Genomic DNA, 115,343 nt, shown 5'->3' with positions numbered 1-115,343 from the left:
TTTAAAAACTGTTACTTTGGTTGCCGGAGAGGGAGAAGGGGCTGATCGAAAGACTACAACTGTAGCTTGTTCGTCTGGAGCCGGAACAGGTTTGAATCGAAGGGAACTTTACACAGATGCCAGAGATGTTTCTTCGACCGTGGATAATGAAACATTAACGGATGCTGAGTATAAAGCACAGCTTTCTCAAAGAGGTTTGGAAAATCTGGCTGAGAACATCGCAACTAAATCGTTTGAGGGAAAGGTTGAAACAACAAGAATGTACCGATATGGAGAGGATTTCTTCTTAGGAGACATGGTCCAGATTGTGAACGAATACGGCATTGAGGGAAAAGCCCGTGTCACAGAATTTATTCGTTCCCAGAGCAAAGAAGGACTTGATTCGTATCCGACATTCGTTACCGTAGAATAGCAGGAAAGGGGTGAAGAAAAATGAGTGTCACTTATGGGTTCTATAACTCAAAGAACAAAGACCGGCGATATGACGCCATTCAAATGTCCAGTATTTTTGACGGAATCATTCGTGACGGCATTTTGCAGCATGTTGGGACTGCTATGATGGTAAAAGAGTCTACTGGCATGATGGTGAATGTCGGAATCGGACGGGCGTGGTTTAATCATACCTGGACATTGAACGATGCCTTGCTTCCATTAACTGTACCACAGTCAGAAGTAATTCTGAATCGAATTGATGCTGTGATTTTGGAAGTGGATTCTCGAGAATCTGTTCGAGCAAATACCATTAAAATCGTTAAGGGTACACCGGCTACAAATCCGGTAAAACCATCAATGATAAAAACAAATGATCGTTGGCAATATCCATTGGCGTACATTCGAGTAAATTCTGGGGTTACATCCATACGACAGGCGAATATTACTAATACGGTTGGAACATCGGAGTGTCCATTTGTAACAGCGCCTTTGGAGAAGATGTCTATTGATGCGTTGGTTGCTCAGTGGAAAGACCAATGGGATGCTTTTTATGAAAAAGAAACCTCGGACATGGAGGCAACAAATTCTTTCTGGAAAGACCAATGGTCAAAATGGTTTAATGCACAGACAGAAGAAATTCAACAATCCTATCTGGACTGGGAAAAACAGTGGAATGATTGGTATGCGACGCAAACGGCGGATATGCAGGAAACGAATGCCTATTGGAAACAGTTATGGGCGACCTGGTTCAACGAGTACACGAACAATAATACATCCGAAATGGCTGCATGGCGAGAGAACGCCCAAGCTTTATTTGATGAGTGGTTCCAACAGTTGAAAGATACGCTTTCGGAGAACGTAGAGGCGAATCTGGCAAACCAGATATTGGAGTTGCAGGAGCGAACGAAGATTTTAGAAGAAATTGTAGAAGGAATTCGGACAGAATTTACCGTTTACAATAAACTTTATGATAATGGTTACGAGAACCATGACAAGCTTCTTGATTCATCGGACGGAACTATTATTGATAGTGACATAGATCCGATTGTAGCGAGAGCATACTCCAGTTCTTTGATTCTGGATAGTAACGGACAGCCGATTGATGGTCGCGTTATTTTTTGCATTAGATAAAAAAAGGAGGATATGACAAAATGAAAATTACAGATTATGAGAAAGTTCGTCAGTTGGATGAGAGCAATATTGTCTTGATTGATGGTAACAACGGGACCAAAACGATCTTAGTAAGTGATTTCGCAAAGGCTCTGATTGGTCTCATGAATTCAAAAGATTTTATTTCGGGGGTTAATCTGTCCGAGCTTGATCAAATTAAGACTTTGTCTACAAATGACAAGTTTTTAGTTGGAACTTCGGGCGGAAATAAAGCAATTGGTGCCAATGATGCATTGTTTGCTATTCTGGATTCTTTTGTGCCGAAGGAACAGCGCCGAATGATTTACAGAGGGAAGAACCTTGGAAGTGTTGTTACAGAAGAACAGAAGACCAATATTAAAAATGGTACCTTTAAGGGCTTTTTCTTAGGGGATTATTGGATTATCGGAAGCTATACGTGGAGGATTGTGGATTTTGATTACTGGTATGATTGTGGAGATACCGCGTTTACAAAACCTCATTTGGTCATTATGCCGGACAAACCACTTTACAATGCACAGATGAACGCGACGAACATCACTACTGGTGGTTACGTGGGTTCTGAAATGTATAAGAAAAATCTTGATCAGGCGAAAACATTAGCAGCAAGTGCTTTTGGTAATCTGATTCTTTCTCATCGTGAACATCTGACAAATGCCGTTACGGAAGGATATCCCTCCGGAGGGGCGTGGTTTGATTCTACTTTAGAACTTCCTAATGAGATTATGATGTATGGAAGTCACGTTTTCGCACCGGCTGGAGATGGAAAAATTGTTCCGAATCGATATACAGTTGGAAAGACGCAGCTTGCTTTATTTACTGTGGTTCCGAAATTCATTTCAAACCGTGCGACTTTCTGGCTCAGAGACGTCGTTTCTTCGGCTTATTTCGCTGTTGTGCTCGGCGGTGGCGATACGGACTGCAGCTACGCTTCGCTCTCTAGTGGGGTTCGTCCGGTCTTCCCTATTGGTTAGTTTTAATCCAGGGGCCCTGTGCCCCGAAAAAACAGTACGCAGGTGACAGCTATCTGTGCTATAAAAAGAAAAAATGAATGAAAGGTGAATGTCAAAATGGATGATAAGATTTATAAGATTACTCTGGCTGATGGGACAGTGATTGATAATCTGAAACTGAACGGAAACAACTTTATTTCGCCTGTGGAAATTGATGAGACCATTTTTGATGGGAACTGCCTAAATGTCACAATCAATGACGGCGAAAAAGACGATGTCCATACGAATATGGAACTGGTACAGATCACAAAGATGGGAGAGGAGTATTGGTTTATACTTCGTGATGTTCCAGAAAATGAATTGGCTTTTATTAAATTACAGTCGGATATTGAATATATAGCCATGATGTCTGAAATTGAACTGTAAGGAGGAGAGCTGACATGAGACGTAGTAAAAATTTTGACAAAGTAAAACGCTATTATAACATGGGAATGTGGAACGAGATGCGTGTCCGAAATGCCGTGAAAATGAATTGGATCACGGAAGAAGAATTTAAAGAGATTACGGATAAGGATTACGCATGAGTGTCCTAGTGAGCGACCGGACAGAATCCAAATTTGAGGCGATTACATATTCCGTTGAATTGCATGATATGTTAATCGAGTTGATGCAGCGTAGCTTCGGAGTAAAAGATTTGGATCGGCTTGTTCGAATGAAATATGCTTATGGAAAGGATACTACAGAAGATTTTTCAAGATATAGATATTTGATGCTGAATTACAAAAATCGAATAGATCAGTTAGCCTCCATGCTAACAAGCAATATTCGAGCGGCAAATTCTATATATCCGACCACGCTGCATGAATATGAGCAAAGAAGAGATTATCAGAATACAGCCATAGTAAACTGCGAGCAACTCTTAAAAGAGCTACAACGAATCGTTGAGATATTCGAAGTGGATGTTAATCTCTATAGTCGCTATGTTAAAGCTATCGACCGAGAAATCGGATTGATAAAAAAGTGGCGTCAACGAGATAACCGGATCAGGTCACAGTTAAAAGGGTAATGTCTAATTATGCGTCGTTTCTTCGGCTAATTTCGCTAATGTGAACAACAATGGCAATACGAACTACAACAACGCTTCGTACTCTTTTGGGGTTCGTCCGGATTCTCTGCCTGACCAACAGAGAAGGAGACATTGTCCTTTCCGAAGGGATAAATAGCAAAGCCGGACGCAATTTACTACGGTAAGTATTGCTAACACGGTGAATGATTTATGAACTATGAGGAGATTGTCTGTGACGCCAACAATTTGTATAGGGCTTATAAGGCCTCTGTCAAAACCAGCAAATGGAAAGAAACAACACAGAAATTCATGATGAATTTTCTGAGGTATATCTTTTCTATTCAAGATGATTTGATAAATCGGACACTTCAAAATGGACCGACACAAGAATTCACGCTGTTTGAGAGAGGTCGAGTAAGACCTATAACAAGTATTCAAATTAGAGATCGTATTATTCGACATGTTTTATGCGATGAGATTTTACTTCCTGAAGTGAAAAAGCATATTATTTATGATAATTGTGCTTCGATAAAAGGAAGAGGAATCTCTCATCAGCGAGATAGATTCGAAGTTCATCTTCGTAAATATTATCGTTTGTATGGGAATGAAGGTTGGATATTGTTTGGAGACTTTTCTAAGTTTTATGACAATATCATTCATGAAATTGCCAAACGAGAATTGTTGAGGCTATTTGATGACGATGAATTTATTGATTGGTTATTAACGCAAATTTTTGACGGGTTTAAAATCGATGTTTCTTACATGACAGACGAAGAATATGCCACATGTATGACAGATACTTTCAATAAGTTGGAGTATAGAAATATTCCAGAGTCAAAGTTGACTGGTGAAAAATGGATGGAGAAATCGGTTAATATTGGCGACCAGCTATCTCAGGTTATTGGAATTTATTATCCATATCGGATCGATAATTATGTCAAGTATGTGCGAAGTCAGAAATTCTATGGAAGATACATGGATGATTGGTATATCATGAACCCGAGCAAAGAAGAATTGTTAGATTTGCTGGATCATATTCATCAGATTGCAGAAGAATATGGAATCCATATCAATAGGAAGAAAACTCGAATTGTGAAGATTTCCAGTACATACAAATTTCTGCAAATCAAATATAGTTTGACCGATTCCGGTAAAGTAATCAAACGAATCAATCCAAAGAGAGTTACTGCGATGCGTAGAAAACTCAAAAGGCTTGCTGTAAAAGTGAAGAATGAGGAAATTTCGTATGAAAATGTAGAAAATATGTTTCGAAGCTGGATGGGTGGTTTTTATAAACTTCTATCCAAAGAACAAAGAAAAAATTTAATAGGTCTTTACGAAGATTTATTTGAAAAATCGATTGAGATTGTCAATAAAAAGATGATTATAGTCGATAAAACAAGATAAATATGGGAGGGTACCTATATGGAGCCATGGTTTCAAATGGTAGCGACGATTGTATGTGCAGTTGTCGCTTCTTCTGGTTTTTGGGCATACATCCAGAAGAGAAGCGAGAAAAAAGATGTGAGAACACAGATGTTGATTGGGCTTGCTCATGACAGAATCGTATATCTTGGCATGTCCTATATCGATCGGGGTTGGATTACGCAGGATGAATATGAAAATCTGCATGATTATCTCTATAAGCCTTATGAAAAAATGGGAGGAAATGGTTCGGCGAAGAAAGTTATGTCGGAAGTCAACAAACTACCCATTCATAAATCAACATATACTCAAAAAAATCAGTAGGAGGAATCAATCATGGAACAGATTATGAATTATGTAAAACCGGAACTGATTGTTGTAGCGATTGTTCTGTATTTCTGCGGAATGGCATTGAAGCAGACACAGGTGGTTAAGGATAAATATATCCCTATGCTTCTGGGGGCAGGAGGAATCGTTCTTTGTGGAATTTGGGTTCTGGCAACATCGCCATTAGGTAACGGTCAGGAGATTGCTATGGCGGTCTTTACAGCAATTGTTCAGGGGATTTTAATGGCAGGTCTCAGTAATTATGTAAATCAGATTATCAAACAGGCAAATAAAAATGAGTAATTAGAGCGGGAAACCGTTCTTTTTTATTTTTAAAAGAGAGGATGATACGAATATGGCTATTAACAAAGTAATTTATGGTGGACGGACACTGATCGATTTAAGTGGCGATACTGTCACTGCTGATAAAATTCTCGATGGATTTACAGCTCATGATAAAAAAGGAGAGACTATCACCGGTACTTGTAAGTACGATGTAGATTCTAGTGATGCGACGGCTGCTGTTGCTGAAATTCTTCAGGGAAAGACCGCTTATGTAAGAGGTAAGAAACTGACTGGTACTATGAAAAACAATAGTGCTGTGGCTGGAACAATTTCTTCTAAGGATGAGCAATATACAGTTCCTCAGGGATATCATGATGGTTCTGGTAAAGTTGGAATTGTAGATACAGAAAAAGAAAAATTGGTTCCTGCTAATATTCGAGAGGGTATTACGTTGCTTGGCGTTGAGGGAACGATGTCCGGAACAGAAGACGCCAAACCACAGGCCAAGACAGTTACACCGAAAACCACAGAACAGACTGTATTACCAGATACTGAAGAAGGATATAACTACTTATCACAGGTTACAGTTGCAGCAATTCCGTATCAGGAAAGTGAAAATCCCGCTGGAGGTACCACGGTAACTATCGGGTAGAAGGGAGGCTTAAATGGCTACAAGTAAAGTCGTTTATAGCGGTAAGACCCTCATAGATCTGACCGAGGATACAATCACAGAGGAAACATTGTTGCGAGGTTATACAGCGCATAAAGCGGACGGTACAAAAATTGTAGGGACCGCATTTAAAGACTACCCTTCGAGATATTCGTTTCTCGATACCCTTCAGGATTCAAAGGGGGAGAATATCCTTGATAAAGCGAATAATGTAATACAGGGTGAAACGGTGTATAAAAAAGTGTAGAAATGTCGTTTATTTCTTGAGTATTCCTACATTTTGCTGGAAGAAATGGCTTAAAATCAAGGTTTCCTGTTTCGTCTGTGGAGTCTGTAGGTTCTTTGTCTGAATTTCCGCAACCTGAAATGCTGCTGATTGCCAGTGCTGTTGATAAAAAGACAGACATCCATTTTTTTAAGTATTTTCCTTTCATGATCTGTTTTCCCCCTTGTTTGATATAAAAAGTTTTAACGGTTGTTGTAAATAAGTATATCATCATTTATGAGATATTAAAAAGGAAAAAGGTGCGCTTGTAATATTGGATAAATGGCTTATGAAGTCTAAGAAACAATTAGAAGACGGCTTATTTCGGATGGAAGAGTTGATCGGGGGCGCTGCGGATGAATAAAGTTTTTGCGAAAAATGGATGGGATAATTAAGCATAAAAAAACGAGAAACCTTAGATTTAATAAGGTTTCTCGACTTTCGTCAGCAATGCGGAAGAAGAGACTTGAACTCTCACAGGATAAACTCCCACTAGAACCTGAATCTAGCGCGTCTGCCATTCCGCCACTTCCGCTCGACAAATGATATTTTATCATAAGAAAAGATGTTTGTAAAGTGTTAAATTTGTATTTGTATTCTGTTTTTTCTTGTCTGTTTTTGTATGATCAGCCGGGGGATTCTCAAAATTTTATGAAAACCGAATGATTTACGTTTGATTTAGGGAGTCTACGCAGCGTAGACCGATGGAAAATGAACGTGTATTGTAAAATTTTCATAGTTTGATATGATTAGGTCAGTAAAATATTTTACTTTCTGCGAGACGATGCGGAAGGAGGAACAAAATGCAAGAAAGAAAAAACAGTGAAGCAGGAAATGAAAAAGAAGTTGACTATGGGAGAAAAAGCGGACAGGATAATACATCGGAAAATGTAATAGAAAACAGACCGGAGAAAAGAGTAAAAAATAAAGGAGGAAATAAGACAGGAGAATTTATTGCGCGAAAGAGAAAGGAACGCGGAATGACTCAGAAGGAAATGGCAGAGCTGCTTGGGGTTACGAATAAGGCTGTGTCAAAATGGGAGACAAGTCAGGGAATGCCGGATATCGGAATCCTTCCTGAACTTGGAAAGGCGCTTGGAGTGACAGTTGATGAAATTTTAATGGGAGAACAGATTGAACAAGAGAAAAGAGCGGAAACTGCCGTATCGGATGAGGATAAGAAGCTTTTGGAAATTGTGTTGGAGCGAGCCGAAAGAAAGGCGGAAACGATTCGGATCACATGGAAAGATGTTTTTGGCTGTCTGCTAATCTTGTCTGCGGTGGGGTTGATCATAGTGCAGATTTGGACTCTGACTCAGGGAAGAGAACTTGGATTGATCTATATAAGGAATGTAACTCCATATGTGATAAACGCGGCGGCAGTTTTCCTTTTTGGGGCCGGCGGCATGTGCATTGAAAAACTCCGCCCGATATGGAAAAGAAAATCTGTTATTGCAGTAACGGCGATTTTATTAGCTGCAGGAATTGAGGTTTGTCCATTTTGTTTTCTAAAGCAGAGGGAAATCGTTGATCTTGCACCTGATTTTTCAAATACAATGTGTCTGAAAATTGATGAAAACGGAAGAGCGGTTTTTTATCGGCAGCGGGGGCTGCTGTTCGGAGCGCAGTCTGATGTATTTCCGTTTACTGTGAAAGATGATGTGAAAGTACAGTGGCTTGAAAACGATGTGTGTGCTCTTACATATGAGTCGCCGGAAGATGATCAGGTGCATCAGTTTGTGGCGACTTACGGAGACAGAAATGAAGCGGTATCTTATTATTATGTGGCAAATGTGGCTTATGGTACATGGATGCCGGAAGACCGGGGAGAAAATTATAAGTTGGAAGTAGGAACAGGAGAAAACGGCGGAATCGATATTGAAACACCGGAAGGTAAAGAGCATTATGAACCGGAAGAATGTCTTCAGTATGGAACGCTTGCAGTTGTATTTCCCAGTGATGATCCGAAATGGACGCTTGTGTTAAATAAAGACTGCGTAGTGGAAGCGGGAGGAAGCCGGATAGAAGAAGGCGGAACAGTTACTTTGTGCAAAGTAGCGATGGAAAAAACAGCTCCGATCATTATGCATTAGAGAAATCCATTTGGAATGAAAGGATGGAATGTCAAAAAGAGTAAATCAGATTCGGAGCGCTTAGAATAGAGAGGAGAAAATATGGGAATGAACAGAAAAACAGGACGAGGCGCAAAATTTCTTATTGTGTTTGTTGTCATAGTGATCATAATGGCAGCAGTTACATTTTTTGCAGGAAAGTATGCTTATCATTTGTTAAGGGAGTACATAGAATATGCGTCGAAACAAAGTACGGAAGTGGTTTTAGAAAAAGACGGACTGAAAGGAATGATCGAATGGATGTCTGAGAAAGAAAAAGAGAAACTTCCGAAAAAATTTCTTGTTTCCGATATCGAGGCAGAGTTGTGGAAAAACGGAGAAGTGTACGACTTTGCGTTTAATATTCAAGAATTTGACGAATCAGATGAATACATGAAAGATATTTATTACAGGTATGACAGCAGAGAAGGAAAGCTTAGTAAAACAGAAAATGTAAACGAGGCGTTTCCGACTGAGTATGACCCGAATGCAGAAGTGGATTATTTGGACAGCCAGATAAAAATGCTCCCGCTAATGGCGCAGATGAAGGAGTTGGATTTTGACAGATATGTCGTGGAATACAGTCAGGACAGACGGCTTCAAGATGCGGATGTAGTGATAGACGGAAGAGACGGAAACGGATTTTCCGTGCTGACACAGAAAGAATATCAGCAGGGAGCAGGAGGGGCAAGCGACGGAAGTTCGCAGGTTGTGATCTCTCTGACTGACGGTGGAGGAGTGATGGGAGAGAGGATCGAATATATCTGTGCTCCGGCAGATGAAAATGCGCTTGTCGGTCAGACGGAGACAGTGATGCAGACCGATTATTATTTCAGGGGAGAGGAACTTATGCTGACAGATGACAGTGGGGAAACATGGGTTGCAAGCGGTTTGACGACAAAGCAGTTGGAAGAAACGAAAGCGGTATACGGTCAAGGAAATATGATTCCGGAGAACAGTGTTTACGCAGACGGAAACGGAATGTTTGCAGTATTTTGGGGCGAGACCCCGACGCTTCATGTCTCAAAAGATGACGGTGAGACTTGGACTGATTTTGTATTTCAGGAGGAGTATCCGAGACTATGCACTTCGAGAATTGTTCGTTTTCTTGATCCTGAAAACGGATATGTAGGTCTTGGAACAGACTGGTCAATGGGAACCGGAGGAGCTACTTACATCGGCTGGACGCATGACGGCGGCGCAACTTGGGAGACAACACCTGTAGCTGTGGAAAACGGATGGATTTTGTCGGGACTTGCATTTGCCGATCAGTCAGCCGGGATGCTTACGATGGATGAACAATTTGGAGAAAATTCGTGGCCGCATGTACTTGTGACAGAAAACGGCGGGGCGTCATTTGCGGAAATAGAGCTTCCGTGGGATACTGTTTCGGAAGAAGTGATGTTTCTGAATAAAGTGGACAGTTTGAAATATGAGAATGGAGTTTATTACTTAACCCTCGGTCAGGGGGAGTATGGAAATAAAAAAGCTGATTTTACAAGTACAGATTTGAAGAGCGGATGGAAATTTGAAAAAAGCTATATAGGAACAGTTCATTTGAATGGATAGGGGGGCATAAAAATATCGCATCTTAAATGACAGGTTTAAGATGCGATATTGAGACTATGAAGAAAAGTCTGTAAATATGATCTTCTATGATAAGAATGGGCGATAGGCTTAAACAAAATCAGCTTTTCGCCCTTGCTTTATATATAACAGTTACAAAATTGCATGTCAACAGCAGGCGGGTAATCCGCCTGTTTTTCTGCTTTTTTTATTACTCTGGCAAGCGACCTTCATACATGATACTTAACTCTCCATAAACCTGAGCCCAGTTCCGGATTGTTGCAGTCCATTTTTTTGTAGCTTCAAAGGTAGCCAGATAAAGGGCTTTTAAAAGGGCTGTATCGCTTGGAAAGACGCTTCTCTGACGGTTCAGCTTCCGATAAGTGGAATTCAGAGATTCAATGGCATTTGTTGTATAAATGACCTTTCTAACCGCTGCTGAAAACTTGAAGATTGGGGAAATAGCATCCCAGTTATCCTTCCAGCGTTTCATGGAATTCGGATATTTTGCAGTCCATTTTTCCATTACCCGATCCAAAGCTGCCAAAGCTTTCTTTTCATCCGCTGCCTGATATATCGTTTTCAAATCTGTGGCAAATGCTTTTCTGTCTTTATCTGGAACATATTTCAAGGTATTTCGCACTTGATGAACGATACATCTTTGATATTCTGTCTTAGGAAATGCTGCCGCAATCGCTTCTTTGATACCTGTGAGTCCATCTGCACAAATGATCAGGATATCTTTTACACCACGATTTTTTAATTCGTTTAAGACGGAGAGCCAATACTTGGAACTTTCATTTTCTCCAATACTGATAGTAAGCACTTCTTTCTTACCTTCCGCATTAATCCCAAGAATGACATACGCAGCAAGCTTCCGGATCACTCCATTATCACGGACGGAATAGTGAATCGCATCAATATACAGGATTGGATAAACTTCATCTAATGGCCGATTCTGCCAGTCTTCAATTTGTGGGAGAATCTTGTCTGTAACATCTGATATAAAACCTTCGGATGTTTCAAAACCATAAATATCTTCGATTGTTTCTGAAATCTGCCGGGTTGTCATACCTTTTGCATACATAGAAATAATCTTCTGATCGATATCTGAAATGTCTTTCTGACGTTTCTTTACTACTTGAGGTTCAAAAGTTGATTTTCTGTCTTGTGGAACTTCAATCTCCATAGAACCATAACGACTATTCACTCTTTTTCGCTTATAACCATTGCGATAATCACCGCTATCAGAACGTTGTGATTTTTCATATCCCAAGTGGTCATCCATTTCCGCTTCCATCATCTCTTTGATGGTTCCACCAAGAAGATCTTTCAGCGCATCCTGGATATCTTCTGCTGATTGGATATCGTATTCTTTCAAGAGCTGGTGAATGATGTTACGTTTTCCTTCTGTCATTTGTACTTTGTGTACAGGTTTCTTTTCTCTTGCCATAATAAAAGGCCTCCTTATGATAAAATATTTTACCATAGAAGACCTTCTAAAACATTATTTACAGAAAAAGTTTCACATTCTCGCGATATTTTAAGTTGTTATTAAACATTTTTATTCCATTATTTCATAATCTTCTTTTTCTGCTAAATCAGATTGGAGGTTTTGAAGGTACTCATTGCAGCTGTTCAAGTGTTCTGTTTCGTGTTCTGATTCTGAGTAGATGGTTGCAGCGTTATTTAAGTAATCTTGTTTTACGGAGTTTAAATATTTCTCAATCGGTAGATTGATTTTATAAACTTCAAATTCGTGTTGCCAATATTCTTCTTCAGAATCGAACTGATTAATTAAAGCTTGTGCTTCGTCTTTATTTGTTGCTCCGTTTATGATCTCTTTTAATTCATCCAAATATGCCCAAACTTCCTCATCGGTTACAGAATAGCCTTCTGAAATTGCCTTTTGATATGTAGCATCACGTTCTAACATATATTTAATTGCTTTTTCGCGAGCAGTAGATTCGGTATATCCGGCTAAAATGTAAAATTCGGTAGCCTGTTCAATATCGTCTTTTGTAATAATTCCACCTGATTTCCCTTTTGCAAAAATAGAATTATCACTTTTTTCCTTATGAGATTTAAATAACTGTCCGACTTTTTCCATGATATCAATATTGGACTCAAATGATGTGGCATATACAGATATTGATCCTATGATTAAAATAACAAGTAATGATGTAGCTATTAGTATTCGTTTTTTCATAATTGACTCCATTTCTTTGCTTTTTAATAGCAATTTTAAATTTTTAAGGGTGATCACAAAATTATTTTGTTGCTAATGGTATGGTTGCTGAGTTTGAGTAGGCCATAGGAATTCCATCTGGACAGGTTAATAAATATGTGATTTGTCCTTTGTAGGTAGTGTTTTTAGGATAATATTTTACTGTAGTGTTAAAATAGTACCATCCCCATTCCCACTTGCTAGTATCTACCAACAAATCGCCTTGTTGGAACGGTGATATAATAACTTTGTTAGTTCCATCCGTATGTAATGCGTTAGATACATCTACAGAAATATTGTTAGCTCCAGCGCCAGATCTTTTTATCATATAAAATTTTTGACGAAATGGAAATGCATTCTGTGTATTAGTGGAAGAATAATAAGATTCGTAATAGTCTAATTCTATGTCCACTACATTCCATCCATTATCGGGTATTGCAAAAACATGTTGATCTTGAACTACGCTTCCTTTTTGCAATGACTGACGTTTGGTTTGAGTTTCTAAGTGCGTTGCATGGCTTGTGATGAGTGGAGAGTAAATTAACATAGCAAATAAAATTGGAATTAATGTAGTTTTTTTAAAAAAATTTTTCATATCTGTTCCCTTCCTCGTACATCAAATATTTAAAAGTAGTGAATTTAATGAAAACTAAAAGTAAAGTTTTCATTGGCATAACTCTTTATAGAATTCTTTTTTAATTCTAATAGGTTGCTTTGTTTATAGTTTTTTAATTTCTCTAAATATGCCCAAAACTTTTCGTCAGTTACATCATAAACTTTTGCGATTGCTTTTTGATAAGTATCATCACGTTCCGATATATATGTGATTGCTTTTTCACGGGCTGCAGATTCTGTATGACCCGCTAATGTGTAAAAATCAGTGATTTGTTCAATATTATCTTTCGCAATAAATTCTTCTGATTTTTCCTTTGCAAAAATAGGGGAATCAGTTTCTACTTTATGTGATTGAAAGAACCGACCGACTTTTTTATAATTGACTCCATTTTTTCGCCTTTTATTAAGAGGAATTTAAAACTTATAACCTTTTATGGCAAACTAAATAAAAATTCCAATGGTATCACTCCTTATGATATATTTCTTGAGGCAACATAACGATTAGTTAAAAATATTTTTGGTTAGGGTGATTGACTTTGTGTTGCTGTCAATTTATTTGAGAGTTTGAATAGATGATATTTTTTCTCCTTAATTATAACACTATTTTTACTCTTTTTTTTGAAATGTAACAAAATGCATAGGTTATGGTAATAACTTACATGTTTTAGATGTTTGTCATCGCTTTTCTTTTGGTCAAGGAGTCTTTATAGTATTATATAAAAAATCTCCATTCTTACTTGAAGGATGGAGATTTTTAAAAGTAATTAAATGGCAGTGTATACAATTTCTCCGCCGCATACAGTCATTTTCACTTTTCCGTACAATTCCCAGCCGATAAACGGTGAATTTGACGACATGGAAGCGAAGAATTCAGGAATCCATTTTGCTTCGGGATCGAAGATCACGAGGTCGGCAGGAGCGCCCTTTTCGATTTTTCCGCCGTCTAAATGATACAGTCTGGCGGGATTGATCGTCATTTTTTCGAGAAGCTGCATAAGTGACAGATGCCCTTTGCGTACAAGAGAAGTGATCCCGAGCGCCAGTGATGTTTCCAAACCGATGATTCCGCTTGGAGCGGCAGTGATGGAGCGTTCTTTTTCTTCTTTGCTGTGCGGGGCATGGTCTGTTGCGATAATATCGATCGTTCCGTCGGCGAGTCCGGCGATGATTGCCTGACGGTCAGCTTCGGAGCGAAGCGGCGGGTTCATCTTTGCAAGTGTTCCATATGTCAGAACAGCCTCGTCTGTCAGTGTGAAATGGTGCGGCGTTGCTTCCGTGTGAATATTTGCGCCGAGTGATTTAAAGTGGCGGATAATGTCTACGGAACGTCCCGAGCTGATATGCTGCATAACAACGTCGGCGCCTGAATGCAGCGCGATCATGCAGTCTCTTGCGACGAGGGATTCTTCGGCGATAGAGGGAGAACCGTAAATGCCGAGCTGTTCAGACACCGCGCCGTGGTTGACGCCGTTGTTTTTAATAAATGACGGATCTTCTTCATGAAGGCTGATCGGTACGTTTAGCTGTTTGGATTTTTCCATTGCCTCGTATAAAAACGCGGCGTTTTTCAACGGAATGCCATCGTCGGTAAATCCGCATGCTCCGGCAGTTTTCAACGCTTCCATGTCGGTCATTTCTTCGCCGCGCAGTTTATGAGAGACGGAAGCGGCCTGATAGACGTGTATTTTTTCGTCTTTCGCTCTTTCTAAAATATCTGTTAAAGTTTCTGTATTGTCTACGACCGGAGACGTATTTGCCATACAGATGACAGAAGTAAATCCTCCTGCGGCGGCGGCCTGTGAACCTGTGTGGATATTTTCTTTGTAAGTAAATCCGGGGTCACGGAAATGGATATGCGTATCGATAAGTCCCGGCGCGACAGTCAGACCGGCGGCATCTGTTACCTGCTCGTTTGGGGCAGGTGAAAGAGTGTTTCCGATTTCTGTAATGATCCCGTTTTTGATTCGGATATCGTAATTTCCAGATTTTTTAGTGGCAGGGTCTATAAGAAAACCGTTTTTAATAAGCATGAAAAAACCTCCTTGAATATAAGATTGCTGTAATAATTATTATGCGAAACAAAGACGCGTAACGGAAATAAATGGATTCATATGTAATCATATATAAGTGAAAAACGCATCTGTATATAGGTAAAGTATAAAGGAAGAATAAGAAAGAGACAAGAGAATAAAAAGGAGCAGTGTTATAAAACCGGATATAAAAAACTGCCGCATCCTGATCGTGAACATATCATAGATATCAGGAGCGGCAGTATGTGAATTAATTTTTGCGGTAGAGGTGACGCGGGATACCGTCAACCATTACCGGAGATACATCACCTTGAATGAGCGGGCGTACATATGAAACAAAATCGTCGGTTACATAAGATCCGTCTTCTGTAACCCATTCGCGCGGAACGACTTTTTCGTCGTTTGCAATCTTATGCACATCTTTTACTTCTGTTCCGCATTGATACGGATCGTCGGAAAGACGCTGGAGAACGACCATCTTGCCGGAATCTCCTTCATCCGCAGCTTTTACTGCCGCGCCGCCTACCTGATAAGCTTCGAGAATATCGACTCTGGAAGCGCAGTGGGAAGCGGAGCGCTGCAACGTGCTCAATTCGATCGCACGGGTTTTGCAGCCGAATTCGCCGGCGATATAGCTTGCAAGATAGTTTGCAGTTCCCGAAAGCTGTTTGTGACCGAACGCATCGACAAAATCAACGCTTTGTCCGAGTTCGCATACATATCTTCCGTCGGCGAGACGGATTCCCTCCGAAACAGCGACAACAACCGACGGTTTTTTCGCCAGAAGATCTTTTACTTTTTCGCTGAAAGCTTCGATATCAAAAGGAAGTTCAGGCAGATAGATAAGATCTGGGCCCAAACAGTCCTCGCCCTTTGCAAGAGCTGCCGCTCCGGTCAGCCATCCGGCGTTTCTTCCCATGATCTCAACGATAGAAACAAGCCCTTTTCCATATTCAAGGCAGAAGCTGTCGCGGATGATTTCTTTTACAGATGTTCCGATATATTTTGCGGCGCTTCCGTATCCCGGAGTGTGGTCTGTAAGAGCAAGATCGTTGTCGATCGTCTTAGGGCATCCGATAAATCGGGTGCGGTAACCTGTTACAATGGCGTAATCAGAAAGTTTTTTGATCGTATCCATTGAGTCGTTTCCGCCGATGTAAATAAAGGCTTCAATGTCAAGCTTTTCGAGAATTGAAAAGATTTTTTCGTATACGTCTTTATTCTCGTGGATCTCAGGCAGTTTATAGCGGCATGATCCGAGGAAAGCCGCAGGGGTTCTTTTCAAAAGTTCTGTATCAAGATCGTTCGTAATGTACTCGGACAAATCGATGTAACGCTCTTGAAGGAGTCCCTGAATGCCGAAAAGCATACCGTATACTTTGTTTGCGCCTCTGTCTTTGGCAGTGCGGTATACTCCCGCGAGACTTGAGTTGATTGCCGCTGTCGGACCACCGGATTGTCCGACAATTACATTTCCTTTCATGATGAAGTACCTCCGTTCTGTATGTTTGCCCGCAGGTTGTTGCTGCGGACGGATATACAATTATTTTAGTGCATAATGACTAATTTGTAAACAAAAAAATCAAAAACATAGGCAAAATAACGAAAATGACGAAAAGTGATACATTATAAGAAAAATTGCGGAAAAGATGTTATGCTGTTAAAATACAGGATAAATCAGCGCTGATATTTTGCGGCGCGGAAAGAGAGGCTTGGTATGAAAAAATATGATTATCTGATCGTCGGTGCGGGATTATACGGCGCAGTTATGGCATATGAGCTTGGAAAAAAGGGAAAGTCATGTCTTGTGATCGATAAACGAGATCACATTGCCGGAAATATTTACTGTGAAGATGTAGAAGGGATTCATGTGCATAAGTACGGAGCGCATATTTTCCATACGTCTGATAAAAAAATATGGGATTATATAAATCAATTTGCGGAGTTTAATCACTATATTAATTCTCCGGTAGCAGTTTATAAAGACGAGTTGTATAATCTGCCGTTTAATATGAACACATTCAGCAGGATGTGGGGAATAAAAACACCGGAAGAGGCAAAGAAGATCATCGAAAGACAACGAAAAGAGTCGGGGATAACAGAACCGAAAAACCTTGAGGAGCAGGCGCTTTTCCTCGGTGGGAAGGATATTTACGAAAAACTGATCAAGGGATATACAGAGAAGCAGTGGGGAAGAAAATGTACGGAACTTCCGGCATTTATCATTAAGAGGCTTCCGTTTCGTTTTGTGTATGACAACAATTATTTCAACGACAGATATCAGGGAATCCCGATCGGCGGCTATACTCCGATCGTGGAAAAAATGCTTGAAAAAGCGGATGTTCTTACGGGAACAGACTTTTTTGAATTTCGTGCTCAGAATGCGGATATTGCAGACAAGATCATATTTACGGGGATGATCGATGAATATTTTGGTTACAGACTCGGAGCGCTTGAGTATCGTTCGGTGAGATTTGAGACGGAGACACTTGACTGTGACAATTATCAGGGGAATGCGGTTGTCAATTATACCGATGGTGAAGTGCCTTATACACGTGTGATCGAACATAAGCATTTTGAGTTCGGAAAGCAGGAGAAAACTGTGATTTCACGAGAATACTCCTCGGAGTGGGCAGTTGGAATGGAGCCTTATTATCCGGTCAACGACGAAAAAAACAACGCTTTATATGAACAGTATAAAAAACTGGCGGACGAAGAGGAAAACGTGATTTTCGGCGGAAGACTCGGGAATTATAAATACTATGATATGGATAAAGTGATCGCAGCGGCTCTTGAACAGCTTGACCGGATTGTGTAGACGTAAGAAAGAGACAAAAGAAAAAGGCAAAAAAGCAAAAGAAAAAAGATAATGCAGACACTTGCTTTTCTGTATAAATTCAAGTAAGATACAAATACTTATTAAATGAGTCTGATTCAAGACACATCTTTTACGGCAGTTGTTTCGCCGGATTTCGCCAAGAATAATAAGCTCATTCGGGAACGGGGCAGGAGGGACGCCCCGCTTCCGGTTATGTGCACCCGATGAAAAAGTGAATATGGAAAAAATGAATGCAGTGAACTTGGAAAAAATGTATGAAGTATTGAAATTTGTCGAATACGGAGGTTACTGCCGCAGAAGCATGGATTGTGTACATGGTATGCTGCTTATCGATCGTATGAAGAATGAAGCGGTCGTCGATAAAGCAGTTTTATTTGGATGGTTCCGAAAAATGGCAGTCTGTGCAGAGCAGTATGAGCGATGCGGTGAAGGACAGAATTATAAGTATTTGAATCCGTATGGAATTGTGTTGTCTGATGAAGGAGAAGTGTTGTTTCTGGATACAGAATCGAGAGAAAATGCCGAGGTGATGAAGCAGATGCAGAAAAGAGCTGTCAGAAGTCATTTTATCAGACCGGTATACGAAATGGATACTTGCGGCAGCAGAGAGCCTGATCTGTTTGGATACGGGAATACGCTTCGTTTTATGCTGGCATATATGAAAGTAGTTCCGGCGCTGACAAAACGGGAAGAAATCCGTCTTTTTCGTATATGTGGGAAATGCATCGGAGAGACAAGAAAAAAATACAGCTCGTTTCTGCAAGTTTTAAAAGAACTTCCTACAGTGAGGAACAAAACAGAAAAGACAGACAAAAAGCGTGTCGGAGTATGGTCGGGAATCGCGGCAGGTGCGGCGGGATGTATTTTGGCGGCGGTTTATATGGGAGACGCTCACACAGATCTGGCTGTATCGAACGGAGAAAAGATTACAGGGGAGGATATAAAAACAGATACGGGAACAGATATAGAAACAATAGAAACAGATGTAGAAACGACAAAAACAGGCTCAGAAACGACAGAACCAGGTGTGGAAATGACAGAAACAGATATGGGCAAAGATAAAAGAGCAAACAGAGAAGCGGAGGTGCGGTCAGATAGAGACGGAGATACAGAAAACGAGGAAAGAAAAAAAGATACGGCAGATGCGGATGAAGTGAAGAAAAATGTGACAGACGAGAGTGGAAAAACAGATGCCGCTGCGGAATGGATGGAATTGTATTTGGATCAACATACGGATAGTGGAAATCAAAAGGCGATAGAGATAGGGGAAAAAGCGAGATTGTCCGTTTTGTGGAAACTGGCCGATGCTTATGAGCGGTCGGGAATGAAGACGGAGCAGATTCAAACATACGGTCAACTGATCGAATGGGAGCAAGATCCGATACAATTAGAAGAGGCCGGCGTAAGAAAAATGAAGCTGGAAGCAGCGCAGGGCGATTATAAACAAGCGGCGGAGACCGGGAAGAAAGTTTTGGAACGGATTGAGGCGTCGGAAAAAATCACAAAGATGCTTAAAGGGTATGAGTTATATAAAGGCGAAGAAGGAGAATCGTAAGCGTCAGAGTGAAAATACGAAATATGGAGAAAAATAGTTCTGAAAAGGGAGGATGCCGGGTAATCAATATGATTCCCAGCATGTATTATGAAAAAGTTTATGCAAAAACAACTTGTAATCACCTTTAATTCGGTAAGCTTAGTATATGCGATATAAATGAAGAAAACGTGAGGAGAAAATGAAAGAATTTAAAATAATAAATGAACAAAATATGAACATCCCGCTTTAAGAAGAGAAAAGAAAGTAAAAGACCGATGGGGGAGCCATCGGTCTTTTGAGGGGAGTATAAATAATTAATAAGGGGTTGTAGAAAATAACCTTTCTACAAGAAACAGTATAATATAGGAAAATGGAAAAAGCAAGCAAAAAATTAAGAAATTGAACAAAAATATTTGAAAAATTTAATAAAATACAAAGAAAAACACAAATAAAAAGAGGAATAAAAAATAATAAGGAGAAATACTAGTTTTGAATCAAAAAAACAGGAGGAAAATACAATGGCAAAAAACTACAGTAATGCAAACAATTCAGACAAAAACGCACAGTCAAAAAACGGAGCTTTCTCTTCTTATTCAGAGTCACAGAACAGCAGCAAAAATTGCGATAAGAACACAACAAAAAATGCAAGCAGAAATGCAAGTAAAAACGCAAACAAAAATGCAGATAAAAACAGCGCAAAGTCTGCTATGAGCTACGGCGGAAATAAAAACTGTGGTAAGATCAGAGACGCGTTTGACGAATCTGACAAATACTAAAGATTAGGTGAAAAACATCTCGTATTTACAGAATACGATGTGAAATGTTTTATTCGGTAAAATAATAGTAAAACAATGGCAGGGCGGAGTAAACTTCAACTTTACTCTGCCCTGTTTTTATAGTAATATTGTAGGAAGAAAAAGGTAAGGACGGATAAGTTCATGGATAAAATAGAATGGATAGCCCCTTGTCACTTTGGTTTGGAATCGGTACTCAAACGAGAGGTTGAACAACTCGGATACGAGATCGTACAGGTGGAAGACGGCAGGGTTACTTTTCGCGGAGGCGCGGAGGCTGTTTGCAGGGCAAACATATTTTTGCGGACTGCGGAGCGTGTATTGATGAAAGTCGGCAGTTTTCAGGCAAAGACATTTGACGAGCTGTTTGAGAAAACGAAGGAGCTGCCGTGGGAAAATTACATACCGAAAGACGGAAAGTTCTGGGTGGCAAAAGCGGCATCGGTAAAAAGCAAGCTGTTTAGTCCATCTGATATTCAGTCGATCATGAAGAAGGCTATGGTGGAAAGACTGCGGGGCAAATACGGGATCAAGTGGTTTGAAGAAACAGGCGCGTCTTACCCGGTGCGCGTGTTTCTTATGAAAGACACGGTGACGGTAGGGCTTGATACGACCGGAGTATCGCTTCATAAGAGAGGATATCGCCCGGTGGCGGGAAAAGCGCCGATCGCAGAGAATCTGGCAGCGGCGCTTATTATGCTCACTCCGTGGAAAAAAGACCGGATTCTCGTAGATCCGTTTTGCGGAAGCGGTACGTTTCCGATCGAGGCGGCGATGATCGCAGCCAACATTGCTCCGGGAATGAACCGATCGTTTACGGCTGAGACATGGACAAATATCATTGCGAAAAAGTCATGGTATGAAGCAATCGATGAGGCGACGGATATGATAGACGACGATATAGAGACTGATATCCAAGGATATGACGCAGATGCATCTGTCCTTCGTGCGGCTCGCAGAAATGCAGAGGAAGCAGGGGTTGGTCATCTGATTCATTTTCAGCAAAGGGAAGTAAAGGATCTCAGTCATCCGAAAAAGTATGGATTTATTATTACGAATCCGCCGTACGGCGAACGTCTTGAGGAAAAAGAAGCTCTTCCGAAATTATATAAAGAATTCGGAGACGCCTTTAAAAATCTGGATAGTTGGTCGGCGTATATGATTACAAGCTATGAGGAAGCGGAACGGTATTTCGGACGGAAGGCAGATAAAAACCGGAAAATCTACAACGGGATGCTGCGGACTTATTTCTATCAATTTCAAGGTCCAAGACCGCCGCGGAAAACGGTAAGAGAGCAGGGGATGGCATTATGAAAAGAAGAATTGTATTTGCAACGGGAAATGAAAATAAAATGAAAGAGATACGAATGATCCTTTCAGATCTGAATACGGAGATCGTTTCGATGAAAGAAGCGGGAGTGGATATCGATATTGTGGAAGACGGAATGTCTTTTGAAGAAAATGCAGAGATTAAGGCGAGATCGGTAGCGAGAATTCTTACAAACGATATTGTTCTTGCGGATGACTCCGGGCTGGAAATCGATTATCTCGATAAAGCTCCGGGAATTTATTCTGCAAGATTTGCAGGGGAAGACACATCCTATGATATTAAAAACCGTATTTTTCTGGATCGTCTGGAAGGGGTTCCGGATGAAGAGCGTACTGCGAGATTCGTATGTGCGGTAGCGGCTGTATTTCCTGACGGAAGCGTAGACGTAGTAAGGGAGACGATCGAGGGAAGGATTGCGCATGAGTCGGCGGGAACGCACGGCTTTGGTTATGATCCGATCTTTTATCTTCCTGAATATGGCTGTACAACGGCGCAGCTTAGCCCGGAACAAAAAAATGAAGTAAGTCACCGAGGCAAAGCGCTCTGTGCGATAAAACGCAAATTAAAAGGGAAAATCGGAGATGATTTATTATGAAAGTACTGATAGTCAGCGATACACACGGCAGACATACAGGATTAGACCGTGTTCTTGAAAAAGAAGGAAAGATCGATCTTTTTATTCATTTAGGTGATATAGAAGGCGGAGAAAGCTATATTAATTCGGTTGTGGAATGTGAGAAGCATATGGTAAGAGGAAACAATGATTTTTTCTCGGATTTGCCGCGGGAAGAGGAAATCGATATAGGTGGGTATAAAGCCTTTATTACTCACGGACATCCGTATTATGTGTCTTTGGATTCAGAGTATATAAGAGAGGAAGGCGCAGCTCGAAAAGTCGATATCGTGATGTTTGGTCATACACATAAGCCGTATTTTGAACAGAAGGATGGAATCACTGTGCTGAATCCGGGCAGTTTGGCATATCCGAGGCAGGAAGGCAGAAAGGGAAGCTATATGATTATGGAGATTGATCAGGAGGGAAAGGCTCATTTCAATCAGAAATACTTGGATTGACGGAATGTCCGGCAGAGTAAAAGACGGGAAATTGCGTGTAAAAACAGGATGAAATAAAAAGTCATTAAAAAAATAAAAAAAATGCAAAAAAAATATTGACAATCTAAAAACCTTATAATATAATAGGCATTGCGCTACGGGAGAGACAGGAACGTAGGAAATGCCGGGGTGTGGCTCAGCTTGGCTAGAGCGCCTGGTTTGGGACCAGGAGGTCGCAGGTTCGAATCCTGTCACCCCGATAAACTCTGCGGGTGTAGTTCAATGGTAGAACACCAGCCTTCCAAGCTGGATACGTGGGTTCGATTCCCATCACCCGCTTTTCCGTAGAAATACGGAGAGCCTTTTGAAAAGGGGATATTAAAATGAGTCTGTAGCTCAGCTGGATAGAGCAACGGCCTTCTAAGCCGTAGGTCGAGGGTTCGAATCCCCCCAGGCTCGTTATGGTGGGTATGGTGCAGTTGGTTAGCGCGCCAGATTGTGGTTCTGGATATCGTGGGTTCGAGTCCCACTACCCACCCTTTTCTTTTATAATTCAAACTGGCATGCAGTGTCAGAAATAAAGTCTTTAATGGGCTATCGCCAAGCGGTAAGGCACAGGACTTTGACTCCTGCATTCGCTGGTTCGAATCCAGCTAGCCCAGTTATCTCGGGAAGCTGAGAAGAAATAGTGAGGGCGTGTAGCTCAGTTGGTAGAGCACTTGACTTTTAATCAAGTTGTCCGGGGTTCGAATCCCCGCACGCTCACTGTGAAACAAGCGAATATGCTTGTTTTATTTTTTGTATAGGCGACGTGCTAAAGTCCGGGGATGCCCGGAAATTTGGAGGTTGCTTACAAAGTCCCGAGATATGCCTTTTGGCGTTTTCGGTGATCGAAATATAACATGCGGATGTGGCGGAACTGGCAGACGCGCTAGACTTAGGATCTAGTGGGAGACCGTGCAGGTTCGATTCCTGTCATCCGCACTGCAAAAGCCTGGTTTTACTGGGCTTTTTTGGAGGAGATGGCTGCACCCCATCTGCTCCGGGCAAGATAAATAATCTAGTTACAAAGAGTAGTCGTTATCTTTACCAGAGACAGGGCGGCTACTTTTTATTTTTCATATTAAGGATGGAGACAATCAAGCCATAAATTACCGTTAAAGAGTGTATCTTGCAATCATATCAACCGTTAACGATAGAGGAAGGCGGTTTTGGAGGCACTTGGAGTTGAGTGTACTCTGGAGTCGGCTTTAAATATGGCGATGATTAAGGAGGGACTTGCTCAGAAGACTGCATTTGAGGAAGCTTATTACGGACTGAATGGTACGGTGTTTGTCGATATAGAAAATGCTAACATTAGAACGGCATTTCATAAAGAACAGATTGATGAATATGTGAAAAAAATGAGGGAGGTGTTAAAGAATCATGAAAAAGGTTGATTGTCCATTGATGGACGAATGTGTTGATGATGCAATATGCTTCGATATCCACATGGTTGTTGAAGGGTGTGCACCTAAATTCACAGCGCCGAAAAAAGCAGTTCAGACACCGGATTTTAGGAAAATATGTATGAATTGTCCGAATCACAGAGACGATTAAAAGCCACAGGTCGAAAAGGTCTGTGGTATTTTTATACCCATTTTTAAGAAAGGAGGGGAAAGTGTATGAAGATACCTGAAAAAATAAAAGTACTTTATAAGGAGTATATCGTGGAAGAAACCGCAAACCTACACGATGAAGCCGGAGATCTGTACGGACAGATTCAATTTATAGCATTGGGCTGAAAGAAAATCATCCGCACTACAAAAGCCGTAACCTTTGAGTAATCAGAGGTCACGGCTTTTTTGTTACGGTAATGAGCCAAAATCCGGATTTATCCGAGATCTTGACGGATAAGATGTTTTATCCGAGTTTTCGTTTTTTGTGCATTATATAAAGCAATCCTATGATGCTGCACATTGTGGCAAGAGGAAGCAAAAGAGGTGTGCTGTCTCCTGTTTTTACACTGGTATCCGCATGTGAAGTGTTTGTATTTCCCTGATTTCCGCTATTGGGATTTTGTGGGTTTTGCGGCTCGAGTGGTTCTTGTGGGTCTTTATTTCCGCCCTCATCAGGATCATCTTTGTATGCGAATTCAAATGTATTTAATTGATTCAGTATATCGGATACTTCCGCAGGCGTTGCGTTTGGATCGGTTAAGATCGCATTTGCAAGCTCTCGAAGTCTGGTGAAATCATTCCAGGAAGCATCTGTTGCGTTGCCTTGAGTCATATCTTTTATTTTGTTATATTTTTCCTGAAGCAAAGTTTTATCTGCGCGTAGATCCTTCATACGCTGTATTAAAACGGCGGTTTTTTCATCGACTTCTTTTTGGGTATATGTGCCGTTTAATAAAGCTTCTGCCTCTAAAATGCTTTGTGTTAATGCTTCAAAACTTTCTTCCGTATATCCTTCCCGGGAAATGGATTTTGCGGCTTTTAACGCGTCGTTTAATGCGGACGTATCAACTTTTATCTCCTGAAGACTATTTCTTGCATTCCGAACTTCATTTGCCTTATCATTCATTTCGGAAGTACACGTTTCTTCATCCTTTTTGTTTAGGAGTTCTCTGGCGCTGTTGACTGCCTTTTGTAATTTGTTCCAGCTTTCTTCTGTGTATTTGTCTTTATTCAGCCCGTCGCAGATCGTCAGTTCTTCTTCCAATTGGCTTCGGTCTACGATTTCTTTCTTTTCTGTACGGATCTTCAGTGTTCCGACTTCGACCCATCCTCTTTTTTCCGGTGATCCGTTTGGACTTTTTCCGACACGTTCAAATTGAATTGTGTAGCTGCCCTCCGGAAAGTCTTTCTGTATCAGTTCGGCGCCCTCTATGCGTTTTTCGGCATATGTATCAATTTCTTCTCGGCAGATCTGTTTCTCGTTTTGATCTAGGATCGTCACCCGGATAACGCCGTGATCATCTCCTTTGACCGTGGAAACTTGTATCGAATTTCCGTTGAATTTATAAGTCAGAGGCCCCGCATCATCTGCTTCTGTTGCTTTGAAATCTCCTGCCTGGATCCACTTTCCGGAACCTTGCAGATCTCCTGCCGGGATGGATGTTTCGGAAAAACCGCCTTGTTCGAGACTGTTTAATGCTGCCTGTAGTTTTTCTGTCATTTGATCGACGGCTGGTTGTTTTACGTTTTCGTCATCGGCTGTTTTCTTAGCGTCTGAGAGAACTTTTTTCAGTTGGTATAAAGAATCGTTTGTATAGTTTCCGTTTAGTTCCTGTTCTGCTTTTGTGATCAGCGAGTTTAATTTTGACTTATCTGTCGTTCCGAATCCGAGACGGTGATATCTGTCAGATAAAAATTCGGTACGGGAATCAATAATATCCTGCGATGCTTTCAGTTGTTCTTTCCCGTCTGAAATACTTTCTTCAAACGCGGTTTTTAATGTTTGCGGCGCGTTTACATAATGGTCGGCAGTTCTGTCGGCTTCTTCTGCCGAACGTATCATTTTTTCTAATTCTGACGTATCTCCGGCGCCGTCTGCCTGTACGCCTGTGTAAAGAGGCGCTATTTCATATAGAGACGGTTCGCCTAAGAATCCCGGTTTTAATATTACCTTTACGGATTCTGTCGTTGTTTCGGGAAATTCGGCGAAGTAATAAGCGTGATATCCGCCGCTTCCGCCGTCGATATCGCCGACTTTGTCGTCGATATTTCCCATTTTTGTTCCTTCATACACAGTTCGATATGTTCCGTCAGAAAGCGCCTGAATTTCAAAAGCGCCGATTCCGTTATTTTTGGATACGAACAGATCGAAATTCATTTGATCGAGCGTTTCTTTTTCGGAGAAATTCAATGTGATTTCCAACGGTTTAGAAGCGTCTACGTTTTTGGATGCCCACCGTGTCGAAGTGTTTTGATCGATCATACCGGCTTTTACATAGTTATTGCCCCAGTCCTCTGTATGAGATACGGTTACGTCTTGGATCTTTATGCTTTTTGCTATGTATTTCTTTGTGTATACAGGGCTGACTCTCTGTTCGTTATAAAACAGCGCCGCTCTGACAACGGTATTTTCTTTATTGTCTAATTGCAGAGGGTGTTCATACCGGTCAGATGTATGTCTCGGAATACTTCCGTCTGTTGTATAACGGATCTCAAAGTCTTTGGCGTCTGAACTCTTACTCAAAGTAAGTGTCCGGTCGTTTCCTGTGATGACACCGGAATCTTTGCTGAATGAAATGATCCGGTTTGCCATCGGTTTTTCTAATTGTGCGCTAAGATCTGTAAATTGGTTCTCGGCGTTTTGATAATCCTCTAAATCTCCGGTGTTTTCCAACAGAGTCTTGCGCAGTTTGCGAAGCTGATTGTAAAGCGTGTCGATCTGTGAATAGGTTAAGTTATCTTTGTCGGTCAGATAATATATGTTTTCTGCCTTATTCAGATAGGAGCGATATAACTGATCCATTAGTTTGACTTTTGTCAGAACTGTACCTAATTCTTTTGAAGAAAGATCGATTGCTGTCTGCAGTTCGTTTTTGGCATTGATGAGATCAGGGTGAAGCTGATTTAAAAATGTAGACGCCTGCTCTTTTAGTTCGTTTATATTTGTTTCGGATATATCGATCGTATATGTCTTGCCGGCGTCTGCCTCAAAGGAAATACGATCTTTATCGGTATCTTTTGTCACCTGAACTTCTTTGCCGTCTTCGTAGATCTTTGCAGAAGTAATATTTTTATATGATCCTGTGAAAACAGCGCTGTCTTTATTGCCGTCATAACGTACGGTAAAGGCTTCCGCAATGCCGTTCGCCCATTTTTCGCCGATCGTGAAGTTACCTCTGGCCTTTAGACCTCTGACCTCTCCTTTTTCCCATGCGTCTGGAATTGCGGGGAGGAATTGTGTGTAGCCTGACTGCGATTGAACAAGCATTTCTGCTACGCCGGAAGTAAGACCGAAATTGCCGTCGATCTGCCATACCGGAGTTCCGTTCATCATTGTGTCTCCTCCGCCGGATCCGTGAGAATCGAAGAGATTATGCTGGAGACCGGAAGAATTTCCTCCGATCAGATTGTTCAAAAGCTTATATGCCTTTTCTCCGTTTTCGGCTCTCGCCCAGAGATTGATCTTGTTTGCTTTCGACCAGCCTGTAGAATATTCTCCTCGTTCGGTCAATGATTGAATAGCGGCGTTCATGTAAGTCGGATTCTCTTTGTTGATCAATGTTCCGGGAAAGAGTCCGACCAGATGGGAGGCGTGTCTTTGCTCTCCGTTATGTCCGATATTCCATCCGCTGTTAGGTACTGCGATCTCTGCCAGATCTCCTGCTTTTGCATAAGATTTGTTATGTCCGGTTTCCTGACCTACACGGGTTTCTTCGTACCATTCTTTAATTCCGTTTGTAGCGTTGATTTCAATCGGATCAAGTTTTTGCATCTTTTCTTCCCAAGATTGCAGAACAGCTTCATCTTCTCCGACGATTTTGCCTGCCTGGATACATTCGTTATATAATTCCCATATAAGAGATTGGTCGTAAGTTGTTCCGATTGCGGTCGGTCCTTGTTCCTCTGAAAAACTAGGCGCTGCTACAAGTCTGTTTTCACCGTGATAAGGCGAAGTTTCGTCGTTGATTTTCTGGTATTCTGACGTCCAGAGATAAGAGTCCCAAAATTGTGCCGCCTCTTTCATGATCGGATAAATAGTATTTTTTAAATATGCTTCATCCTGCGTAAACTCGTAATGCCACCAAAGGTTTTGGACAGCCCATGCCGCTCCTGTCGGATTCCAGCCGTATTCCTGCGCGTTAGTAGGAGCGGTCATGCCGAAAGGATTGTTTTCCGTATGTACGGTAAATCCGGTGTGGTTATCGACAGCCCCTTTAATACCGTGAACTCTTTCTGCCGTCAGGCGTCCCGGTTCTCTTAATTTATCCATGTAATCTACAAAAGTTGTTCCGCATTCGGCAAGGTTCGTTGAATATACCGGCCAATAGTTCATCTGTACATTGACGTTAAAATGATAATCTCCCGTCCACGCGGAAGGACCTACTGTCCATAAGCCGACAAGGTTGCTTGGGAGCGTACCTCTGGAACCGGCTATTGTCAGATAACGTCCGTATTGGAATGCAAGAGTTTCCAGGTAGTGCGAGTAGCTGCCGTTTCGATATTCGTCTATCAACTGATCTGTCGGAACGGATGTCTGAAACTCTCCTAAGTCTAAACTTACTCTGTCGAAAAGACTTTGGTGGTCTTCTATATGCGTCTGCTTTAATTCATCGTAAGATTTTTTCGAGCTGTCATTGATCCGGGTGTCGATAACATTCGACAGATTTTTCTCTTTGTCCCGGTAAGTAGGATAATCGTTTTTGTAATCTGTCTCGGCAGCCATTATGATTGTGACCTGATCTGCATTTTTAATCCGGTAAACCTGATTTTTTTCATCTGCCGTTATCTCGCCGCCGGTTAGAAGGAGTTTCATAGTTGTACGGAATTTTAAATCATTATCTTTTACTTTTCCTTCGATAGTGCAAGTTTGATTCCGGACATCGAATGTAAGCTTTCCTTCTAAGTTATCGTTGTTTAGTTCCATTTTTGCGCTGAAATTAAGTTTTCCTTTTTCAGAAGCGGAGAGGTTTGTTACCATTACCTGATCCGGACTGCTTACAAAATGCTCTCTTTTGTAAGAAACATTTTTATAAGAAAATTCTGTTGATGCAATTCCGGTTTGTAAATTCAGTTCTCTCCGATAATTCTGCACATTATCGTCAGTGATTCCCATTGCGGAAAAATCAAGCCAAATATCGCCGAAATCTTGATAACTGCCTTTGTTTAGATTGTCTTCGCCCGGAAATCTGATTTTTGCCCCCATACCGTAACCGCCGAGACTTTGGTCATCGTTAAATACATTAGAAGATTTGTCATCAAGCAGTTTTCGATAATTTTCAATCTCTGTGGCAGTATATGCCGTTGCTTTATTTCCGAACTGGTAGTTGGGACGGCTCGATGAAGGACCGCCTGTCCAAAGTGTTTTTTCGTTGAAATGGATTCTTTCTTTTGAGATTCCGCCGAAAATCAAATTTCCCAGATTCCCGTTTCCGAGAGGCAGAGATTGCTGCATCCATTCGCCGCCGCTGGATTCGGCAGTATTAATTTTGGCAGGAGAACCGTACCATAGTTTTAATGTCTGATTTACCGCTTTTTCTACGGATATCGGGAAGTTTTGTTCCGGCTCTTCGGCAAGAACAGTTTGCGCGGAACCGATGGGAAGTATGAGAACCGCACACATCCCCGCAAGCAATTTTTTCATTCTTGTTTTCATCATTGTCTCCTCTAATTTCTGTAGATTCATAAATAAGTATAAAATTCTATTATGAATATATCGTTTGGAGAGGAGATTGTCAATTTAAAACAGGATATTAAAAGCTGTTTTTTAACACATTCCGGATTGAAATGGACAATTAACAAAAAATTCTGAAAATTCAAAAACTGAGTTTGTGGTCATTGTTTTTTTGAGCATTGATAAATCGAGTTATAACTGTGGAAACCGGTGTCGGTCTGCAGAATTTATTTTTGCTCTTTGTTGACAAACATCATGAAAAATGCAATAAACAAAAGCGCTGAACATACGAGGATCGATTTCTCATGAAAGCGTTTGATGACGAAGTTTCCGAGGACTGCTCCGATTATAAAGCAGAGGATAATGCCGTAGAAAAGAAGGGCGTTGTAGAATGCTTTACGGTCATGGGTTCGCAGAAAGCGGTGCAGATTCTCGGTTCCGTTTCTTAAGTTTCCGATACACATAGTTGTAGCCGCTCCTCTGTTGCGGATCTTGCGAAAGCTTTCGACCTGAATGCCGCAGGCAAAAGAGGTGAGTGAGTTTGCGAGGGGATTTAAAGAGTGAGGGAAAAAGGCTACACATATTAAAATAACAGCTTCCAACAGAACGGAAAGCTGACGCCAGTGGAGTCGTATGTTGAGGCAGCGCACAGTATCGGCAAGTAAGATGCCGAGAGTAAACGCGAGAACAGGGAGGAGATAGCTGAGCATGGCAAAATAGTTCCCTTCCGCGAGATTTACACCGAATAGGAGCAGATTTCCGGTTTGGGCGTTTGCGAATACGTTTCCCCGTTCAAGATAAGAGTAGGCGTCCATAAATCCGCCGGATAAGGCGAGGATGATTCCTAAGCGGAGTGTTTCAGACATTTGCAAAGAGTGTTTCATAGGGAAATCTCCTTTCGGTAATTAAAATGGTTTTGCTGAGGATGTCGTATTATATAGAAGGAGCATCCCGTCAAAGAGGCGAGAATGCTCCGTTTTGATATTTTTTTAATAGGCAGAACGCCGCGGCGGAAGCGCAGAGCTCACCTACAGGGAATGAGATCCATACGCCCGTAGGTCCGAAAAAGCGGGTGAGGATGAAACTTAACGGGATTGTTATCACAAATTGGCGGAGCAAAGAGATGATCAGAGAATTCCGCCCGTTTCCTATCGCCTCAAATACGCCGGAATAGATCAGACCGACAGAAGAAACAAGAAATCCGAGGCTGATGATGCGAAGAGCAGTGACTCCGGCGCTCATTAAAGCGGCGTCTGCATCGAACAGAGAGAGAATCTGTTTCGGAAGGGCAAGAGCGAGGATCGTTCCTGTCAACATCAATCCTGCCGCAGTGAGCAGGCTGTATCGTATTGTTGATTTGACGCGGGAACTTTCACCGGCGCCGTAATTGTACCCGATGATCGGACGCATTCCCTGTACGATTCCGTTTGCAGGCATATAGATGAAAGTCTGAAGTTTGAAATAAACGCCTAAAACTGCGACATAAACGTCTGAAAATGCAGTAAGTATACTGTTTAGTACACTGATCAATATAGACGGCAGGAGCATCATAACAGTAGAGGGGATTCCGACACTGTAAATTTGTCTGATGATCGCTTTATCAAAGACAAGATGCTTGAAGCTGATGTGTACCGCGTAAGAGTTTCTTCTATATACGATGATGTATAAGAGTAAGGCGCTGATCTGTCCGATCACGGTGGCGATGGCAGCGCCTGCAACGCCAAGCGCCGGGAAACCGAGCAATCCGAAGATCAGGATCGGATCGAGTATAATATTGACGACACAGCCGGCGATGAGAAGGTACATTGTAATCTTCATTTCACCGATTCCCTGGAAGATCTTTTCAAATGCAATTTGAAAAAGAGAGCCGAAAGAAAGGCAAAGTACGATTTCCGTATATATGGATGCGTCGTTTAATATTTTCGGGTTGTCTGTAAAAAGTTTTAAAAACGGTTCGGAGATCGTCAGACCTGCAATGATAAAAAAGATGCAGTGGATCAATGTAAGGGCGATTCCCAGAGTCGCCGCCCGGTCGGCTTTTTCCCGATTTCCCGCTCCTAAATGAATGGAGATAGCGGAGCTGATCCCGACGCCGATTCCGACCGCTGCGGATAAGATCGCGTTTTGAAGCGGATAGGCAAGCGAAACGGCAGTCAGAGCATCTGTGCCAAGTCTGGAAACGTAGATACTGTCAACGATGTTATAAAGCGATTGAATAAGCATGGACAGCATCATAGGTACAGACATAGAAAGCAGAAGAGAAAAAACAGGTTTCGTCTGCATGAATGAATTTTTCTTTTCCATAATAATAAAAGTCTCCCTGATGTAATACTTTTGCCGATAAAAATATCGGATCAAAAGTTTTTCATTTAAAATATGCCGAGATGTTCGAGCAGGATCTTAACGCCGAGAAGAATCAGGATGATACCTCCGGCAAGCTCTGCTTTCGATTTGTATCTTGTCCCGAATATGTTTCCGATTTTTACACCTGCGGCAGCGATGATAAACGTTATTACGCCGATAAATGAAACGGCAGGAATAATATGTACATTTAAAAAGGCGAAGGTGATGCCTACGGCCAGAGCGTCAATACTTGTCGCAACAGCCAGAGGGAACATCGTTTTGCAATCTAAAAGGTCGTTTGAAGATTCTTCGTCGCCGGAGAAAGCTTCGCGGATCATATTGATTCCGATGATGGAAAGCAGTATAAACGCAATCCAGTGATCTATAGCGGTAATGCCGTCTTTAAACCGGATGCCGAGAAAGTAGCCTGCTGCAGGCATAAGAGCCTGAAATCCGCCGAACCAAAGACCGACGGCGGTAATCTTTTTCCAGGTGACTTTCGGCATAGCAAGTCCTTTACAGACGGCAACGGCAAAAGCATCCATGGAAAGTCCGACTGCCAGGATGAAAAGTTCTGTAAGTCCCATATAAAAAACTCCTTAGGAATTATAAATCTTAAAAATAATAGCACTAAAAATACTGTTTTTCAAGAGAAAGGAACGGGGGTTTTGGGACGAGAAATAAAACAAATTCACAGGATTGACATATTTGTATGGTAATCTGAAAATAAAAGAGAAATTATCGGAATATTTTTGCCGGTACATTTTTATATGAGAGGTGGATATTGTGGAAAATATAAAAGTGCTTGTTGTAGATGACGAGAGCAGGATGAGAAAACTTGTGAAAGACTTTCTTACCCGGGAAGGATATGCTGTGCTTGAGGCGGGAGACGGCATGGAAGCGATGGACATTTTCTATGAAGATAAGGAGATTGCCCTTGTGATCCTTGATGTGATGATGCCGAAGATGGATGGCTGGCAGGTTTGCCGGGAGATCAGAGAGACGTCCAAAGTACCGATCATCATGCTGACGGCAAGATCGGAAGAACGTGACGAACTTCAAGGGTTTGAACTTGGAGTGGACGAGTATATATCAAAGCCGTTCAGCCCGAAGATTCTTGTGGCGCGGGTAAACGCTATCTTAAGACGAACTCTCGGAAATACGGCCGGAGATGTGATCGAAGCGGGAGATATCAAGATTGATAAGGCGGCGCATATTGTTAAGATCAATGACAAGATGATCGATTTAAGTTATAAGGAGTTTGAACTGTTGTCATATTTTGTGGAAAATCAGGGGATTGCGCTGTCCAGGGAAAAAATATTGAATAATGTGTGGAATTATGATTATTTCGGTGATGCGAGAACAATCGATACTCATGTGAAAAAACTCCGCAGTAAATTAGGCGACAGGGGCGAGTATATCAAAACGATATGGGGTATGGGATATAAATTTGAAGTCAATTAACCGGAGGAAATACAAGGATGATAAAGTATTCGATCAGGCGTCAGATGACGGCGATTTTTATCGGATTGTTCAGTCTTATTTTAGGTCTTGTCCTTATTATAAATAACGCTTTTTTAGGACATTATTATCTGTCTCACAAAGCGGATGATCTGATCCGAACATACAATGACGTCAATGCGAAGCTGGAGTCCGGAAGTCTGTCAGATTCTGATTCGGTGAGGGATATTCTGACACAGCTTGAGCGGGCGAACGTTGACCTTGTCGTGGTGGACGGAGGTGGAAATGCGATCCTTACGACACTTGGAGAAAGCGATCCGCGTTTGAAAGAAATGTTCAGCGGCTTATTCGGAATGGAAGGAGTCGATCATGAAAACATACTGAAGCGGAATGAGGACTACACGATTTACAGAGATAAGAGCAGTCAAGTACAAAGAGATGTAGAGTATTTGAAAATGTGGGGAAGATTTATGGACGGCTCATGGTTTATCATGCAGTGTCCTTATGCGAGTATTACGGAAAGTGCATCTCTTGCAAACCGCTTTTTGATCTATCTCGGATGTATCGGAATGGTTATCGGAGGTCTGTTAGTATGGATGTTTTCCCGAAGTATTACAAGACCGATCATGGAACTTGCCGGATTATCCCAGGAGATGGCAAACTTAAATTTCGATACCAAGTATACGCGCGGCGGCATGGATGAGATCGGTGTGCTCGGGAATAATTTCAATAAAATGTCGGAGAAGCTGGAAAGAACGGTGTCAGAACTAAAGCAGGCGAATAATCAGCTGCAGAAAGATATCGAACAGAAAGAAAAGATCGAGGATATGAGAAATGAATTTCTCGGAAACGTGTCTCATGAACTAAAGACGCCGATCGCCCTTATCCAGGGGTATGCGGAAGGGCTGAAAGAAGGAATCAGCGAAGATCCCGAAAGCCGCGAATTTTACTGTGATGTGATCATAGACGAAGCGGCGAAAATGAATGTGATGGTGAAAAATCTTCTGACGCTGAATCAGTTGGAATTCGGCTCTGATGAAGTACAGTTTGAGCGGTTTGATATCGTGCGCCTTGTAAAGGGGGTAATTGTAAGCTGTGAGATCCTTGTTCAGCAGGCAGGGGCAAAGATCAGTTTTATTTCCGATGAAAGTATCTGTGTGTGGGCGGATGAGTTTAAAACAGAGCAGGTTGTACGAAATTATCTTACGAATGCGATCCACCATGTCGGCAATGAGAAGCGCATAGAAGTCCGTATAGAAAATGGGGACGGAAAAGTGCGGATCACTGTGTTTAACAGCGGAACTCCGATTCCGGAAGAAGATATTCCGAAGTTGTGGGATAAGTTCTATAAAGTGGACAAAGCGCATACAAGAGAATATGGCGGCAACGGAATCGGTCTGTCGATCGTGAAAGCGATCATGGAATCGTTCCACCAGAAATACGGAGTAGAGAACTTTGATAATGGAGTAGCGTTTTGGTTTGAATTGGATGCAAAAGCGTGAAAAACTTATAAGTTCAATGCTTTACGTTAGCGCGTAAATGTGCTAAAATGCAACTAATAATTCAAGGATAGTTGCGTAAGAGGGCATACGGCATGCCGGCTGTCAGCGGTCGGTATATCGTATGCCCTTTTTGCAATAGTAAAAAATGTAAAAAAGAGTGTAAAAGTAAGAAGGAGGGCGGGATAAGTATGTATGATAAAATATACGAGATCATTCAATCGGCAGACGATTTCGTATGGGGCTGGGGGATGATCGCACTTTTGCTGGGAACGCATCTGTTTTTGACAGTTCGCACAGGATTTATCCAGAGAAAGACAATTACAAAAGGGATTCGGCTTTCGGTTGCAAAAGAAGAGGGGGCAGACGGAGAAGTCAGTCAGTTCGGAGCGCTTGCAACAGCGCTTGCCTCCACGATCGGAACGGGAAATATCATCGGTGTCGGAACAGCGATCGCTCTGGGCGGTCCGGGAGCTGTATTCTGGTGCTGGATCACGGGCATTTTCGGAATTGCAACGAAGTATGCCGAATCGCTTATTGCGGTAAAGTACAGAGTAAAAACAGAAGACGGGCGAATGCAGGGCGGCGCGATGTATGCGTTGGAGCGCGGACTGAATATGAGGTGGCTCGGTTTGGCGTTCGCTTTTTTGGCAGGTTTTGCTTCTTTTGGAATCGGATGCGCGACTCAGGTAAACGCGATCGCGGAAGTGTGCAGTAAGAACCTAGGGATCGATCCGTTTGTTGTCGGCGTTGTTGTGGCAGGGATGACGGCGGTTGTGATTTTCGGAGGAATAAAAAGTATTGCGAAAGTATGTGAAAAGCTTGTTCCGTTTATGGCGGCTTTCTATGTGATAGGCTGCGTCGTTATATTGTTTATCAATTATGATTACATCATTCCGGCGGTCACGACGATCTGCCGGCTTGCGTTTACAAAAGGAGCGGCCGCAGGCGGACTTGTAGGCGGAGGTATCCGGTATGCCATTCAGTATGGAGTCGCAAGAGGACTTTTCTCAAACGAATCGGGACTTGGTTCGGCTCCGATCGCGGCTGCGGCGGCAAAGACAAAAAATCCGGTCCGTCAGGCTCTTGTTTCTTCCACGGGAACGTTTTGGGATACGGTTGTCGTCTGTTTGATGACCGGACTTGTGCTTGTGACAACGATTATGAAAAATCCGGCGATCAATATTGACGAGGCGGTAAACGGAGGCGAACTGACAACGATGGCGTTTGGTCAGATTCCCTTTTTCGGTTCTCTTATTCTTGTTGTCGGTATTATCTCATTTGCGTATTCGACGATTTTGGGATGGGCGTATTACGGTGAGCGGTGCGTAGAATATTTTGCGGGAAAAGCGGGACTTCTTCCATATCGGCTTCTCTATGTAGCGGTGCTTCTTGTCGCTCCGGTGCTTGCGCTTGATCTTGTGTGGAAGGTGGCGGATATACTGAACGCGTTGATGGCGATACCGAACCTGACCGCAGTGCTGCTCCTTTCTCCGGTTATCGTAAAAGAGACGAAAAAATATATTAAAAATCTGGATGCGGTAGATCATACGCCGATTCCGGTCGTAAAAACAGGAAGAGGAAAAAGAAGATAGAAACACGAAACGAGAAGCGGAAAACTGCCGTACGGAATAAAGAAACGAAAAAGAGAAATATAGAATGAAAAACAAAAGCAGGGAGAGGAAAATATGATCGCAATTATAGACTATGACGCAGGAAATATTAAAAGTGTGGAAAAAGCGCTCTTAAGTCTCGGACAGGAAGTGACAGTTACGGCGAAACAAGATGAAATACTGGGCGCGGATAAGATTGTTTTACCGGGGGTAGGCGCGTTTGGAGACGCTATGGAGAATCTGAGAAAGCGACAACTCGACGCTGTGATCCGGGAAGCAGTGGAAAAGGAAATTCCGTTTCTGGGGATATGCCTTGGACTTCAGGTGTTGTTTGAACAAAGCGAAGAAGCGCCGGGGGTGGAAGGACTTGGGATTTTAAAAGGAAAGATATGCAGGATCCCGAATGCAGAAGGATTAAAAATTCCGCATATGGGGTGGAATTCTCTGCATTTAGAGAATAACGGAAGGCTGTTCAAAGGGATAGAAGATGATCCGTATGTTTATTTTGTGCATTCTTATTATTTGAAAGCAGAGGATGAGCAAATAGTGAAAGCTTCCGCTGAATATGGTGTACATATCCATGCGTCGGTAGAACAAAAAAATGTTTTTGCGTGTCAGTTTCATCCGGAAAAGAGCAGTACGGCGGGACTTCGGATATTGAAAAATTTCGTGGAATTATAAGAGGTGAATGTGATGTTTACAAAGAGAATTATTCCCTGTCTGGATGTAAAAGACGGACGGGTCGTAAAAGGAGTCAACTTTGTAGGTTTGAAAGATGCCGGAGACCCGGTGGAGATCGCGAAGGCATATGACGCGGCAGGAGCGGATGAACTTATATTTCTTGATATTACGGCGTCTTCCGATCAGCGGAAAACGGTAGTCGATATGGTCAGAGAAGTGGCAAAATGTGTTTTCATTCCATTTACTGTCGGCGGAGGAATCCGCACGGTCGATGATTTTCGGGCGCTTCTTCGCGAAGGGGCAGATAAGATTTCCATTAACTCTTCGGCGATCAATACGCCGGAGCTGATCCGCGATGCGGCGGATAAATTCGGCAGTCAGTGCGTTGTAGTGGCGATCGACGCGAAAAAACGTCAGGACGGTTCGGGGTGGAATATTTATAAAAACGGCGGTAGAGTAGACGTTGGGATCGATGCGGTAGAGTGGGCGCAAAAAGTGGAACAACTCGGCGCGGGAGAAATTTTACTTACAAGCATGGATTGTGACGGAACGAAGTCGGGATACGATCTGGAACTGACAAAAGCGATCGCGCAAAGCGTGTCGATTCCTGTGATCGCCTCGGGAGGAGCGGGGAAATTAGAACATTTTAAGGATGCTCTTGCAGAAGGAATGGCAGATGCGGCTCTGGCGGCGTCGCTGTTTCACTATAAAGAACTGGAAATCAGACAGGTGAAAGAGTATTTGGCAAAAGAAGGCGTTTCTGTAAGATTGTGATCTTAGAGGAACAAGGGGAAAGACTGCATGAAGAGACAATACCGATAAAAGCGGCGGAGATACAAACGGAAAGAAAGACGAGGGTGATAAAGATGTCAGGTATAAGCGGAGACTGGTATGAAGCGCTGAAAGGTGAATTTTCAAAGCCATATTACAGAACATTATTTCAGACGGTAAACGAGGAATATAGAACAAGATTGATTTTCCCGCCGGCGGAGGATATATTTAATGCATTTCATTTGACTCCGCTGAAAAAGGTGAAAGTAGTGATACTCGGACAAGACCCTTATCACAATAACGGACAGGCGCACGGGCTTTGCTTTTCAGTGAAAAAGGGAGTGGATGTGCCGCCGTCTCTTGTCAACATTTATAAAGAGCTTCATGATGATCTCGGGTGTACGATCCCTGATCACGGATGCCTTACAAAATGGGCAAATCAGGGAGTTCTCATGTTGAATACTGTGCTGACTGTTCGTGCTCATCAGGCAAATTCCCACAGGGGCATCGGCTGGGAAGAATTTACGGATGCGGCGATCATGGCGTTAAACGGTCAGGACCGTCCGATCGTATTTATTTTATGGGGCGCTCCGGCGCAGAGAAAAAAGGCGATGCTGAACAATCCGAAGCATCTGATATTGACAGCGCCGCACCCGAGTCCGCTGTCGGCATATCGTGGATTTTTCGGGAGCAGACCGTTTAGTAAAACGAATGAGTTTTTAGAGTCGCAAGGCGAAGAGCCTATTGACTGGCAGATCGAATAGAAAAGAAAGCAGAAAGGCTGCAGATGTTTTGCGGCCTTTTTTGTTATAGGGGGAAAACAGAAGTTTTGCGCAGATGAGATTCGGATATTAAGAAATTATTCATAAAATACATAGCGAAATCTAACAAAACATATGATACGATACAAATAACAATGCATCGCTGTTTCGTAAAAAGGCAGATCTGACTGCCGAAGATTCGTATGTGTTGAGACAGGAGATAAAACAAACAGACAGAATGAGTAAAGAAAGCAAAAAGGAGGAGACAGTGAGGGAGATTATCAGTGTGAAAAACCTGTATAAACTGTATCGTGTCGGCGATTCGGTCGTCCGGGCATTGGACGGCGTTAGTTTTTCAGTGTACGAGGGAGAATTTTGTGCGATCGTCGGAACGTCCGGTTCCGGAAAATCGACTCTTTTGAATATGCTTGCCGGACTGGAAAAACCGACTCGCGGGGAAGTGATCGTAGCGGGGAAGCATATCGAGCAGATGAAAGAAAATGAACTTGTAAAGTTCAGAGGAGAAAACGTTGGTTTTATATTTCAGTCGTTTCATCTGATGGGAACGATGAATGCACTGGAAAATGTGGCGCTTCCGCTTACATTTCGCGGAGAGCCGAGAAAAGAACGAATAAAAAAAGCCGACAGAATGCTGGATCTGGTGAGCTTGGAAAAACATAAAAAACATCTGCCGAACCAGTTATCAGGAGGACAGCAGCAAAGAGTAAGCGTGGCAAGGGCGCTTGTGAACGATCCGAAGATTATTTTTGCGGATGAACCTACAGGAGCGCTTGATTCACATACGTCTCAAGATGTGATGCGCCTGATGCAAAGACTCGTAAGAGAGCAGAAAAGAACGCTTGTCATGGTCACGCATGATCGAAGTCAGGCGGAATATGCAGACCGGGTATTGGAGATTATAGACGGAAAAATTGTACACATTACAGAAAACAGGAGGAAAGAGGAAAATGAGAGAGCATAGAAAAATGACGTTGAAACGGATCGGAATCGGAATTTTATGCATGGTGTTTGTGTTGTCTATGCTTGCTCCGCTCGTGGCATTTGCAGAGGAAAAAACAGAGTCCGGAAGTCAGGTGTCAAAGAGAGAGCTTGCGTACATTCAGATCAGTGTCGGCGACGGGCAGGAGACGCCTGTGTTTAAGGCGGGGCAGAAGGTATCCGAGTTTCGGATCAATGTAAAAAACAACGGAAATGTAGACGCGCACAACGTGCGGATAGAACCGGATATCAAGAATGCATCCGACTGGCCCTTTGAACTTGATAAGCTGAATTATGAAAAAGAGTTGTCTACGATCAAAAGCGGCGGACAGACTGCGGCTGTGTGGGGGAGTGAAGAGAAACCTCTTATCGTAAGAGGAGATGTGACAGGGAAGTCTTATAAACTGGAATTTAAGATTTCTTACGATGACGGAGAGAAATCCTATGAGACGGATAAGTATGTCTTTGTAAAAACGACCGCAAAAGAAAAGCCATCGGAAAATCAGGGTGGAAATGCAAACGGCGGAGAGATAAACAACGGAAATACCGGAAACGGAAGCGGCGGATCGGGAAATGCGCAGGGAACGCCGGACGATTCGGGCGCGGTGTTCGGAGGAGTATATACCAGCGATCCGGTCATGGCAGGCGGCTCGGCAGGCGGCGCGGATGCGTCAAGCGCATCTGTTCCGCGGGTGATTGTAACAGGATTTAATACAGAGCCGGCGGAAGTTCGCGCGGGAAGTAATTTTAAATTGATCGTCCACCTGAAAAATACTTCTTCAAAAACTGCTGTTTCAAATATGCTTTTTGATATGCAGGCTCCGTCATCAGGTTCAGAAGGTGCGGCGGAAGCTCCGGCGTTTCTTCCGGCATCGGGTTCAAGCTCTGTTTATCTTGACGGAATTTCTGCCGGAGGAACGAGCGACATTTCAATCGAATTGAATGCACGGGCAGATCTTGTGAAAAAGCCGTACAGTATCAGCATGTCTATGAAGTATGAAGACAGCAGCGCGGCGCAGTATGAGGCGCAGTCAAGCCTTGCGATCCCGGTCATACAGGACGCCCGGTTTGAGTTCAGTAAGATCGAGATCGCGCCGGAGACAGTAGCGGTCGGAGAAGAGGCGAATATTTCCTGCAGTCTGTACAATCTCGGACGGGTGAAGATGTACAATGTGAAAGCTCGTTTTGAAGGCAAGATGATCGAGTCAGACGAACAGTTTATCGGAAATCTTGATTCCGGCGCGACAGGCATGATCGACGCCATCGTGACGGCGAAAGAAGAGACGATGGACAATACAGAGTGTAAGCTGATCTTAACTTATGAAGATGATGCGGGAAATGTATCGACAGCGGAGGAAAAATTTGACCTTACTGTTATGCCGATGTCAGATGCCGGAGACCTGGACGCTATGGCAGATATACCGGAAGAACAGGGGGGGCTGCCGATCGGAATGATCTTGGCAGCAGCCGTAGTTGTGATCGTTGCTGTGGCTGTGGCAATCGTGCTTATTATGAAGAGGAAAAAAGCAAAACGTCTGGAAGCGGAAGAGGAGGAGTTGTTTGATGAGGTGGAGCGATCTGCTGAGGATGAGCGTTAGCAGCCTGCGGCGCAGAAAATTAAGAACGTTTCTTACGGTACTAGGCGTTGTGATCGGAACGGCTTCTATAGTAGTTATGATATCGCTCGGACTCGGACTTCAGGAATCCATGTATAAAGAGGTGGAGCAAAACGGAGGAACGACAAGTATTACCGTGACGGGAAAAGATTCGGGCGGAATGATGTACGGTTATTCGGGAATGTCTTCGGACGAAGAAGAATCGCAGAAATACATCACAGATGATGTGATCAAAGATTTGAAAAACGTAGCCCATGTAAAAAGTGCAGAGCCGATCTTAAGCATATCGGTAATCGCGCTGAAAGGAAAATATGAAGGCTTTATCGAATTGACAGGAATGACGCCTGAAGGTTTGAAGACATTGAATCTGGAGCTGGAGGATGGCGGGCGGCTTCCTGATCCGAACAGCGCCCAGCTGGAACTTGTATATGGAAATACAGTAATAACGAATTTTTATGAAAAAACATCAGGAAGAGGATATTGGGATTCGGGAGAACTTCCTGATATAGATCTGCAGACGGATTCCGTTTTTCTTATACTCGATCAGGACGGCTATTATCAGTCGCAGAGCGCGGCTTCGGATATCGGCGGCTCTGCCGGAGAAAGCGGAGAAGGCGGAACAGCGTCGGCAAAAACGCCTCCGAAAAAACATGTCGTATCTGCAAGCGGCGTTTTAAAGGGCGGACCGGACACATATACAGTCAATTCATATATGACGTTTTGCGATATCAATAAGCTGAGGACGTATCTTGAAAAAGAATTCAGAGGAAGAGCGATTCCGGGGCAGCCGACGACAAAGAGCGGAAAACCATATAATAAGTTTGTATATTCGTCGGCAAAAGTACAGGCGGACGACATGGAAAACGTAGAGGCTGTCTCAGACGCGATTCGGGCGATGGGATATAATGTGTCGTCGAATATCGAATATATCGACAGCATGAAGAAACAGTTTGCAATGGTTCAGGCGGTGCTTGGCGGAATCGGAGCCGTTTCGCTGTTTGTTGCGGCAATCGGAATCGCAAATACGATGATGATGTCTATTTATGAGAGAACGAAAGAAATCGGCGTTATGAAAGTGATCGGATGCAGTCTTGGAAATATTCGTCAGATGTTTCTTTTGGAAGCGGCGTTTATCGGACTTGGCGGAGGTGTGATCGGAAATGTTTTAAGTTTCCTTATGTCTGCGGCGATCAATGCTCTTGTGAAGGGCAAAGAGATGGGAATGACAACAGGGCAGATTTCTTATATTCCTTTGTGGCTTGTTCTTGTTTCTCTTGGGTTTGCAATGCTTGTCGGAACGGCGGCGGGATATTTCCCGGCGAGAAGGGCGATGAAGTTAAGTCCGCTTGCGGCGATCAGAAATGAATGACAACCGGAAACAGGCGGCGGTTAGAAATAAGTGACGATCAGCCGATGATAAGAGGCGCAGATAGATCGGATAATAACGAAAAATGGTAAAAGACAGAGGTGACCGGGGATTATTCCTCGATCACCTCTATTTCTAAATAATCAAAATCAATGCTGTCTACAAAGTTATCCTGATAAAACCGAGCTTTTGCGTGCCGTTTGAAGTCGGCGATCGTTGTGTCAAGCCAGATAGGCTTGCTTAGATCGAACTCATAGCAGATGGCGTCCAAAGCGTTGAAAATCTTATGTGTGCGGGTGTCTGTTGTCTCATCGCAAATGACAGTATCGCGCAGAAGCCTGTTTTCTTTAAATTCTTTTCCCCATAAACGAAACATAACGAAGCTCCTTTCAAAGTTTATGAAATTTATCATACAAAAATCCCGTTGCTTGTGCAAGCCCTTTTTGATATATTAGTATCAGTTCGGGCGCTCGGACAAAATATACATGCAGGGAAAGCCGGCAAGTTTATATCGTGTCTGTGCGGTGAAATGAAAAAAGAAAACATGATGTGACGCAGGAGTTTGTAAAGGAGTAAAAAGATGATCAGAGTATGCACGATAAATGACAAAGAAATATTGGAAAAGTATTTACAGGAAGAGCCGTATGCCGGAGCAATTTTGGCGGCGATCGAGGAGTTTGGATTTGACGAAAAGTTTCAGACAGTATATCTTGATTCGGAAAAACGAAATCTTGACACCGAGGGAGAGCAAGAAACAGAAGAGACGGTAAAAGGGGTGTATTTGTGGTTTCATAAAAATCTTCTTTTGTACAGTAAAGAAAATAAAGTCGATATAGATTTTCTTGAACAGATGATTTTTATGGCTGCGCCGGACTGTGTTGTGGGAAGGAAGGACAATGTAAATATCGTAAGCTGGCTTTTGACGGATTATCATTTTAAGCAGTCGGACATGATCCCCGAAATCGTGGACGCAGAAGGAAAAACGACTCCGTGTTTTGCGGCAAAAGAAGCGTATGCAGGCGAGTGGGGGTATCTTAAGAAATGAAAAAACTTTTAGATCGGATTTTTATAGATGGTCTGGGCGGAATGGCACAGGGACTTTTTGCTACGCTGATCATAGGAACGATCATTCAGCAGATCGGGTTGTTTATGGGAGGCGGCACAGGAGATCTTATTTATGAACTTGGAAAGATTGCCGCAGGTTTGACAGGTGCAGGCATCGGAGTCGGTGTGGCGCGAAAATTAGAAGCAGGACATCTCGTAATCGTTTCGGCCGCGGTTGTCGGTATGATCGGTGCATTTGCCGGGAAAATCTTATCCGGACAGGTTCTTGTGGATGGAAATCTGGTTCTGGCAGGGCCGGGAGAGCCGTTAGGCGCTTTTGCGGCGGCGTATCTGGCGATCGAGATCGGGATCTTGATCTCGGGTAAAACAAAACTTGATATTATACTGACTCCGCTGGTCTGCATCGGAACGGGATCGGCAGTCGGTCTGTTTGTCGGTCCGCCGATTTCTGAATTTATGTTATGGCTTGGCTCCTTGATCAACTGGGGAACAGAGCAGCAGCCGTTTTTGATGGGAATTGTCGTTTCCGTTTTAATGGGAATGATCCTGACGCTTCCGATCAGCTCAGCGGCGCTTGGAGTAATCCTGAATCTGTCGGGACTGGCGGCAGGGGCGGCGACGATCGGATGCTGCTGTAATATGATCGGATTTGCGGTGGCTAGTTGGAGAGAAAATAAATTCAGCGGATTTCTGGCGCAGGGAATCGGAACGTCGATGCTTCAGATACCGAATATCGTAAGAAGACCTTTGATCTGGCTTCCGGTTATTTTGTCAAGCGCCGTTTTAGGTCCGATCGGAACAATGCTTCTTCATATGACGAACAACGCTACGGGATCGGGTATGGGAACAGCCGGACTTGTCGGTCCGCTTATGACATGGCAGGTAATGACGCAAAGTGAAGCGGGAGTGATCGTGCTCGGAAAGATCATTTTGATCCAGTTTATCCTTCCTGCGGCGGTGACGCTTCTCATTTCTGAGTTTATGCGGAAAAAGAAGTGGATCCGTCAGGGAGATATGAAATTAGAGTTGTAAGAGAAGTCTTAAAAAACAATGAAATCTATGACATGCCTTAGGATTTATGTTAGAATGAAAAAGTAAAATAACTGGCGGAGGCAGTCTGAAATGACGAGTGAACAACAAGTAGAAGCTGCGCTGAAAAGCTATGAGGATGTCGATAGCTGGAAGACGATCATTTTTCTGTATAACGCAGCGCTGAAAGAAGTAGGAACAAAGCTGGAGATTTTGAATGACGAATTTCAGCATGTACATCAATATAATCCGATCGAGCATATAAAGACAAGGATAAAGACGCCGGAAAGCATTGTGAAGAAATTAAGGCGGTATGGCCATGAGACGTCGATCGAGAACATGGTACGCTATATCAATGACATTGCGGGGGTACGTCTTATTTGTTCCTTTACATCTGATATTTACCGTTTGGCGGAGATGATCGGCAATCAAAGCGATCTGAAAGTTCTTTCGATCAAAGATTATATTAAAAATCCAAAAGAAAGCGGTTATAAAAGTTATCATATGCTTGTATCCGTTCCGATCTTTCTTTCCGACAGCGTAGTCGATACAAAAGTGGAAATCCAGATCCGAACGATAGCGATGGATTTTTGGGCGAGTTTGGAACATAAGATTTATTATAAGTTTGAAGGGAATGCGCCTGATTATATAAGCAGAGAATTGAAAGAGTGTGCGAAGATGGTGTCGGAACTTGACGACAAGATGCTCTCTTTGAATGAGGCGATTCAGGCCTGCATGATCAGAGACGATCAGAGAAAAGAAAGTATGGAAGATGTGTTTGACAATGTGATCGGCGAAAGAAGAAAACAGTAAAGAAAATCTTAAGTAATCTTAAGTTTTAAGCTTTGGGGGCAAAAGATATTGATGCTTTTGCCTCTTTTCGTTATACTGTATATTTGGAGGGAAAAGACGAATGCAGGAAGAAAAAACAGAAATAGAACGCTGCGATTTTATACATGTTCATGAAGATGTAGTAAAAAAAGTAAAGGAACACATTCCGGCAGAAAGAGAGCTGAATGATCTTGCGGAATTTTTTAAAGTGTTCGGAGATGTGACGAGACTGAAATTGTTAAGCGTGTTGTTTCATTCGGAGATGTGCGTGTGCGATCTGGCAAAGACGCTGAATATGACTCAGTCGGCGATCTCTCATCAGCTCCGCATTTTGAAACAGATGAAGCTCGTGAAAAACAGAAGGGAAGGAAAGACAGTATTCTATTCTCTTGCAGACGGGCACATTAAAACGATTATTAATCAGGGAATGGAACATATACAAGAGTAATAAAAGAAAAGCCGGCGGGCAGGGAAAGCCGGCAAACAGGAGAAAGCCGACGAACAAGGGGAAGCTGACGAACAGGGAAAAGTTGACGGAAAAGGGAAAAAGGGATGACGAGAGAAACCAGAAAAAGGGAATTGGAGATCGGTATCGGTCTTGTTTTATATTTGCTGGCATTCTTAATAAGCATGCAGGCAAAGATGAAATCAAAGGCGGAGATGCTTTTGTTTTTACTGCCGTATATTGTATCGGCGATCAGTATTTATAAAGAGCAGGCAGAGAAATTTTTGAAAAAGCAGTTTCTGGATGAAAACTTACTGATGATCATAGCGACTGTAGGAGCATTTTTTGTAGGACGTTACAAAGAAGCCGTTGCGGCGATGCTCTTTTATCAGGTCGGAAAACTTGTAGAAGAAATCTCTCTGAGCAGGACGAAAAAATCTATTGCGAAATTTATTGATATTCGTCCGGAATATGCGAACCTGAAAATCGGAAACACAGAAAAGATTGTTCCGCCGCAGGAGCTGAATTTGAGACAGACGATCGTACTGCATCCGGGAGACAAGATCCCGGTTGATGCGGTTGTGACAAGCGGAACGGGAACAGTTGATATGAAAGCGCTGACAGGAGAACCGGATCCTGTCACTGTGCGGATCGGAGACAGGCTGTTCAGCGGAAGCATCAATCTGAACAGCGTGTTGGAAGCCAGAGTTGAGAAACTGTACAATGATTCTACTGCGGCGAAGATTATGCGGCTTGTAGAAAGCGCAAATGAAAACAAATCGGAGAGCGTACATTTTGTAGATAAATTCACAAAATATTATACGCCGATCGTTATTTTGATCGCGCTTTTAACTGTCATTCTCCCGCCTATGATGTTTGTGGAGGCGAAGGCTGAGTGGATATACAGAGGATTGATCATTCTTGTGGCGGCATGTCCGTGCGGGTTGATGGTTTCTATACCGCTTGCGTTTTTGGGCGGGATAGGATCTGCTTCAAAGCAGGGCGTTCTGATAAAAAGCGGAGCTGTTTTGGAAGATCTGATCCGGGTAGACACATATGTTTTTGATAAAACGGGAACACTGACGGAAGGCGTATTTCATGTGAAAGATATTGTTCCGTATAAGTTTGAAAAGGAAAGACTGTTGGAGCTTGCGGCTTTGGCGGAAAGTTATTCAAAGCATCCGGTGGCGCTGTCTCTTGCGGAAGCTTATGGAAAGCCGGCTGAAAGTACGCGGATCAAAGATGTGAAAGAAGAACCGGGGTACGGTGTTCATGCGTTTGTGGACGGACTGGAAGTTTATGCCGGGAACACAAGGCTGATGAACCGGGAAGGAATCCTCTACGCACAGACGGAAAAAGACGGAACTGCCGTTCATGTGGCTGTTGACGGAAAGTATGCGGGATACATATTGATTGCGGATACGATTCGTAAAGATACGGGAAAACTGATGCGCTGGATGCGAAAGAAAAATATGGGAACGGTTATGCTGACCGGAGATAACGAGCGTACGGCGGAAAAAGTGGCGGCAGAGCTGAAAATCGACAGCGTTTATGCGGAGCTGATGCCGGAAGATAAAGTGCAGCTTCTGGAAGAGTTTTGCAATGACCGCATGGAAAATGAAAAATTGGCGTTTGTAGGAGATGGAATGAATGACGCGCCTGTTTTGGCGCTTGCAGACATCGGCATCGCGATGGGCGGTCTCGGCGCGGATGCCGCGCTTGAGGCGGCGGACATTATCCTTATGGAAGATGAGCCGTCGAAGATTATAAATGCGGTGCGGATCGCAAAAGGAACGATCCGGTCTGTACGGGGAAATGTATTGTTTGCGATCGGTATGAAAGTATTTTTAGTCATACTTGCGTTTTTCGGTCTTGTGACGATGCAAAGCGCTATTATAGCAGACATGGTTGTGATGGTAATTAATATTTTGAATTCATTTTGGATGATGAAGTATCCGGAATCGGGGGTGTAAACGAATCGTGAAAATCAAAAAACAGATCGTGTTGGCGGCAGTTCTTTGTATGGCTGTGCCGACTGTGGCATCAGGCTGTGCAAACAGTGCGAAATCAGGTGTAGAGGCATTGGAGGCAGGAGATTATAAAGAGGCGCAGGCACAGTTTGAAAAACTGACTGAAGAAAAGGATAAGAAGAAATCGGCAGAGGGGTATCGGGGACTTGCGATGACATATTATGAGCAGGAGGAGTATAGCTCGGCTCTCGATGCGTTTAAAAAAGCTGTTGACACAGGAGTAGTACAGACGACTCAGATCTATAATCTGATGGGTATTTGTGCAATGAAGACAGAGGATTACGAGGCGGCTCTTGAATATATACAGGCGGGTCTTGCCATGGCGGAAACAGATATGTCAGGTGAAGAAGAGAAGAATTCGGAAAATGGAAAAGATTCTGCTGAAATGATTCAGGAGATGAGATATAACGAAGTTGTCTGTTATGAAAAACTGGCTGATTGGGAAAACGCGAAGCAAAAAGCGTCCGAGTATCTGATCGAATATCCGGAAGATACGGCGATGGAAAGAGAAGCCGAGTTTTTGGAAACGAGATAAACACCGTTTGGCAAAAGAAAGTTCTCATGAAAGGGAATTTTTCGTGAAAGGAAAATCTACGTAAAGGGAAAATCTATGTGGAGGGAAAATCTATGTGGAGGGAAAATCTTTGTGAAGGGAAAATTCTCATAAAAGAAAATTCGGAGAAATAATATGTATGAGATGGAGCAAATCGACGAGAGGGTGATCCTCGTCGGAATCGATACGGGAAATGAAGATGCGGCAAACCGTTCGCTTGACGAACTTTCGGAATTGGCGAAAACTGCAAAAGCGGCTGTAGTCGGCAGGCTGATCCAGCCAAGAGAGAGCGCGCATCCGGGAACATATATCGGGAAAGGCAAATTGACGGAACTCAAAGATCTTATATGGGAGACTGACGCGACGGGGATTATTTGCGACGATGAGCTGACGAGCGCACAATTAGGCAACCTTGAAGAAGAACTGTCATGTAAAATTATAGACAGGACGCTTTTGATCCTTGATATTTTTGCGGCGCGGGCAGTATCGGGAGAAGGAAAGATCCAGGTGGAGCTTGCTCAGCTTCGATACAGAGCGTCAAGACTGGCGGGGCTTGGCAGATCTTTATCCCGTCTCGGCGGGGGGATCGGAACGAGAGGTCCGGGAGAAAAAAAGCTGGAGATGGACAGGCGTTTGATCAGAGAACGGATCAGCAGACTGAAAAAAGAACTAAAAGACGTGGAAAAGCATCGGGAATTAATACGGACACAGAGAAAACAGTCGGGATTAAAGGTGGCGGCTTTAGTAGGATATACATCGGCGGGAAAGAGCAGTATAGAAAATGCGCTGACAAATGCCGGCATTTTAGAAGACGCCATGCTGTTTTCTACATTAGATACTACAACCCGCTCTCTTGTTCTCGATAATACGCAGGAAATATTAGTTACAGATACGGTCGGTTTTATAAGAAAACTGCCTCATCACCTTGTGGAAGCGTTTAAAAGTACGTTAGAAGAAGCGAAGTATGCGGACATTATTATTCATGTGGTAGATGCGTCTAATCCGCAAATGGATGAGCAAATGCATGTCGTTTACGATACATTGCGTCAGCTTGGAGCGGCAGACCGACCGGTGATCACACTTTTTAATAAGCAGGATAAACTCGAGTCGGCAGGCAGCTATCGGGATTTTCAGGCGGAATATTCAATTCCGGCTTCGGCAAAAACAGGAGAAGGTCTTGCAGAACTAAAAAAGGCGCTTCTCGAGATCGTACGAAGAGAACAGATCTATGTGGAGCGTTTGTATGATTTCTCGGAAGCATCGAAAATTCAGCTTATCCGAAGTCGTGGACAACTTTTGTCGGAGAAGTATGTTCCGGAAGGGATTGAAGTGAAAGCGTACGTTCCGAAAGATATTTATGGGAAGGTTTGTATATAATTACCAAAAATAAAGGGGGAAATATGAGGGAACGATAGTTTTAAAGCTGTAAGATAGTAATGAAACCGGTAGGGAAAGTGGTGCAAAAAGCGGAAAATAATTTGACATTTTTGTTGAAAATTGGTAACATTATTTAGATGATACAAGAAAATATGTGACAGAGTATTGCTGTACAGAGCAGGCAAGACCTTTTTAACTGATTATATGGTTGGTAAAGCAGGGATTGCCTTTTTTCTTGTATTATGAGGAAATCAGGGGATTATTTCCGAGAAAAAGTTATGAAAAGGAGGAACAAGGAAGCAATGCATAACGTGAAAAAGTCATTCAAAAGACTATTGGCGGTATCATTATGCGCAAGCTGCGTCTTGTCAAATGGGATGCTTTCTCTTGCGGAAGGGGCAGAGGACAAGGCGGTGAATCTGGCTTTGGGATGTCAGGCGACTGCAAATGCCCAGTACAATCAAAACGGTAATGATATGAGCGCGTCAAAGGCAGTTGACGGCAACGATGAAACGCGGTGGTCTTCTGAAGGTGCGGCCCCGGGATGGCTGCAAGTGGACTTGGGAGAACAAAAGTCCTTTACGCAGTTCCGCATCTTAAGTGAAGGCGGTACAGGAGTTACCGTAGGAAAACAGTTGATCGGGAAGTTCAAAATCGAAGGTTCTAACGACAATTCAAAGTGGACTTTGATCCATCAGTCGGAGGATAAACAGGCGGAAGGTTTTCCGCAGGATACAGTGGTAACGCTGGAAAAACCGGTAAGTTACCGATACGTGAAGCTGACGGTGGAGTCGTTGAAAACAGGAGCTTTTGACAGCGTTTCGATTCGCGAATTTGAGATCCGTGATAAAGAAGAGACAACTCCGGAAAAACCGCAAGACCCGGAAGAAAACGTGGCTCTGAAAAAAACGGCAGCAGCAGATTCTACAGAAGATAATAGTTTGATCGCGGCGAAAGCGTTTGACGGCAACACAAAAGATCGAAGCTCAAGATGGAGTAGCGCGGTAGCGGACGCCCCGCACTGGATTTATGTCGATCTCGGAAAAGAAATGGATGTAAAAACAGTCTGTATTTTCTGGGAAACAAGAAAAGCGACGGACTATAAGATCCAGATCGCAAACACGGCAGAAGCGCCGGCGGAATCCGATTGGAAAGATGTGAAGCACGTACAGGATCGTCCGAAGGCATTGAAAGATGCAATCGTGTTGGATAAAGTTGAGAAAGCAAGATATGTGCGCTTGTACATCAATTCATTTACAAAGAATGATCCTGATAATGAAGGGGCAAGCTGGAATTCGATCTCGATTTATGAAATGGAAGTATACGGCGGCGAGCCTAAGGTAGATATCGAGGAAGGAATCTCGGTTGATACTCCGAAAAAGGGTGATAAGAAGCTGACAGTCCATATTCCGGAAGAAACAAAAACGGAAAAGGTAACATATAACGGAACGGATTATGAACAGGTTGTAGATGCGGATTTGAATCTTTATCAGCCGGTTGTAGATACGACAGTGAAAGTTTCCTTTAAAATCGAGAATAAAGAAAACGGCTCTTATCGTTTCAAGGAAATTCCGGTAACAGTTCCGGGAGAATATGAAACGAAAGAAGGAGATAACGCAGCGCCGGACGTTTTGCCGGAAATCAGAGAATGGAAGGGAAATGCCGGAACGTTTGCTCCGAATGCGGGAAGCCGTATTGTCATTAAAGATGCAGAACTTCAGGAAATGGCAGATGCATTTGCAAAAGATTATGAGGCAATTATGGGACAGACGCTCCCTGTAGTAACTGCAGATTCGGCGAATGCAGGCGACTTTTTCTTTGCGCTGACAAAAGAAGGAAAGGGACTGCAGGAGGAAGGCTACCTTATGACGGTAGATGAAAAGACTGCGGTAGAAGCGGAGACAACAACAGGAGCATTCTGGGCAACAAGAACGATTTTACAGAGCCTGAAAGCGAACGGAAATATTCCGCAGGGTGTTGCAAGAGACTACCCGCTTTATAAAGTGCGCGGATTCATTTTGGATGTCGGACGTAAGACGTTTACAATGGACTGGCTGGAAGATACGGTAAAACAGATGTCATGGTATAAGATGAACGACTTCCAGATCCATCTGAACGATAACCTGATCCCGCTGGAGCACTATTCCCAGATCGGAGAAGATCCGATGCAGGCATATTCTGCATTCCGTCTGGAATCTGATATTAAAGAAGGCGGAAAAGACGGTCTGTATAAGGCGGATCTGACGAGTAAAGACGTATTCTATACAAAAGACGAGTTCCGAAACCTGATTCAGGAATCAAGGGTATACGGAGTGGATATTGTACCGGAGATCGATACGCCGGCACATTCTCTTGCTTTGACAAAGGTAAGACCGGATCTGCGTCACGGTACATACGGAAGAGACAACGATCATCTTGCGCTGAAAGAAAAATATGATGAAAGTCTGGAATTCGTACAGAGTATTTTCAATGAATATATGGGAAAAGATCTGTCCGATCCGGTATTCGATAAAGATACGGTCGTACATGTCGGCGCGGATGAATATACGGCGGCGCCGGAAGCATACAGAAAGTTTGCGGACGACATGCTTAAGTATGTGCAGGACAGCGGACGTACGCCGCGTATCTGGGGAAGTCTTTCCACGATCAAGGGAGAAACTTCGGTGCGCAGCGAAGGCGTGCAGATGAACCTGTGGAACTTTGGCTGGGCAAATATGGACAAGATGTACGAGCAGGGTTACGATTTGATCAACTGCAACGACGGAAATTACTACATTGTTCCGAATGCCGGCTATTACTATGATTATCTGAATGAAGATACATTATATAATCTGGCAATCAACTCTATCGGCGGAGTGACAATTCCGGCAGGAGATAAACAGATGATCGGCGGCGCTATTGCGGTATGGAACGACATGACAGACTATCTGGAAAACGGTGTCAGCGAATATGACGTATATGATCGTATCGACAATGAGATCGCATTGTTTGGCGCAAAGCTGTGGGGAAAAGGAAATAAAGACTTAAGCGCGGCAAAAGAAGATTATGCGGCGCTTGGAACAGCTCCGCGGACAAACTTTACATACGAGACAGAGAAAAACGAAGAAGGCGCGGCAGTTCATTATCCGATGGATAATATGAAAGATGCTTCCGGCAGCGGACAGGATCTTAAAGAAGGAAAGAATGCCGCTATCGAAAGCGTAGACGGAAGAAACGCGCTGAAGCTCGAAGGCAAAGAAAGCTATGTAAGTACAGATCTTGCGACGGCAGGACTTGGAAATGATTTGCGCGTAAAAGTAAAGAGGACAACAGACGGCGACGAAGAACAGATTCTCTTTGAAAGCAGCTACGGAACGATCAAAGCAGTTCAAAAAGAAACCGGAAAGGTTGGTTTCACAAGAGAAAATCATGATTATTCCTTTAACTATAAACTGCCTGTCAATGAATGGGTAGAACTGGAATTTAAAAATGAGCAGAATAAGACATATCTCTATGTCAACGGAGAGTTAAGAGACGTACTTGGAGACGATGAACGGGTAGAGGGAAGACCGCTGCTTGCGACAACGATGTTCCCGATCGAAAGAATCGGAAGTACTAAGAATGCGTTCACAGGTTACGTGGACGACGTCCGCCTTGGAACGAATGCTGATTTTGCGTCTACAATGCCGCTTGATTACGCAGTGCTTACTGCAAATCAGGTAATCGGAAAAACGGAAAATGCACAACTTGCCCAGCTTGTAAAAGAGGCAGAGGCGATATTTGCAGCTTATAATCCTGACGCGTCGGCAATCAATGACTTGGCGGCAGAGATAAAAGCAGTTTTAGACGACAGCGATTACAAAGAAGCGGACTACAGCAGAATTGAAACGCTCAAGAAGACAATCCCGTCGGATCTTTCTCCGTTTACAGAAGAATCGGCGGCATGGCTTGAGTACGTGCTTTCGCAGATTCGTACCGGACTGCCGGAAGAAATGCAGAGTACGGTAGACGGTTATGAGAAAATGCTGGCAGATGCTCTGGCAGGTCTGACACTGGTTGAAGAAAGAAATGTCAACTATGTAGATAATGCAAAACTTACGGCGACAGCATCCTCGCATCAGGATAACGGATCTGCGCCGGATAAAGCGCTGGATGGAGACACAAACACAATCTGGCATTCAAAGTGGGATATCACAACTATGCCCCATTGGATCGATCTTGAAATGGAAGAACCAATGGCGGTTGACGGACTTACTTATGTGCCGCGTCAGACAGGAACAAACGGAAATGTGACTAAGTATGAGATTCAGATCAGCAATGACGGAACAAATTATACGAAGCATGCAGAAGGCACATTGAAAAATAATGCGGATACAAAAGTAATTGATTTTAACAAAGTTACTACGAAACATGTGCGTCTGGTTTATCTGGAGGCGGCAAATAACAATGGCGCTGCGGCAGAATTAAAACTGCATCAGGCCGACGTTCCGGCAGATATTGAAGGTTTGACTGCTGTGATCACCGAGGCAAAAGCAATCAAGAATGAAGGATTTACAAAAGAATCATGGGATGCGCTTCAGAACAAGATTGCAGAGGCAGAAGAATTGGCGTCTGCGGAAAATGCAGATGCGAATGATGTGGAAATCATGAAGAGAGAATTATCAAAAGCAATGACATCTCTCATTTTAGAGGACAAGGTAACTTCAGATCCAGAACCGGGCAAAGTGGATAAGAGCAAACTGCAGGAGCTTTATAATAAATATAAAGGTATCAAAGCAGACGGGTATACAGCAGAAAGTTGGACGGCATTTGCTGAAGCACGTACAGAGGCGGAAACGGTTCTTGCAAATGAAAAAGCAACACAGGAAAAAGTGGATAAAGCGGCGGAGAATCTTGAAAAAGCGTTTAAATCACTCAAGAAAGAGGAAACGAAGCCGGATCCAGACCCGACACCGGATCCAGACCCGGGCGCTGCAGATGTAAGCGGACTGAAGAATCTTTATGAAGCGTATAAAGACATTAAATCGGACGGGTACACAGCAGAAAGCTGGGCGGCATTTGATAAAGCCCGTGCAGAAGCAGAAAAGATCCTTGCAAATCCGAATGCGACACAAGATGATGTGAATGCGGCGAAAGCGGCTCTGGAAGCAGCTTATAAAGGTCTTGTTCCTAAGACGCAGCCGAATCCGACACCGGGCGGAAACGGCGGAAACGTTGGCAGCACAGCGGTTGTCACAGGAGACAGCGCAAATATCGCAGGATATCTGACAGTTCTTCTGGCAGCAGGTGGAATCGCTGTAGTAACATTCTTTAGAAGAAAAAGAGTGAAATAAAAAACATCTGATTCGTAAGATGCTGTATGAAATACAAAAGGCGGTGCGTGTAAAGCATCGCCTTTTGTGTATGAGTAATCCCATATCAGATCTTCCGATATCGAAATAGTAGTTCGTACAATCGAAATAAGATACAGACATCTCCCAGATACAGATTTTGTAATGGTGAATTAATGACAGGAATTCTGTCATTGAAAAAAGATAAAATATTTGTGCAAAAATAGAAGATGTGTTATTCTTTTATCACAAATTCAGTTTTCTGAGAATGTGGGAAGAAAAAGAACCGGTTTTATTTCGTTGAATTCTAATAATCTTGCGGCAGTCGCTGCAGTGAAAATCAAATTTGTAAAAAAACATGAGAAAAGAAAAAGGGATAAAGGCGCTGAGGAAAGCGCGTATTTTTGATTGCTTCATATAATTATGTTTGCTACAATGAAGGAGGAAATCGGTTGAAAAATAAAAGAATACACAGGAAGTATAAAGACAGGGTTTTCCGTATTATTTTTCGAGATAAAAAGGAACTTCCGGAGCTGTATAACGTGGTTAATGACAGCGCGTATACGAATCCCGATGAACTGACGATCACAACGATTGAAGATGTTGTGTACATGGGAATGAAGAATGACTTGTCCTTTATTATCGGTGATGTGATGAATTTATATGAACATCAAAGTTCATATAGTCCAAATCTGCCGCTGAGAGGATTGTTTTACTTTGCGTCGCTTTACCGGGAACGGATCGAAGATGTGAAACAAAAGCTCTATATGAACGTTCCTTTACATATCCCGTTCCCGCAGTATATTGTTTTTTATAACGGAACGAAACAAGAGCCGGAACGACAGGAACTGAAACTAAGCGACTTGTTTGTTAAGACGGGAAAAGAAGTGCCGCCGGCGCTTGAATGTAAAGCGGTTGTGCTGAATATTAATTTTGGTCACAACAGAGAACTTATGGAAAAGTGTGTGACACTGCGGGAATATTCCCGGTTTGTCGTAATGATCCGTCAGCAGATGTCAGGAGAACTTCCGTTTGAAGAGGTGGTAGACACTTGCATCCGTCAGGGAATTTTGTCTGAAATACTTCGTAAAAATCGGTCGGAGGTAATCGATATGATTTTGACGGAATATAATGAGGAAGAGTTTTCTTTATCGGAAGGTGAAGCGGAACAATATGTGAAAAAAGTGCTTGACAATTTGGATGAGTAGTGATATTTTATAAAAGTAATTGACTGCCGAAGACAGCAGGTGCCGTTAGGCATAAGGTTGAGAACGCCTGCCGAGGAAGATACGAATTCTTTTTAAAAAGAACATTTGTAAACCTCTGTGTCTTCTGTCGCAGAGGTTTTTTGTATAGGCGACGAGCCAAAGTTCGGGGTTGCCCGGGATGTTGGTAATCGCCTGCAATCCCGGGACGTGCCTTTCGGCGCTTCCGATGATTGAAGGTCTCAGGACGCAGTCATTTAAAATCTATAAGGAGGTGCACCTGGACGTGGCAAAAGTTGAATTAAAACAACCGATCGTAGCAGCTATCGCAGAAGACATCAAAGATGCTCAGTCTGTAGTTATCGTTGACTACCGTGGACTTACAGTAGCACAGGATACAGAGCTTCGTAAAAAGCTCAGAGAAGCCGGCGTTACTTACAAAGTATGTAAGAACACAATGATGAAGAGAGCATTTGAAGGAACAGAGTTCGCGGGTCTGGATGAGTATTTAGAAGGACCGAGCGCACTTTGCGTATCTAAGGAAGATGCGACAGCTCCGGCCAGAATTCTTGCAGAGTTTGCTAAGACAGCAGACAAACTTGAGATGAAAGCCGGTGTAATTGAAGGAACTGTATATGATGTAGCCGGATTGAATGAACTGGCTAAGATTCCGTCAAGAGAGGTACTTCTCTCCAAATTGCTCGGAAGCTTGCAGTCACCGATTACAAACTTTGCTCGTGTTATTAAACAGATCGCTGAGAAAGACGGCGAGGCAACAACAGAGGCTCCGGCCGAAGAAGCGGCAGCAGAGGAGTAAAATACAGATGTGCCGGATATGCGGCGCAATGTAAAAAGGAACAAAATCTGAACCGGAGATCAGAAGAAGAGTCCGGCAGAGTAAATTTAAAAATGGAGGATATCAAAAATGGCTAAAATGACAACAGCTGAAATGATCGAAGCGATCAAAGAGTTATCAGTATTAGAGTTAAATGAATTAGTAAAAGCATGTGAAGAAGAGTTTGGTGTATCTGCAGCAGCAGGCGTTGTAGTTGCAGCAGCAGCAGACGGTGGCGCAGCAGCAGAAGAAAAAGATGAGTTTGACGTAGAACTCGTATCTGCAGGAGCTTCCAAAGTTAAAGTTATCAAAGCAGTTCGCGAGATCACAGGTCTTGGACTGAAAGAAGCAAAAGAGCTTGTTGACAACGCTCCGAAGACACTCAAAGAGGGTGTTTCCAAAGCAGAGGCTGAGGAGATCAAAGCTAAACTTGAGGCAGAAGGTGCAGAAGTTAGCATGAAATAATCGGAGTTTCCGATAACTTTATGAACGTCTTTAAGTAAGACGGTCTTAAGAAAATCAACCGCAGAAGATAAAATGCTTCTGCGGTTCTTTTGTCTTTGTTGTGCGTTTACGTTAAACATCGCCGTTTGTCGAAAAGTGACGCATAATATCATATATGAAGAAAAATGTCAAGAAAAAAATGGGAAATGTTATTGACAACGAAAAGAGCTTTGTGTTATAGTTAAAAATGCACTATTATGGAAAGGTATGCCGTATTAGAAGCGTTATTACTATTACAAGGCTCTTTTCATTTACGCGAAGCAACGTGCCAAAATCTCTGTTTATACGGTGTTTTGGCGACTGCCACGATAACGGGAATAATTGAGATGCAAGAGAAGTCCCGTTTGTAAAGATTCAGGTCATTCGATGTTGTCCGACAAAGGAGATGCGGACAACGAAAGAGGAATGATTGAAAAAATGATAGAGGAGTGAAACGTCAATGGAGAAAAACAGAATCCGTCCCATTAAAACCGGAAAAAGTTTCCGCATGAGTTACTCACGGCAGAAAGAAGTATTGGAGATGCCTAACCTCATTGAAGTTCAAAAAGATTCCTATCAATGGTTTCTTGACGAAGGACTCAAAGAGGTGTTCGACGATATTTCCCCGATCGCTGATTACAGCGGACACTTAAGTCTGGAATTCGTAGATTTCACACTTTGCGAGGACGATGTGAAATATACGATCGATGAGTGTAAAGAGCGCGATGCGACTTATGCTGCTCCCTTAAAAGTGAGAGTCCGTCTCCACAATAAAGAGACTGATGAGATTAACGAGCATGAGATTTTTATGGGAGATCTTCCGCTGATGACAAAGACGGGTACATTTGTTATCAACGGTGCAGAGCGTGTTATCGTCAGTCAGCTCGTGCGTTCTCCGGGAATTTATTATGGCATTGCTCATGATAAACTCGGAAAGAAACTGTACTCATCTACAGTGATCCCAAACCGAGGCGCATGGCTTGAATATGAGACAGACTCCAACGACGTTTTTTATGTGCGCGTCGATCGTACAAGAAAAGTTCCGATCACAGTGCTGATCCGTGCACTTGGTATCGGAACGAATGCAGAGATTGTTGATCTTTTCGGTGAAGAGCCGAAGATCCTTGCAAGCTTTACAAAGGACACTGCGGAGAGTTATCAGGAAGGTCTTTTGGAACTGTACAAGAAGATCCGCCCGGGCGAGCCGCTTGCAGTAGACAGCGCGGAAAGTCTGATCAACAGCATGTTCTTTGATCCGAGAAGATATGATCTCGCAAAGGTTGGACGTTATAAATTCAATAAGAAACTGATGCTGAAAAACCGTATTGCAGGCTGCATACTTGCAGAGGATGCGGTGAGTCAGCTTACGGGAGAGATAGTTGCTGAAAAAGGTACGAAGATTACTCGTGAACTTGCAGATAAGATCCAGAACAATGCCGTTCCTTATCTGTGGGTAGAAGGTGAAGATGAAGAGAGAAACATCAAGATCCTTTCTAATATGATGGTAGATCTTCAGGCTGTTACAGATATCGATCCTGAAGAAGTAGGTGTTACGGAGCAGGTATATTATCCGGTTTTGGCGGGGATTATCGAAGAGTCCGCAGGAGACATCGAAGAGATGAAAGCGTTGATCAAACGTGACATTCACGATTTGATCCCGAAGCATATTACAAAAGAGGACATCCTCGCGTCCATCAACTATAATATGCATCTTGAATATGGCATGGGAACGGATGATGACATTGACCATTTGGGTAACCGCCGTATCCGCGCAGTAGGAGAATTGCTCCAGAATCAGTACAGAATCGGTCTTTCAAGATTAGAAAGAGTTGTCCGTGAGCGTATGACGACACAGGATCAGGAAGGAATTTCCCCGCAGTCACTGATCAATATCAAACCGGTGACGGCAGCGGTGAAAGAGTTCTTCGGTTCTTCTCAGTTGTCTCAGTTTATGGATCAGAACAACCCGCTTGGAGAGCTGACACATAAGAGACGTCTTTCCGCACTTGGACCGGGAGGTCTTTCCAGAGATCGCGCCGGATTCGAGGTTCGAGACGTACATTATTCACACTATGGAAGAATGTGTCCGATCGAGACGCCTGAAGGTCCGAACATCGGTCTGATCAACTCTTTGGCAACATATGCGCGAATTAATCAGTATGGATTTGTTGAAGCGCCATATCGTTGGATTGATAAGTCTGATCCGGAAAATCCGGTCGTTACAGAAAAAGTTGTTTATATGACAGCTGACGAAGAAGACAATTATCATGTGGCACAGGCGAATACACCGCTTGATGAAGAAGGCCACTTTATTCATAAAAATGTATCCGGTCGTTACAGAGAGGAAACACAGGAATACGAGAGAAGCAAGTTCGATTACATGGATGTTTCTCCGAAGATGGTATTCTCAGTCGCTACGGCTCTGATTCCGTTCCTTGAAAACGACGATGCCAACCGTGCTCTTATGGGATCGAACATGCAGCGTCAGGCAGTTCCGCTTCTGACGACAGAGGCTCCGGTAGTCGGTACGGGTATGGAAGTAAAAGCTGCCGTTGACTCGGGAGTATGTGTTGTCGCAGAACGGGCGGGAACAGTAGAAAGCTCTACGTCAAAAGAGATCGTTGTCCGCGAAGAAGACGGCAAGAAGACATCTTATAAGCTGACAAAATTCCAGCGAAGCAACCAGAGTAACTGTTACAATCAGCGTCCGATCGTTAATAAAGGCGACGTTGTTGCGGCAGGACAGGTTATTGCAGATGGACCGTCTACATCAGGCGGAGAGATGGCTCTTGGTAAGAACCCGCTCATCGGTTTTATGACATGGGAAGGTTATAACTACGAGGATGCTGTTCTTCTGAGTGAGAGACTTGTACAGGATGATGTTTATACTTCTGTTCATATCGAAGAATATGAGGCAGAGGCAAGAGATACAAAACTCGGACCTGAAGAGATCACGAGAGATATTCCGGGCGTCGGCGATGATGCGTTGAAAGACCTTGATGAGAGAGGAATCATCCGTATCGGTGCGGAAGTGCGCGCCGGAGATATTCTCGTCGGAAAAGTAACTCCGAAAGGAGAGACAGAGCTTACGGCTGAGGAGAGACTTCTCCGTGCGATTTTCGGAGAGAAAGCCCGTGAAGTAAGAGATACATCCTTGAAAGTGCCGCACGGTGAGTATGGTATCGTTGTAGATGCGAAAGTATTTACAAGAGAAAACGGCGACGAGCTTTCACCCGGGGTAAATCAGGCGGTCAGAATTTACATCGCGCAGAAGAGAAAGATATCTGTAGGAGATAAGATGGCCGGACGTCACGGTAACAAGGGTGTCGTTTCCCGTGTGCTTCCGGTAGAGGATATGCCGTTTCTTCCGAACGGGCGCCCGCTGGATATTGTTTTGAATCCGCTTGGTGTGCCGTCTCGTATGAATATCGGACAGGTGCTTGAGATCCACTTGAGTCTTGCGGCGAAAGCTCTTGGATTTAACATTTCTACGCCTGTCTTTGACGGAGCAAACGAGATCGACATTATGGATACTCTTGATCTGGCAAATGATTATGTCAATCTTGAGTGGGAAGAGTTTGAGAAAAAGCATGGACAGGAGCTTCTTCCGGAAGTATTGCAGTACCTGTCTGACAATAGAGAACACAGAAACCTTTGGAAAGGCGTTCCGCTCTCAAGAGACGGTAAAGTGCGTTTGAGAGACGGACGTACAGGTGAGTATTTCGACAGTCCGGTAACAATCGGACACATGCACTACCTGAAACTTCACCATCTTGTAGATGATAAGATCCATGCGCGTTCTACAGGTCCTTACTCCCTCGTTACGCAGCAGCCGCTCGGTGGTAAAGCACAGTTCGGCGGACAGCGTTTCGGAGAGATGGAAGTTTGGGCGCTGGAGGCGTACGGCGCATCTTATACACTGCAGGAGATCCTGACAGTGAAGTCCGACGACGTTGTAGGTCGTGTGAAGACTTACGAGGCGATCATCAAAGGAGAAAATATACCGGAACCGGGTATTCCGGAGTCATTTAAGGTGCTTTTAAAAGAGCTTCAGTCTCTTGCGTTGGATGTGCGTGTCCTGCGTGATGACAATACAGAAGTAGAGATTATGGAGAACGTAGATTACGGCGAGACAGATCTGCGTCACATTATCGAAGGAGACAGAAAGTACCGTGATGAGAATGAATCTTTCGGTGATCACGGATTTAGTGAGAAGGAGTTTGTAGGCGAGGAACTCGAGGATGTTGAACCTGAGGAAGAGCCGGATGATGATGCCCCGGTGGACATTGAGTTTGACGAGTATTCCGATTATGAGGAAGAATAAGAGGAGGATCCAAATATATGCCAAACAATAATGAACAACAATATCAACCGTTAACATTTGACGCGATCAAGATCGGTCTGGCTTCACCGGAAAAGATCATGGAATGGTCAAGAGGTGAGGTTACAAAGCCGGAGACGATCAACTACAGAACATTAAAACCGGAAAAAGACGGACTGTTCTGTGAGAGAATCTTCGGACCGAGCAAAGACTGGGAGTGTCATTGTGGAAAATATAAAAAGATCCGTTACAAAGGTGTTGTTTGTGACCGATGCGGCGTCGAGGTTACAAAGGCAAGTGTGCGTCGTGAGCGTATGGGGCATATCGCCCTTGCCGCTCCGGTGTCTCATATCTGGTATTTCAAGGGAATTCCGAGCCGTATGGGATTGATCCTTGATATCTCTCCGAGAACATTGGAAAGAGTGCTTTACTTTGCTTCATACATTGTTCTCGACAAAGGAGAGACGGATCTTCAGTATAAACAGATTCTCTCTGAGACAGAGTATCAGGAACAGAAAGAGAAGTGGGGCAGCGGCTCATTCCGCGTAGGCATGGGAGCCGAGGCAATCAAAGAACTTCTGGAAAGCATCGATCTTGAAAAAGAATATGCAGAACTTCAGGCAGGGTTGGAAAATGCGACAGGTCAAAAGAGAGCGAGAATCGTGAAACGCCTTGAAGTTGTTGAGGCGTTCCGTGAGTCGGGCAACCGTCCGGAATGGATGATCCTTTCTGCAATTCCGGTTATTCCGCCGGATCTTCGTCCTATGGTACAGCTTGACGGAGGCCGTTTTGCGACAAGTGATTTGAATGATCTGTACAGAAGAATCATTAACAGAAACAATCGTCTGAAAAGACTGCTTGAGCTTGGAGCGCCGGACATTATTGTAAGAAATGAAAAACGTATGCTTCAAGAAGCGGTAGACGCTTTGATCGACAACGGACGCCGTGGACGTCCGGTTACAGGCCCGGGAAACAGAGCACTGAAATCACTTTCAGATATGCTGAAAGGTAAATCCGGACGTTTCCGTCAGAACCTGCTTGGAAAACGTGTCGACTATTCGGGACGTTCTGTTATCGTCGTAGGACCGGAACTTAAGATTTATCAGTGCGGTCTTCCGAAAGAGATGGCAATCGAACTGTTTAAACCGTTTGTTATGAAAGAACTTGTGGCAAACGGAACAGCACATAATATAAAAAATGCAAAGAAAATGGTAGAGAGACTTCAGCCGGAAGTTTGGGATGTTCTTGAGGAAGTGATCAAGGAACATCCGGTTATGCTTAACCGCGCCCCCACGCTTCACAGACTCGGTATCCAGGCATTTGAGCCGATTCTTGTAGAAGGTAAGGCAATCAAGCTCCATCCGCTCGTTTGTACAGCGTACAATGCCGACTTCGACGGTGACCAGATGGCGGTACACGTTCCGCTGTCACAGGAAGCTCAGGCAGAGTGCCGTTTCTTGCTTCTTTCACCGAACAACCTGCTGAAACCGTCTGACGGAGGACCGGTGGCGGTTCCTTCACAGGATATGGTTCTCGGTATTTATTATCTGACGCAGGAAAGACCGGGAGTAAAGGGCGAAGGAATGTTCTTTAAGAGCATGAGCGAAGCAATTCTTGCATATGAGAACGGATATATTACGCTCCACTCGCGAATCAAAGTTCGTGTAACTAGAATGATGCCGGACGGAACTGAGAAGACAGGAACGATCGATGCGACACTCGGACGTCTTTTGTTTAATGAGATTATTCCGCAGGATCTTGGATTCGTAGATCGAGAGGTAGAAGGAAACGAGCTGCTTCTCGAGGTTGATTTCCATGTCGGAAAGAAACAGTTGAAACAGATTCTTGAAAAAGTAATCAATACTCACGGAGCAACACAAACAGCGGAAGTGCTTGACAATGTAAAGGCAATCGGATACAAATTCTCTACAAGAGCGGCTATGACTGTATCAATTTCAGATATGACGGTGCCGCCGCAGAAACCTCAGATGATCGAGGAAGCACAGAATACCGTAGATAAAATCACAAAGAATTACAAACGTGGTCTTATAACAGAAGAAGAGCGTTATAAAGAAGTTGTCGAAACTTGGAAAGCAACCGATGATAAGCTGACAGAGGCTCTGCTGACAGGTCTTGATAAATATAATAACATCTTTATGATGGCTGACTCTGGAGCCCGTGGATCTGATAAGCAGATCAAGCAGCTTGCAGGTATGCGTGGACTTATGGCAGATACGACAGGACGTACGATCGAGTTGCCTATCAAATCAAACTTCCGTGAAGGTCTTGACGTACTTGAATATTTCATGTCTGCTCATGGTGCTCGTAAAGGTCTGTCAGATACGGCTCTTCGTACAGCCGATTCAGGTTACCTGACGAGACGTCTTGTAGACGTATCTCAGGAATTGATTATCCATGATTCTGATTGTGCAGAAGAAGGAAAAGAGATTCCGGGAATGTATGTATCTGCATTTATGGATGGAAATGAAGAGATTGAGAGCCTTCAGGAGCGTATTACAGGACGCTATTCCTGTGAGGACATCAAAGATAAAGACGGAAATGTACTCGTAAAAGCAAACCACATGATCACACCGCGCCGCGCGGAACGCGTTATGAAAAAAGGCGTGGATGAGAACGGCGAGTCACTGAAGAAAGTGAAGATCCGTACGATCCTTACATGTAAATGTAAGAACGGCGTATGTGCAAAATGTTACGGAGCAAACATGGCGACAGGAGAAGCGGTTCAGGTCGGAGAAGCAGTTGGTATTGTGGCTGCCCAGTCGATCGGTGAGCCGGGAACACAGCTTACAATGCGTACGTTCCATACAGGAGGAGTTGCCGGTGACGATATCACACAGGGTCTTCCGCGTGTCGAGGAGCTTTTCGAGGCGAGAAAGCCGAAAGGTCTTGCGATCATCACGGAATTTGCCGGACGCGCAATGATTTCCGACACGAAGAAGAAACGTGAGATCATCGTTACAAATGATGAGACAGGCGAATCAAAGGCGTATTTGATCCCGTACGGTTCTCGTATTAAAATACAGGACGGCGTGATGCTTGAAGCCGGAGACGAACTGACGGAAGGTAGTGTAAATCCGCATGATATTCTGAAGATCAAAGGTCTTAGAGCCGTTCAGGATTATATGCTTCAGGAAGTGCAGAGAGTATACCGTCTGCAGGGTGTTGAGATCAACGATAAGCATATCGAGGTTATCGTTCGCCAGATGTTGAAGAAAGTCCGCATCGAAGAGAAGGGTGATACAGAATTCCTTCCGGGAACAATGGTTGACGTTCTTGAATTCAATGAAGTAAACGAGCGTCTTGAAGAAGAAGGAAAAGAGCCGGCTATAGGCGAGCAGATCATGCTTGGTATTACGAAAGCTTCACTTGCTACAGATTCCTTCCTTTCAGCCGCATCTTTCCAGGAAACAACGAAAGTTCTTACCGAAGCGGCAATCAAAGGAAAAGTCGATCATCTTGTCGGTCTGAAAGAAAACGTAATTATCGGTAAACATATTCCGGCGGGTACGGGTATGAAAAAATATCGTGACGTAGCGTTAAATACAGATGCCAGAGCAGAAGCGATGCTGGCAGAGGAACTTGAAACTGAAGAGAGCGCAGAAGGAGAGAATGCAGAAGTGGAAAACGCTGAGGCAGTAAGCGCAGATGCAGTAAATGAAAGTTTGGAAAACGAAGAGACAGCGTTGACGGATGAAGTGATGGATACAGAAGAAGCAGATGATGAAGAGGCTTTTGTCACAGAAGAATAAAAGATCATTGTTCTGCTAAGCAAGAAAGTGCAAGAATAATAAACAAGAAAGACAAAGAATAAGATAAAATAAAAACTCCGTATACAGATTCGGGATAAAACCCGGTGACGTATACGGAGTTTTTTGTTCAGCTCTGTAAAAAACATGCATAAGATAAGAAAATCATTGATTTTATTTAATCATAAAGAGAAGCTCCGAATCGAATTTTTCGATAAATCTTCAGAAAAATTATGACAGGAAGGCTGATCAGAATGTAGAGTGTAGAAAAAACTCCGACAGAGCCTCCGATTAGCATAAGTAAAATTAAACCGATATTCATTGTAGGTCACTCCTTAAAATAAATTTTGCGGTTTTACACAAAAAAATAATTTTCTGTGCAAAACAAATGAAATAAAAACAAATCAGTCTCTATTTTAAAGGAGCAAAGTGTAAAATGGAATAAAGCGGCAAAAACCTTAGCGGGTTTTTAACATTTACTCATCTTCATCTTCAGCCATACGATAGCCGACTCCGACTTCGGTAAAAATGTATTGAGGCTGTGCGGGATCTTCTTCGATTTTTCGGCGGATATTGGCCATGTTGACACGAAGAATCTTATTGTCATTATCAGCGTAAGGTCCCCATACATTTGAAAGAATCGATGCATATGTAATGACTTTTCCGGAATTTTGCGCCAGATATGCTACAATCTTATATTCGATCGGAGTCAGATGGACAGCATTGCCGCGAATCGTGAGCAGCCGTTTGGAAAAGTCAAGTATTAAATCCTTATGTCGGTAAGGACGGATATAGAAGGTGCTGTCAGTGAGCAGACGATTGCTGTGTCTGAGGGAAGCGCGGATCCGTGCAAGAAGCTCGGAAGTTCCGAATGGTTTTGTAATATAATCATCAGCACCCAGATCAAGAGCCGCAACCTTTTCCCGTTCGGCAGTGCGGGCGGAAATAACGATGATCGGAGTACTTGCCCATGTACGGACGTCCCGGATAATAGAACAGCCGTCCATGTCCGGAAGTCCCAGATCAAGAAGGATAAGATCCGGGCATCGGGAACGGATCATTTCCAGTCCTTGCTTACCGGTATCGGCATAAAGAACCTGATAGTCATGACGTTTTAAAACCTTTCCCATGAAAGTTTGTATATTTTTTTCATCTTCAATGATTAAGACTGAAAATTTAGGCATTTGCTTCAACCTCCTTTTCTTTTGGAAGTGTAAAAATAAATTCGGCGCCGTGTTTGTGATTGACAGCGGTTAATTTCCCTCCATGAGCTTCTATGATCGTCTTACAGATTGACAGACCGATTCCGATTCCTTTATGGTGGTCTGAATTTTTTCCGGAACTGCGCTGACCTTCAAATATATAAGGAAGCTGTTCGGGATCGATTCCCTTTCCGTAGTCACGGACAGAAAAAGAAACACACTCTTTTGTCTGTGTAATGATCAGATCGATCTCTTCCGTACTTTCAGAATGAACGGAAGCATTTTCCAGAAGATTAATGAGAACCTGTTCGATTAATGTGGCGTCCATGGGAATCATAAGAAAATCATTCGGCATATGGACTTTGATACGGACGTCCGAAAGCCGTTTTCTGAGCCGTTGTATAGCCTCTGAAACGACTTCTTCGACGACTTCCGGAGACTTCTTCACTTTGTCTTGAGAGTTGTTGTCTATGCGCGTGATCGTAAGAAGATTCTCGACCATATTCAGCAGCCATTCAGAATCCTCTTTAATATTTGATACAAGTTCGGTTCGTTCATATTCGGTCATATCTGATCCGTTTTCCAAATAAGAAGAGGAAGAGCCGATAATACTTGTGAGTGGTGTTCGCAGATCATGTGATACGGCACGTAAAAGATTTGCACGCAGTTTTTCTTTATCAGCTTCTGCCAGCGCTTTTTCTCGTTCCGCAGCGGCTTTTTGATGTTGTTTTAAAGAAGTTGTTGTTGCGCTTGTGATTAGTGTGATCGCGAGCATCCCGATAAACGTGACAGGATATCCGTCCAATGAAAAATTAAATTTAAAAAATGGATAAGAAAAAAGGAAATTAACGGCGATGACGCAGAATAAAGAGGCGACAATGCCGTATACATATCCGGACGTCTTAAGAGCGGTCAAAATGAGCGCAAGCGTATAGATCACAGTGATGTTTGCTGAATTTTTATTTCCTAAGTGAAAGAAACAAAAAGAGACAGCAGTCGCAGTGAAGAGCATGAAAGCTGTAAATAGTGTGTCAGAAATCGTTTTTTTTCGTTCTGTTTTGTTGTTTTGTCTGTTCATAGTAATTTATTCGCTTAAAGTATGAAAAAAGCATGGAGAGCGGTCTTAGACCGGCTCTCCGTTTTTGTATTTCTGAAGAACATGCTGGATTCTTTCGTTCGGACTTAAAATAGAACTAAGAGATCCGTCATGATTCAATGTATCGATGATAAGAGCAATATATTTGCTCATATCACAGTTGATGTAATATGGTTTAGACAAAAGCTCCGGTGTCTGGTAGATCAGGTTTGTCGTAAGGATACCGTGAATAATACCGTCTTCATATGCTTTGTCGAATTTCTCCATACCGTTTGTAAACAGACCGAATGTAGCCGCAGCGAAAATCCGGTTTGCTTTACGCTGTTTCAGTTCCGTAGCGACATCTATGATGCTGTCGCCTGAAGAAATCATATCGTCGATGATGATGACATCTTTTCCCTCTACGGAAGAGCCAAGGAATTCATGAGCAACGATCGGATTACGTCCGTCTACAATCTTTGTGTAATCGCGGCGTTTATAGAACATACCCATGTCAAGGCCAAGTACGTTGGCAAGATATACGGCACGGTTTGTTCCGCCCTCGTCAGGACTGATCGCCATCATATGATCTGCGTCGATCTGTAAGTCTTTGACATTGCGCAGAAGCCCTTTTATAAACTGATATGTCGGAGAAACTGTTTCAAATCCGCTCAGCGGGATCGCATTTTGTACACGTGGGTCATGAGCGTCAAAAGTAATGATGTTTTCAACTCCCATGCGTACAAGTTCCTGCAAAGCAAGAGCGCAGTCGAGTGATTCACGGGAACTTCTTTTGTGCTGACGGCTCTCATATAAAAACGGCATGATAACATTGATACGTCGTCCTTTTCCGCCAATGGCAGCGATAATTCTCTTTAAGTTCTGGAAATGATCGTCAGGAGACATGTGATTTGTCTTTCCCGCAAGAGAGTAAGTAATGCTGTAATTACATACATCTACCATAAGATACAGATCTTTTCCGCGAACGGATTCTCCGAGAACTCCTTTTGCTTCTCCTGAGCCAAAGCGCGGAACGCGGGCATCAAGAAGATAAGAATCTTTTTCATATCCCGAAAATGCAATATCGTCGCGAAAAGCATTTCCGCTTTCGTGTCTCCATTTTACAAGATAGTCATCTACTTTCTTTCCCAGTTCTTCACATCCCGTGAGGGAAATAAGACCAAGACTTCCTACCGGAATATTTTCCAAAATTCGTTCTGTTCGGCGTAACATTAATGTACCTCCCTATTTTTTAATTTTTTCTTGATTCGTATATCATCACCGATTATCTTTAACAATGCATAGCTGCTTGTGATTCTCGAGAAAGAGCGCTCGGTATAAAGATTGGCAAGCGATTCAAGAGAAAGATTTGTTGAGATGATCGTTGATTTCTTGTGAATGAGACGTTCGTTGATACATGTAAAAAACTGTGCGGCAATGAACGCATTTGTGTACTCGCTTCCAAGATCATCAATGATCAGAAGATCACAGTTGAATATATAGTCATTCATATTTTTTGAATCGACGTCATTGCGGTCAAATTTTGTCTGCGTAAGTACACTGAAAAGCTGCGGCGCCGAGAAATAGAGAACCGAAAATTCACGTTCCATGATTTCGCGGGCGATACAGGTGGAAAGGAAAGTTTTTCCGACTCCGACGCTCCCATAGAAAAAGAGATTGTTGAATTCCTTTCCGAAGTTATTTATAAAGCGATGGCATATATTTAATGTCTCTTCCATCATAGCGCGGGCGTTTTTTCCCGTTGTTTTATCATACTGGGAAGCCGGATAAAAATCAAGGTCAAAATAGTCGAAAGATGCTTCTGTCGGAAATTCTTTGATATTGGACTGTTCATATAAAAGCTCAATAACGGAGCGTTTGAAACAGTGACATTTTTCGTTTCCGATATATCCGGTGTCCATGCAGTCGGGACAATCGTAGATCGGTTCCAGATAATCTTTGGGAAATCCGGCAGAAGTAAGAAGGTTCTTTTTGTTCTGCCGCAGGATTGCAAGCTCTTCTTTGAGAGAAGACAATGCTTTCGGATCGCCGTTTAGCATTTTTTTGCCATACTGCACTGAAAGGATGGAAATCGATTCATCCAGTGATTTGAATTCCGGAAGTTTTTTGTAAACTTCTTCATAACGCTTCATTTGAAGATCGTGATTTTTCAATCTGGTTTGTTCGTACTCCCGCATCAGTGCATAATATTGTGAATTTTTAAGTGCCATGGAGATACTCCTTCTACTTGCCGTCTGGCTCAATGATAATCGTTTTGTTAATTGCTTTTCAGCAGTTGTTCTTCAAGTGATTCCATATCGTAACTGCGGCGCTCAAAATTGTTCAGATTCTTTGTTACAGGTTTTTGCCGCGCGGCAGTTCTTACGGCAGAGTTCTGTTTCTGATGAGCTTCGTCAAGCGCCGAGATCTCTTTTAAGTGACGGATATTGTGTTCATGCCACTTTGTCAGAATAGAATCGGCATATTCAAAGCTCGGCTGGTGTGTAGAGGTAATCGTGCGTCTGCACGCCTCTGCGATAATGTCAGAGGAAAATGCATACTGCTCAGACCATTTTTTGATAAATTCAAGTTCTGAGGCAGCAGGTCCTCTGCCTTTGATACCGAACGCATTCAGTACAGTGTAGCAGCTTCTGGAATAGAGCATAGACTGCTCTTTTGCCTGAGAGACTGTCTCGATTCCTTCTTCGACCCATGAAAAAGCGACCTTTTTGATATAGTGGATGCTTTTATGTCCGTTTTCTACACAAGATTCGATCAAATACTCAATCAGATCTGCCGACATATGCAGTGTATCATAAAAATAAGTAATTGTCTCCATTTCAGTATGTGTTAATGTTTTTCCCAAATATTGTTCTGCAATAAAGAGGAGAGATTTTATTTCTTTTTGTGCCCGAAATTCGTCAATAGCGACGGCTTTTTGAATGGATGCATTTGAAGCGGATGCTGTCTGGCGTGAAGCTGTGTGCAGCCCTTCTTTATTATGTATAGAGTGAACCGGATCTGTCAGACCTGCAGATAAAGAAATATCTGACTGAGGCTGAGAAGGAAGATTCCGGTCGGACACATTTTGTATCGTGGAGCGGACAGTCTGCGGCGCAATGCCTCCGGCAGGAGAATCGGTATTCCGGGACGCGGGAGGAGTCCATGCACATGCAAAACTTTGCAGTTCGAGAGATGTGATTTTTCCGTCCGCCGCATATTCTGATCGGAGCAGTCCTTCGGATTCCCAATATCTAAGCGCCCGCAAGATGTCTTTTTCCGTATTGTTGAGACAATCTGCAATCATAGAAAGTGTCAGCGCAGGATTGTCGTCTTCGGCATGCCGCAGAAGAAAAAGATATACTTTTATAAATTCGCCGTTGGCATTGACCATGTAATTGTCGATAAAATCGTTTGGCAGCAGCGTCGCGTTTGTCTGAAATTTATTTTTTAATGTCAGTGTTTTCATACTTACTCCATCCTGTTTCATTATTCTTAAGTGTTTTGTGAAGGTCAAAGCGGCGCTGCCGCGTTTTTCCCGGTTCAGCCCGCGCCAATCGCAAACGCGTCCTGCGGACTCAAAGCGGCGCTGCCGCGGTTTGCTCATGAAAAAGCGCTCGCCGTATAGGGAGTCTCCCAGTTCAGCCCGCGCCAATCGCAAACGCGTCCTGCAGACTCAAAGCGGCGCTGCCGCGGTTTGCTCATGAAAAGGCGCTCGCCGTATAGGGAGTCTCCCAGTTCAGCCCGCGCCAATCGCAAACACGTCCTGCGGACTCAAAGCGGCGCTGCCGCGGTTTGCTCATGAAAAGGCGCTCACTCCATCTCGGTACTTGTTCGCAAAGTCATACGAGTATGACTTATGCTTACAAGCACGGAGATGGGCTGAACTGGGGTTAACAAAAAGCGGACATGGAATCCGCTTTTGTCAGGTGTTTCTTATATAGTATCATTTTACTGCCGGGTAAAAAAGGGCTTTTTTGTTGGTAACTTGCTCTTTTTTGTAGATAACTATGTGGAGAACTTAAAAATAGCTTCTACGATGTTTATTTTAGCAGATTTTCACCGATTGTAACAACGTCTCCGGCTCCCATTGTGATGAGCAGATCACCGGGACGGCAGTTTTCTTTCAGGAATGCTTCAATCTGTGCAAAGCTTGGGAAGTAGTGCGTATCTGTTCCGAGTTTTTCGGTTTCTTTCGCCAGATCTGCCGAGGAGATGCCGAGAGTATCTGTTTCTCTTGCAGCAAAGATATCGGCAAGTACGAGGTGGTCTGCATGAGAGAGCGCCTCTGCGAATTCATGGAAGAACGCTTTTGTCCTTGTATAAGTATGAGGTTGGAATACACACCACACACTGTTGTGCAAAGAGTGCTGCGCTGCTTTTAATGTGGCAAGAATCTCTGTCGGATGGTGTGCATAATCATCAATAACAGTTACTCCGTTAAATTCCCCTTTATATTCAAAACGGCGGTCTGTTCCTGTAAAAGACAACAATCCTCTCTTAGTGATATCTATAGAAAGACCAAGAATATCAGCAACGGCAATGGCGGACAGAGCGTTTGAAACATTATGGTCGCCTGTTACCGACAACTGGATATGATCCGCATATTCACCGCGGCGGAACAAGTCAAATGCGACATGTCCGTTTTCGTCATAAGTAATATTTTTCGCGCTGTAATCAAAACATCCGTTTGTTCCGTATGTCACGACATTGCAGGAAAGACCTTCGTATATCTCGGCATAATCTTTGATCTCGGCATTGATAATAAGAGTTCCGTCTTCAGGAAGCAGTTCCGCAAACTGATGAAATGAATGACGAATATCTTCCAGATCTTTGAAGAAATCGAGGTGATCCTCTTCGATATTAAGGATTACGCTGATTTTTGGGAAGAAATGAAGAAAACTGTTCGTATATTCACATGCTTCCGTAATAAACGTACCTGAATTTCCGACACGGATATTTCCTCCGATCGCCTTCAAAATACCTCCGACTGAAATCGTCGGGTCGAGATCTCCTTCCAGTAAAATATGAGAGATCATGGACGTTGTCGTTGTTTTCCCGTGAGTTCCGGAAACTGCGATCGGCGTATCGTAGTTTTTCATAAGCTGTCCGAGCAGTTCTGCGCGGGTCAGCATCGGAATTTTCAGCGCAACTGCTTCGATCAGTTCAGGATTATTTCGATTGATTGCCGCAGTGTAAACGACACAACCGATATCCCGTGTGATATTTTCCGCTTTCTGACCATAGATAATATGAGCGCCTTCAGAAACCAGTTTCTTCGTTAAAGGAGATTCCTTTGTGTCGGAGCCGGATACAGTGAATCCTTCTTTTAAAAGGATTTCCGCAAGTCCGCTCATGCTGATACCGCCGATTCCTATAAAATGGATATGGATCGGTTCGTTAAAATCAATTTTATACATAATGCTTCCTCTTTTCTTTCACCTAAATGGGTTGAAAGTAACAGTTTCGTCTGCGCCATTCGTAAAATCGCGCTGTATAGCTGAACTGTTACAATTAAAATGCACCGTTATTTCTATGTGTAACAATCGTTTTTTAAAAATTAGTCATAAAATATCATAACCTACTATATTATACTATATATGCAAAAAATTGAAAGAAGTTCTTTTTGTGCGAAATAAACAAAAAGTTAAAAATGTTAAAGAAAAAATTGTAAAAAATGATTGGATAAACATGAAAATATGATATAATAAATATATCTAACTAGAAATGAGGTGACGTAATGTTTAAAAAAGAGATGATTGCAATGCTTTTAGCAGGCGGGCAGGGCAGTCGATTGGGGGTTCTTACAGCAAAAGTCGCAAAACCTGCCGTAGCATTTGGCGGAAAATACCGTATTATCGACTTTCCGCTGAGTAACTGTATTAATTCAGGAATTGATACAGTAGGAGTGCTGACTCAGTACCAGCCGCTGAGGCTGAATACTCATATCGGAATAGGAATTCCGTGGGATTTAGACAGAAATGTCGGAGGTGTATCGATACTTCCTCCTTATGAGAAGAGTTCTAACAGTGAATGGTACACCGGTACGGCAAACGCGATTTATCAGAATCTTGATTATATGGAGACGTATAATCCGGATTATGTTCTTATTCTTTCAGGCGACCATATTTACAAAATGGATTACGAAGTGATGCTTGATTTTCACAAAGCGAATCATGCGGATGTGACGATCGCGGCAATGCCTGTTCCGATTGAAGAGGCGAGCCGGTTCGGCATCGTTGTTACTGATCATGAGAGCAGGATTAAAGAGTTTGAAGAAAAACCGGAAAAACCAAGCAGTAATCTGGCGTCGATGGGTATTTATATCTTTAGCTGGCCGGTGTTAAAAGAAGCTCTTATCAAGTTGAAAGATCAACCGAATTGTGATTTCGGAAAACATATTATTCCGTATTGTCACGACAAAGGGGACAGGCTTTTTGCATATGAATATAACGGTTATTGGAAAGACGTAGGAACATTGAGTTCGTACTGGGAAGCCAATATGGAACTGATTGATATTATCCCTGAATTTAATTTATATGAAGAATTCTGGAAGATCTATACGAACAGCGCGAATATCCCACCTCAGTATATTGCGCAGGACGGAGTGGTAGATCGGTGTATTATCAGCAACGGAACAGAGGTGTACGGGGAACTGCATAATTCGGTTTTAGGCGGAAGAGTGCGCGTCGGAAAGGGAAGTGTCGTTCGTGATTCGATTATTATGCAGGGAGTAACGATTGGAGAGAACTGTGTGATAGACAGGGCGATCATAGCAGAAGATACGGTAATCGGAGATAATGTTGTGATCGGAATCGGAAGCGATGTGCCGAACAAGATGAAACCGAACATTTACAGTGGAGGACTTGCTACGATCGGCGAGAACTCTGTGATTCCGTCAAACGTGCAGATCGGAAAAAATACTGCGATCAGCGGAGTGACAGCGGCGGAAGATTATGAGGACGGCGTACTTGCAAGCGGCGAAACCTTGATAAAGGCAGGTGAGAGAGTATGAGAGCAGTAGGACTTATTTTGGCAGGAGGAAACAGCAGGAAGATGCGCGAGCTGACTGCAAAAAGAGCGGTGGCTGCGATGCCGGTAGCGGGAAGCTATCGTGCGATTGATTTTGTACTCAGCAATATGACAAATTCTCATATTCAGAAAGTTGCCGTGCTGACACAGTACAATGCCAGATCGCTGAACGAGCATCTGAACTCATCAAAATGGTGGGATTTCGGAAGGAAACAGGGAGGATTGTTCGTGTTCACGCCTACGATTACGGCTGACAACGGATATTGGTACAGAGGAACGGCAGATGCCATTTACCAGAATCTGGATTTCCTGAAAAAATGTCATGAACCATATGTGATCATTACTTCTGGTGATGCGGTTTATAAGCTGGATTATAATAAAGTGCTTGAGTATCATATTGCGAAGAAAGCAGACATAACGGTTGTGTGCAAGGATCTTGAACCGGGAGAAGATGCCACGAGATTTGGAACGGTTCGCATGAATGAAGAATCAAGGATCGAAGAGTTTGAAGAAAAGCCGATGGTGGCTCATTCGCATACGATTTCAACAGGAATTTATGTTCTCCGCAGAAGACAACTGATCGATCTGATCGAGCATTGTGCGGAAGATGAAAGACATGATTTTGTAAACGATATTTTGATTCGTTATAAAAATCTGAAAAAAATATACGGATATAAGATCAACAGTTATTGGAATAATATCTCAACGGTAGATGCGTATTATAAGACAAATATGGATTTCCTGAAACCGGAAGTAAGAAACTACTTTTTCAGAGAGCTTCCAAGCGTATATTCAAAGGTAAGCGATCAGCCGCCTGCAAAATATAATCCGGGCGCAGTTGTGAAAAACAGTCTTATCGGAAGCGGAAGCATCGTAAACGGAACGATTGAAAATTCCGTTATCTTTAAAAAAGTATTTGTCGGTAATAATTGTGTGATCAAAAATTCAATTATATTGAATGATGTATATCTGGGAGATAATACATATATCGAAAATTGTATCGTAGAGAGCAGGGATACAATAAGAGCGAATACAAGATACGTCGGAGAAAACGGCGTAGAAGTTGTAGTAGAGAAAAATGAGCGTTACGCATTGTAAAAAAGCGGCGTAATACTCCGAAAAGGCAGAAAAGAAAGGAGATCTGAACCTATGCAGATCACAGATGTACGAGTGCGAAAAGTTGCGAAAGAGGGAAAATTAAAAGCGGTTGTATCCATTACGATCGACGATGAATTTGTTGTTCATGACATTAAAGTTATAGAAGGAGAGAAAGGAATGTTCATTGCCATGCCAAGTAAAAAAGCAATGGACGGTGAGTACAGAGATATTGCACATCCGATCAATTCTAATACGAGAGAACGGATTCAGTCTATGATTTTAGAAAAATATGAGCAGGCATTAGCAGAAGAGCCGGATGGGGAAAATCCATAGATAATGTATGATAGATACCTGATAATATGAAATATAAAACGTACCCTAATAAAAGAAAACGCATATCAAGAAGCGTGTCGGATCATTAGGGTACGTTTTAGTTTTATTTATTGGCTGACGATGACTGTTTGATAACCGGCGCTTCGCAGCCGACGTTCTGTTTCTGCCGCATCGTGAAGTGTGGGGAAAACGCCTACCATGACTCGGTATAATCCGTTTCCCTCGACGACAGAGGCAGGAAAGTCAAGTTCGGACAACTCCCGGCGGAGTCGTTCGGCATACAGGGGATTACGAAATGCGCCTGTTTGAACTGTGTAGCGAGGCGGAAGAGGAACGACAGGAACGTTGTCTTCATTAGGAAAGGCATCATCAGGATATGTGTTTTCATCAGGCAGCGGAGCGACCGGAGCTTCATTTTCATCCGGAAGAGGAACAACAGGGGTATTGATGCCGAGTGTATCGAGGATGCCTTCAGCTATGGCAAGGGCGATATCGCTGAAGTTATCGTCAAAGAGCATGTTGTCCGTGTCAGAATTGATAAATCCGACTTCGACAAGAACCGCAGGCATTTTTGTGCGTCGGAGGACAACGAGCCCGGGGCGGGCTTTTACTCCGAGATTTACAAAACCGATCCCCTCAAGTTGTTCGTTTATATTTTCCGCCATCTCCAGTTTAATGCCGGATTTGTCGTAGACAAGAGATTCGACTCCCGAGACAGCGTTATCTTGCGGAAAAGAATTACGATGGATAGAGATGAAAAAATCGACTCCGGCTTCATTTGCTTCCATTGCCTTTTGATAAGGCGACTCGTAAATATCTGTCGTGCGTGTATAGAGAACATCGATTCCCCGCTCCTGCAGAATCTGTCCGATGGCAAGTGTAAGAGAAAGTGTATCGATCTTTTCCTGTCTTCCGTTGTATACAGCTCCCGGATCGCGTCCCCCATGTCCGGCGTCAAGCATGATTGAGTACGGCAAAGTAATATCCTCCTGAATTTTTTATCTGATCTATATAAAATATGCGCTCAGATAAGTAATGTTACAAAATGGATCAATCCCGGAATGTGCCTTTTGGTACTTTCGGGATTGATCCATTTTGTGCTTTGTTTATAAAAATCCGCCGTCAATGCCTATAATCTGTGCGGTGAGATAGGCGGGACTTTCGGCAAGGGCAAGGACTGTCCTTGCAACTTCTTCACAAGTTCCGAATCTGCCGGCGGGAATTTCTTCGCAAAGCATATTTTTTTCTTCTTCATTTAAGCGGGAGTTCATATCTGTGTCAATGACGCCGCAGGCAACGGCGTTTACCGAAATGCCGCTTGGCGCAAGCTCTTTTGCCAAAGCTTTTGTCAGGCCGTGGAGTCCTGATTTGGAAGCAGAATAAGCGGCTTCACAGGAAGCGCCCGCCGTTCCCCACATGGAAGAAATATTGATGATTTTCCCGCATTTTTCAGATACCATATGAGGGATAGCTTCTCTGCAGCAGTAAAATGCAGAAGAAAGGTTTGTGTCGATCAGATTTTTCCATTCCGAGTCGGAAAGATCGCTTAATAAGCCGAAATGGGAAATTCCGGCATTGTTGACGAGGACATCAACGCCTTGGCAGACTTTTTTTATTTTGCAAAATATGCTGCGGACAACGTCGGGATCGCTTACATCGCCGGGGAGAGCTGTGCAGCCGCCGCCGGAAGCAAGAATTTCATGTTCGGTTTCAGCCAGTTGTTCGACTGAGTTTTTACAATTTATAAATACATGATAACCGTTTTTGGCAAAGGCGACGGCGCAGGCGCGCCCTATTCCTCTGGAAGATCCGGTGATAAGGACATATTTTTTCTTCATTGTTTTCGTACCTTTCAAAATAATTGATTGTCAGAGAACAGTATATCAGGAAAAATTAAGAGGCGCAAATGAGGAAAAGCTGAACGTCGTAATTGTCTTGTACTTAGATTACGGTTGTGCTAAAATTTATAAATAAATTTATCGAGAAAAGTGAATTGTGCGAAAATTAAGAAAGCGGAGGATGCGGTATGATAAATGAGGCGATCGAATTTGCGGCAAAGGCACACGAGGGACAGTTGAGAAAAGGTACGAAGAAACCTTATATTGTTCATCCGATAGAGGTGTCAGAGATTGTATCGGCAATGACAGATGATGAAGAAGTGATATGTGCGGCGGTGCTGCATGATACGATTGAAGACTGCAGGGGGATTACAAAAGACGTTTTGAAGCTCCGTTTCGGAGACAGAGTTGCAGAGCTTGTAGCGCAGGAAAGTGAGGATAAGACGCTTAGCTGGAAAGAACGCAAGAGCGCGACGATCGCCAGATTAAAAGACGCACAAAGAGAAGTACAGTTGATCGGTCTTGCAGATAAGCTTTCAAATATGCGGGATATCGACAGAGATTATCCGGTTGTAGGAGAGAAGTTATGGGAGCGTTTTCGGATGAAAAGCAAAGCGGCGTTGGAGTGGTATTATAAAGGGGTTCGGGACGCTTTAAAAGAAAACTTTTCCGAAGAGGAAGAGTATAAAGAGTATTGCGGTTTGATCGAGAAAAATTTCGGATCGTCTGAGATAGACATGTCATGGGACAAGCAGGATGTCTGACGCGACAGAGATCTGTTTGCTCAGATATAAATGAATACAAATAACTATAAATAACCGGGCAGAATGCAGATAAATATTTGTGTTCTGTCCGGTTATTATATTTAATTCGGTCAAAATAAGTCAAAAAAGATTATATTTGTGCAAATTCAACGAAAATAAAATGAAAACTATGTGAATTATTATGATTGAATTTGACTGAATATGATTATATAATGACATCAAGAAAACAAAAAGACGCAAAAAGAAAAGGAGGAATGGAGATGATCTATACAGTTACATTTAATCCGTCCTTGGATTATATCGTTTCTGTAAATGATTTTCAGCTTGGACTTACGAACCGGACGGATTCGGAATTGATCCTTCCCGGAGGAAAGGGAATCAATGTATCGACAATTTTAATGAATCTCGGAATTGACAGTACAGCGTTTGGATTTGCGGCAGGATTTACGGGAGAAGAGATTATCAGAGAAGTAGAAGCGATGGGAATCCGTTCTGATTTTATTAAGATCGACAGTGGGATTTCACGGATCAATCTGAAACTGAAAAATATTGACGGTACGGAAATTAACGGTTCAGGGCCGGAAATAAGCGAAGAGAAGATCGAAGAACTATTGAGGAAACTGGATATTTTGGGAGAGGGAGATATTCTTGTTCTTGCGGGAAGCATTCCGGCGTCGATGCCGGCGGACATGTACAGTACGATCATGGAACGGCTTCAGCATAAAAATGTAACGTTTATTGTAGACGCTACAAAAGATTTGCTTATTAATGTATTAAAATACAAGCCGTTTTTGATCAAGCCGAATAATCATGAACTGGGAGAATTGTTCGATGTCAAACTGACGACAAGAGAAGAGGTGATTCCTTACGGGAAAAAACTTCAAAAGCAGGGCGCGAGAAACGTTCTGATCTCTATGGCAGGTGAAGGCGCGGTACTCGTAGCGGAAGACGGCAGTGTGTATGAAGCTCCGGCGCCAAAAGGAACTTTGGTAAATGCAGTAGGTGCAGGCGACTCCATGGTTGCCGGATTTACGGCAGGATGGATCGAGAAGAAAGATTATAGACACGCATTTTATATGGGGGTATCCGCAGGAAGTGCAAGTGCATTTTCTGAATATCTTGCAACAAAAGAAGAAATCATGGATCTGTACGAAAAGGTTTCAAAATGAATAAAAACGAACTATGTACAGTAAAGATGTAAGCAGAAAAGAAAAGTAAACAGAAACAAACAGAAGTAAACAGTAATAAATAGAAACAAACAGAGTTAGAAAGAAACAAACAGAGCCAAACATAAGCAAACAGAATCAAACATAAATAAACAGAAGCAAATAAGCAAAAAAATAAACGGAAGAAAACGAAGATGAACAGGAGGTTTTGAGAATGAGGATCACAGATCTGCTTGATAAAAGGAGTATTTCGTTAAACGAGACTCCGAAAACGAAAAGTGAAGCGCTTGACAGGATTATTGATCTTATGGTTGCAAGCGGAAAGATCAACGACCGTGAAGCATACAGAGAACAAGTATACGCAAGAGAAGAAGAAAGCACCACAGGAATCGGAGAAGGAATTGCCATTCCTCATGGAAAATGTGATGCGGTAACGAAACCGGGTCTTGCGGCAATGGTAGTAAAAGACGGAGTAGAATTCGACGCATTGGACGGACAGCCGGTTACGCTGATGTTTTTGATCGCAGCGCCGAATACGAAAGATAACGTACATTTGGACGTGTTGAGCAAGCTGTCGGTACTGATGATGGATGAAGTATTTGCCGATGCGCTGAGAAATGCAAAAAGCGCCGATGAATTTCTTGATATTATCGATAAGGCAGATGCGGAGCAGGGCGATATTGACGAGCGTCTTGCAGATATGAACGAAGCTTCTGCAAACGGATTTAAAATTCTTGCCGTAACGTCCTGTCCGACAGGAATTGCCCATACTTATATGGCGGCGGAAGGTATTGAGAAAGCGGCGAAGGAAAAAGATTGTTTCGTGAAGATCGAGACGAGAGGCTCGGGCGGAGCGAAAAACGTTCTTACAGAGAAAGAGATCAAAGAAGCGGACTGTATTATTGTAGCGGCAGACGCGCAAGTTCCGATGGATCGTTTTGACGGAAAGAAAGTGATCATCTGTCAGGTATCAGACGGAATCAGTAAAGCGCCTCAGCTTATCGATCAGGCAATGTCCGGCAACGTTCCTGTATATCACAGCGGAAACGAAACGTCCTCTTCGACAGCGGTGTCTTCGTCAGGAAAATCAGGAGGAATCGGACATAAAATTTATACACAGCTTATGAACGGCGTTTCTCATATGCTTCCGTTTGTAGTAGGAGGAGGAATCCTGATCGCGATCGCATTTTTGATCGACGGTTTAAGTATCGACCTTAATTCTCTTCCGGCGGATGAAAGAGCGGCTTTTGGTACGATCACGCCGGCTGCGGCTTTGTTTAAACAGATCGGAGGAGTTGCGTTTGGATTTATGCTTCCGGTGCTTGCGGGCTACATCGCGATGGCGATCGGAGATCGTCCGGCGCTTGCAGTCGGATTTGTAGGCGGAATGATCGCAGCAGGCGGAAAATCAGGATTCTTAGGAGCGCTTGTAGCAGGATTTGCGGCAGGATACATTATCGTAGGTCTGAAAAAAGTGTGCGGCAAGCTGCCCGAAGCAGTCGAGAAAATCGCGCCTGTATTATTGTATCCGGTATTTGGTATTTTGATCATGGGATTACTGATGACGTTTGCGGTCGAACCGGTTATGGGAGGCATCAACACCGCTTTGAATGCGGGACTTTCCAGCATGAGCGGAACGAGCAAGATCCTTCTCGGAATGATCGTCGGAGGAATGATGTCGATCGATATGGGAGGTCCGTTTAATAAGGCGGCATATGTGTTCGGCACTGCGTCTATCGCGGCGGGAAATTATGACATTATGGCGGCGGTTATGGTCGGAGGAATGACGGCGCCGTGCGCGATCGCGCTTGCGACAATGCTCTTTAAAAACAAATTTACAAAAGAACAAAGAGACGCAGGTCCGACAAACTTTATTATGGGTCTTGCTTTCATTACAGAAGGAGCGATCCCGTTCGCTGCATCTGATCCCCTTCATGTGCTCCCGGCCTGTATCGCAGGATCGGCGGTTGCAGGAGCGCTTTCCATGGCGTTTAACTGTACGCTGATGGCGCCGCACGGCGGAATCTTCGTATTCCCGGTTGTAGGAAATCCGCTTCAATATCTGATCGCGCTTGTTGCGGGAACAGTTGTGTCGGCATTGCTGCTCGGAGTATTGAAAAAGAAAGCTTAAAAAGTATAAAAATATAAAGAATAAAAAACTGTTTGTCCTCAGCGGGAAACAGAAAAATAAGAAAAAGCAAAAAAAAGTGAAGCATATAAAGTGAAAAAATGATAGAATAGTGTCAAATAGTAAATACGAGGGTCATCAAAAAATATAGATTGAAAGATGACCCTCGTATTGGAAAAAGAGAAAGAACATATAGTATAGTTTATTATATGCACAGAGGGCATTATGTTAACAGAGCAAAGGTTTGAACGGATATTAGAACGGCTGAAAGTAAAGAAAAGTATTACAGTAGCTGAAATTACAGAAGATCTCGGAATTTCGGAATCCACGGCAAGGAGGGATATTACTGCGCTTGATAAGGCGGGGAAGCTGACGAAAGTGTTTGGCGGAGCGGTTGCTGCCGAGCATACTTATGAGATGAAAGAACCGACAGTGGCACAAAAAGTGAACGTCAGGAAAGAGGAAAAGATCAAAATCGCACAATATGCGGCAGATATGATCGGAGACAATGATTTTGTTTATCTTGATGCGGGAACGTCAGTCGGCTATATGGTAGAATTTTTGGCAGAGAAACGGGCGGCGTTTGTAACGAACGCAGTCGCACACGCGCAGCGTCTGGCGGCTCAGGGAAATCGTGTTTTACTTATAGGGGGTGAATTGAAAAGTTCGACTGAGGCTGTTGTCGGAGCGCAGGCAATAGAACTTTTAAGAAAATATCATTTCACAAAAGGATTTTTCGGAACAAACGGTATTACGAAAGAGGAAGGGTTTACGACTCCGGACGTAGGAGAAGCGCAGGTGAAACAAACGGCGGTACAACAGTGTCAAAAGTCGTATATTCTTGCCGACAGTACAAAGTTCGGCAATATAAGCGCCGTGACGTTTGCTCCCTTTTCCGGCAGTGTGATACTGACGGAAGAAACAGTAGACGGATATAAAGAAAATGAACGGCTGATCGTGTGCAGATAAGACGATTCTAAGAGCCGGTCATACAGAAAAAATCAACAGACGTCAAATCAGAGATGAGATGTCTGTTGATTTTTTAATTTTTTACGGAAGCAGGTATCCGTACATTACAATGAAGTGGCAGATGCTTCCGCCCATAACGAAGAGGTGGAAGATCTCGTGGCTTCCGAAGTTTTTATGTTTGTTATTGAAAATCGGTACTTTCAATGCATAAATAATACCGCCGACTGTGTAGATAATACCTCCTGCAAGCAGCCATCCGAAAGCGGCCAAAGGCATATTGCGGAAAATCTGTGCAAATGCAAGGACACACGTCCATCCCATTCCGATATAAAGAACGGAAGAAACCCATTTCGGACAAAATACCCAAAAAGCTTTGATCAGTATACCTGTCAATGCGAGAGTCCATACAACAGCAAGTAAAATGATCCGCATACGGCCTTCTAAGACAAGTAAGCAGACAGGCGTGTAACTTCCTGCTATCAGGACGGAGATCATCATATGGTCGATCTTTTTTAAGACAGTGTTTCCCTTTTCGGAAATGTCAAATGTGTGGTAAGTTGTGCTTGCCGCATATAATAAGATCAGACTTGCGGCATAAACGGACATGGAGATCAGGTAAACCGGATCAGGCTGCGCCGCGGCTTTTATAAGCAGAGGGAAAGCGGCGATAAGCGCCATGATCATTCCGATAAAATGAGTGATGGCGCTGCCGGGCTCCTTTATATAAAATTTCCCCCGAAGTTCATTCAAAGAGGCGGATTTCCCGGAATTATAACCGGTTTTTTATAACCGGCGGCAGAATAGCTGTTCCCTGCGTAATTTTGTATATGAAGCGTAGGATGTTTTTTTATAAAGGTTGATTTTTTAGCAATGGCATGAGTATTTCCCATAATAATATGCACCTCCGAATTAGTTAAATGCAACATGTAGTTTTTGAAACTACATTAAGTATATGCATATATTACACCATCAATTCATGGAAATCAACCACAAATTTAAAAAGTTGCTTTAGGAAGATAAAACTATTTTTAACAACTTAGTATGAAAAGATCAAAGTTAAAATGACATCCGTAATAAATAAAGAATTTAAGATTACGCAGAAAACGGTTTGTGTCTTTTTTGATAATTTTGAAAAATAATTTGTCCAGTTCGGGGCGAGGTAGTAAATAAACGCACATCCGAGTAACGCAAATGCGGCAGATCCTCCGAGATAAATTCTGCCGTTAATGTTCAGAAAGAATTCGCTGAAATCCCAAAGTTTGTATCCTGAAAAAAGTTCAACCGTAAAACTGAAAATATATTGCAGGAATGAAAACACAATGAAATTCAGGAAAAATACAAAAATCGGTTTTTTGAGCAGGCGTTTTGATGCTTTCAGAATAATGATTCCGTAAATGCCGTAAAGGGGCAGCCACGGGCCGAACAGCAGATGGATGTCGGCCACAGTTCCGTCGCGCATAAGGTGTATGAGCATTTCCATGATCCATCCGAAACAGGATGCGGCATGAAAGAGGAAGATGCAGGACAAAATATCGTAATTCCGAAATACACGGGCGGAAGGTTTTACTGTCTTTGGCTGAACGGAGAAGAGAAAGACAGGGTATTGTTCCGGTTCAAAATAGGAAGTCTTCGTATACGGTCCCTGGGAATCGTCATAAAGAGCTTTGCTGATAAGAAGTTCGTCTTCGGAAGGAACATGTTCCAAATAAGAATCGCTTAGCATTTCATAGCGCGGCGACCGCGAGAGGACATAGTCTCTGCGAAGCGACGCATAAAGTTCAGCCTTACATCCCGTAATATATGGATTGACAAATATGAAGTCAAGAATACCGAGTGTTAAGATTGATAAGATCTTCCATCCTAAGAAAGAGCAGTCCAGCAGAAACACACGCCATTTGTTTTTATTCATGAGCTGTTTGGATAAAAAGAAGGCGTCTTTTCGGCTTATTTTTGGATTTTCGGCGAGTATGTACGGGATCATGGCATATTCATAATGTTTTATGATCCCTCCTGCGATCGTGAAATTCCAAAGAAACTGAAATACAGATCTGCAGAACATGACCCACACAGGGGCGGCTATACACCGAAGTTTATATAAGAAGAAAATCTTTGAGATAGAAGTTCTTTTGTATTTGCGTACTTCAAGAAAAAACCGCATTTCTCCGATGATAAGCACATAGTTCACAAACAGTTGATAGAGAAATGTTATACACAGTCCTATTATAAGAAATACAAAAGATGTGCCTAACGGTTCTGTAAAAAATGCATTGACTGTTCTAAGGACATTAAAAAATATGGATATGCCGGCGGAACATAGATCGATCACAAAAGAAAATACATGAAATACAGTATTTTGTAAAAGTTTTGGAAAAGCGTTCCCGCCTAAGATCAGACCGAGTGTTTCGGCAAACGCTTCGGAATTCGTAATGCTAAGAGAAAATGCGGCGTCTGTATAGGCAGGACCGGAAAGTTTCTGCAGATTTAAAAATGTTGTGGAAACAGGGTATGCTGTCGTAAGCAAAGAGATAATGAAACAGACGGAAACCATCCTTGTATACGCCGGTTTCATGCATGATTTAGAAGATTTTTTTAATGTTTTTTGTTTCCACATAATGATAGTCCCCCTCTAAAGTTATAACAATATCGGCAGTCTGCCTGATTGGTTTGAAAAAAGTGTTTTAAGGATGGAGTGCTTCATGTTCGCGACGAATCTCGTTGAAGCAGTCAAGAGCATTCCATTTGCTGTTAGTTGCAGTCAGGACGGCTTTATACGGGAACGGGCCGGCTCCGCTTTTGCGAAGGGCTGCCAGAACCTGATCGAGACGGCTGCTGCTTAAAGAAGAGAAGAGAAACATTGTATCCGGAAGTTCCTCTCCGGCGTAATTTCCTTCGACAGGAGAGATATCTTTCATGCCGGCAAGATATCCGAGCGGCTGATTGTACTGTTCCGGTTTGATAAGCTGTATGCGGATATGCAGAGGCAGCAGGGCAGAACGGATTTTCAGCAGTTGTTCTTTTGCCGGTGGATTAAATAGTAAGATCATTTCTTTCATGTGTGAAATCCTTTCATTTTATATAAATATATTTTTATTTGTTTTACTGATGTTATTGTATCGCATAAACTGGAAAAAAGAAAGAGAAATGGATTGCGGCTTTGTGCATGGTGGAACTGTTCGTTCATATAATAAATTAAGAAGAGCGTAAAATGGCGGTGAGGCGGTATGCGGATCTGTGAACTGAAGGAAAAAGAAGTGATCAATGTATGCAGCGGAAGGCGTCTCGGCTGTATCGCAGATGTGGAGATCAACATATGTACAGGAGAAATCGAGGCGATCGTAATACCCGGACCGGGGAAAATATGCGGATTTTTCGGGACAGATTGTGAATATGTGATTCCCTTTTCCTGCATAAAAAAGATCGGTCCGGATATCGTGCTTGTGGAGATTAAAGAAGAAAAATTTTTGCAAAAATTTTAAAGCGTGTGGTATAATAATTGCGCATATAGAAAATGGAAAGAGAAAGGCGGAAATGCTCATGAGATGTCCATATTGTGGAAATCCGGATACGAGAGTGATTGATTCTCGTCCTGCAGAAGATAAAAACTCGATCAGAAGAAGACGTTCGTGTGATGAATGCGGCAGAAGATTTACGACATACGAAAAAGTAGAGACGATTCCGCTCATTGTTATAAAAAAAGATAATAACAGAGAGCAGTATGAACGGTCTAAGATTGAACAAGGTGTATTGAGCGCATGTTATAAACGCCCTGTTCCCGCAGAAGCAATCCAGAAAACGATCGATGCGGTCGAACTTGAGATTTTTAATCGTGAGGAGAAAGAAATCCCGAGCAGTGAGATCGGGGAAATCGTTATGGAAAAACTAAAAGAGCTTGATCCGGTAGCATATGTACGTTTTGCCTCTGTGTACAGAGAGTTTAAAGATGCGGGCACATTTATGGACGAGCTTAAGAAGTTTTTGCAGTAGATAAAATTATGAGAACATATAAATTGACGATTGCCTATGACGGGACAAACTATCAAGGCTGGCAGAGGCAGTCAGATACAGATCGGACGATACAGGGGATTTTGGAAGAGACGCTGGAAAACTGCATAGGATATCAGGTGCAGATCGACGGCTCCGGGAGAACCGATGCCGGAGTTCATGCAAGCGGCCAGACTGCGAGTGTTGTTTTGCCGGGAAAAGTGGATACGGCTTTGTTTACGGAAAAAATGAACGGGTGTCTTCCGCCTGATATACGCATCCTTGATGTGGAGCTTGTGAAGAACGGATTTCATGCCCGGAAAAGTGCGGTAGGGAAAGTTTATGAATATCGGATCGATACGGGGATCAAACAAGATGTATTTACACGGAAGTACAGCGGTCATTTTCCGGGAGAACCGGATCTTGCAAGGATGAGGGAGGCGGCCGGATATTTGACAGGCACACATTTTTTTGCGGAGTATACGGATAAAAAAGATAACAGATCTGTCAGACGTACGATTTACTCGATCATGATCAGAGATGAAAGAAAAGACTTTTTGCCGTGCGGAAAATCCGATCAGATCGGGAATGGAAACTGTATTGTCATTCGATATGACGGAACGGGATTTTTGTATCATATGGTGAGAATATTGACAGGAACTTTACTTGAAGTCGGGATGCGGGAACGTACCGCCGAAAGTGTGAAAGAGGCGCTTTTGACAGGAGACAGATCAAAAGCGGGGTTTCTGGCTCCGGCAGGCGGACTTTTTTTGAGAGAAGTACGGTATGAATGAGAAGAGAGGGACAGGTAGTGAAAGCATCTGTCCTTTTATGCTTTACCCGGAAACAGGTTCTATCAGAGTGATATTAATATTATGTGAGAGAGGTGGATGATAATGAAATTTGTTTCGTGGAATGTAAATGGAATAAGAGCGTGTGTGCAAAAAGGTTTTTTGGATTTTTTCACTGAGGCAGATGCGGATATTTTCTGCATACAGGAATCAAAGATGCAAGAAGGGCAGTTGGAACTCGATTTGCCGGGATATCATCAGTATTGGAATTATGCGGTGAAAAAAGGATATTCGGGAACGGCGGTGTTTACGAAAAAGGAACCGTTGTCTGTAACTTACGGTATCGGAATCGAAGAACATGATCAGGAAGGCAGAGTGATCACATGCGAATTTGAAGATTTCTACTTTGTTACGGTATATACGCCCAATTCGCAAAATGAATTGGCGAGACTTGATTACCGCATGAGATGGGAAGATGATTTTCGTATGTACCTGAAAAAACTGGAAGAAAAAAAGCCGGTCATCGTAACCGGAGATATGAATGTGGCGCACAAGGAAATTGATCTGAAGAATCCAAAGACAAATCGAAAAAATGCCGGATTTACAGATGAGGAGAGAGGAAAGTTTACCGAACTTCTTGACGCGGGATTTATTGATACGTTTCGGTATTTTTATCCCGATCGGGAAGGAATTTATTCCTGGTGGTCGTATCGCTTCAGCGCAAGAGCAAAAAATGCCGGATGGCGGATCGATTATTTCTGTGTTTCGGAAAGTTTGAAAGAGCGTCTGAAAGATGCGAAGATTTTGACAGATGTGATGGGATCGGATCATTGTCCTATTGAGCTGGATATGGATTGAATATAATATGGGAGGTTGTTTGAAATGACAAAGATTGATATTATTTCGGGCTTTTTAGGAGCTGGAAAAACAACGCTTATTAAAAAACTGCTTTCGGAGGCGTTTGCGGGAGAACAGGTTGTTCTTATCGAAAATGAGTTTGGAGAGATCGGGATTGACGGCGGATTTTTAAAAGAATCAGGAATCGAGATCAGGGAAATGAATTCGGGTTGTATCTGTTGTTCTCTTGTCGGAGATTTCGGCAAATCTTTGAGAGAAGTTGTGGATACTTATCATCCGGATCGTATTTTGATAGAACCGTCGGGGGTCGGAAAATTATCAGACGTCATAAAGGCGGTTCAAGACGTACAAAGTGAGATCGACGCTAAGTTAAATAGTTTTACGACTGTTGTGGATGTGACGAAATGCAGAATTTACAGAAAAAATTTCGGTGAATTTTTCAGTAATCAGATAGAATATGCGGGCGCGGTTATTTTGAGCAGGACAGATAAGGCAAAACCGGAAAAGATCGAAGAAAGTATTGCTATTTTAAGAGAATTGAATCCGAAGGCGCCGTTTATTACTACACCTTTGGAACAACTTGCGGGAAGTAAAATTTTGGAAACGATGGAATCCGTCAGATCAATGGAGGAGGAACTCCTTGCGGAGGTTGTCTGCCCGGAGTGCGGTCATCACCACGGAGCGCATCATCATGACCATGGAGAGGATGAGCATCATCACGAACATCACCATCATGACCACGGAGAGTGCGAGCATCATCACGAACATCACCATCATGATCACGGAGAGTGCGAGCATCATCACGAGCATCACCATCATGACCACGGAGAGGACGGGCATCACCACGACCACCATCATCATGACTGTGGATGTGGTCATGATCATGCCGGTCACCACCATGCAGACGAAGTGTTTACGAGCTGGGGGCGTGAGACGATCCATGTGTATTCGGAAGAACAGGTCGGGGAGATTTTAAAGAGTCTTGAAAATGAAGAAGAGTATGGCGATATCCTTCGAGCAAAAGGAATGGTCAAAGGAGAAGACGGAACATGGATCTACTTTGACATGGTTCCGGGAGAATATGAAGTGCGTACCGGAGCGCCGGAATACACGGGACGTATTTGTGTGATCGGAGCAAAGATAAATGAAGAAAAACTGGAAAAACTGTTCGGCCTTTAATCGGCGAACATACAAAGGAAACGAATGAAAGAGCGAGAACCGGAAAATATGGAATGAAAAAATAAGGAGGGAAAAATAAAACATGAATGAACCGGATGTAATGGTTTATTTGATGACGGGATTTTTAGACAGTGGAAAGACCGGATTTTTAAAATTTACATTGAAGCAGGATTATTTTCAGATCGATGGAAAAACATTGCTCATTCTTTGCGAAGATGGAGAAGATGAGTATGATGCGATGGAAATGTTAAGATACGGCGTTGTAATAGAGCGGCTGGAAGACAGAGAAGAACTGACAGAGGAGTATTTGGCGGAATTAGATCGAAAGCACGAGCCTGATCGAGTTGTCATTGAATATAACGGAATGTGGAAGGTCAGTGATTTTGAAAATATGAAGCTTCCTAAGGGCTGGGGGATCGAGCAGAAGATCACAACAGTGGACGCAAGCACATTTCAGACATATCTGACTAATTTAAAACCGCTCTTTGTAGAAATGGTAAGAGGCGCCGAGATGGTTCTTTTTAACCGCTGTGAAGATATTAAGCCTCTGGCGGGATACAGGAGAAGCGTCAAAGTAGTCAGCCCTCAGGCGGAAGTTATATTTGAAGATGAACAAGGAGAAGTGGAAAATATTTTTGAAGATGACGTGCCGTATGATCTGGATGCGCCTGTAATCGAGATTCCGAGAGAAGATTATGGTATCTGGTATGTGGATATGATGGAAAATCCCGCCCGATATCGTGGAAAAGTTATTGAAATCACAGCGAAGGTGTTGAAACCTTCCGGATTTCCGTCAAAAGTGTTTCTTCCGGGGCGGATGGCGATGACATGTTGTGCGGATGATACGACATTTCTGGGATATGTATGCAGAAGTGCGTACGCTCCGAAATTAAAAGCAGGACAATGGGTAAAAGTACGGGCGAAAGTACGGTTTGCGAATGTATCGGTTTATCGCGGAGAAGGGCCTGTTCTCGAAGCGGAACATATCGAGGCGGCAGAACCGATAGAAGAACTTGTCTATTTTAATTAGAGATGAAATGAGTATTGAAAAGACGAAAAGAAGACCGGCAGAAGAGTCGGACTGGATTTGAAGAAAAAAAGAGGAACGCGAGAGAAAAGGAGAAAACCTATGAAATTTACAAAAATGCAGGGCATAGGAAATGATTATGTTTATGTGAACTGTTTGCAGGAAACGATAGAAAATCCATCGGAACTGGCAAAGAAGATCAGTGATTGGCATTACGGAGTCGGTTCGGACGGGCTTATTATGATCAATCCATCTGATAAAGCCGATTTTGAAATGGAGATGTATAATGCGGACGGTTCTCGTGGAGAAATGTGCGGAAACGGGATTCGCTGCGTGGCGAAATATGTATATGATTACGGCTTAACAGATAAAACAAGTATTTCTGTAGAGACATTGGCAGGTATCAAATATCTTGATCTGACTGTAGAAGACGGGAAAGTTGTCCTTGTCAAAGTTGATATGGGAAAACCGATGCTGCGTCCGGAAGAAGTGCCTGTTGTTTCGGAAAAGGAAGAAGTGATAGATGAACCGATTACCGTGGATGGACAGGAATATAGGATGACATGTGTTTCTATGGGAAATCCTCATGCAGTCGTATTTATAGATCAAGATGTAAAAGAATTTCCGCTTGAAACAGTCGGAGTAAAATTTGAAAATCATGAAAGGTTTCCAAAGAGGGTGAATACGGAGTTTGTAAATGTTCTTGACCGTCATACGGCGCAGATGCGCGTGTGGGAGCGGGGATCGGGAGAGACGCTGGCGTGCGGAACCGGAGCATGCGCAGTCGCCGTTGCCTGTGCGTTGAACGGATTGACGGAAGATGAGGTGACAGTAAAACTGCTTGGCGGAGATTTGCAGATCAAGTGGGACAGAGAAAAGAATACGGTATATATGACAGGCCCTGCGGAAGTTGTATTTGACGGGGAGTGGAAGTAGCTTCTTTGTTGACAGATTTTAAGGCTGCCGCTTTGACTGATATGATGCCCCCCATATAGGACAATGATGTATAAAAGTCCGATATGGGGGTATTTTTATGTCCGGAAAAACTGAGATAATTTTTACTTTCCCTTTTTTTTGATTATTTTTTTGATAAGCAGTATGAGCAAAAAATAAATTACGCATACTACAATTCCCGAAGCGCAGCTCCATGAAGTGAGTACATACCAAAGGCCTTTTACTCTCTCGATTTGATAAGCGGCTATTTCTCCTCGTTCAAGAACAGTAAACCCTAATATAGCGATCGGAATGCATGCACCTAAAATGAATGCTATAACCGCTCCCAAGACTGTCAGTATTTTTTGATAAAATCTTACCTTTTTTAATGGATTGATCTTTAGGTCAACGTTGGTGTTTTGAATGTCTAGCTGTGTTTTCATTGCGGCCATCTTTTTTTGGCACTCTCTGCACTCGGTTAAATGTTTATCAATATCTTTTTTCGTTTGTTCCGATAATATATCATCTTGATATAGTGGTAACAGGTCGGAAACGATGTAGCATGGAAGTCTTTTATTCATCTTTTAAAATCTCCTTTACAATTTTTTGTTTTCCTCTAAAAAAAGTTACTCTTGTCCAATTTTCTGTTTTGCCGATTATTTCTCCGATTTCGGCAAAAGACAAGTTGCTGACCAATCTTAGATACATGACCTCTCGTATCGGTTCATTCATGTTGTGTATCAACTGTAAGATTTCTTTTTGTTCCCATTGAACGTTTACTTCTTTTTCATCCGCTATTTCCTGAATATGATCATTTGTAGATAAGATTTCTTGACGTTTTCTTAAATCTTTCAACCAAACATTTTTCGCGATTCCGCATAACCAGGTTAATATGGAACTATTCCCCTTAAACCGATCGATGCATTGGACAGCTTGAAAGAAAGTTTCTTGAGTAAGTTCTTCTGCAATATCTTCATTATTCGTCTTGCTCAATAAAAACAAAAAGACTTTTCTTGAATACATCTCGTATATTTCTTCGATCACTTGTGCTTTCAACCTCCTTCTGCCAGTTAGTGCCGAATTCTTTCATTTTGTTACAATTATCTTAGTAAAAAAGTAAATAAAAAAGATTATCCAAACATGCAGCTTCCAATTTAAGAATCTGACATGCATCGGATAACCTTAACGAAATTCAATCAGCTTTTACATTATGAAAAATAAAAAATCCTCCATAAAATGGAGGATGAATCGGAGTGACAGGATTCGAACCTGCGGCCTCTACGTCCCGAACGTAGCGCTCTACCAAGCTGAGCCACACTCCGATAAAATAAGGAATTTGTTTATTACAAATTCCAAGCTACGGAAAAGGGACTTGAACCCCTACTAACAGAGTCAGAGTCTGCTGTGCTGCCAATTACACCATTCCGCATTGTACCGTTTTGTGTTGTTTTTTGTTGTTTCCCGTAAGCAACATGGTTATTATATCAGACTCTAAAAAAAAAATCAAGTGTTTTTTTAAAAAAAAATGAAAAAATGAAAAAATTGTAACAATTCAGCACGCGCCATTCGCAAAACCGCACCACGTGCTTATTGTGGCTGACGCCACTGTTTTACTCATAAATGGGCGCTTAGCGCATACAGATGTCCGTTAGCAAAAACATGCAGACATGTTTTGTGCTTCCCGTACACTGTATGGCTGAACTGTTACAAAAAATTGAAAATTAAGAAAACGGTACATGGAAAAGCTTCCGATGCACCGTTTTTTAAGTTAGTTAAATCCGATCAGGCGTCTTGCAACGCTGTATGCAAGAGAAGATACTTTACGTCCGGATCTTCCCGGGAGATTCATCGTCTGTCCGAGTATACCGTAGCGGATCTTCATATAAGTTTTGTAATCTTTTCGTTTTAAGTAGCTCCACAGTTCTTTCTTTTTAGTTAAGTTCTCCGGTTTTTTAGAGCGGATACATAAAATGGATGAAACAGTCATCATGATCGCAAGATAATTAACCATATATTTTCGCAGTTTTTTACTTGAGATCATCCGCAGTTCATACATGGAGATCATTGTCTTGGTTACAAATAATTGCTGATCTATCCTTCCGATCATGATTTTTTCGTTGACGGACTGATCTTCCCGCCCGATAAAATAGCGGTAGAAATCGACATTCAGGTAATAAAGGGTGCGTACATGCGGAAGCGGATAATACACGTAAATATTATCAACATAAAAAGTGTGCTTCGGTAATTTTAACTGGCACAGTTTCAGCATCTCTGTCCGATAAAGAACGGAGTGCATCAAAATATATTGGTCGAGCCGGAAATGTCCGATCTCATCCCAGTGAAAAATCGTATTTTCGGGAAGCACATTGTCATAGCGGATCACTTTTTTATGTTCCATGCCGACTTTTTCGTAAACATAGTTTGAGATTACCATATCGACAAGTGTGTCTTCTTTCACAAATGTTTTTACTGTTTCAAGAATTTTAAACAGAGAGCTTTCGTCAACCCAGTCGTCGCTGTCTACTACTTTAAAATATTTTCCTGTGGCATGAGAAAGTCCGCAGTTGACTGCATCGCCGTGTCCTCCGTTTTCTTTTTGGATCGCCTTGACGATCGTCGGATATTGAGCTTCGTACCGTTCGGCGATTTCCTGCGTTCCGTCTTTTGAACCATCGTTGACGATAAGAATTTCGACATCTTCTCCTCCGATAAGGATTGAGTTGATCGCTTTTTCCATATAGGCTTCTGAGTTATAACAAGGAATTGCAAATGAAATGTATTTCATATCATACCTCCTGATTTTATCTGTCATGTTGTCTAAGGTGTAGTATACATTAGTTATTCTATATTGTAAAATTCAATTTTTTCATATATAGTAAAAGTGTTTTTATAATAGCGAAAAGCTAAAGGCCGGGATTATCCGAAATCTTGGCAGATGCTTACAATCCCGGAATGTGATTTTTGAACTTTCGGTGATTAAAATAAGGAGGAAGAGATGAAAAAAAATGTGATCGTAGGACAGTCGGGCGGACCGACGGCAGTTATCAACGCAAGCTTATACGGAGTTGTCAATGAAGCGTTGAACAGAAAAGATTCTTTTGGTGCAGTGTTCGGCATGATTAACGGAATCGAAGGGTTTGCCGAAGGCCGGGTCATGGATATGGAAGAATTGAAGCGCTCGGGAGAACTGGAATTAGTAAAGACAACGCCCGGTTCATATCTTGGCTCTTGCAGATATAAATTACCGAAAGATCTAAACGACGAAGTATATCCGAAATTATTTGAAAGATTTAAGGAATATGACATCGGTTATTTCTTTTATATCGGAGGAAATGATTCGATGGATACAGTGAGCAAACTGTCGCGTTATGCGGAGATGGTCGGAAGCGATATTTGCTTTCTGGGTATACCGAAAACGATCGATAACGACCTTGTCAATACAGATCATACGCCGGGGTTTGGAAGCGCGGCAAAATATGTGGCTTCAACCGTGCGGGAGATTGCAGTTGACGCATCGGTATATGATAATAAAAAATCAGTGACAATCGTCGAGATCATGGGGCGTCATGCGGGATGGCTTACAGCGGCAAGCGCATTGGCACGAAAATTTGAAGGAGATAATCCGGTTCTGATCTATTTGCCGGAAGTGGCGTTTGATACAGAACGGTTTATACAGGATGTGAGCGCGTCTCTTGAAAAAGTGTCAAATGTGATCGTTTGTATCTCGGAAGGAATTAACGATGGCAAAGGAACGTTTATTTGTGAACTTGCAAGCGAGGTAGGAGTGGATACTTTCGGGCATAAAATGCTGACCGGATCAGGAAAATATTTGGAAAACCTGATAAAAGACCGTCTCGGCGTAAAGGTTCGTTCTGTTGAATTGAACGTAAGTCAGAGATGTTCTTCGGCAATGCTTTCTGCGACGGATTTGCAGGAGGCGGTTGATTCGGGAGCGTATGGCGTAAAATGTGCTTTGCATGGCGAAAGCGGAAAGATGATCGCCTTTGTGAGAGCGGACGGTGAAGAATATAAACTTAGTTACGAGGCAAAAGATGTGAATGAAATCTGCAATCGTGAAAAAGGTGTGCCTGCCGGGTGGATCACTAAAGACGGATCAGACGTAAGTGATGAATTTATCCGTTATGCGAAACCGCTTATTCAAGGAGAAGTACAAGTTCCGCAGCAGGACGGACTTCCGCTGTTTGCATACAGGAAGTAAACGGACAGAGGAACTAAAGAAAAGGAACTAAAGAAAAGAAAATCAAGAAAAGAAAATAAATAGACGACGTAATAAAGAAAAAAGAAGATCATGGTCTTTGCCGGAGATAAAAAGGTTGGTAAAGATCATGATTTTTTATGTTGAAAGTTTCCTGAAGTACATATAATGCAAAAAATGAATGTGCTGCAGTCATAGGAGAATGAATGAGTCAAAAACTGGAAAATCTTTTAAATCTGGCTCTGGATGCCGATCAGGGAGAAAGAGAACGCTCCGAAGAGCTGGATGTTGGATATGATAAAGAAGAAAATGTGTGGGAACTGATCGTAAAATATTCGGGAACACTTGAAGCGGTCAGGCAAACGGCGCGATCGGTTACGGAACTGTTGAACGGCTATGCGGTTATTGTCATCGAGGAAGAACGGATCGGACAACTGGCTCAGCTCCCGGAAGTGGAATTTATAGAAAAACCGAAAAAGCTGTATTTTCAAACTGATGTAGGCAGGCAGGTGTCGTGCATAGATATTGTACAGGATATGCCGTTATCTTTGAGAGGAAAAGGGACTCTTATCGGAATTGTTGACAGTGGGATCGATTATGAAAATGCAGAGTTCAGAAATGAGGATGGAACAACGCGGATTGTGTCTCTTTGGGATCAGTCTGTTAATGGGAGGCCTCCGGCAGGATATTCGGCAGGAACAGAGTATACACGGGAGCAGATCGATGCGGCGTTAGCAACAGAGGACAAAGAGGTAAGGCGGCAGATGGTGAAAACATCCGATGTCAGTGGTCATGGAACAGCGGTGGCGGGAATCGCGGCAGGGAATGGCCGGGGAAGTGAGGGAAGAAGGTTTCGGGGAGCTGCGCCTGAGGCGGAACTGATCATCGTAAAGATGGGAGCCCCCAGAGAAGGCGGTTTTCCGAGAACAACAGAACTGATGCGGGGAGTAGATTATATTGTCCGTAAGGCTGTAGAACTTCGTCGTCCGGTGGCGATAAACATCAGTTTTGGCAACACATATGGATCTCATGACGGAACTTCTCTTGTAGAACGTTTTTTGAACGATATTGCGGACATGTGGAAAAATGTAATCTGCATCGGAAGCGGAAATGAGGGGGCGTCGGCAGGTCATGTGTCGGGAAAAGTGCGGCGGCAGATATCTGAGACGGTAGAACTTGCCGTTCAGCAAAGAGAACCGGCGCTGAGTATTCAAATATGGAAATCGTATGTTGACGAGATGGGAGTTTCGGTGATCAGTCCGTCGGGAAGGCAGGCAGGACCGTTTTATGAATTTTTGGGAGCTCAGCGGTATATACTCGGAGATACAGAACTTTTGATTTATTATGGAGAACCGAAGCCGTACAGCGTGAAACAGGAGATTTATCTGTCGCTTCTTCCCGGAAAACAGTATATAGAAAGCGGCGTGTGGAAAATTGTTTTAACTCCCGGCCGTATTGTGGACGGGGAGTATCAAATGTGGCTTCCGACACAGTCGTCATTAAATATGGGGACAGCGTTTTTACAGCCGAACAGTATGTCGACATTGACGATTCCATCTACGGCGTCGCTTGCTGTTACCGTGGCGGCATATGATGCCCGGACATTTTCGTATGCGGATTTTTCGGGAAGAGGTCCGGCGGGGATGTACGAAGGTGAGAACGTGCTGAAACCGGATATTGCCGCACCTGGAGTGCGCGTTACAGCGCCTGTCCCGGGAGGCGGATATCAGTCTTTTAGCGGAACTTCTTTTGCTGCTCCTTTTGTGACCGGGAGCGCTGCGCTTTTGATGGAGTGGGGAATTGTCAGAGGAAACGATCCATATCTTTATGGAGAAAAAGTAAAAGCTTATTTAAGAAAAGGCGCAAAGCAGCTTGCGGGATACGAGCGATGGCCGAATGCGCTGCTTGGGTATGGAGCGCTGTGCGTGCGGGATAGCCTGCCGGGATTGGGCTCAAGTTAAGTTTCGTTAGTCAGGCGCTGTCCTCGATAACTGATGATATATAAAATATTGCAAATATGACGATGAAGTGCGGAACATTAATAGAAAAGAGTAAAAAGTTCTGATACAATGGGAATGAAATATTGCATTGAATCTGATCTGTATGAAATAAAAGGAAGTATTAATTGTAAAACTCCAAGTGTGTTAATAACAAAAGTGAAGAATAAGGAAGACTGATAGACGATGAATGTTATGCCGATAACGGAATTGATTGATAAAGTTACGGAAATTTGTAAAGCAAATGGTGTAAAAAGGTTGGATCTATTTGGGTCTTTTGCAACAGGGACTACAACCGATACAAGTGACGTTGATTTTGTTGTATACAGATGCAAGTTGACGGATTATAAATAAGGAGAAGATAAAAGCTGCATGAAAAAGCGAACCGAAGAAATTTTGAATCTTTTAGATGAACAATATGGACGGGAATATATTTGTTATCTGAATTATGAGACGCCGTGGCAGCTGCTGATCGCAACGATGTTGAGCGCTCAGTGTACGGATGCCAGAGTGAATATTGTGACGAAAGATTTGTTTCAAAAATATACATCTGTGGACGCATTTGCCGACGCGGACTTAAAGGAGTTGGAGCAGGATATCAAGCCGACAGGATTTTATCGCAATAAAGCGAAGAACATCATTGCCTGTATGAAAGATATCAGGGAGAAGTTTGGCGGTGAAGTGCCGAGGAGTCTGGAAGATCTGACCTCTTTAGCAGGCGTCGGACGGAAGACGGCGAATGTGATCAGAGGGAACATCTATCATGATGCCAGCGTAGTTGTGGATACGCATGTGAAAAGGATTTCTAACAGACTGGGATTTACAAAACAATCTGATCCCGAAAAGATAGAACAGGATCTGATGAAGGAACTGCCAAAGGATCATTGGATATTGTATAATATTCAGATCATTACGTTTGGAAGAAGTATCTGTACAGCAAGAAATCCTAAATGCGGGGAATGCTTCTTAAAGAAATATTGCACAGGGAGAAAATGACATGAGATCACTTTTTATTTATTTAAAAAATTATAAGAAAGAGACTATATTGGCTCCGCTGTTTAAAATGCTGGAGGCATCTTTTGAACTTCTTGTTCCTCTTGTTATGGCTGCGGTGATCGATAAAGGAATTGCTCAAAAAGACAGCCCGTATATTATAAGAATGTGTCTTGTTTTGATTGTATTGGGAATCGTCGGGCTGATATGTTCTCTTACAGCTCAATATTTTTCGGCAAAAGCGGCGGCTGGGTTCGGAACAGGACTGCGGCATGCGCTGTTTGAACATATTCAACATTTCGGTTTTTCGGAAATGGATGAAATCGGCAGTTCTACGCTTGTGACCCGAATGACAAGTGATGTAAATCAGGCGCAGGCAGGAGTGAACCTTGTCCTTCGTCTTTTTTTACGTTCGCCTTTTATTGTATTCGGCGCAATGGCAATGTCTTTTATGGTAGATGTCAAAGCGGCAATGGTTTTTGTTGTTGTAATTCCTCTTTTGTCGGTAGTTGTATTTGGGATCATGCTGATTACAATGCCTCTTTATAAGAAAGTGCAGTCATATTTAGATGAAATTCTTCTAAAAACGAGAGAAAATCTTATCGGTGTAAGAGTGCTTCGTGCTTTTAATAAAGAGGAAAAAGAAAAGGCTGAATTTGAAGAAAACAATCAAATGTTGACAAAGGAACAAAAATTTGTTGGAAGTATCTCCGGGCTTATGAATCCACTGACGTATATTATCGTGAACGTGGGTATTATAGTTCTTATTTATGTCGGCGCGGTTCGTGTAAATATGGGGAGTCTGACTCAGGGGGAAGTAGTGGCTCTTGTCAACTATATGTCGCAGATTCTTGTGGAGCTTGTGAAACTGGCGAATCTGATCATTACGGTGACGAAAGCGGCTGCATGCGGAAAACGGATCGAAGCTGTGTTGGCAATGAAACCGGAAATGCAGTCGGGAAGTTTGTTGTATACAGAAGAAAAAAGGATTCCTGCGGTGGAATTTTCCAATGTGTCATTGACATATAAAAATGCGGGAGCGCCTTCGTTGAGCAACATCTCGTTTCGGGCAATGCCGGGAGAGACGATAGGGATTATCGGCGGAACAGGGGCTGGAAAATCATCGATCGTAAACATGATCCCTCGGTTTTATGACGCGTCGGAAGGAGAAGTGAAGGTTTTCGGACATGATGTAAGAGAATATGAGATTGAAAGTTTGCGCAGTCATATCGGCGTGGTTCCTCAAAAAGCGGTGCTTTTTAAAGGGACGGTTGCGGAGAATCTTCGGTGGGGAGATGAAAATGCATCGGAACAAACACTGGAAGAAGCGCTTGAAATTTCACAGGCGAAAGAGTTCGTTGATTCAAAGCCGGGAAAGCTTGAATTTATGATAGAACAAAACGGGAGAAATTTGTCCGGCGGGCAGAGACAGCGTATGACGATCGCAAGAGCGCTTGTAAGAAAACCAGATATTCTTATATTGGACGACAGTGCGTCGGCGCTTGATTTCGCGACCGACGCGGCTTTGCGTGACGCGATTAAAAACATGAAAGAAAATCCGACAGTATTTCTTGTCTCTCAGCGGGCGGCATCGGTCAGATATGCAGATCGGATCGTTGTGCTGGAAGAAGGGAAAGCTGTGGCGGTCGGAACACATGAGGAGCTGATGCAAAACTGTTCGGCTTATCAGGAGATTTATTATTCACAATTTCCGGAGGAGGCGGTTTTACATGCTTAAAAAACAAACAGTCAATGAAGATAAAATACAGAAGTCAAAAGTGCAGGCAGAGCAGAGTAAGCCACAGAGCAAAGATCGGAAAATGAGCCGGGGAGAAATATTAAAAAAAGTATTCGGGCATCTTGGGAAGTATCGTATTTTTGTTGTTTTTTCTGTTTTGCTGGCAGCAGTCAGCGTCGCCCTTACGCTCTACATTCCGAAACTGATCGGTTATGCGGTAGATGAGATCATAGGAAAAGGAGCGGTAAACTTTGCCGGGATATTCCGAATTCTGTTTCAGATCGGAATATGTACGGGTATTACGGCGCTTGCGCAGTGGCTGATGAATGTGTGCAATAATAAAATGACTTATCAGGTCGTGCAGGATGTGAGAAACGAAGCTTTTCGGAAGATTCAGATCCTTCCGCTGAAATACATCGACAATCATCCATCCGGAGAAATAGTAAGCCGTGTTATTGCGGATGTAGATCAGTTTGCGGACGGACTTTTGATGGGATTTACCCAGTTGTTTACAGGAGCTGCAACGATTATCGGCACGCTGGGATTTATGTTGTCGGTTGATGTAAATATTACGTTTGTCGTCGTTTTGATCACTCCGATTTCATTTTTTGTGGCGAACTTTATTGCCCGCAAAACATTTGCGATGTTTCGTCTTCAGTCTGAAATCAGAGGAGAACAGACAGGTCTGATCGACGAAATGATCGGCAATCAGAAAGTAGTACAGGCGTTTGGGCAGGAAGAAAAAGTGACGGAGCGGTTTGATAAGATTAATGAAAAATTAGGAAGCGCATATTTGAGAGCGACATTTTTCTCTTCCGTTACAAATCCGGCGACCCGTTTTATAAACAGTCTCGTATATACGGGAGTCGGGATCGCAGGTGCGTTTGCGGTAGTAAACGGAACGCTGACAGTAGGGCAGCTTACAAGTTTTTTGAGTTATGCAAATCAGTATACAAAGCCGTTTAATGAAATATCCGGAGTTGTGACAGAGTTCCAAAACGCGGTTGTATGTGCCGGTCGTATTTTTGAGTTAATAGAAGAAATTCCTCAGCCGGAAGATGCAAAAGATGCGGCGGTTCTGACTCATGTCCGGGGACATGTACTGGCAGAGCATGTTGATTTTTCGTATATGCCACAACAGAATCTGATCACGGATTTTAATTTGAAAGTTATGCCGGGACAAAAGATCGCTGTTGTAGGACCGACGGGATGCGGAAAAACAACGCTGATCAATCTGCTTATGCGGTTTTATGATGTAGACGGCGGCTGTATTTCAGTAGACGGAAAGGATGTGCGTGAGGTTACGAGGGAAAGTCTGCGCTGTGCATATGGCATGGTGCTTCAGGAAACGTGGCTGAAAACGGGAACGATCCGGGAAAATATTCTTTTAGGAAGGTCCGACGCGTCAGAAGAGGAAATGATAGAAGCTGCAAAAGCATCTTATATTCACAATGTAATCCTGCGTCTGCCAAACGGATATGACACGTGGGTGACAGAAGACGGAGACGGGCTGTCGCAAGGACAGAAACAGCTTTTATGCATCGCGCGTGTTATGCTGTGCAGACCGCCTATGCTGATCCTCGATGAAGCGACGTCATCGATCGACACAAGAACAGAAGTAAAGATACAGGCGGCTTTTACAAAATTGATGGAAGGGCGGACGACGTTTATTGTGGCGCATCGTCTGTCAACGATCCGCGAGGCGGACGTGATTCTCGTTATGAAAGACGGAAAAGTTATTGAGCAGGGCAATCACGAGAGCTTGATGGCTGCAGACGGATTTTACAGACATTTGTATGAATCGCAGTTTCTTAGGGGAAAAGATGAGGATAAATGATAAAAAGTGAAGAAAATAAAAAAGTCTGAAAACGGATAAAGATACAAATATAGAGACCGTATTAAGGAGGATGGCTATGACAAAATTAAGTACATTATGCTATATAGAAAAAGACGATAAATATTTAATGCTTCACCGTACGGTGAAAGAAAATGATGTGAATAAAGATAAATGGATCGGTGTCGGCGGACATTTTGAATATGGAGAAAGTCCTGAAGAGTGCTTGCTAAGAGAAGTGAAAGAAGAAACGGGATATACGCTGACTTCGTGGGCTTACCGGGGAATCGTGACATTTGTTTACGGTGAAGATGTTGTAGAATACATGTCGCTTTATACGGCTGACGGGTTTGAAGGAGAACCGATCGACTGTGATGAGGGCGAGTTGGAATGGGTTGAAAAATCAAAGATCGAGACGCTGAAGTTATGGGAGGGAGATAAGATTTTCTTTGATCTGTTGGAGAGAGACTGCGGCTTCTTTTCTCTGAAACTTGTTTATAATATAGAAGATATTTTAAAAAGCGCTGTTCTTGACGGGAAGCCGCTTCCTCTTACCGAGGATGGAAAGTGGATTGGAAAATGAACCGGAAAACAGACTGAAAAATGAAGTGAAAGACAGATAGAAAAAAGAAGCAGGCGTAAGCGGACGCGGTATGAAAAGTCATGGATTTTGAAACAGGGCAATATCCGGCTGAATAAAGGTAAATATAAAGAAAAGGATGGAATATAATATAGTCAGTCCATATATGAGGAAGCGGAAACGTGCGATATTTTTCTGCTCATATAATTTGGATGCCATTGAAAAAGTGATTCCAGTACAAAGGTAAAAAATAGCAATATCGATCCAGACAACCGTAAAGCCGAGTATGCCTGAGTAAGTATAAAAGAAAACAGGGATAAGTGTCGTTCCTGTCAGAATGCCGGATAAAAGTGGTAAAGATACGTTTGGAACGGCGTTTTTATATATTAGTTTGAAAAGAAAGCAGTAGAGCAGAGCCGGAAAGAACAAAAGTTTCATATGTTCCCATGCAGATTCGCTGATTGGGCAGACAAGACCTATAAAAGTTGAATCGCCGGACCATTCATAGAAAAAGTGCGACAGTGTTCCGAGAACAGACGTGAACAGAAAACCGGAGATAAAGATGTATTTACCGGAAAGTTTATAGGAAGCAAGCATAACAAGTCTCCTTTCATAAGCAGAAAAGTATTTTATATAGTATATGCAGAAGTTAGAAAATCAGCCCTCGAAAAACTCGTCATTATGCATAAAAATAAATGTATTTTATATGGAAAATGATGAAAATACGACATATGGAGCGGGGGGGGGTAAAAATAATGTTGACACATTGAACAAAAGGGTATATGGTTCTGTATGAGTATGTGGGCAAAATGCTAAGAAAGGAAGGGAAAATAGTTGTGGAAAATGTCAAAAAACTAATGCGAAAAGCAATGGGAATTGTTTTAAGTGTTGTGCTTACATTAGGGTGTATTCTAGGAAGCGGCACGATCGCATGGGCAGAAGGTGAGACGGCAGATGCCGCCGCGAAGATCAAGGTGGCATGCGTGGGAGACAGCCTGACGGAAGGGTACACTTCGACGGGCGCGAATTCAGGAAAGAAAGGACCAAATGCATATCCGGCACGTTTGCAGAGTTTACTTGGAAGCGGATATGAAGTAAAAAACTTTGGGGAAACAGGTGCGTTTTTGATGGAGGGGACAAGTAATCCATATAAAAGCGGTACAGAATACGAACAAAGTAAAGCTTATAATGCAGACATTGTAATTATTATGCTTGGAACGAATGATTCCAAAAACTGGAACGAAGAAAATTATAAAACACAGATGACAGCGTTTTATAATGAGTATAAGACGGAGAATAACAAAGTTATTTTTGCCACGTCTCCGAAATGTTATCAGACGACGGGAAACGATATCACTCAGGAAAAGGTCGAAAAAGTCTATCAGGCTCAGAAGGCATTGATTAAAGAAAATGCCGCATGGGATTTCATTGATATGTATGAAAAGACCGAAGGAAAAGAAAATCTTTATAATACAGATAAAGTACATTTTACAGATGCAGGATATCTGTACATAGCAGAATGCATGTATGAAAAGATTACAGGAAAAAAAGCTCCGATTGAAGAAAAGGTGAAAATTCCGCATACACAGCAGAGCGGAGAAACAAACTACTTCACATTCGCAGAAGGAAAATGGGAGGCAGGAGATGCGCAGCATACATGGTCAAAAAAAGTAGATCCGGCGCATCCTGAAGCAACCTATTATGAAGTGAAATTTACAGGACATAAGATCGATATCTATTCCGGTAAAAACAGAATGATGGGAAAAGTGAAGTATCTGATCGACGGTGAGGAAAAAGCAGAGGGAGACCTTTATAATGCTACTAATATCAATTCTACATTCATTACAACGATTTCCGATTTAGAAGAAAAAGAACACACATTAAAAGCGGTGGCTACAGGGGAAAGAAATGCATCAGGAACAGGTTCGGACATTCTGATCGATGCCGCTGAGGTGTATGTATATACTTACAGAGAACCGGAAGAAGCAAAACTTCACGGAACAATTACAGATAATAATCTTCAGTATACCCAGGATAAATTAACTGAGGTAAAAGCAGCAAACAAAACAGAAGATACTTTGAATGCATGGAAGAATGATACGGTTACTTCTGAGATTTCTTTAGCTTCGATAGATTCTTCTTATACAGATGTAACAGCGACGGCAAGTGATTTCACCGGAAACGGCAATACGATTCCGAAAGCAAATGTGGATTTAAAATTTATTAAATCAGTTCAGGCTTATACAGGAATGCCGGGATACGGTGATCCTGACAGAGAAGTTCCGAAAGGAAGCAGACAGGAAGCAAATGAAGTGCTTTATCAGGATGCCGGAACAGCGATGAATATTGGAACGAACAAACTTCAGAATATCTGGGTATCTGTGAAAGTTCCGGCAGGAACAGCGGCAGGTAGTTATACAGGAACGGTTACGGTAACGGCAAAAGAATTAGCAGAACCACTTACATTTACTTATACGTTAAAAGTTGCTGATGCAGAACTTCCGGATGCGACGAAGTTTAAAGATGGTTTTGATATGGAATTGTGGCAGAACCCGTATCGTATCGCAGAATATTATGATGTAACGCCGTTTTCTGAAGAGCATTTTGAAATTTTAAAATCCCACATGGGATTATATAAAAATGCCGGCGGACATGCCATTACAACTACAATCGTAGAAGAGGCGTGGGCAGGCCAGACATACGGGGAAGGAACTGTTAAATTCCCTTCTATGGTTAAATGGACAAAGAGAGCGGATGGAAAATGGAGTTTTGATTATACGGATTTTGATAAATGGGTAACGTTTAACAAAGACGTTATGAAAATCGGGGACAAGATCGTATGTTACAGTATTGCGCCTTGGACAAACTCAGTTGTTTATTATGATGAAGCGACAAAGACAACAGTAAAAAAACGATTGACTCCGGGTTCAGAAGAATGGACAACGATATGGACGGCATTTCTGAATGATCTTGCAGACCATTTATATGAAAAAGGCTGGTTTAACGACGCTTATATCGGTATCGATGAAAGAGGATTTAATAAGGCGGCGTTTGATTTGATCGATTCAATTAAACGCGGCATTCCGACACCTTTGAAATTAAAGAGTGCGGGAGCGATGGATGGATTTGTTGAGAAAAAAGATCTTGCAATGCGCGTAGACGACCTGAATGTAGGTTCTATCGCGGTAAAGGCCCATCCTCAGCAGTTTGAAGAAATAAGACAGGCTCGTGAAGATGCGGGACTTCGTACAACTATTTATACATGTACAGGTCATAAACCGGGTAACTTTTCATTAAGTGCGCCGGGAGAAAGCTACTGGACAATGATGTATTCTTATTCCGTAGGCGGAGAAGGATATCTTCGCTGGGCATATGACTCATGGGTTGAGAATCCATTGGAAGATACGACTCACAATGCATTTGAAGCCGGGGATTGTTTCCTTGTATTCCCGGATGATTCTGAAGCAAAAGTTACAAAATCAAGTACACGTTTTGAAAAAATGGCAGAAGGTGTACGCGATGTAAATAAACTTATTAAAATGAAATCAGATGTTCCGAGCATGGCGGCAAAAGTGGATGCTTTGATGGATTCTGTAAAACCGACTTATGCATCAAGCGCGTATTATCTGACAGATGCGGGAAAACAAGAACTTGCGTCGGATATGAATACGATCAAAACAAAAATTGCCGAGCTGACAGAAGAATATGTCGCATTAAAGAAAGCGGGAGTGACCGAGGTTGACTCAGTATCGATCAACGGAGAGAAAGAGGTTGAATTACAGCAGGGAGGTACAACTCAGCTTGAAGTTACAGTCCTTCCGGAAAATGTATTGAATAACACAGTCACATGGTCGACCGATAATCCGGCAGTTGCAGTTGTGAAAGACGGAGCGGTAACTGCGAAGGGATCAGGCCGCGCTGTTATTACGGTGACATCTAACCAAAATGAAGAAAAGAAAGATTCTGTTACGATCGTTGTAAAAGAAGCTGAGGTTGAAGAAGGAGCGCAGGTTTCTTACTATTCATTTGACGATGTGAAAGGACAGAAGTTAGAGGATGAATGGGGAAAACGTGACGGTACTCTTGATGCTTCCTGCACAACCGAAGCCGGCAAATCAGGAAAAGCGCTGAACGTAACACAAGACGGAAAAGGTGCAGTGATTACGCAGACGGCAGGCGATCTGAATGACAAAGACTGGACGATTTCGTATTGGGTAAAGACTACGTCAGAATTTAATAAAGAGATTTCTGTATTGGAAGATTCCACAAAAGCATTTTCCTTCTCATTGAAGATGGCGGCAGACAGAGTATCCGGATTCCGTGTAGGAAATAATGGCGGAGACGTCTTGTCGTATCAGTATGATTTCGAGAAAGACAAGTGGTATCATATTACATGGGTGCAGGATAAAGATCAGGGTCTTGCCATGTATGTAAACGGTACAAGAGTCGGTGATATCAATGCATGGACAAAAAATAATCCTATTAAAACACCTGCGGATGTGATCGGCGGTACTGGATTTACAGGTCTGATCGATGAAGTGAAAGTTTATAACCGTGTATTGAATGAAAGTGAAATACTTTCCGCAATGAAAGTAAAAGGATTAAACATTGCGGATACGAATCCAACGGTAAATATCGGAGAAACGTATCAGATTACAACAAACTTGATAACAGACGCCGAAGATAAGACGATTACATATGTCTCAAACAAGCCGGAAATTGCAAGTGTAAATGAGGACGGTTTAGTAACGGCGAACAAGAAAGGAAAAGCGGTCATTACTGTAACAGGCGGCGGATATACGGAAAAAGTTACAGTAAACTGTAAGAAAGTATTGTATGCAAATTCAAGGATTCCACAGTATGAATTGGCGGATAAATATCTGAAAGATATTGAAAAAGCTCCGAATACACCTAGACAGTATCTTGGACAGCCGGACATGGTTCAGACAAAGACAGGCAGACTGATTACTGCTTATCCGACAGGACACGGTCATGGACCGATTATTATGCAGATTAGTGATGATGAAGGCGAGACTTGGACGGAGAAGAAAGATATTCCGGCATCGTTTGCAACTTGTCAGGAAACACCTACCTTATATACATTGGATATGGGTAATGGAAAAGAAAGAATTATGCTGATTTCAGCATGTCCGAACTGGGATTTACAAAGAGGCGGATGGGATACTGCCTACTCTGATGATGACGGAGAAACTTGGACAGAATATAAGAATCACTGGCCTTCTTTTGACGGAGCAGAGAAAAAACATACAATCGTAGCAATGGCAAGTCTTGTGCAGTTAAAAGATGAACAGGGAAATTACATTCAGAAATGGATGGGTGTTTTCCATGATTATGGTTATGTCAACTTCAAGAGCTATCTGACATTTGATGAAGACGGAAATGAACAGTGGAGCGAGCCGGAAAGATATTTAGCTGATTATAGAAGTATCGAAAGCAAATATGGAATCTGTGAAGTCGGAATGTTCCGCTCACCGGATGGAAAACGGATCATGGCGCTGGCAAGAAGTGATAAAAAACCAAACTTATCCGTGATGTTCTATTCTGATGATGAAGGAAAAACATGGAGTAAACCGGAAGAAATGCAAGGTTCGCTTGCAGGGGAAAGACATAAAGCTGTATATGATCCGATCAGCGGACGTCTTTTGATCACATTCCGTGAGATCGTATACAAAGACGGTAAGCTTGATAACAACTGGATGGCAGGCGACTGGGTTGCATGGGTTGGAACATATGAAGACCTGTTAGAGCAAAACGAAGGTGAATACCGTATACTGATCGAAGAAGACTGGGCAATGAATGCAAAATCCGGTGATACGGGATATGCGGGAATTTTAGTTCTGGATGATGGAACATTTATCATGGATTCTTACGGACACTTTGACGAAGAGTTTTCTAAGAATGCATTTGAATCAGGTAATTATAATGTAAGAACAGATTTATGTTATATCAAACAGGCAAAATTCAAACTTGGTGAAATCGAGAATGAAAACGGTCTGATTGACAGAAGCGCCCTGGAAGCAAAAATCAATGAAGTAAAAGATACGTCGGCAGAAGGGTACACAGACACTTCTTATGCGGCATTTGCAAAAGCGCTGACGGATGCACAGACAGTATTTGCAGATTCTTCCGCACAGCAGATTCAGATTGATGAAGCGCTGAAAGTATTAACTTCAGCATTTGAAGGTTTGGAAGAAAGACCGGTAGAACCGGAGAAACCGACGGTAGAAAAAGTTGAAATTAAAGCAAATCCTGCTAAGACAGAGTACAAAGAAGGGGAGAAATTCGACCCGGCAGGACTTGTGCTTACAGTGAAATATAACAAAGGCGAGGACAAAGAAGTAGCTTACAGTGATGCAACAAAGGCAGACTTCGCATTTAATCCGTCACTTGATACAGCGCTTACAGAAGGTGTGAGCAAAGTTGATGTAACATATGCGGGCAAGACGGTAGAAATCGGTATTGAAGTGAAAGCTGACACACCGGTAGAGCCGGAAAAACCGACGGTAGACAAAATTGCCGTTAAAAAAGTGCCAGCTAAGACAACTTACAAAGTAGGGGAGAAATTCGACCCGGCAGGACTTGTGCTTACAGTGAAATATAACAAAGGCGAGGACAAAGAAGTAGCTTACAGTGATGCAACAAAGGCAGACTTCGCATTTAATCCGTCACTTGATACAGCGCTTACAGAAGGTGTGAGCAAAGTTGATGTAACATATGCGGGCAAGACGGTAGAAATCGGTATTGAAGTGAAAGCTGACACGCCGGTAGAGCCGGAGACGCCAACGGTAGACAAAGTTGAAATTAAAGCAAATCCTGCTAAGACAGAGTACAAAGAAGGGGAGAAATTCGATCCGAAAGGACTTGTGCTTACAGTAACGATGTCAGACGGAACAACAAAAGTTGTTGCATACGGACCGGAGACGGCAAAAGATTTCTCCTTTAATCCGAGTCTTAATACAAAACTGACAGCGGATACGAAGAAAGTAACAGTAACATACGGCGGACAGTCGGCAGACGTAGCCGTATCGGTGAAAGCAGATCCGTCAGAGGATAAGAAGCCGGTAGATCCGGATAAGAAACCGAATACAGAGAAACCGGACAAAGGCGGAGCGGTTCAGACAGGAGATAATTTTAACGTAACGCTGCTGATCGGACTTGTAGTTCTTGCAGGCGTGACTGCAGGCGGAACGGCTCTGACAATTTTCAAAAGGAACAAAAGAAAATAAGCTTCATCCGTAAACAGTACGGAAAAATACAGGGTTGTCACTTAGTGGCGGCCCTGTTTGTATATGGATTTTTATGAGATCGGTTTTTCGTACATTTTTAGGGGAGTTTCTCGATTGAAATAACGGAAAATATGTGAATTTCTGACAATGCTCTTTCATAAATTGATGTAACTTCTCAAAGCCTTGTATTTACTGGTGTTCTGCAAGATTTTGAAAAACGGTAAAGTGGTGTATTGTATCATAAAGTGGTGTGGTTTGATATGAAAATGGTGTACTAAATGGTGTAGTAAATCGGAAAGAATTATTAAATTTGATAGCAAAATTGTAAGAGCGTCAAATTTGACATTTGAATAGGTATTTGTTTAAATAATAATAAAAAAAAGACACTATTGATAGTTGGTTAGTCCAAATTATCTAATTACTCAAAAGAGTAACCGCATTCCTTGGGCGAGGGGCGGTTACTTTTTTGATTGATTTATATACGCTATCAAAATCGTTACAACAATACTAAGTATCATTAGTACGATTGTAGAGTAAGAAAAGGACTATTTGACAGTTTTTCGTACATTTTTAAGGAAGTTCCTTAATTGAAATAACAGGAAATATATGATAAAATTGAGAAGGTTTAATAGTTTTTTCCCGATTTTGCCCCCTTTACATTGCACACACTTCGGCATACTTTTGCTACAAGAGCAATCGAATATGGCATGAACCCCAAAATATTGCAGAAACTTCTGGGACATGGCACATTACAAATGACAATGGGTTTGTACTGCCACGTAACAGAGGATACGCTGTTTTTGGAAACGGAGAAGTTTAAGAGAAGGTGTAGTTGAGCATGAAGTGGTGTAAAAATGGTGTAGCAGGGGATGAAACATAGAAAGTAAGGGCGAGAAAAGCCCGTAAATACGGAGGTTTTAAGAAAGATGGAAAGTTATAAGCAGGAATTTATTGAGTTTATGGTGGACAGCGATGTGCTGAAATTTGGAGAATTCACATTGAAAAGCGGAAGGAAATCTCCGTTTTTTATGAATGCAGGCGGATATGTGACAGGTTCGCAGCTTAAAAAGCTCGGCGAATATTATGCGAAAGCGATCCATGACACATACGGAGATGATTTTGATGTGTTGTTCGGACCTGCTTATAAGGGGATTCCTCTTGCGGTTGTAACTGCGATCGCTTACAGTGAGTTGTATGGAAAAGAAGTACGATACTGCTCGGACAGAAAAGAAGAGAAAGATCACGGAGCAGACAAAGGAAGCTTCCTCGGAAGTAAATTTAAAGACGGCGATCGAGTTATCATGATCGAAGATGTAACGACGTCAGGAAAGTCGATGGAAGAGACCGTTCCGAAAGTAAAGCAGGCCGCTGATGTGGAGATCGTCGGATTAATCGTATCTCTTAATCGTATGGAGGTCGGAAAAGGGGGAGAAAAATGCGCCCTTGACGAGGTGAAAGATCTGTATGGTTTCGATACGGCCGCGATCGTGACGATGGAAGAAGTCGTGGAACACTTGTACAACAAGCCGTATAACGGAAAAGTTGTGATCGACGATACATTAAAGGCTGCGATCGATACATACTATGAAACATATGGAGTAAAATAAAACGGGGAGGCGCTTTATGGAAAAGGCATATCTTACAATGAAAAACAGTGGTGCAAGCAGCATTACACTTGGGATTATCGTTCTCGTTGTCGGAGTGGCAACAGGAATACTTGCAATCGTGAACGGAGCAAAATTACTCAAACATAAAAAAGAGATTACATTTTAAGCAGCTTGACAGCTTTCAGGGAAACTGTGAAAGGACACGGATGAAAGAGAGATAAATAAACAGAAAGAAAAATAAGGGACTAAGCCGGAATACAGGCAGTCCCTTTTTGCAACGGCGGCGGAACGAAGTCTGGGTTTGCCTGAGACTTTGCGGCCGTGTATAGTCCCGGAGCGCGCTTTTTTAGCGCTTCCGGTGATTTGAAAAAATTACTGATAGGGAGAGTTCCTTGTGTGAGGAGAGTTATTTTTGAGTATAAAAAAAGAGCGGATTTATAGGATATTTGGGAAAATCCTGTTTTTACTATATATTGTTTTTTTGATTTATTTTCTGTTTCTTGCGGAATGGTACGGAAGAACGGAAGTGACGGAAGAGTATAGATATAATCTTGAATTATTTAAAGAAATCAGACGTTTTCTTACTTATAGAGAACAGCTTGGCATGTTTACGGTGCTTGCGAACCTTCTCGGGAATATTATGATCTTTGTTCCTTATGGTTTCTTTATTTCCATGGCGGGAAAGTCCATGGGATTTTTTAAAATATTATTTTTCAGTATGGCGCTGAGTCTGGGCGTGGAAACAATACAACTTTTTACGAGAGTAGGAAGTTTTGATGTCGATGATATTTTATTAAATACAATCGGCGGAGTTTTAGGATATATTTTGTTTGTGGTATGCAGTCGGATAAGGAGAAAACGTTATGTTTGGAAAGGAAAAAAAGGCAGAAGATAAGAAAAAAGAAACTGCTTTGAAACGGGAGGAAAACCGGAAAAAAAGCGGGGTGAAACATAAAAAGCCAAAGCAAAAACAGGCGGGCAACGGAAATCTTTCGTGTCTGTTCGGATTAGGTTCGGCCGCAGTGTTGGCGGGATGTATAGCATACGCGTTTGTCCGAAGAGGAGAAGCCCCCGGGATCATAGGAGGTATTACGATTATTTCTTTGATACTGGCAGGATACGGAATTTATTCGGCAATTATAGGATTTCGGGAGAGAGAACGCAGTTATCTGACGTGTAAGATCGGTATTGTCATGAATGCGGCGGCGATTATTTCATTTTTTGCGGTATTTATCAGAGGTTTGAATTAGTAAGCAAAAGATAAAAAGTAGTGAAAAAAGATAAATAATAAAGAAAAGTAAACAGATGAGCGGGAGGGAAAGGAAAATGCAGGAAGTGTCAGAAAAATACAACAACGATTCATATAGGGAACGGCATGCGTTGTCGGTAGAACGTCTTCGCACGCTGCCTTTTGAGGAATCTGTGGAAGATTCTTATATCGCGTATTTCAGATTGGTTGCCCTGTTTTTGCTTGAAGTGGAAAATGTGCGGATTCAGGTGGAAAGCGGAAAATGGGATCAATATAATGAAGAAGACATGAGACAGATCAACGAAATCCTTTATAGTGATATTGTCGGGGATGCTTACGAAAAAAGCTATGCAAATCCGAAATATGCATGCAGCTGGTTTGAGCCGGAGATGGGAAGGCTTTTGAGTTTTCTCTATGTGGAAATGCGCTCCGGCATCCCTTATGCGTTTGAAGGCAGACTTGATTATCTGACGATTTTGTATGAATTGTTTATCGAGGTATATACGTATTTTGAAAATTGCCGGGCAGATGGCGCTGAACCGGAAATACGAAGAGTAAGAGATATCGTGTATTGGTATGCAAGCGATTATTGCGACGTATTTTTGGCAGATCGGATTAAAGAACAGATCGATCCGTCGTATTCGTTTGCGGCAGATATTATCGAAAATGCAGATTTGAGCAGCGACAGGTATTTGTATCGTTTCGGAGAATATATTACAGAAAATGAGCTGGGAACTGCGCGCCGTCTCAGGTCGCTTCCCGAAGAGACGATTCAAAAGATGGCGGACGTTTACACGGAAGGATATCGGATCGGATTTATCAATACAGGAAAAGATCTGTCCAAAAAATCAGTCGTAAATATTCGTTACAGCCTCGGATTTGAACGGGTCATAAGAGCGGCGATCGCAAAGTTTCGCGCTATGGGGTTAAAACCTGTAATATACAGGGCGGCGTCGGGTGTGATCACGAAAAGAGAGCATCACAAAATCGGATATTTCGGCGCTGTGGCAAACTGGCAGTATGAGTACGATCACAGACAAGATCAGGCGTTATTTATGGATAAACGCTATATTGAACGGCGTCTGGAAGTGATGCATACTGTTTATGAACAAAATAAAGAACAGGCAGCGCAGTTCGCAGGACCTGCC

The 115,343-nt window shown here is 42.8% G+C and carries 97 protein-coding genes, 10 tRNA genes and 1 other annotated feature (2 of these 108 cut by a window edge); of the genes, 78 read left to right on the top strand and 29 right to left on the bottom strand.

Annotated elements, in window-relative coordinates:
- The 10 genes from RUMTOR_RS08230 to RUMTOR_RS08185 all read left to right on the top strand — a co-directional run.
- A protein-coding gene (locus tag RUMTOR_RS08230) for a siphovirus ReqiPepy6 Gp37-like family protein (protein WP_004846977.1) crosses the window boundary here: on the top strand, positions 1-412 show its end. Its footprint begins 659 nt before the window's first position; the window shows 412 of its 1,071 coding nt (coding positions 660-1,071); its start codon lies beyond the left edge, outside the window; its stop codon occupies positions 410-412.
- A gap of 20 nt (positions 413-432) precedes the next feature.
- On the top strand, positions 433-1,563 hold the full coding sequence (locus RUMTOR_RS08225) for a hypothetical protein (RefSeq protein WP_004846976.1): 1,131 nt from the start codon (positions 433-435) through the stop codon (positions 1,561-1,563).
- Between the two features lie 20 nt (positions 1,564-1,583).
- On the top strand, positions 1,584-2,555 hold the full coding sequence (locus tag RUMTOR_RS08220) for a hypothetical protein (protein WP_004846975.1): 972 nt from the start codon (positions 1,584-1,586) through the stop codon (positions 2,553-2,555).
- Between the two features lie 96 nt (positions 2,556-2,651).
- A complete protein-coding gene (locus RUMTOR_RS08215; protein WP_004846974.1) occupies positions 2,652-2,960 on the top strand; it encodes a hypothetical protein in 309 nt (102 codons plus the stop codon).
- Positions 2,961-2,974: 14 nt separating this feature from the next.
- Positions 2,975-3,118, top strand: coding sequence for an XkdX family protein (locus RUMTOR_RS08210; protein ID WP_004846973.1), 144 nt, complete (start codon positions 2,975-2,977; stop codon positions 3,116-3,118).
- 68 nt (positions 3,119-3,186) lie between these two features.
- The gene (locus tag RUMTOR_RS08205) at positions 3,187-3,600 is read left to right on the top strand and encodes a hypothetical protein (RefSeq protein ID WP_242647698.1); all 414 of its coding nucleotides are present in this window, start codon (positions 3,187-3,189) and stop codon (positions 3,598-3,600) included.
- 210 nt (positions 3,601-3,810) lie between these two features.
- Positions 3,811-5,007 (top strand): reverse transcriptase domain-containing protein, encoded by a 1,197-nt coding sequence (locus RUMTOR_RS08200; RefSeq protein ID WP_004846971.1) that lies wholly within the window; start codon positions 3,811-3,813, stop codon positions 5,005-5,007.
- 18 nt (positions 5,008-5,025) lie between these two features.
- Positions 5,026-5,349 (top strand): hypothetical protein, encoded by a 324-nt coding sequence (locus RUMTOR_RS08195; protein ID WP_004846970.1) that lies wholly within the window; start codon positions 5,026-5,028, stop codon positions 5,347-5,349.
- Positions 5,350-5,361: 12 nt separating this feature from the next.
- A complete protein-coding gene (locus RUMTOR_RS08190; protein ID WP_004846969.1) occupies positions 5,362-5,655 on the top strand; it encodes a phage holin family protein in 294 nt (97 codons plus the stop codon).
- Positions 5,656-5,707: 52 nt separating this feature from the next.
- A complete protein-coding gene (locus RUMTOR_RS08185; RefSeq protein ID WP_004846968.1) occupies positions 5,708-6,289 on the top strand; it encodes a hypothetical protein in 582 nt (193 codons plus the stop codon).
- Positions 6,290-6,435: 146 nt separating this feature from the next.
- Here the strand turns inward: RUMTOR_RS08185 and RUMTOR_RS13025 are convergent, their stop codons facing one another.
- A complete protein-coding gene (locus RUMTOR_RS13025) occupies positions 6,436-6,741 on the bottom strand; it encodes a hypothetical protein (protein WP_162776431.1) in 306 nt (101 codons plus the stop codon).
- 282 nt (positions 6,742-7,023) lie between these two features.
- Positions 7,024-7,107 (bottom strand) — tRNA-Leu (locus RUMTOR_RS08175).
- 268 nt (positions 7,108-7,375) lie between these two features.
- Between RUMTOR_RS08175 and RUMTOR_RS08170 the strand changes: the two genes are divergently transcribed.
- Both RUMTOR_RS08170 and RUMTOR_RS08165 read left to right on the top strand, forming a co-directional pair.
- Positions 7,376-8,665, top strand: coding sequence for a helix-turn-helix domain-containing protein (locus tag RUMTOR_RS08170; RefSeq protein WP_004846964.1), 1,290 nt, complete (start codon positions 7,376-7,378; stop codon positions 8,663-8,665).
- 87 nt (positions 8,666-8,752) lie between these two features.
- On the top strand, positions 8,753-10,252 hold the full coding sequence (locus tag RUMTOR_RS08165; RefSeq protein ID WP_227182536.1) for a WD40/YVTN/BNR-like repeat-containing protein: 1,500 nt from the start codon (positions 8,753-8,755) through the stop codon (positions 10,250-10,252).
- Between the two features lie 208 nt (positions 10,253-10,460).
- On the opposite strand, the gene RUMTOR_RS08160 is transcribed toward RUMTOR_RS08165, so the two are convergent.
- From RUMTOR_RS08160 to RUMTOR_RS08140, 5 genes are all read right to left on the bottom strand, one after another.
- Positions 10,461-11,702: an IS256 family transposase gene (locus RUMTOR_RS08160; protein WP_009321026.1), complete on the bottom strand. Its 1,242-nt coding sequence runs from the start codon at positions 11,700-11,702 to the stop codon at positions 10,461-10,463.
- Between the two features lie 111 nt (positions 11,703-11,813).
- Positions 11,814-12,458, bottom strand: coding sequence for a hypothetical protein (locus RUMTOR_RS08155; protein ID WP_009243064.1), 645 nt, complete (start codon positions 12,456-12,458; stop codon positions 11,814-11,816).
- A 61-nt stretch (positions 12,459-12,519) separates the two neighbouring features.
- Positions 12,520-13,071: a hypothetical protein gene (locus tag RUMTOR_RS08150; protein ID WP_004846960.1), complete on the bottom strand. Its 552-nt coding sequence runs from the start codon at positions 13,069-13,071 to the stop codon at positions 12,520-12,522.
- 784 nt (positions 13,072-13,855) lie between these two features.
- Complete coding sequence (locus tag RUMTOR_RS08145; RefSeq protein WP_004846959.1) at positions 13,856-15,121, bottom strand: dihydroorotase; 1,266 nt, start codon at positions 15,119-15,121, stop codon at positions 13,856-13,858.
- A 250-nt stretch (positions 15,122-15,371) separates the two neighbouring features.
- On the bottom strand, positions 15,372-16,604 hold the full coding sequence (locus RUMTOR_RS08140) for a 6-phosphofructokinase (protein ID WP_004846958.1): 1,233 nt from the start codon (positions 16,602-16,604) through the stop codon (positions 15,372-15,374).
- Between the two features lie 234 nt (positions 16,605-16,838).
- Here RUMTOR_RS08140 and glf point away from each other — a divergent pair, with 234 nt between their 5' ends.
- From glf to RUMTOR_RS13150, 15 genes are all read left to right on the top strand, one after another.
- Positions 16,839-17,939 (top strand): UDP-galactopyranose mutase, encoded by a 1,101-nt coding sequence (gene glf / locus RUMTOR_RS08135; RefSeq protein ID WP_004846956.1) that lies wholly within the window; start codon positions 16,839-16,841, stop codon positions 17,937-17,939.
- Positions 17,940-18,186: 247 nt separating this feature from the next.
- Positions 18,187-19,515 carry a tetratricopeptide repeat protein gene (locus RUMTOR_RS08130; protein ID WP_022003141.1) on the top strand — a complete coding sequence of 443 codons (1,329 nt, stop codon included), beginning with the start codon at positions 18,187-18,189 and terminating at the stop codon, positions 19,513-19,515.
- Positions 19,516-20,012: 497 nt separating this feature from the next.
- Positions 20,013-20,270, top strand: coding sequence for a hypothetical protein (locus RUMTOR_RS08125; RefSeq protein WP_004846953.1), 258 nt, complete (start codon positions 20,013-20,015; stop codon positions 20,268-20,270).
- Positions 20,271-20,432: 162 nt separating this feature from the next.
- Positions 20,433-21,602 (top strand): THUMP domain-containing class I SAM-dependent RNA methyltransferase, encoded by a 1,170-nt coding sequence (locus RUMTOR_RS08120; RefSeq protein WP_004846952.1) that lies wholly within the window; start codon positions 20,433-20,435, stop codon positions 21,600-21,602.
- Entirely contained in the window at positions 21,599-22,213 is a 615-nt protein-coding gene (gene rdgB / locus RUMTOR_RS08115; RefSeq protein ID WP_004846951.1) for an RdgB/HAM1 family non-canonical purine NTP pyrophosphatase, read from the top strand. The genes RUMTOR_RS08120 and rdgB overlap by 4 nt, the downstream gene beginning before the upstream one ends.
- Positions 22,210-22,692: a metallophosphoesterase family protein gene (locus RUMTOR_RS08110; RefSeq protein WP_004846950.1), complete on the top strand. Its 483-nt coding sequence runs from the start codon at positions 22,210-22,212 to the stop codon at positions 22,690-22,692. Before rdgB ends, RUMTOR_RS08110 begins: the two co-directional genes overlap by 4 nt.
- Positions 22,693-22,856: 164 nt before the next feature.
- A tRNA-Pro gene (locus tag RUMTOR_RS08105) sits at positions 22,857-22,931 on the top strand.
- Between the two features lie 8 nt (positions 22,932-22,939).
- Positions 22,940-23,010 (top strand) — tRNA-Gly (locus tag RUMTOR_RS08100).
- A gap of 46 nt (positions 23,011-23,056) precedes the next feature.
- Positions 23,057-23,130, top strand: a tRNA-Arg gene (locus RUMTOR_RS08095).
- A 5-nt stretch (positions 23,131-23,135) separates the two neighbouring features.
- A tRNA-His gene (locus RUMTOR_RS08090) sits at positions 23,136-23,209 on the top strand.
- Positions 23,210-23,261: 52 nt separating this feature from the next.
- A tRNA-Gln gene (locus tag RUMTOR_RS08085) sits at positions 23,262-23,333 on the top strand.
- A 30-nt stretch (positions 23,334-23,363) separates the two neighbouring features.
- Positions 23,364-23,436, top strand: a tRNA-Lys gene (locus RUMTOR_RS08080).
- A 139-nt stretch (positions 23,437-23,575) separates the two neighbouring features.
- Positions 23,576-23,655, top strand: a tRNA-Leu gene (locus RUMTOR_RS08075).
- 227 nt (positions 23,656-23,882) lie between these two features.
- A complete protein-coding gene (locus RUMTOR_RS08070) occupies positions 23,883-24,110 on the top strand; it encodes a hypothetical protein (protein WP_044998125.1) in 228 nt (75 codons plus the stop codon).
- On the top strand, positions 24,097-24,270 hold the full coding sequence (locus tag RUMTOR_RS13150) for a hypothetical protein (protein WP_004846948.1): 174 nt from the start codon (positions 24,097-24,099) through the stop codon (positions 24,268-24,270). The genes RUMTOR_RS08070 and RUMTOR_RS13150 overlap by 14 nt, the downstream gene beginning before the upstream one ends.
- Before the next feature lie 303 nt (positions 24,271-24,573).
- Here the strand turns inward: RUMTOR_RS13150 and RUMTOR_RS08065 are convergent, their stop codons facing one another.
- The 4 genes from RUMTOR_RS08065 to RUMTOR_RS08050 form a co-directional block, all read right to left on the bottom strand.
- Positions 24,574-29,985 carry a glycosyl hydrolase family 95 catalytic domain-containing protein gene (locus tag RUMTOR_RS08065; RefSeq protein WP_238102424.1) on the bottom strand — a complete coding sequence of 1,804 codons (5,412 nt, stop codon included), beginning with the start codon at positions 29,983-29,985 and terminating at the stop codon, positions 24,574-24,576.
- A gap of 242 nt (positions 29,986-30,227) precedes the next feature.
- A complete protein-coding gene (locus RUMTOR_RS08060) occupies positions 30,228-30,884 on the bottom strand; it encodes a YoaK family protein (protein WP_004846944.1) in 657 nt (218 codons plus the stop codon).
- Between the two features lie 70 nt (positions 30,885-30,954).
- The gene (locus RUMTOR_RS08055; RefSeq protein WP_004846943.1) at positions 30,955-32,304 is read right to left on the bottom strand and encodes an MATE family efflux transporter; all 1,350 of its coding nucleotides are present in this window, start codon (positions 32,302-32,304) and stop codon (positions 30,955-30,957) included.
- Positions 32,305-32,369: 65 nt separating this feature from the next.
- Positions 32,370-32,930, bottom strand: coding sequence for a manganese efflux pump MntP (locus tag RUMTOR_RS08050; protein WP_004846942.1), 561 nt, complete (start codon positions 32,928-32,930; stop codon positions 32,370-32,372).
- A gap of 199 nt (positions 32,931-33,129) precedes the next feature.
- Between RUMTOR_RS08050 and RUMTOR_RS08045 the strand changes: the two genes are divergently transcribed.
- The 9 genes from RUMTOR_RS08045 (at position 33,130) to RUMTOR_RS08005 (ending at position 43,113) form a co-directional block, all read left to right on the top strand.
- Positions 33,130-33,807: a response regulator transcription factor gene (locus RUMTOR_RS08045; protein WP_009243052.1), complete on the top strand. Its 678-nt coding sequence runs from the start codon at positions 33,130-33,132 to the stop codon at positions 33,805-33,807.
- 17 nt (positions 33,808-33,824) lie between these two features.
- Entirely contained in the window at positions 33,825-35,306 is a 1,482-nt protein-coding gene (locus RUMTOR_RS08040) for a HAMP domain-containing sensor histidine kinase (RefSeq protein ID WP_004846939.1), read from the top strand.
- 188 nt (positions 35,307-35,494) lie between these two features.
- Positions 35,495-36,898 (top strand): alanine/glycine:cation symporter family protein, encoded by a 1,404-nt coding sequence (locus RUMTOR_RS08035; protein ID WP_022003144.1) that lies wholly within the window; start codon positions 35,495-35,497, stop codon positions 36,896-36,898.
- 93 nt (positions 36,899-36,991) lie between these two features.
- Entirely contained in the window at positions 36,992-37,597 is a 606-nt protein-coding gene (hisH, locus tag RUMTOR_RS08030) for an imidazole glycerol phosphate synthase subunit HisH (protein ID WP_004846936.1), read from the top strand.
- 12 nt (positions 37,598-37,609) lie between these two features.
- Complete coding sequence (hisF, locus tag RUMTOR_RS08025) at positions 37,610-38,371, top strand: imidazole glycerol phosphate synthase subunit HisF (protein ID WP_004846935.1); 762 nt, start codon at positions 37,610-37,612, stop codon at positions 38,369-38,371.
- Positions 38,372-38,463: 92 nt separating this feature from the next.
- Positions 38,464-39,132 (top strand): uracil-DNA glycosylase, encoded by a 669-nt coding sequence (gene ung, locus RUMTOR_RS08020; RefSeq protein WP_004846934.1) that lies wholly within the window; start codon positions 38,464-38,466, stop codon positions 39,130-39,132.
- Positions 39,133-39,367: 235 nt separating this feature from the next.
- Complete coding sequence (locus RUMTOR_RS08015; RefSeq protein ID WP_004846933.1) at positions 39,368-40,111, top strand: ABC transporter ATP-binding protein; 744 nt, start codon at positions 39,368-39,370, stop codon at positions 40,109-40,111.
- Positions 40,098-41,726, top strand: coding sequence for a COG1361 S-layer family protein (locus tag RUMTOR_RS08010; RefSeq protein ID WP_004846932.1), 1,629 nt, complete (start codon positions 40,098-40,100; stop codon positions 41,724-41,726). The genes RUMTOR_RS08015 and RUMTOR_RS08010 overlap by 14 nt, the downstream gene beginning before the upstream one ends.
- The gene (locus tag RUMTOR_RS08005; RefSeq protein ID WP_044998121.1) at positions 41,692-43,113 is read left to right on the top strand and encodes an ABC transporter permease; all 1,422 of its coding nucleotides are present in this window, start codon (positions 41,692-41,694) and stop codon (positions 43,111-43,113) included. Before RUMTOR_RS08010 ends, RUMTOR_RS08005 begins: the two co-directional genes overlap by 35 nt.
- Positions 43,114-43,222: 109 nt before the next feature.
- Here the strand turns inward: RUMTOR_RS08005 and RUMTOR_RS08000 are convergent, their stop codons facing one another.
- A complete protein-coding gene (locus RUMTOR_RS08000) occupies positions 43,223-43,486 on the bottom strand; it encodes a hypothetical protein (RefSeq protein ID WP_009243043.1) in 264 nt (87 codons plus the stop codon).
- A 204-nt stretch (positions 43,487-43,690) separates the two neighbouring features.
- Here RUMTOR_RS08000 and RUMTOR_RS07995 point away from each other — a divergent pair, with 204 nt between their 5' ends.
- From RUMTOR_RS07995 to rpoC, 14 genes are all read left to right on the top strand, one after another.
- Positions 43,691-44,155: a hypothetical protein gene (locus RUMTOR_RS07995; RefSeq protein ID WP_004846928.1), complete on the top strand. Its 465-nt coding sequence runs from the start codon at positions 43,691-43,693 to the stop codon at positions 44,153-44,155.
- Positions 44,152-45,207 carry a PTS sugar transporter subunit IIC gene (locus tag RUMTOR_RS07990; protein WP_004846927.1) on the top strand — a complete coding sequence of 352 codons (1,056 nt, stop codon included), beginning with the start codon at positions 44,152-44,154 and terminating at the stop codon, positions 45,205-45,207. The genes RUMTOR_RS07995 and RUMTOR_RS07990 overlap by 4 nt, the downstream gene beginning before the upstream one ends.
- A 90-nt stretch (positions 45,208-45,297) precedes the next feature.
- On the top strand, positions 45,298-46,017 hold the full coding sequence (locus tag RUMTOR_RS07985) for a GTP pyrophosphokinase (RefSeq protein WP_004846925.1): 720 nt from the start codon (positions 45,298-45,300) through the stop codon (positions 46,015-46,017).
- A gap of 100 nt (positions 46,018-46,117) precedes the next feature.
- Positions 46,118-46,483, top strand: a complete 366-nt coding sequence (locus tag RUMTOR_RS07980; protein WP_004846919.1) for an ArsR/SmtB family transcription factor — start codon at positions 46,118-46,120, stop codon at positions 46,481-46,483.
- A gap of 104 nt (positions 46,484-46,587) precedes the next feature.
- Positions 46,588-48,453 (top strand): heavy metal translocating P-type ATPase, encoded by a 1,866-nt coding sequence (locus RUMTOR_RS07975; protein ID WP_004846917.1) that lies wholly within the window; start codon positions 46,588-46,590, stop codon positions 48,451-48,453.
- A gap of 7 nt (positions 48,454-48,460) precedes the next feature.
- Positions 48,461-49,045, top strand: a complete 585-nt coding sequence (locus tag RUMTOR_RS07970) for a tetratricopeptide repeat protein (RefSeq protein WP_009243041.1) — start codon at positions 48,461-48,463, stop codon at positions 49,043-49,045.
- A 153-nt stretch (positions 49,046-49,198) separates the two neighbouring features.
- The gene (hflX, locus tag RUMTOR_RS07965) at positions 49,199-50,440 is read left to right on the top strand and encodes a GTPase HflX (RefSeq protein ID WP_004846915.1); all 1,242 of its coding nucleotides are present in this window, start codon (positions 49,199-49,201) and stop codon (positions 50,438-50,440) included.
- A 302-nt stretch (positions 50,441-50,742) separates the two neighbouring features.
- Positions 50,743-55,752, top strand: a complete 5,010-nt coding sequence (locus RUMTOR_RS07960; protein WP_009243039.1) for a discoidin domain-containing protein — start codon at positions 50,743-50,745, stop codon at positions 55,750-55,752.
- Positions 55,753-56,019: 267 nt separating this feature from the next.
- Complete coding sequence (locus tag RUMTOR_RS13310) at positions 56,020-56,157, top strand: hypothetical protein (protein WP_207634935.1); 138 nt, start codon at positions 56,020-56,022, stop codon at positions 56,155-56,157.
- A gap of 44 nt (positions 56,158-56,201) precedes the next feature.
- On the top strand, positions 56,202-56,957 hold the full coding sequence (locus RUMTOR_RS07950; protein WP_242647697.1) for a hypothetical protein: 756 nt from the start codon (positions 56,202-56,204) through the stop codon (positions 56,955-56,957).
- 8 nt (positions 56,958-56,965) lie between these two features.
- Positions 56,966-57,108 (top strand) — a sequence feature (ribosomal protein L10 leader region).
- Between the two features lie 132 nt (positions 57,109-57,240).
- A complete protein-coding gene (rplJ, locus tag RUMTOR_RS07945; protein WP_044998142.1) occupies positions 57,241-57,771 on the top strand; it encodes a 50S ribosomal protein L10 in 531 nt (176 codons plus the stop codon).
- 108 nt (positions 57,772-57,879) lie between these two features.
- Positions 57,880-58,254, top strand: a complete 375-nt coding sequence (rplL, locus tag RUMTOR_RS07940) for a 50S ribosomal protein L7/L12 (RefSeq protein WP_004846905.1) — start codon at positions 57,880-57,882, stop codon at positions 58,252-58,254.
- Positions 58,255-58,732: 478 nt separating this feature from the next.
- A complete protein-coding gene (gene rpoB, locus RUMTOR_RS07935; protein WP_004846900.1) occupies positions 58,733-62,596 on the top strand; it encodes a DNA-directed RNA polymerase subunit beta in 3,864 nt (1,287 codons plus the stop codon).
- Between the two features lie 17 nt (positions 62,597-62,613).
- Complete coding sequence (gene rpoC / locus RUMTOR_RS07930; RefSeq protein WP_004846898.1) at positions 62,614-66,363, top strand: DNA-directed RNA polymerase subunit beta'; 3,750 nt, start codon at positions 62,614-62,616, stop codon at positions 66,361-66,363.
- A gap of 473 nt (positions 66,364-66,836) precedes the next feature.
- On the opposite strand, the gene RUMTOR_RS07925 is transcribed toward rpoC, so the two are convergent.
- The 6 genes from RUMTOR_RS07925 to murC all read right to left on the bottom strand — a co-directional run bounded on the left by RUMTOR_RS07925 (position 66,837) and on the right by murC (position 74,057).
- On the bottom strand, positions 66,837-67,544 hold the full coding sequence (locus RUMTOR_RS07925; protein ID WP_004846892.1) for a response regulator: 708 nt from the start codon (positions 67,542-67,544) through the stop codon (positions 66,837-66,839).
- On the bottom strand, positions 67,537-68,640 hold the full coding sequence (locus tag RUMTOR_RS07920; RefSeq protein WP_004846890.1) for a sensor histidine kinase: 1,104 nt from the start codon (positions 68,638-68,640) through the stop codon (positions 67,537-67,539). Before RUMTOR_RS07920 ends, RUMTOR_RS07925 begins: the two co-directional genes overlap by 8 nt.
- Before the next feature lie 45 nt (positions 68,641-68,685).
- Positions 68,686-69,870: a ribose-phosphate pyrophosphokinase gene (locus RUMTOR_RS07915; RefSeq protein ID WP_004846887.1), complete on the bottom strand. Its 1,185-nt coding sequence runs from the start codon at positions 69,868-69,870 to the stop codon at positions 68,686-68,688.
- A complete protein-coding gene (locus tag RUMTOR_RS07910) occupies positions 69,870-70,868 on the bottom strand; it encodes an ATP-binding protein (protein WP_004846885.1) in 999 nt (332 codons plus the stop codon). Before RUMTOR_RS07910 ends, RUMTOR_RS07915 begins: the two co-directional genes overlap by 1 nt.
- A gap of 47 nt (positions 70,869-70,915) precedes the next feature.
- Positions 70,916-72,106, bottom strand: coding sequence for a DnaD domain protein (locus RUMTOR_RS07905; protein WP_009243031.1), 1,191 nt, complete (start codon positions 72,104-72,106; stop codon positions 70,916-70,918).
- A gap of 574 nt (positions 72,107-72,680) precedes the next feature.
- On the bottom strand, positions 72,681-74,057 hold the full coding sequence (murC, locus tag RUMTOR_RS07900; protein WP_004846882.1) for a UDP-N-acetylmuramate--L-alanine ligase: 1,377 nt from the start codon (positions 74,055-74,057) through the stop codon (positions 72,681-72,683).
- A gap of 320 nt (positions 74,058-74,377) precedes the next feature.
- On the opposite strand from murC, the gene RUMTOR_RS07895 reads away from it, so the two are divergent.
- The 3 genes from RUMTOR_RS07895 to spoVG are packed head-to-tail and all read left to right on the top strand — an operon-like array spanning position 74,378 to position 77,100.
- Positions 74,378-75,652: a glucose-1-phosphate adenylyltransferase gene (locus tag RUMTOR_RS07895; RefSeq protein WP_004846879.1), complete on the top strand. Its 1,275-nt coding sequence runs from the start codon at positions 74,378-74,380 to the stop codon at positions 75,650-75,652.
- The gene (gene glgD, locus RUMTOR_RS07890) at positions 75,649-76,767 is read left to right on the top strand and encodes a glucose-1-phosphate adenylyltransferase subunit GlgD (protein ID WP_004846876.1); all 1,119 of its coding nucleotides are present in this window, start codon (positions 75,649-75,651) and stop codon (positions 76,765-76,767) included. The genes RUMTOR_RS07895 and glgD overlap by 4 nt, the downstream gene beginning before the upstream one ends.
- Positions 76,768-76,818: 51 nt before the next feature.
- Positions 76,819-77,100 carry a septation regulator SpoVG gene (spoVG, locus tag RUMTOR_RS07885; RefSeq protein ID WP_004846875.1) on the top strand — a complete coding sequence of 94 codons (282 nt, stop codon included), beginning with the start codon at positions 76,819-76,821 and terminating at the stop codon, positions 77,098-77,100.
- A gap of 107 nt (positions 77,101-77,207) precedes the next feature.
- Here the strand turns inward: spoVG and RUMTOR_RS07880 are convergent, their stop codons facing one another.
- Both RUMTOR_RS07880 and ymfI read right to left on the bottom strand, forming a co-directional pair.
- Complete coding sequence (locus tag RUMTOR_RS07880) at positions 77,208-78,077, bottom strand: N-acetylmuramoyl-L-alanine amidase (protein WP_009320113.1); 870 nt, start codon at positions 78,075-78,077, stop codon at positions 77,208-77,210.
- 129 nt (positions 78,078-78,206) lie between these two features.
- Positions 78,207-78,938 carry an elongation factor P 5-aminopentanone reductase gene (gene ymfI / locus RUMTOR_RS07875; protein WP_004846869.1) on the bottom strand — a complete coding sequence of 244 codons (732 nt, stop codon included), beginning with the start codon at positions 78,936-78,938 and terminating at the stop codon, positions 78,207-78,209.
- A 188-nt stretch (positions 78,939-79,126) separates the two neighbouring features.
- On the opposite strand from ymfI, the gene RUMTOR_RS07870 reads away from it, so the two are divergent.
- The 4 genes from RUMTOR_RS07870 to RUMTOR_RS07855 all read left to right on the top strand — a co-directional run bounded on the left by RUMTOR_RS07870 (position 79,127) and on the right by RUMTOR_RS07855 (position 83,965).
- Positions 79,127-79,702, top strand: coding sequence for an HD domain-containing protein (locus RUMTOR_RS07870; protein WP_004846865.1), 576 nt, complete (start codon positions 79,127-79,129; stop codon positions 79,700-79,702).
- A gap of 260 nt (positions 79,703-79,962) precedes the next feature.
- Positions 79,963-80,871, top strand: coding sequence for a 1-phosphofructokinase (gene pfkB, locus RUMTOR_RS07865; protein WP_009243623.1), 909 nt, complete (start codon positions 79,963-79,965; stop codon positions 80,869-80,871).
- Between the two features lie 211 nt (positions 80,872-81,082).
- Positions 81,083-82,999 carry a PTS fructose transporter subunit IIABC gene (locus RUMTOR_RS07860; RefSeq protein ID WP_004846859.1) on the top strand — a complete coding sequence of 639 codons (1,917 nt, stop codon included), beginning with the start codon at positions 81,083-81,085 and terminating at the stop codon, positions 82,997-82,999.
- 222 nt (positions 83,000-83,221) lie between these two features.
- Positions 83,222-83,965 carry a DeoR/GlpR family DNA-binding transcription regulator gene (locus RUMTOR_RS07855; RefSeq protein ID WP_004846857.1) on the top strand — a complete coding sequence of 248 codons (744 nt, stop codon included), beginning with the start codon at positions 83,222-83,224 and terminating at the stop codon, positions 83,963-83,965.
- An 81-nt stretch (positions 83,966-84,046) separates the two neighbouring features.
- Here the strand turns inward: RUMTOR_RS07855 and trhA are convergent, their stop codons facing one another.
- The 3 genes from trhA to RUMTOR_RS07840 all read right to left on the bottom strand — a co-directional run bounded on the left by trhA (position 84,047) and on the right by RUMTOR_RS07840 (position 87,018).
- Positions 84,047-84,715, bottom strand: coding sequence for a PAQR family membrane homeostasis protein TrhA (gene trhA, locus RUMTOR_RS07850; RefSeq protein ID WP_082241032.1), 669 nt, complete (start codon positions 84,713-84,715; stop codon positions 84,047-84,049).
- A 286-nt stretch (positions 84,716-85,001) separates the two neighbouring features.
- A complete protein-coding gene (locus tag RUMTOR_RS07845; protein ID WP_004846850.1) occupies positions 85,002-86,576 on the bottom strand; it encodes a DUF975 family protein in 1,575 nt (524 codons plus the stop codon).
- A gap of 67 nt (positions 86,577-86,643) precedes the next feature.
- Positions 86,644-87,018 carry a DUF3783 domain-containing protein gene (locus RUMTOR_RS07840; RefSeq protein WP_004846848.1) on the bottom strand — a complete coding sequence of 125 codons (375 nt, stop codon included), beginning with the start codon at positions 87,016-87,018 and terminating at the stop codon, positions 86,644-86,646.
- A gap of 168 nt (positions 87,019-87,186) precedes the next feature.
- Between RUMTOR_RS07840 and RUMTOR_RS07835 the strand changes: the two genes are divergently transcribed.
- From RUMTOR_RS07835 to dapF, 7 genes are all read left to right on the top strand, one after another.
- Complete coding sequence (locus tag RUMTOR_RS07835; protein ID WP_004846843.1) at positions 87,187-87,441, top strand: PRC-barrel domain-containing protein; 255 nt, start codon at positions 87,187-87,189, stop codon at positions 87,439-87,441.
- A 58-nt stretch (positions 87,442-87,499) separates the two neighbouring features.
- Positions 87,500-87,949, top strand: a complete 450-nt coding sequence (gene nrdR / locus RUMTOR_RS07830; RefSeq protein ID WP_009243620.1) for a transcriptional regulator NrdR — start codon at positions 87,500-87,502, stop codon at positions 87,947-87,949.
- Between the two features lie 8 nt (positions 87,950-87,957).
- Positions 87,958-88,740, top strand: a complete 783-nt coding sequence (gene truA / locus RUMTOR_RS07825) for a tRNA pseudouridine(38-40) synthase TruA (protein ID WP_004846840.1) — start codon at positions 87,958-87,960, stop codon at positions 88,738-88,740.
- Between the two features lie 102 nt (positions 88,741-88,842).
- The gene (locus tag RUMTOR_RS07820) at positions 88,843-89,595 is read left to right on the top strand and encodes an exodeoxyribonuclease III (RefSeq protein WP_009243618.1); all 753 of its coding nucleotides are present in this window, start codon (positions 88,843-88,845) and stop codon (positions 89,593-89,595) included.
- A 24-nt stretch (positions 89,596-89,619) separates the two neighbouring features.
- Positions 89,620-90,774, top strand: a complete 1,155-nt coding sequence (locus RUMTOR_RS07815; protein WP_004846837.1) for a CobW family GTP-binding protein — start codon at positions 89,620-89,622, stop codon at positions 90,772-90,774.
- A gap of 82 nt (positions 90,775-90,856) precedes the next feature.
- On the top strand, positions 90,857-91,804 hold the full coding sequence (locus RUMTOR_RS07810; protein WP_004846835.1) for a TIGR03943 family putative permease subunit: 948 nt from the start codon (positions 90,857-90,859) through the stop codon (positions 91,802-91,804).
- A 99-nt stretch (positions 91,805-91,903) separates the two neighbouring features.
- The gene (gene dapF / locus RUMTOR_RS07805) at positions 91,904-92,737 is read left to right on the top strand and encodes a diaminopimelate epimerase (protein ID WP_004846831.1); all 834 of its coding nucleotides are present in this window, start codon (positions 91,904-91,906) and stop codon (positions 92,735-92,737) included.
- Between the two features lie 122 nt (positions 92,738-92,859).
- Here dapF and RUMTOR_RS07800 read toward each other — a convergent pair whose 3' ends face one another.
- From RUMTOR_RS07800 to RUMTOR_RS07780, 5 genes are all read right to left on the bottom strand, one after another.
- Entirely contained in the window at positions 92,860-93,315 is a 456-nt protein-coding gene (locus RUMTOR_RS07800) for a zf-HC2 domain-containing protein (protein WP_004846828.1), read from the bottom strand.
- The gene (locus RUMTOR_RS07795) at positions 93,308-93,778 is read right to left on the bottom strand and encodes an RNA polymerase sigma factor (protein ID WP_009320111.1); all 471 of its coding nucleotides are present in this window, start codon (positions 93,776-93,778) and stop codon (positions 93,308-93,310) included. The genes RUMTOR_RS07800 and RUMTOR_RS07795 overlap by 8 nt, the downstream gene beginning before the upstream one ends.
- A gap of 204 nt (positions 93,779-93,982) precedes the next feature.
- Positions 93,983-94,056, bottom strand: a tRNA-Pro gene (locus tag RUMTOR_RS07790).
- A gap of 35 nt (positions 94,057-94,091) precedes the next feature.
- Positions 94,092-94,163: transfer RNA gene (locus RUMTOR_RS07785), tRNA-Gln, on the bottom strand.
- 339 nt (positions 94,164-94,502) lie between these two features.
- Positions 94,503-95,519 carry a glycosyltransferase family 2 protein gene (locus RUMTOR_RS07780; protein WP_009243613.1) on the bottom strand — a complete coding sequence of 339 codons (1,017 nt, stop codon included), beginning with the start codon at positions 95,517-95,519 and terminating at the stop codon, positions 94,503-94,505.
- A gap of 210 nt (positions 95,520-95,729) precedes the next feature.
- Between RUMTOR_RS07780 and RUMTOR_RS07775 the strand changes: the two genes are divergently transcribed.
- The 7 genes from RUMTOR_RS07775 (at position 95,730) to RUMTOR_RS07750 (ending at position 104,095) form a co-directional block, all read left to right on the top strand.
- Entirely contained in the window at positions 95,730-96,953 is a 1,224-nt protein-coding gene (locus RUMTOR_RS07775; RefSeq protein ID WP_004846821.1) for a 6-phosphofructokinase, read from the top strand.
- A gap of 203 nt (positions 96,954-97,156) precedes the next feature.
- On the top strand, positions 97,157-98,911 hold the full coding sequence (locus RUMTOR_RS07770; RefSeq protein ID WP_004846818.1) for a S8 family peptidase: 1,755 nt from the start codon (positions 97,157-97,159) through the stop codon (positions 98,909-98,911).
- A 222-nt stretch (positions 98,912-99,133) separates the two neighbouring features.
- Positions 99,134-99,301 (top strand): nucleotidyltransferase family protein, encoded by a 168-nt coding sequence (locus RUMTOR_RS13920; RefSeq protein ID WP_004846814.1) that lies wholly within the window; start codon positions 99,134-99,136, stop codon positions 99,299-99,301.
- 18 nt (positions 99,302-99,319) lie between these two features.
- A complete protein-coding gene (gene nth / locus RUMTOR_RS07765; RefSeq protein ID WP_004846812.1) occupies positions 99,320-99,943 on the top strand; it encodes an endonuclease III in 624 nt (207 codons plus the stop codon).
- Between the two features lies 1 nt (position 99,944).
- Complete coding sequence (locus RUMTOR_RS07760; RefSeq protein WP_004846811.1) at positions 99,945-101,678, top strand: ABC transporter ATP-binding protein; 1,734 nt, start codon at positions 99,945-99,947, stop codon at positions 101,676-101,678.
- Positions 101,671-103,515 (top strand): ABC transporter ATP-binding protein, encoded by a 1,845-nt coding sequence (locus RUMTOR_RS07755; RefSeq protein ID WP_004846809.1) that lies wholly within the window; start codon positions 101,671-101,673, stop codon positions 103,513-103,515. Before RUMTOR_RS07760 ends, RUMTOR_RS07755 begins: the two co-directional genes overlap by 8 nt.
- Before the next feature lie 76 nt (positions 103,516-103,591).
- Entirely contained in the window at positions 103,592-104,095 is a 504-nt protein-coding gene (locus tag RUMTOR_RS07750; protein WP_009243608.1) for an NUDIX hydrolase, read from the top strand.
- A 78-nt stretch (positions 104,096-104,173) separates the two neighbouring features.
- Here RUMTOR_RS07750 and RUMTOR_RS13915 read toward each other — a convergent pair whose 3' ends face one another.
- Positions 104,174-104,689 (bottom strand): DUF6512 family protein, encoded by a 516-nt coding sequence (locus tag RUMTOR_RS13915; RefSeq protein ID WP_004846805.1) that lies wholly within the window; start codon positions 104,687-104,689, stop codon positions 104,174-104,176.
- Between the two features lie 185 nt (positions 104,690-104,874).
- Between RUMTOR_RS13915 and RUMTOR_RS07740 the strand changes: the two genes are divergently transcribed.
- The 7 genes from RUMTOR_RS07740 to RUMTOR_RS07715 all read left to right on the top strand — a co-directional run.
- Entirely contained in the window at positions 104,875-111,339 is a 6,465-nt protein-coding gene (locus RUMTOR_RS07740) for a glycoside hydrolase domain-containing protein (protein WP_004846791.1), read from the top strand.
- 659 nt (positions 111,340-111,998) lie between these two features.
- Positions 111,999-112,175, top strand: coding sequence for a tyrosine-type recombinase/integrase (locus RUMTOR_RS12715; RefSeq protein ID WP_330360047.1), 177 nt, complete (start codon positions 111,999-112,001; stop codon positions 112,173-112,175).
- Between the two features lie 90 nt (positions 112,176-112,265).
- Complete coding sequence (pyrE, locus tag RUMTOR_RS07735; protein WP_004846787.1) at positions 112,266-112,946, top strand: orotate phosphoribosyltransferase; 681 nt, start codon at positions 112,266-112,268, stop codon at positions 112,944-112,946.
- Positions 112,947-112,962: 16 nt separating this feature from the next.
- The gene (locus RUMTOR_RS13145) at positions 112,963-113,112 is read left to right on the top strand and encodes a hypothetical protein (protein ID WP_004846784.1); all 150 of its coding nucleotides are present in this window, start codon (positions 112,963-112,965) and stop codon (positions 113,110-113,112) included.
- A gap of 246 nt (positions 113,113-113,358) precedes the next feature.
- Entirely contained in the window at positions 113,359-113,841 is a 483-nt protein-coding gene (locus RUMTOR_RS07725; RefSeq protein WP_022002985.1) for a VanZ family protein, read from the top strand.
- Complete coding sequence (locus RUMTOR_RS07720) at positions 113,810-114,196, top strand: DUF6142 family protein (protein ID WP_004846779.1); 387 nt, start codon at positions 113,810-113,812, stop codon at positions 114,194-114,196. The genes RUMTOR_RS07725 and RUMTOR_RS07720 overlap by 32 nt, the downstream gene beginning before the upstream one ends.
- A 76-nt stretch (positions 114,197-114,272) precedes the next feature.
- Positions 114,273-115,343, top strand: the 5' portion of a protein-coding gene (locus tag RUMTOR_RS07715; RefSeq protein ID WP_009320101.1) for an aminopeptidase. 1,023 nt of this gene lie beyond the right edge of the window; the window shows 1,071 of its 2,094 coding nt (coding positions 1-1,071); its start codon is at positions 114,273-114,275; its stop codon lies beyond the right edge, outside the window.

The sequence above is a fragment of the [Ruminococcus] torques ATCC 27756 genome (genome assembly GCF_000153925.1).
GTDB lineage: Bacteria > Bacillota > Clostridia > Lachnospirales > Lachnospiraceae > Mediterraneibacter > Mediterraneibacter torques.
Note: the sequence above shows the minus strand (reverse complement) of the source record. Positions and strands in the feature narration are given on the sequence as shown.

What these genes read in the sequence shown, in the direction of transcription:
- RUMTOR_RS08225 (WP_004846976.1), top strand. Translation starts at nt 433, where the DNA reads ATGAGTGTCACTTATGGGTTCTATAACTCAAAGAACAAAGACCGGCGA.
- RUMTOR_RS08220 (WP_004846975.1), top strand. Translation starts at nt 1,584, where the DNA reads ATGAAAATTACAGATTATGAGAAAGTTCGTCAGTTGGATGAGAGCAAT.
- RUMTOR_RS08215 (WP_004846974.1), top strand. Translation starts at nt 2,652, where the DNA reads ATGGATGATAAGATTTATAAGATTACTCTGGCTGATGGGACAGTGATT.
- RUMTOR_RS08210 (WP_004846973.1), top strand. Translation starts at nt 2,975, where the DNA reads ATGAGACGTAGTAAAAATTTTGACAAAGTAAAACGCTATTATAACATG.
- RUMTOR_RS08205 (WP_242647698.1), top strand. Translation starts at nt 3,187, where the DNA reads ATGTTAATCGAGTTGATGCAGCGTAGCTTCGGAGTAAAAGATTTGGAT.
- RUMTOR_RS08200 (WP_004846971.1), top strand. Translation starts at nt 3,811, where the DNA reads ATGAACTATGAGGAGATTGTCTGTGACGCCAACAATTTGTATAGGGCT.
- RUMTOR_RS08195 (WP_004846970.1), top strand. Translation starts at nt 5,026, where the DNA reads ATGGAGCCATGGTTTCAAATGGTAGCGACGATTGTATGTGCAGTTGTC.
- RUMTOR_RS08190 (WP_004846969.1), top strand. Translation starts at nt 5,362, where the DNA reads ATGGAACAGATTATGAATTATGTAAAACCGGAACTGATTGTTGTAGCG.
- RUMTOR_RS08185 (WP_004846968.1), top strand. Translation starts at nt 5,708, where the DNA reads ATGGCTATTAACAAAGTAATTTATGGTGGACGGACACTGATCGATTTA.
- RUMTOR_RS13025 (WP_162776431.1), bottom strand. Translation starts at nt 6,741, where the DNA reads ATGAAAGGAAAATACTTAAAAAAATGGATGTCTGTCTTTTTATCAACA.
- RUMTOR_RS08170 (WP_004846964.1), top strand. Translation starts at nt 7,376, where the DNA reads ATGCAAGAAAGAAAAAACAGTGAAGCAGGAAATGAAAAAGAAGTTGAC.
- RUMTOR_RS08165 (WP_227182536.1), top strand. Translation starts at nt 8,753, where the DNA reads ATGAACAGAAAAACAGGACGAGGCGCAAAATTTCTTATTGTGTTTGTT.
- RUMTOR_RS08160 (WP_009321026.1), bottom strand. Translation starts at nt 11,702, where the DNA reads ATGGCAAGAGAAAAGAAACCTGTACACAAAGTACAAATGACAGAAGGA.
- RUMTOR_RS08155 (WP_009243064.1), bottom strand. Translation starts at nt 12,458, where the DNA reads ATGAAAAAACGAATACTAATAGCTACATCATTACTTGTTATTTTAATC.
- RUMTOR_RS08150 (WP_004846960.1), bottom strand. Translation starts at nt 13,071, where the DNA reads ATGAAAAATTTTTTTAAAAAAACTACATTAATTCCAATTTTATTTGCT.
- RUMTOR_RS08145 (WP_004846959.1), bottom strand. Translation starts at nt 15,121, where the DNA reads ATGCTTATTAAAAACGGTTTTCTTATAGACCCTGCCACTAAAAAATCT.
- RUMTOR_RS08140 (WP_004846958.1), bottom strand. Translation starts at nt 16,604, where the DNA reads ATGAAAGGAAATGTAATTGTCGGACAATCCGGTGGTCCGACAGCGGCA.
- glf (WP_004846956.1), top strand. Translation starts at nt 16,839, where the DNA reads ATGAAAAAATATGATTATCTGATCGTCGGTGCGGGATTATACGGCGCA.
- RUMTOR_RS08130 (WP_022003141.1), top strand. Translation starts at nt 18,187, where the DNA reads ATGAATGCAGTGAACTTGGAAAAAATGTATGAAGTATTGAAATTTGTC.
- RUMTOR_RS08125 (WP_004846953.1), top strand. Translation starts at nt 20,013, where the DNA reads ATGGCAAAAAACTACAGTAATGCAAACAATTCAGACAAAAACGCACAG.
- RUMTOR_RS08120 (WP_004846952.1), top strand. Translation starts at nt 20,433, where the DNA reads ATGGATAAAATAGAATGGATAGCCCCTTGTCACTTTGGTTTGGAATCG.
- rdgB (WP_004846951.1), top strand. Translation starts at nt 21,599, where the DNA reads ATGAAAAGAAGAATTGTATTTGCAACGGGAAATGAAAATAAAATGAAA.
- RUMTOR_RS08110 (WP_004846950.1), top strand. Translation starts at nt 22,210, where the DNA reads ATGAAAGTACTGATAGTCAGCGATACACACGGCAGACATACAGGATTA.
- RUMTOR_RS13150 (WP_004846948.1), top strand. Translation starts at nt 24,097, where the DNA reads ATGAAAAAGGTTGATTGTCCATTGATGGACGAATGTGTTGATGATGCA.
- RUMTOR_RS08065 (WP_238102424.1), bottom strand. Translation starts at nt 29,985, where the DNA reads ATGATGAAAACAAGAATGAAAAAATTGCTTGCGGGGATGTGTGCGGTT.
- RUMTOR_RS08060 (WP_004846944.1), bottom strand. Translation starts at nt 30,884, where the DNA reads ATGAAACACTCTTTGCAAATGTCTGAAACACTCCGCTTAGGAATCATC.
- RUMTOR_RS08055 (WP_004846943.1), bottom strand. Translation starts at nt 32,304, where the DNA reads ATGGAAAAGAAAAATTCATTCATGCAGACGAAACCTGTTTTTTCTCTT.
- RUMTOR_RS08050 (WP_004846942.1), bottom strand. Translation starts at nt 32,930, where the DNA reads ATGGGACTTACAGAACTTTTCATCCTGGCAGTCGGACTTTCCATGGAT.
- RUMTOR_RS08040 (WP_004846939.1), top strand. Translation starts at nt 33,825, where the DNA reads ATGATAAAGTATTCGATCAGGCGTCAGATGACGGCGATTTTTATCGGA.
- RUMTOR_RS08035 (WP_022003144.1), top strand. Translation starts at nt 35,495, where the DNA reads ATGTATGATAAAATATACGAGATCATTCAATCGGCAGACGATTTCGTA.
- hisH (WP_004846936.1), top strand. Translation starts at nt 36,992, where the DNA reads ATGATCGCAATTATAGACTATGACGCAGGAAATATTAAAAGTGTGGAA.
- hisF (WP_004846935.1), top strand. Translation starts at nt 37,610, where the DNA reads ATGTTTACAAAGAGAATTATTCCCTGTCTGGATGTAAAAGACGGACGG.
- ung (WP_004846934.1), top strand. Translation starts at nt 38,464, where the DNA reads ATGTCAGGTATAAGCGGAGACTGGTATGAAGCGCTGAAAGGTGAATTT.
- RUMTOR_RS08015 (WP_004846933.1), top strand. Translation starts at nt 39,368, where the DNA reads ATGAGTAAAGAAAGCAAAAAGGAGGAGACAGTGAGGGAGATTATCAGT.
- RUMTOR_RS08010 (WP_004846932.1), top strand. Translation starts at nt 40,098, where the DNA reads ATGAGAGAGCATAGAAAAATGACGTTGAAACGGATCGGAATCGGAATT.
- RUMTOR_RS08005 (WP_044998121.1), top strand. Translation starts at nt 41,692, where the DNA reads ATGAGGTGGAGCGATCTGCTGAGGATGAGCGTTAGCAGCCTGCGGCGC.
- RUMTOR_RS08000 (WP_009243043.1), bottom strand. Translation starts at nt 43,486, where the DNA reads ATGTTTCGTTTATGGGGAAAAGAATTTAAAGAAAACAGGCTTCTGCGC.
- RUMTOR_RS07995 (WP_004846928.1), top strand. Translation starts at nt 43,691, where the DNA reads ATGATCAGAGTATGCACGATAAATGACAAAGAAATATTGGAAAAGTAT.
- RUMTOR_RS07990 (WP_004846927.1), top strand. Translation starts at nt 44,152, where the DNA reads ATGAAAAAACTTTTAGATCGGATTTTTATAGATGGTCTGGGCGGAATG.
- RUMTOR_RS07985 (WP_004846925.1), top strand. Translation starts at nt 45,298, where the DNA reads ATGACGAGTGAACAACAAGTAGAAGCTGCGCTGAAAAGCTATGAGGAT.
- RUMTOR_RS07980 (WP_004846919.1), top strand. Translation starts at nt 46,118, where the DNA reads ATGCAGGAAGAAAAAACAGAAATAGAACGCTGCGATTTTATACATGTT.
- RUMTOR_RS07975 (WP_004846917.1), top strand. Translation starts at nt 46,588, where the DNA reads ATGACGAGAGAAACCAGAAAAAGGGAATTGGAGATCGGTATCGGTCTT.
- hflX (WP_004846915.1), top strand. Translation starts at nt 49,199, where the DNA reads ATGTATGAGATGGAGCAAATCGACGAGAGGGTGATCCTCGTCGGAATC.
- RUMTOR_RS07960 (WP_009243039.1), top strand. Translation starts at nt 50,743, where the DNA reads ATGCATAACGTGAAAAAGTCATTCAAAAGACTATTGGCGGTATCATTA.
- rplL (WP_004846905.1), top strand. Translation starts at nt 57,880, where the DNA reads ATGGCTAAAATGACAACAGCTGAAATGATCGAAGCGATCAAAGAGTTA.
- rpoB (WP_004846900.1), top strand. Translation starts at nt 58,733, where the DNA reads ATGGAGAAAAACAGAATCCGTCCCATTAAAACCGGAAAAAGTTTCCGC.
- rpoC (WP_004846898.1), top strand. Translation starts at nt 62,614, where the DNA reads ATGCCAAACAATAATGAACAACAATATCAACCGTTAACATTTGACGCG.
- RUMTOR_RS07925 (WP_004846892.1), bottom strand. Translation starts at nt 67,544, where the DNA reads ATGCCTAAATTTTCAGTCTTAATCATTGAAGATGAAAAAAATATACAA.
- RUMTOR_RS07920 (WP_004846890.1), bottom strand. Translation starts at nt 68,640, where the DNA reads ATGAACAGACAAAACAACAAAACAGAACGAAAAAAAACGATTTCTGAC.
- RUMTOR_RS07915 (WP_004846887.1), bottom strand. Translation starts at nt 69,870, where the DNA reads ATGTTACGCCGAACAGAACGAATTTTGGAAAATATTCCGGTAGGAAGT.
- RUMTOR_RS07910 (WP_004846885.1), bottom strand. Translation starts at nt 70,868, where the DNA reads ATGGCACTTAAAAATTCACAATATTATGCACTGATGCGGGAGTACGAA.
- RUMTOR_RS07905 (WP_009243031.1), bottom strand. Translation starts at nt 72,106, where the DNA reads ATGAAAACACTGACATTAAAAAATAAATTTCAGACAAACGCGACGCTG.
- murC (WP_004846882.1), bottom strand. Translation starts at nt 74,057, where the DNA reads ATGTATAAAATTGATTTTAACGAACCGATCCATATCCATTTTATAGGA.
- RUMTOR_RS07895 (WP_004846879.1), top strand. Translation starts at nt 74,378, where the DNA reads ATGTTTAAAAAAGAGATGATTGCAATGCTTTTAGCAGGCGGGCAGGGC.
- glgD (WP_004846876.1), top strand. Translation starts at nt 75,649, where the DNA reads ATGAGAGCAGTAGGACTTATTTTGGCAGGAGGAAACAGCAGGAAGATG.
- spoVG (WP_004846875.1), top strand. Translation starts at nt 76,819, where the DNA reads ATGCAGATCACAGATGTACGAGTGCGAAAAGTTGCGAAAGAGGGAAAA.
- ymfI (WP_004846869.1), bottom strand. Translation starts at nt 78,938, where the DNA reads ATGAAGAAAAAATATGTCCTTATCACCGGATCTTCCAGAGGAATAGGG.
- RUMTOR_RS07870 (WP_004846865.1), top strand. Translation starts at nt 79,127, where the DNA reads ATGATAAATGAGGCGATCGAATTTGCGGCAAAGGCACACGAGGGACAG.
- pfkB (WP_009243623.1), top strand. Translation starts at nt 79,963, where the DNA reads ATGATCTATACAGTTACATTTAATCCGTCCTTGGATTATATCGTTTCT.
- RUMTOR_RS07860 (WP_004846859.1), top strand. Translation starts at nt 81,083, where the DNA reads ATGAGGATCACAGATCTGCTTGATAAAAGGAGTATTTCGTTAAACGAG.
- RUMTOR_RS07855 (WP_004846857.1), top strand. Translation starts at nt 83,222, where the DNA reads ATGTTAACAGAGCAAAGGTTTGAACGGATATTAGAACGGCTGAAAGTA.
- RUMTOR_RS07845 (WP_004846850.1), bottom strand. Translation starts at nt 86,576, where the DNA reads ATGTGGAAACAAAAAACATTAAAAAAATCTTCTAAATCATGCATGAAA.
- RUMTOR_RS07840 (WP_004846848.1), bottom strand. Translation starts at nt 87,018, where the DNA reads ATGAAAGAAATGATCTTACTATTTAATCCACCGGCAAAAGAACAACTG.
- RUMTOR_RS07835 (WP_004846843.1), top strand. Translation starts at nt 87,187, where the DNA reads ATGCGGATCTGTGAACTGAAGGAAAAAGAAGTGATCAATGTATGCAGC.
- nrdR (WP_009243620.1), top strand. Translation starts at nt 87,500, where the DNA reads ATGAGATGTCCATATTGTGGAAATCCGGATACGAGAGTGATTGATTCT.
- truA (WP_004846840.1), top strand. Translation starts at nt 87,958, where the DNA reads ATGAGAACATATAAATTGACGATTGCCTATGACGGGACAAACTATCAA.
- RUMTOR_RS07820 (WP_009243618.1), top strand. Translation starts at nt 88,843, where the DNA reads ATGAAATTTGTTTCGTGGAATGTAAATGGAATAAGAGCGTGTGTGCAA.
- RUMTOR_RS07815 (WP_004846837.1), top strand. Translation starts at nt 89,620, where the DNA reads ATGACAAAGATTGATATTATTTCGGGCTTTTTAGGAGCTGGAAAAACA.
- RUMTOR_RS07810 (WP_004846835.1), top strand. Translation starts at nt 90,857, where the DNA reads ATGAATGAACCGGATGTAATGGTTTATTTGATGACGGGATTTTTAGAC.
- dapF (WP_004846831.1), top strand. Translation starts at nt 91,904, where the DNA reads ATGAAATTTACAAAAATGCAGGGCATAGGAAATGATTATGTTTATGTG.
- RUMTOR_RS07800 (WP_004846828.1), bottom strand. Translation starts at nt 93,315, where the DNA reads ATGAATAAAAGACTTCCATGCTACATCGTTTCCGACCTGTTACCACTA.
- RUMTOR_RS07780 (WP_009243613.1), bottom strand. Translation starts at nt 95,519, where the DNA reads ATGAAATACATTTCATTTGCAATTCCTTGTTATAACTCAGAAGCCTAT.
- RUMTOR_RS07775 (WP_004846821.1), top strand. Translation starts at nt 95,730, where the DNA reads ATGAAAAAAAATGTGATCGTAGGACAGTCGGGCGGACCGACGGCAGTT.
- RUMTOR_RS07770 (WP_004846818.1), top strand. Translation starts at nt 97,157, where the DNA reads ATGAGTCAAAAACTGGAAAATCTTTTAAATCTGGCTCTGGATGCCGAT.
- RUMTOR_RS13920 (WP_004846814.1), top strand. Translation starts at nt 99,134, where the DNA reads ATGAATGTTATGCCGATAACGGAATTGATTGATAAAGTTACGGAAATT.
- nth (WP_004846812.1), top strand. Translation starts at nt 99,320, where the DNA reads ATGAAAAAGCGAACCGAAGAAATTTTGAATCTTTTAGATGAACAATAT.
- RUMTOR_RS07760 (WP_004846811.1), top strand. Translation starts at nt 99,945, where the DNA reads ATGAGATCACTTTTTATTTATTTAAAAAATTATAAGAAAGAGACTATA.
- RUMTOR_RS07755 (WP_004846809.1), top strand. Translation starts at nt 101,671, where the DNA reads ATGCTTAAAAAACAAACAGTCAATGAAGATAAAATACAGAAGTCAAAA.
- RUMTOR_RS07750 (WP_009243608.1), top strand. Translation starts at nt 103,592, where the DNA reads ATGACAAAATTAAGTACATTATGCTATATAGAAAAAGACGATAAATAT.
- RUMTOR_RS13915 (WP_004846805.1), bottom strand. Translation starts at nt 104,689, where the DNA reads ATGCTTGCTTCCTATAAACTTTCCGGTAAATACATCTTTATCTCCGGT.
- RUMTOR_RS07740 (WP_004846791.1), top strand. Translation starts at nt 104,875, where the DNA reads ATGGTTCTGTATGAGTATGTGGGCAAAATGCTAAGAAAGGAAGGGAAA.
- pyrE (WP_004846787.1), top strand. Translation starts at nt 112,266, where the DNA reads ATGGAAAGTTATAAGCAGGAATTTATTGAGTTTATGGTGGACAGCGAT.
- RUMTOR_RS13145 (WP_004846784.1), top strand. Translation starts at nt 112,963, where the DNA reads ATGGAAAAGGCATATCTTACAATGAAAAACAGTGGTGCAAGCAGCATT.
- RUMTOR_RS07720 (WP_004846779.1), top strand. Translation starts at nt 113,810, where the DNA reads ATGTTTGGAAAGGAAAAAAAGGCAGAAGATAAGAAAAAAGAAACTGCT.